102 protein-coding genes, 1 tRNA gene and 7 pseudogenes (1 of these 110 running past the window's edge) are annotated in these 113,846 nt (G+C 69.0%); 54 read left to right on the forward strand and 56 right to left on the reverse strand.

The genetic code is table 11. The features are described from left to right. Positions 1 to 82 (reverse strand): annotated as a pseudogene (locus ACFW9O_RS27455) (electron transfer flavoprotein subunit beta); the annotation flags it as partial. 108 nt (positions 83 to 190) lie between these two features. Here ACFW9O_RS27455 and ACFW9O_RS27460 point away from each other — a divergent pair. Continuing rightward, positions 191 to 934, forward strand: a complete 744-nt coding sequence (locus ACFW9O_RS27460) for a TetR family transcriptional regulator (protein WP_384613003.1) — start codon at positions 191 to 193, stop codon at positions 932 to 934. Between the two features lie 87 nt (positions 935 to 1,021). Here ACFW9O_RS27460 and ACFW9O_RS27465 read toward each other — a convergent pair whose 3' ends face one another. Together ACFW9O_RS27465 and ACFW9O_RS27470 are read right to left on the reverse strand one after the other, a co-directional pair. Further along, positions 1,022 to 1,963 carry a DUF3048 domain-containing protein gene (locus ACFW9O_RS27465; RefSeq protein WP_384613005.1) on the reverse strand — a complete coding sequence of 314 codons (942 nt, stop codon included), beginning with the start codon at positions 1,961 to 1,963 and terminating at the stop codon, positions 1,022 to 1,024. 304 nt (positions 1,964 to 2,267) lie between these two features. Beyond that, a complete protein-coding gene (locus tag ACFW9O_RS27470; protein WP_384613007.1) occupies positions 2,268 to 4,406 on the reverse strand; it encodes a cellulose binding domain-containing protein in 2,139 nt (712 codons plus the stop codon). Positions 4,407 to 4,910: 504 nt separating this feature from the next. On the opposite strand from ACFW9O_RS27470, the gene ACFW9O_RS27475 reads away from it, so the two are divergent. The 5 genes from ACFW9O_RS27475 to ACFW9O_RS27495 all read left to right on the forward strand — a co-directional run bounded on the left by ACFW9O_RS27475 (position 4,911) and on the right by ACFW9O_RS27495 (position 9,685). Next, the gene (locus ACFW9O_RS27475) at positions 4,911 to 5,135 is read left to right on the forward strand and encodes a hypothetical protein (protein ID WP_384613009.1); all 225 of its coding nucleotides are present in this window, start codon (positions 4,911 to 4,913) and stop codon (positions 5,133 to 5,135) included. Between the two features lie 43 nt (positions 5,136 to 5,178). Continuing rightward, positions 5,179 to 6,384 (forward strand): CaiB/BaiF CoA-transferase family protein, encoded by a 1,206-nt coding sequence (locus ACFW9O_RS27480; RefSeq protein ID WP_351179477.1) that lies wholly within the window; start codon positions 5,179 to 5,181, stop codon positions 6,382 to 6,384. Beyond that, positions 6,381 to 7,547: an acyl-CoA dehydrogenase family protein gene (locus tag ACFW9O_RS27485; protein WP_384613011.1), complete on the forward strand. Its 1,167-nt coding sequence runs from the start codon at positions 6,381 to 6,383 to the stop codon at positions 7,545 to 7,547. Before ACFW9O_RS27480 ends, ACFW9O_RS27485 begins: the two co-directional genes overlap by 4 nt. A gap of 418 nt (positions 7,548 to 7,965) precedes the next feature. After that, positions 7,966 to 8,859, forward strand: a complete 894-nt coding sequence (locus ACFW9O_RS27490; RefSeq protein ID WP_384613013.1) for a MaoC family dehydratase N-terminal domain-containing protein — start codon at positions 7,966 to 7,968, stop codon at positions 8,857 to 8,859. Positions 8,860 to 9,280: 421 nt separating this feature from the next. Then, positions 9,281 to 9,685 carry a DUF6896 domain-containing protein gene (locus tag ACFW9O_RS27495; protein ID WP_384613015.1) on the forward strand — a complete coding sequence of 135 codons (405 nt, stop codon included), beginning with the start codon at positions 9,281 to 9,283 and terminating at the stop codon, positions 9,683 to 9,685. 4 nt (positions 9,686 to 9,689) lie between these two features. On the opposite strand, the pseudogene ACFW9O_RS27500 reads toward ACFW9O_RS27495, so the two are convergent. The 3 genes and pseudogenes from ACFW9O_RS27500 to ACFW9O_RS27510 all read right to left on the reverse strand — a co-directional run. Then, a pseudogene (locus ACFW9O_RS27500) lies at positions 9,690 to 9,791 on the reverse strand (IS5/IS1182 family transposase); the annotation flags it as partial. 131 nt (positions 9,792 to 9,922) lie between these two features. Beyond that, on the reverse strand, positions 9,923 to 10,306 hold the full coding sequence (locus ACFW9O_RS27505; RefSeq protein WP_351179489.1) for a hypothetical protein: 384 nt from the start codon (positions 10,304 to 10,306) through the stop codon (positions 9,923 to 9,925). 309 nt (positions 10,307 to 10,615) lie between these two features. Then, entirely contained in the window at positions 10,616 to 11,062 is a 447-nt protein-coding gene (locus ACFW9O_RS27510) for a hypothetical protein (RefSeq protein WP_351179492.1), read from the reverse strand. A gap of 429 nt (positions 11,063 to 11,491) precedes the next feature. Between ACFW9O_RS27510 and ACFW9O_RS27515 the strand changes: the two genes are divergently transcribed. Beyond that, a complete protein-coding gene (locus ACFW9O_RS27515; protein ID WP_384613241.1) occupies positions 11,492 to 12,211 on the forward strand; it encodes a DUF3592 domain-containing protein in 720 nt (239 codons plus the stop codon). A gap of 32 nt (positions 12,212 to 12,243) precedes the next feature. On the opposite strand, the gene ACFW9O_RS27520 is transcribed toward ACFW9O_RS27515, so the two are convergent. Continuing rightward, positions 12,244 to 13,419 (reverse strand): epoxide hydrolase, encoded by a 1,176-nt coding sequence (locus tag ACFW9O_RS27520; RefSeq protein WP_384613017.1) that lies wholly within the window; start codon positions 13,417 to 13,419, stop codon positions 12,244 to 12,246. Positions 13,420 to 13,501: 82 nt separating this feature from the next. Here ACFW9O_RS27520 and ACFW9O_RS27525 point away from each other — a divergent pair, with 82 nt between their 5' ends. Further along, positions 13,502 to 14,077, forward strand: coding sequence for a CGNR zinc finger domain-containing protein (locus ACFW9O_RS27525; RefSeq protein WP_384613242.1), 576 nt, complete (start codon positions 13,502 to 13,504; stop codon positions 14,075 to 14,077). Between the two features lie 2 nt (positions 14,078 to 14,079). On the opposite strand, the pseudogene ACFW9O_RS27530 reads toward ACFW9O_RS27525, so the two are convergent. From ACFW9O_RS27530 to ACFW9O_RS27540, 3 genes and pseudogenes are all read right to left on the reverse strand, one after another. Next, positions 14,080 to 14,775 (reverse strand): annotated as a pseudogene (locus ACFW9O_RS27530) (transposase family protein); the annotation flags it as partial. 148 nt (positions 14,776 to 14,923) lie between these two features. Next, entirely contained in the window at positions 14,924 to 15,748 is an 825-nt protein-coding gene (locus ACFW9O_RS27535; RefSeq protein WP_384613019.1) for an MBL fold metallo-hydrolase, read from the reverse strand. Positions 15,749 to 16,189: 441 nt separating this feature from the next. Continuing rightward, positions 16,190 to 17,554, reverse strand: a complete 1,365-nt coding sequence (locus ACFW9O_RS27540) for a LuxR C-terminal-related transcriptional regulator (RefSeq protein ID WP_384613021.1) — start codon at positions 17,552 to 17,554, stop codon at positions 16,190 to 16,192. A gap of 187 nt (positions 17,555 to 17,741) precedes the next feature. Here ACFW9O_RS27540 and ACFW9O_RS27545 point away from each other — a divergent pair, with 187 nt between their 5' ends. The 3 genes from ACFW9O_RS27545 (at position 17,742) to ACFW9O_RS27555 (ending at position 19,709) form a co-directional block, all read left to right on the forward strand. Then, the gene (locus tag ACFW9O_RS27545; RefSeq protein ID WP_384613023.1) at positions 17,742 to 18,335 is read left to right on the forward strand and encodes an FAD/NAD(P)-binding protein; all 594 of its coding nucleotides are present in this window, start codon (positions 17,742 to 17,744) and stop codon (positions 18,333 to 18,335) included. A 17-nt stretch (positions 18,336 to 18,352) separates the two neighbouring features. Beyond that, positions 18,353 to 19,180 (forward strand): hypothetical protein, encoded by an 828-nt coding sequence (locus ACFW9O_RS27550; protein ID WP_384613025.1) that lies wholly within the window; start codon positions 18,353 to 18,355, stop codon positions 19,178 to 19,180. A gap of 205 nt (positions 19,181 to 19,385) precedes the next feature. Beyond that, positions 19,386 to 19,709, forward strand: a complete 324-nt coding sequence (locus ACFW9O_RS27555) for a hypothetical protein (protein ID WP_384613026.1) — start codon at positions 19,386 to 19,388, stop codon at positions 19,707 to 19,709. Between the two features lie 128 nt (positions 19,710 to 19,837). On the opposite strand, the gene ACFW9O_RS27560 is transcribed toward ACFW9O_RS27555, so the two are convergent. Both ACFW9O_RS27560 and ACFW9O_RS27565 read right to left on the reverse strand, forming a co-directional pair. Further along, positions 19,838 to 20,314, reverse strand: coding sequence for a hypothetical protein (locus ACFW9O_RS27560; RefSeq protein WP_384613028.1), 477 nt, complete (start codon positions 20,312 to 20,314; stop codon positions 19,838 to 19,840). Positions 20,315 to 20,428: 114 nt separating this feature from the next. Beyond that, positions 20,429 to 21,217 (reverse strand): VOC family protein, encoded by a 789-nt coding sequence (locus ACFW9O_RS27565; RefSeq protein ID WP_384613030.1) that lies wholly within the window; start codon positions 21,215 to 21,217, stop codon positions 20,429 to 20,431. A 373-nt stretch (positions 21,218 to 21,590) separates the two neighbouring features. On the opposite strand from ACFW9O_RS27565, the gene ACFW9O_RS27570 reads away from it, so the two are divergent. Continuing rightward, positions 21,591 to 21,947 carry a hypothetical protein gene (locus tag ACFW9O_RS27570; RefSeq protein ID WP_384613032.1) on the forward strand — a complete coding sequence of 119 codons (357 nt, stop codon included), beginning with the start codon at positions 21,591 to 21,593 and terminating at the stop codon, positions 21,945 to 21,947. A 171-nt stretch (positions 21,948 to 22,118) separates the two neighbouring features. After that, positions 22,119 to 22,745 carry a class I SAM-dependent methyltransferase gene (locus ACFW9O_RS27575; RefSeq protein WP_384613034.1) on the forward strand — a complete coding sequence of 209 codons (627 nt, stop codon included), beginning with the start codon at positions 22,119 to 22,121 and terminating at the stop codon, positions 22,743 to 22,745. A 369-nt stretch (positions 22,746 to 23,114) separates the two neighbouring features. Here the strand turns inward: ACFW9O_RS27575 and ACFW9O_RS27580 are convergent, their stop codons facing one another. After that, positions 23,115 to 24,350, reverse strand: coding sequence for a hypothetical protein (locus ACFW9O_RS27580; protein ID WP_384613036.1), 1,236 nt, complete (start codon positions 24,348 to 24,350; stop codon positions 23,115 to 23,117). A 97-nt stretch (positions 24,351 to 24,447) separates the two neighbouring features. Beyond that, complete coding sequence (locus ACFW9O_RS27585) at positions 24,448 to 26,070, reverse strand: endo-1,3-beta-xylanase (protein ID WP_384613038.1); 1,623 nt, start codon at positions 26,068 to 26,070, stop codon at positions 24,448 to 24,450. A gap of 341 nt (positions 26,071 to 26,411) precedes the next feature. Here ACFW9O_RS27585 and ACFW9O_RS27590 point away from each other — a divergent pair, with 341 nt between their 5' ends. The 5 genes from ACFW9O_RS27590 to ACFW9O_RS27610 all read left to right on the forward strand — a co-directional run bounded on the left by ACFW9O_RS27590 (position 26,412) and on the right by ACFW9O_RS27610 (position 32,543). Next, entirely contained in the window at positions 26,412 to 27,692 is a 1,281-nt protein-coding gene (locus tag ACFW9O_RS27590; RefSeq protein ID WP_384613040.1) for an extracellular solute-binding protein, read from the forward strand. A gap of 79 nt (positions 27,693 to 27,771) precedes the next feature. After that, positions 27,772 to 28,719, forward strand: coding sequence for a carbohydrate ABC transporter permease (locus ACFW9O_RS27595; protein WP_384613042.1), 948 nt, complete (start codon positions 27,772 to 27,774; stop codon positions 28,717 to 28,719). Positions 28,720 to 28,739: 20 nt separating this feature from the next. Continuing rightward, entirely contained in the window at positions 28,740 to 29,648 is a 909-nt protein-coding gene (locus ACFW9O_RS27600; RefSeq protein WP_384613044.1) for a carbohydrate ABC transporter permease, read from the forward strand. Positions 29,649 to 29,686: 38 nt separating this feature from the next. Further along, the gene (locus ACFW9O_RS27605) at positions 29,687 to 31,402 is read left to right on the forward strand and encodes a glycoside hydrolase family 43 protein (protein WP_384613046.1); all 1,716 of its coding nucleotides are present in this window, start codon (positions 29,687 to 29,689) and stop codon (positions 31,400 to 31,402) included. Between the two features lie 85 nt (positions 31,403 to 31,487). Further along, a complete protein-coding gene (locus tag ACFW9O_RS27610; RefSeq protein WP_384613048.1) occupies positions 31,488 to 32,543 on the forward strand; it encodes a LacI family DNA-binding transcriptional regulator in 1,056 nt (351 codons plus the stop codon). A 183-nt stretch (positions 32,544 to 32,726) separates the two neighbouring features. On the opposite strand, the gene ACFW9O_RS27615 is transcribed toward ACFW9O_RS27610, so the two are convergent. From ACFW9O_RS27615 to ACFW9O_RS27625, 3 genes are all read right to left on the reverse strand, one after another. Continuing rightward, positions 32,727 to 34,985 (reverse strand): CBM35 domain-containing protein, encoded by a 2,259-nt coding sequence (locus ACFW9O_RS27615; protein ID WP_384613050.1) that lies wholly within the window; start codon positions 34,983 to 34,985, stop codon positions 32,727 to 32,729. Further along, positions 34,982 to 36,172 (reverse strand): RICIN domain-containing protein, encoded by a 1,191-nt coding sequence (locus ACFW9O_RS27620; RefSeq protein WP_384613052.1) that lies wholly within the window; start codon positions 36,170 to 36,172, stop codon positions 34,982 to 34,984. Before ACFW9O_RS27620 ends, ACFW9O_RS27615 begins: the two co-directional genes overlap by 4 nt. Before the next feature lie 195 nt (positions 36,173 to 36,367). Next, a complete protein-coding gene (locus ACFW9O_RS27625) occupies positions 36,368 to 36,535 on the reverse strand; it encodes a hypothetical protein (protein WP_384613054.1) in 168 nt (55 codons plus the stop codon). A 54-nt stretch (positions 36,536 to 36,589) separates the two neighbouring features. Between ACFW9O_RS27625 and ACFW9O_RS27630 the strand changes: the two genes are divergently transcribed. Next, positions 36,590 to 36,952 (forward strand): DUF1330 domain-containing protein, encoded by a 363-nt coding sequence (locus ACFW9O_RS27630; RefSeq protein WP_351176258.1) that lies wholly within the window; start codon positions 36,590 to 36,592, stop codon positions 36,950 to 36,952. 86 nt (positions 36,953 to 37,038) lie between these two features. On the opposite strand, the gene ACFW9O_RS27635 is transcribed toward ACFW9O_RS27630, so the two are convergent. The 4 genes from ACFW9O_RS27635 to ACFW9O_RS27650 form a co-directional block, all read right to left on the reverse strand. Then, a complete protein-coding gene (locus ACFW9O_RS27635; RefSeq protein ID WP_384613056.1) occupies positions 37,039 to 37,842 on the reverse strand; it encodes a phosphatidate cytidylyltransferase in 804 nt (267 codons plus the stop codon). Then, a complete protein-coding gene (locus ACFW9O_RS27640) occupies positions 37,839 to 39,620 on the reverse strand; it encodes an aminotransferase class I/II-fold pyridoxal phosphate-dependent enzyme (RefSeq protein ID WP_384613058.1) in 1,782 nt (593 codons plus the stop codon). Before ACFW9O_RS27640 ends, ACFW9O_RS27635 begins: the two co-directional genes overlap by 4 nt. Positions 39,621 to 39,867: 247 nt before the next feature. Next, positions 39,868 to 40,500 (reverse strand): SMI1/KNR4 family protein, encoded by a 633-nt coding sequence (locus ACFW9O_RS27645; RefSeq protein ID WP_384613060.1) that lies wholly within the window; start codon positions 40,498 to 40,500, stop codon positions 39,868 to 39,870. Between the two features lie 218 nt (positions 40,501 to 40,718). Continuing rightward, positions 40,719 to 41,588, reverse strand: coding sequence for an alpha/beta fold hydrolase (locus tag ACFW9O_RS27650; protein ID WP_384613062.1), 870 nt, complete (start codon positions 41,586 to 41,588; stop codon positions 40,719 to 40,721). A 222-nt stretch (positions 41,589 to 41,810) separates the two neighbouring features. On the opposite strand from ACFW9O_RS27650, the gene ACFW9O_RS27655 reads away from it, so the two are divergent. From ACFW9O_RS27655 to ACFW9O_RS27680, 6 genes are all read left to right on the forward strand, one after another. After that, positions 41,811 to 42,410 (forward strand): exonuclease domain-containing protein, encoded by a 600-nt coding sequence (locus ACFW9O_RS27655; protein ID WP_384613064.1) that lies wholly within the window; start codon positions 41,811 to 41,813, stop codon positions 42,408 to 42,410. Between the two features lie 165 nt (positions 42,411 to 42,575). Beyond that, complete coding sequence (locus ACFW9O_RS27660) at positions 42,576 to 43,073, forward strand: hypothetical protein (protein ID WP_384613066.1); 498 nt, start codon at positions 42,576 to 42,578, stop codon at positions 43,071 to 43,073. A 361-nt stretch (positions 43,074 to 43,434) separates the two neighbouring features. Next, positions 43,435 to 44,175, forward strand: coding sequence for an amino acid ABC transporter ATP-binding protein (locus ACFW9O_RS27665; protein ID WP_384613244.1), 741 nt, complete (start codon positions 43,435 to 43,437; stop codon positions 44,173 to 44,175). Between the two features lie 65 nt (positions 44,176 to 44,240). Continuing rightward, positions 44,241 to 45,092 (forward strand): glutamate ABC transporter substrate-binding protein, encoded by an 852-nt coding sequence (locus ACFW9O_RS27670; RefSeq protein WP_351176244.1) that lies wholly within the window; start codon positions 44,241 to 44,243, stop codon positions 45,090 to 45,092. A gap of 76 nt (positions 45,093 to 45,168) precedes the next feature. Next, positions 45,169 to 45,834, forward strand: coding sequence for an amino acid ABC transporter permease (locus ACFW9O_RS27675; protein WP_351174916.1), 666 nt, complete (start codon positions 45,169 to 45,171; stop codon positions 45,832 to 45,834). Continuing rightward, a complete protein-coding gene (locus tag ACFW9O_RS27680) occupies positions 45,831 to 46,772 on the forward strand; it encodes an amino acid ABC transporter permease (RefSeq protein WP_384613068.1) in 942 nt (313 codons plus the stop codon). The genes ACFW9O_RS27675 and ACFW9O_RS27680 overlap by 4 nt, the downstream gene beginning before the upstream one ends. Before the next feature lie 31 nt (positions 46,773 to 46,803). On the opposite strand, the gene ACFW9O_RS27685 is transcribed toward ACFW9O_RS27680, so the two are convergent. After that, positions 46,804 to 47,244, reverse strand: coding sequence for a hypothetical protein (locus ACFW9O_RS27685; protein ID WP_384613070.1), 441 nt, complete (start codon positions 47,242 to 47,244; stop codon positions 46,804 to 46,806). A 137-nt stretch (positions 47,245 to 47,381) separates the two neighbouring features. On the opposite strand from ACFW9O_RS27685, the gene ACFW9O_RS27690 reads away from it, so the two are divergent. Further along, complete coding sequence (locus ACFW9O_RS27690) at positions 47,382 to 47,678, forward strand: hypothetical protein (protein WP_384613072.1); 297 nt, start codon at positions 47,382 to 47,384, stop codon at positions 47,676 to 47,678. A gap of 248 nt (positions 47,679 to 47,926) precedes the next feature. Here ACFW9O_RS27690 and ACFW9O_RS27695 read toward each other — a convergent pair whose 3' ends face one another. After that, positions 47,927 to 48,493 carry a hypothetical protein gene (locus tag ACFW9O_RS27695; RefSeq protein ID WP_384613074.1) on the reverse strand — a complete coding sequence of 189 codons (567 nt, stop codon included), beginning with the start codon at positions 48,491 to 48,493 and terminating at the stop codon, positions 47,927 to 47,929. A gap of 117 nt (positions 48,494 to 48,610) precedes the next feature. On the opposite strand from ACFW9O_RS27695, the gene ACFW9O_RS27700 reads away from it, so the two are divergent. Next, entirely contained in the window at positions 48,611 to 48,901 is a 291-nt protein-coding gene (locus tag ACFW9O_RS27700; protein WP_384613076.1) for a CPCC family cysteine-rich protein, read from the forward strand. Positions 48,902 to 49,362: 461 nt separating this feature from the next. Then, a complete protein-coding gene (locus ACFW9O_RS27705; protein WP_384613078.1) occupies positions 49,363 to 49,839 on the forward strand; it encodes a hypothetical protein in 477 nt (158 codons plus the stop codon). 69 nt (positions 49,840 to 49,908) lie between these two features. On the opposite strand, the gene ACFW9O_RS27710 is transcribed toward ACFW9O_RS27705, so the two are convergent. From ACFW9O_RS27710 to ACFW9O_RS27725, 4 genes are all read right to left on the reverse strand, one after another. Beyond that, positions 49,909 to 50,115 carry a hypothetical protein gene (locus tag ACFW9O_RS27710; RefSeq protein ID WP_384613080.1) on the reverse strand — a complete coding sequence of 69 codons (207 nt, stop codon included), beginning with the start codon at positions 50,113 to 50,115 and terminating at the stop codon, positions 49,909 to 49,911. A gap of 394 nt (positions 50,116 to 50,509) precedes the next feature. Continuing rightward, entirely contained in the window at positions 50,510 to 51,430 is a 921-nt protein-coding gene (locus tag ACFW9O_RS27715; RefSeq protein WP_384613082.1) for a maleylpyruvate isomerase N-terminal domain-containing protein, read from the reverse strand. Between the two features lie 261 nt (positions 51,431 to 51,691). Next, positions 51,692 to 52,156: a GNAT family N-acetyltransferase gene (locus ACFW9O_RS27720; protein WP_384613084.1), complete on the reverse strand. Its 465-nt coding sequence runs from the start codon at positions 52,154 to 52,156 to the stop codon at positions 51,692 to 51,694. A 258-nt stretch (positions 52,157 to 52,414) separates the two neighbouring features. Continuing rightward, positions 52,415 to 53,323 (reverse strand): NmrA family NAD(P)-binding protein, encoded by a 909-nt coding sequence (locus ACFW9O_RS27725; protein ID WP_384613086.1) that lies wholly within the window; start codon positions 53,321 to 53,323, stop codon positions 52,415 to 52,417. 99 nt (positions 53,324 to 53,422) lie between these two features. Here ACFW9O_RS27725 and ACFW9O_RS27730 point away from each other — a divergent pair, with 99 nt between their 5' ends. Beyond that, positions 53,423 to 53,983, forward strand: a complete 561-nt coding sequence (locus ACFW9O_RS27730; RefSeq protein WP_384613088.1) for a TetR/AcrR family transcriptional regulator — start codon at positions 53,423 to 53,425, stop codon at positions 53,981 to 53,983. A 41-nt stretch (positions 53,984 to 54,024) separates the two neighbouring features. Here the strand turns inward: ACFW9O_RS27730 and ACFW9O_RS27735 are convergent, their stop codons facing one another. Next, positions 54,025 to 54,987 (reverse strand): zinc-binding dehydrogenase, encoded by a 963-nt coding sequence (locus ACFW9O_RS27735; protein WP_384613090.1) that lies wholly within the window; start codon positions 54,985 to 54,987, stop codon positions 54,025 to 54,027. A gap of 162 nt (positions 54,988 to 55,149) precedes the next feature. On the opposite strand from ACFW9O_RS27735, the pseudogene ACFW9O_RS27740 reads away from it, so the two are divergent. After that, a pseudogene (locus ACFW9O_RS27740) lies at positions 55,150 to 55,746 on the forward strand (TetR/AcrR family transcriptional regulator); the annotation flags it as partial. Positions 55,747 to 55,791: 45 nt separating this feature from the next. Continuing rightward, a pseudogene (gene mihF / locus ACFW9O_RS27745) lies at positions 55,792 to 56,085 on the forward strand (integration host factor, actinobacterial type); the annotation flags it as partial. A gap of 203 nt (positions 56,086 to 56,288) precedes the next feature. Here the strand turns inward: mihF and ACFW9O_RS27750 are convergent. Beyond that, a complete protein-coding gene (locus ACFW9O_RS27750) occupies positions 56,289 to 56,684 on the reverse strand; it encodes a winged helix-turn-helix transcriptional regulator (RefSeq protein WP_384613092.1) in 396 nt (131 codons plus the stop codon). A 157-nt stretch (positions 56,685 to 56,841) separates the two neighbouring features. Here ACFW9O_RS27750 and ACFW9O_RS27755 point away from each other — a divergent pair, with 157 nt between their 5' ends. After that, positions 56,842 to 57,573, forward strand: a complete 732-nt coding sequence (locus ACFW9O_RS27755; RefSeq protein ID WP_384613094.1) for an alpha/beta hydrolase — start codon at positions 56,842 to 56,844, stop codon at positions 57,571 to 57,573. A gap of 278 nt (positions 57,574 to 57,851) precedes the next feature. Here the strand turns inward: ACFW9O_RS27755 and ACFW9O_RS27760 are convergent, their stop codons facing one another. From ACFW9O_RS27760 to ACFW9O_RS27780, 5 genes and pseudogenes are all read right to left on the reverse strand, one after another. Next, on the reverse strand, positions 57,852 to 59,375 hold the full coding sequence (locus ACFW9O_RS27760) for a hypothetical protein (RefSeq protein ID WP_384613096.1): 1,524 nt from the start codon (positions 59,373 to 59,375) through the stop codon (positions 57,852 to 57,854). Positions 59,376 to 59,468: 93 nt separating this feature from the next. Beyond that, positions 59,469 to 60,206, reverse strand: coding sequence for a VOC family protein (locus ACFW9O_RS27765; RefSeq protein WP_384613098.1), 738 nt, complete (start codon positions 60,204 to 60,206; stop codon positions 59,469 to 59,471). Between the two features lie 95 nt (positions 60,207 to 60,301). Further along, on the reverse strand, positions 60,302 to 61,483 hold the full coding sequence (locus tag ACFW9O_RS27770; RefSeq protein WP_384613100.1) for a S8 family peptidase: 1,182 nt from the start codon (positions 61,481 to 61,483) through the stop codon (positions 60,302 to 60,304). A gap of 487 nt (positions 61,484 to 61,970) precedes the next feature. Then, entirely contained in the window at positions 61,971 to 62,345 is a 375-nt protein-coding gene (locus ACFW9O_RS27775) for a Zn-ribbon domain-containing OB-fold protein (RefSeq protein ID WP_384613102.1), read from the reverse strand. 116 nt (positions 62,346 to 62,461) lie between these two features. Continuing rightward, positions 62,462 to 62,620 (reverse strand): annotated as a pseudogene (locus ACFW9O_RS27780) (methylmalonyl-CoA mutase family protein); the annotation flags it as partial. 135 nt (positions 62,621 to 62,755) lie between these two features. Here ACFW9O_RS27780 and ACFW9O_RS27785 point away from each other — a divergent pair. Beyond that, positions 62,756 to 63,436: a TetR/AcrR family transcriptional regulator gene (locus ACFW9O_RS27785; RefSeq protein WP_384613104.1), complete on the forward strand. Its 681-nt coding sequence runs from the start codon at positions 62,756 to 62,758 to the stop codon at positions 63,434 to 63,436. Positions 63,437 to 63,545: 109 nt separating this feature from the next. Here the strand turns inward: ACFW9O_RS27785 and ACFW9O_RS27790 are convergent, their stop codons facing one another. The 4 genes from ACFW9O_RS27790 to rph all read right to left on the reverse strand — a co-directional run bounded on the left by ACFW9O_RS27790 (position 63,546) and on the right by rph (position 68,883). Next, on the reverse strand, positions 63,546 to 64,391 hold the full coding sequence (locus tag ACFW9O_RS27790) for an amino acid ABC transporter ATP-binding protein (protein WP_384613108.1): 846 nt from the start codon (positions 64,389 to 64,391) through the stop codon (positions 63,546 to 63,548). Between the two features lie 5 nt (positions 64,392 to 64,396). Beyond that, positions 64,397 to 65,182, reverse strand: coding sequence for an amino acid ABC transporter permease (locus ACFW9O_RS27795; protein WP_351174876.1), 786 nt, complete (start codon positions 65,180 to 65,182; stop codon positions 64,397 to 64,399). Between the two features lie 14 nt (positions 65,183 to 65,196). Beyond that, the gene (locus ACFW9O_RS27800) at positions 65,197 to 66,003 is read right to left on the reverse strand and encodes an ABC transporter substrate-binding protein (protein ID WP_384613111.1); all 807 of its coding nucleotides are present in this window, start codon (positions 66,001 to 66,003) and stop codon (positions 65,197 to 65,199) included. A gap of 282 nt (positions 66,004 to 66,285) precedes the next feature. Then, positions 66,286 to 68,883, reverse strand: a complete 2,598-nt coding sequence (gene rph / locus ACFW9O_RS27805) for a rifamycin-inactivating phosphotransferase (RefSeq protein WP_384613112.1) — start codon at positions 68,881 to 68,883, stop codon at positions 66,286 to 66,288. Between the two features lie 824 nt (positions 68,884 to 69,707). Here rph and ACFW9O_RS27810 point away from each other — a divergent pair. Both ACFW9O_RS27810 and ACFW9O_RS27815 read left to right on the forward strand, forming a co-directional pair. Beyond that, complete coding sequence (locus tag ACFW9O_RS27810; protein WP_384613114.1) at positions 69,708 to 70,331, forward strand: hypothetical protein; 624 nt, start codon at positions 69,708 to 69,710, stop codon at positions 70,329 to 70,331. 267 nt (positions 70,332 to 70,598) lie between these two features. Further along, entirely contained in the window at positions 70,599 to 71,153 is a 555-nt protein-coding gene (locus ACFW9O_RS27815; protein WP_384613116.1) for an SMI1/KNR4 family protein, read from the forward strand. Positions 71,154 to 71,204: 51 nt separating this feature from the next. On the opposite strand, the gene ACFW9O_RS27820 is transcribed toward ACFW9O_RS27815, so the two are convergent. From ACFW9O_RS27820 to ACFW9O_RS27830, 3 genes are all read right to left on the reverse strand, one after another. Beyond that, complete coding sequence (locus ACFW9O_RS27820; RefSeq protein WP_384613118.1) at positions 71,205 to 72,191, reverse strand: hypothetical protein; 987 nt, start codon at positions 72,189 to 72,191, stop codon at positions 71,205 to 71,207. Positions 72,192 to 72,319: 128 nt separating this feature from the next. After that, positions 72,320 to 72,877, reverse strand: a complete 558-nt coding sequence (locus tag ACFW9O_RS27825) for a GNAT family N-acetyltransferase (protein ID WP_384613120.1) — start codon at positions 72,875 to 72,877, stop codon at positions 72,320 to 72,322. A 97-nt stretch (positions 72,878 to 72,974) separates the two neighbouring features. Continuing rightward, positions 72,975 to 73,601: an SMI1/KNR4 family protein gene (locus ACFW9O_RS27830; RefSeq protein ID WP_384613122.1), complete on the reverse strand. Its 627-nt coding sequence runs from the start codon at positions 73,599 to 73,601 to the stop codon at positions 72,975 to 72,977. A gap of 226 nt (positions 73,602 to 73,827) precedes the next feature. Between ACFW9O_RS27830 and ACFW9O_RS27835 the strand changes: the two genes are divergently transcribed. Next, the gene (locus ACFW9O_RS27835; protein ID WP_384613124.1) at positions 73,828 to 74,208 is read left to right on the forward strand and encodes an antibiotic biosynthesis monooxygenase family protein; all 381 of its coding nucleotides are present in this window, start codon (positions 73,828 to 73,830) and stop codon (positions 74,206 to 74,208) included. Positions 74,209 to 74,463: 255 nt separating this feature from the next. On the opposite strand, the gene ACFW9O_RS27840 is transcribed toward ACFW9O_RS27835, so the two are convergent. Beyond that, the gene (locus tag ACFW9O_RS27840; protein WP_384613126.1) at positions 74,464 to 74,844 is read right to left on the reverse strand and encodes a hypothetical protein; all 381 of its coding nucleotides are present in this window, start codon (positions 74,842 to 74,844) and stop codon (positions 74,464 to 74,466) included. A 345-nt stretch (positions 74,845 to 75,189) separates the two neighbouring features. After that, on the reverse strand, positions 75,190 to 75,705 hold the full coding sequence (locus tag ACFW9O_RS27845) for a DinB family protein (protein ID WP_384613128.1): 516 nt from the start codon (positions 75,703 to 75,705) through the stop codon (positions 75,190 to 75,192). Between the two features lie 405 nt (positions 75,706 to 76,110). Here ACFW9O_RS27845 and ACFW9O_RS27850 point away from each other — a divergent pair, with 405 nt between their 5' ends. Continuing rightward, on the forward strand, positions 76,111 to 76,356 hold the full coding sequence (locus ACFW9O_RS27850) for a hypothetical protein (protein ID WP_384613130.1): 246 nt from the start codon (positions 76,111 to 76,113) through the stop codon (positions 76,354 to 76,356). A gap of 370 nt (positions 76,357 to 76,726) precedes the next feature. Beyond that, positions 76,727 to 77,092 (forward strand): amphi-Trp domain-containing protein, encoded by a 366-nt coding sequence (locus ACFW9O_RS27855; protein WP_384613132.1) that lies wholly within the window; start codon positions 76,727 to 76,729, stop codon positions 77,090 to 77,092. Between the two features lie 55 nt (positions 77,093 to 77,147). Here the strand turns inward: ACFW9O_RS27855 and ACFW9O_RS27860 are convergent, their stop codons facing one another. Continuing rightward, on the reverse strand, positions 77,148 to 77,771 hold the full coding sequence (locus ACFW9O_RS27860; RefSeq protein WP_384613134.1) for an HdeD family acid-resistance protein: 624 nt from the start codon (positions 77,769 to 77,771) through the stop codon (positions 77,148 to 77,150). 197 nt (positions 77,772 to 77,968) lie between these two features. Here ACFW9O_RS27860 and ACFW9O_RS27865 point away from each other — a divergent pair, with 197 nt between their 5' ends. The 10 genes from ACFW9O_RS27865 to ACFW9O_RS27910 all read left to right on the forward strand — a co-directional run bounded on the left by ACFW9O_RS27865 (position 77,969) and on the right by ACFW9O_RS27910 (position 86,488). Next, on the forward strand, positions 77,969 to 78,814 hold the full coding sequence (locus tag ACFW9O_RS27865) for an endonuclease/exonuclease/phosphatase family protein (RefSeq protein WP_384613136.1): 846 nt from the start codon (positions 77,969 to 77,971) through the stop codon (positions 78,812 to 78,814). A gap of 260 nt (positions 78,815 to 79,074) precedes the next feature. Further along, positions 79,075 to 79,776, forward strand: coding sequence for a hypothetical protein (locus tag ACFW9O_RS27870; RefSeq protein WP_384613138.1), 702 nt, complete (start codon positions 79,075 to 79,077; stop codon positions 79,774 to 79,776). A 7-nt stretch (positions 79,777 to 79,783) separates the two neighbouring features. Further along, complete coding sequence (locus ACFW9O_RS27875) at positions 79,784 to 80,419, forward strand: MauE/DoxX family redox-associated membrane protein (RefSeq protein WP_384613140.1); 636 nt, start codon at positions 79,784 to 79,786, stop codon at positions 80,417 to 80,419. Beyond that, positions 80,395 to 80,943, forward strand: a complete 549-nt coding sequence (locus ACFW9O_RS27880) for a hypothetical protein (RefSeq protein WP_384613142.1) — start codon at positions 80,395 to 80,397, stop codon at positions 80,941 to 80,943. Before ACFW9O_RS27875 ends, ACFW9O_RS27880 begins: the two co-directional genes overlap by 25 nt. Further along, entirely contained in the window at positions 80,940 to 81,857 is a 918-nt protein-coding gene (locus ACFW9O_RS27885) for a peptidoglycan-binding protein (protein WP_351174910.1), read from the forward strand. The genes ACFW9O_RS27880 and ACFW9O_RS27885 overlap by 4 nt, the downstream gene beginning before the upstream one ends. Next, on the forward strand, positions 81,858 to 82,046 hold the full coding sequence (locus ACFW9O_RS27890) for a hypothetical protein (protein ID WP_306069138.1): 189 nt from the start codon (positions 81,858 to 81,860) through the stop codon (positions 82,044 to 82,046). A gap of 72 nt (positions 82,047 to 82,118) precedes the next feature. Next, positions 82,119 to 82,622, forward strand: a complete 504-nt coding sequence (locus ACFW9O_RS27895; protein WP_384613144.1) for a hypothetical protein — start codon at positions 82,119 to 82,121, stop codon at positions 82,620 to 82,622. A 210-nt stretch (positions 82,623 to 82,832) separates the two neighbouring features. Further along, positions 82,833 to 83,567, forward strand: a complete 735-nt coding sequence (locus tag ACFW9O_RS27900; protein ID WP_384613146.1) for a D-Ala-D-Ala carboxypeptidase family metallohydrolase — start codon at positions 82,833 to 82,835, stop codon at positions 83,565 to 83,567. A 199-nt stretch (positions 83,568 to 83,766) separates the two neighbouring features. Then, on the forward strand, positions 83,767 to 85,515 hold the full coding sequence (locus ACFW9O_RS27905) for a glycoside hydrolase domain-containing protein (RefSeq protein ID WP_384613148.1): 1,749 nt from the start codon (positions 83,767 to 83,769) through the stop codon (positions 85,513 to 85,515). 34 nt (positions 85,516 to 85,549) lie between these two features. Further along, positions 85,550 to 86,488 carry a penicillin-insensitive murein endopeptidase gene (locus ACFW9O_RS27910; RefSeq protein WP_384613150.1) on the forward strand — a complete coding sequence of 313 codons (939 nt, stop codon included), beginning with the start codon at positions 85,550 to 85,552 and terminating at the stop codon, positions 86,486 to 86,488. 55 nt (positions 86,489 to 86,543) lie between these two features. On the opposite strand, the gene selD is transcribed toward ACFW9O_RS27910, so the two are convergent. After that, complete coding sequence (selD, locus tag ACFW9O_RS27915) at positions 86,544 to 87,587, reverse strand: selenide, water dikinase SelD (protein ID WP_384613152.1); 1,044 nt, start codon at positions 87,585 to 87,587, stop codon at positions 86,544 to 86,546. A gap of 56 nt (positions 87,588 to 87,643) precedes the next feature. Between selD and ACFW9O_RS27920 the strand changes: the two genes are divergently transcribed. The 4 genes from ACFW9O_RS27920 to ACFW9O_RS27935 all read left to right on the forward strand — a co-directional run bounded on the left by ACFW9O_RS27920 (position 87,644) and on the right by ACFW9O_RS27935 (position 91,572). Continuing rightward, positions 87,644 to 87,737: transfer RNA gene (locus tag ACFW9O_RS27920), tRNA-Sec, on the forward strand. Positions 87,738 to 87,805: 68 nt separating this feature from the next. Further along, positions 87,806 to 89,080, forward strand: a complete 1,275-nt coding sequence (gene selA / locus ACFW9O_RS27925; RefSeq protein WP_384613154.1) for an L-seryl-tRNA(Sec) selenium transferase — start codon at positions 87,806 to 87,808, stop codon at positions 89,078 to 89,080. A gap of 2 nt (positions 89,081 to 89,082) precedes the next feature. Next, entirely contained in the window at positions 89,083 to 90,840 is a 1,758-nt protein-coding gene (gene selB / locus ACFW9O_RS27930; RefSeq protein WP_384613156.1) for a selenocysteine-specific translation elongation factor, read from the forward strand. Between the two features lie 180 nt (positions 90,841 to 91,020). Continuing rightward, positions 91,021 to 91,572, forward strand: coding sequence for a hypothetical protein (locus ACFW9O_RS27935; protein ID WP_384613158.1), 552 nt, complete (start codon positions 91,021 to 91,023; stop codon positions 91,570 to 91,572). 134 nt (positions 91,573 to 91,706) lie between these two features. On the opposite strand, the pseudogene ACFW9O_RS27940 reads toward ACFW9O_RS27935, so the two are convergent. The 9 genes and pseudogenes from ACFW9O_RS27940 to ACFW9O_RS27980 form a co-directional block, all read right to left on the reverse strand. Further along, positions 91,707 to 92,510: pseudogene (locus ACFW9O_RS27940) on the reverse strand (pyridoxal-phosphate dependent enzyme); the annotation flags it as partial. Between the two features lie 396 nt (positions 92,511 to 92,906). Beyond that, positions 92,907 to 96,890, reverse strand: a complete 3,984-nt coding sequence (locus ACFW9O_RS27945; RefSeq protein WP_384613160.1) for a hypothetical protein — start codon at positions 96,888 to 96,890, stop codon at positions 92,907 to 92,909. Positions 96,891 to 96,912: 22 nt separating this feature from the next. After that, complete coding sequence (locus tag ACFW9O_RS27950; RefSeq protein ID WP_384613162.1) at positions 96,913 to 99,159, reverse strand: hypothetical protein; 2,247 nt, start codon at positions 99,157 to 99,159, stop codon at positions 96,913 to 96,915. A 225-nt stretch (positions 99,160 to 99,384) separates the two neighbouring features. Then, entirely contained in the window at positions 99,385 to 99,828 is a 444-nt protein-coding gene (locus ACFW9O_RS27955; RefSeq protein WP_384613164.1) for a VanZ family protein, read from the reverse strand. A 407-nt stretch (positions 99,829 to 100,235) separates the two neighbouring features. Next, a complete protein-coding gene (locus ACFW9O_RS27960; RefSeq protein ID WP_384613166.1) occupies positions 100,236 to 100,799 on the reverse strand; it encodes a hypothetical protein in 564 nt (187 codons plus the stop codon). Beyond that, positions 100,796 to 104,863, reverse strand: coding sequence for an NEW3 domain-containing protein (locus tag ACFW9O_RS27965; RefSeq protein WP_384613167.1), 4,068 nt, complete (start codon positions 104,861 to 104,863; stop codon positions 100,796 to 100,798). The genes ACFW9O_RS27960 and ACFW9O_RS27965 overlap by 4 nt, the downstream gene beginning before the upstream one ends. Before the next feature lie 4 nt (positions 104,864 to 104,867). Continuing rightward, on the reverse strand, positions 104,868 to 105,689 hold the full coding sequence (locus ACFW9O_RS27970) for a carbohydrate ABC transporter permease (RefSeq protein ID WP_351181657.1): 822 nt from the start codon (positions 105,687 to 105,689) through the stop codon (positions 104,868 to 104,870). Continuing rightward, positions 105,689 to 106,609, reverse strand: a complete 921-nt coding sequence (locus ACFW9O_RS27975; protein WP_384613170.1) for a carbohydrate ABC transporter permease — start codon at positions 106,607 to 106,609, stop codon at positions 105,689 to 105,691. Before ACFW9O_RS27975 ends, ACFW9O_RS27970 begins: the two co-directional genes overlap by 1 nt. Then, entirely contained in the window at positions 106,606 to 107,967 is a 1,362-nt protein-coding gene (locus ACFW9O_RS27980; protein ID WP_384613172.1) for an extracellular solute-binding protein, read from the reverse strand. The genes ACFW9O_RS27975 and ACFW9O_RS27980 overlap by 4 nt, the downstream gene beginning before the upstream one ends. A 104-nt stretch (positions 107,968 to 108,071) precedes the next feature. On the opposite strand from ACFW9O_RS27980, the gene ACFW9O_RS27985 reads away from it, so the two are divergent. After that, the gene (locus ACFW9O_RS27985) at positions 108,072 to 109,244 is read left to right on the forward strand and encodes an ROK family transcriptional regulator (RefSeq protein ID WP_351181955.1); all 1,173 of its coding nucleotides are present in this window, start codon (positions 108,072 to 108,074) and stop codon (positions 109,242 to 109,244) included. Between the two features lie 147 nt (positions 109,245 to 109,391). Next, a complete protein-coding gene (locus ACFW9O_RS27990; RefSeq protein WP_384613174.1) occupies positions 109,392 to 111,398 on the forward strand; it encodes a GxGYxYP domain-containing protein in 2,007 nt (668 codons plus the stop codon). Between the two features lie 58 nt (positions 111,399 to 111,456). On the opposite strand, the gene ACFW9O_RS27995 is transcribed toward ACFW9O_RS27990, so the two are convergent. Continuing rightward, positions 111,457 to 112,161, reverse strand: a complete 705-nt coding sequence (locus tag ACFW9O_RS27995) for a DUF2470 domain-containing protein (RefSeq protein ID WP_351180422.1) — start codon at positions 112,159 to 112,161, stop codon at positions 111,457 to 111,459. A 69-nt stretch (positions 112,162 to 112,230) separates the two neighbouring features. After that, positions 112,231 to 113,846: the 3' portion of a SpoIIE family protein phosphatase gene (locus ACFW9O_RS28000; protein WP_384613176.1), read on the reverse strand. Its footprint extends 790 nt past the window's final position; the window shows 1,616 of its 2,406 coding nt (coding positions 791-2,406); its start codon lies beyond the right edge, outside the window; it ends in the stop codon at positions 112,231 to 112,233.

Below are 113,846 nucleotides of genomic sequence, written 5' to 3' on the forward strand. Positions count from 1 at the left end.
CCAGGGTCAGGTCATCGGCGAAGTGCCGGTCGCCGGTGGCGTCGGGCACGTACTTCACACAGACAACGATCCTCAAGCTCACGCCGGCTCTCCTAGCTGATGCGGTTCGTGGGACCGACATTATGGCACTCAGTACCCTCATGCAAGGTACGTAGTGCCAATGCTCGTGCTCCGGTGTTACGTTCCCCGCATGACTGAAGCGCGCAGGCGACGCAAGGCGGCAGCCGAACCGGACTCCTCGGATTCCCCCGTCAAGGTGCCGATGCGTGAGGCCCTCGCCGAGGCCGCCTTCCAGCTCTTCCTGGAGCGCGGCTTCGAGCGGACCACGGTGGACGACATCGTTGCGCGGGCGGGCGTGGGGCGTCGTTCGTTCTTCCGGTACTTCCCGTCGAAGGAGGATGCCGTCTTCCCCGACCACGAGCGCTGCCTGGCCGACATGACAGATCTCCTGGACGGACGCGAGGATCCCGATCCCGTCAGTGTGGTGTGCGACGCCGCGCGGCTTGTCATGCGGATGTACGCGGCGAACCCCCAGTTCTCCGTACAGCGCTACGGGCTGACGCGTGAGGTTCCGGGGCTGCGCATGTACGAGCAGTCCGTCGTGCGCCGCTACGAACGCACGCTGGCCGCCTACCTTCGCGGGCGCTGGGCCGAGGCCCCCGAGGGCGGGCTCCGGGCCGACGTGGTGGCCGCCGCGGTCGTGGCCGCCCACAACAACGCGCTGCGGTCATGGCTCCGTTCGGGCGGAGTGGGGGACGCCGAGATCGCCGTGGACCGTGCCCTCGGCCTGGTGCGTGACGTGTGGGGGGAAGCGGCCGGCCGGCCCGCCGGAGGTCGTGAGGCGGAGAGTGATGTGGTCGTCATGGTCGCCCCGAAGGGCGCCCCGATGTGGCGCGTCGTGCAGCAGATCGAGTCCGCCCTCGGTGAAGACTGAGCCAGCAGAAGGAACTCAGTACCTTCGCTGATCGGCACTCGGATCCATACGCGGAAGCTTCGCGCGACCGGGCGGGGCCGCCCCGCGTCACTTCGGTACGAGCACGATCCAGACCTGGCCCCGCGCGAACGTCATCGGCTCGCCGTCCTCGGTGGTGAAGCCGGTCACCGACTCTGCGGTGTTCCGCTCCCATGCCACGTCGTACGACTTGCCGTCACGCAGTACGGCCGCCGAACCGGACCCCACGGTCGTGCTGAAGGGCGAGGTGTTTCCGCCTCGGTCACGGAAGCGGGAATCCTGCACGTCCACGTCCTGAAGGACCACGGTGGCCGCTCCGAGCCGGTCACCGGAGGCCGTACGGGCCGGGGTGCCGTCCATGCTCACCAGCCACCGGTCTTCATTCGCGGACCAGGTGAAGGTGAACCGTGCCGACGGGTACGACACCGTGCGCCCGCTGACGGGAGTACCGCCCGGGGGCGGCGCGGCGAAGCGGAGCCCGATGTCCTCGGCCGCGTTCACCCCGGTGGGGGCGTGCGGGATCTTCTCCGGGCGCAGGTACAGATTGTGCGGTGCGGCGCGGTCCCCGCCGCGGAAATAGGCGTTCGGGGCCTTCGACGGAGGCAGCGCGTCGAGGGGGGCAGCTTCGATCGACGGCTGGAGGGCGGACTGGGCGCCCGAGTACGCGAGCGTGGGATCGTCGAACTGCCGGAGCAGCTCCAGATCCGTCTCGCGCGCGCTGCGTACGGGGCCGATGACGGACGGCACGTCGGAGGAGTAGGCGGCGAGTATGCGGCTGAGGCCTGCCTCCACCTGCTCCACGTAGACGATGTCGGCCTTCTCTAGCCCGGTCGGCGGCCGGGCCGCGGCCACGTTGTCGATCTTCACGGCGAGCACGTCCGCGCGTGCCGCCGCGGATGGCGTCGTGGGAGCTTTCCCCCCTTCGCCCGAGCTGTTGCAGGCCGCCGTGAGGACGAGCGTGAGCGCGGCGAGTGCGGCGGCGGCCGATCTCTTCGTTCCGGAGGTGGGCATGGCTGCCGCCCCTTCCGAGCCGGCTCGGCGGAACGGCACCGGCTCATGTCTTCTGCGGCGATGGTTCTTCCGTCCATCATCACGCAGAAGACCGGCCGGAGCGCCTCGGACGCGGCGTCCGCACCCTCCTGCGCCAAGCCGCCGACCGGCGACGCGTCAGCGCAGTTCGTGAGTCGACGCGTTGGACAGGGCCCTCGCCGTGCCGGGCGGGCCGGAGACGGCGGCTGTAGGCGCGAGGTGCCGGAGCCGTGACAGGTCCGCCCGGGGCAGTTCGTCCTGCCACCGCTCCCGGGCGGACCCGATCTCAACCGACGGAGCAGACAGTGCCGTTGAGGCGGATGGCGGTCGGATCGGGGTTGGGGCCGTCGTTGGCGCCGACGAAGCCGAACGAGGCCGTCGACGCGCCGTCCGGGGCCAACGGTCCGGCGCCCTCCGCCGCGGTCACGCGGACGTGGCGACCGGTCTGATGGAACGTGGCGCTCCAGCCGGAGGACACCGACTGGCCGTCCGTCGGCCAGTCCCAGTCCACGGTCCAGCCCGTGATCGGGGTGTCCGAGAGGTTCCGGACGGTGACCGTGGTCACGAAGCCGTTGCCCCAGCTCGTGTCCCGGTGGAAGGTCAGGGCGCAGGAGGCGTCCGGTGGGGTTCCGGTGGTGAAGGTCAGCGGAACGGACGGGGTGGAGATCCGCCCCGTGGCGTCGGCGGCCAGCACGTTGACCGTGTGGGTGCTGCCCGGCGGCAGGTTCCGCAGGGTCACGGACTTGCCGGTGGCCTCTCCGACCAGCCGGGTGTGTGCGCCGTCCCGCTCCTGGACCAGGTAGCGGGCGGCACCGGCCGCCCCCTCCCACGACAGGCGCGCGGTGGTGTCGGTCACCGCCTCCAGCTTCGGTGTGCCCGGCGCGCCGGCGGCCGAGGCGCCGGCCCCGGTGCCGGGCTGCGGGGTGACCGTGACGGTGAGCATCGCGTACGGCGGCACGGTGACCTGGGAGGCGGACGCCCCACTGCCGGTGACGTCGGTGATGTCACTGTCGCCGCGGGCGTAGCGGCTGACCTCGGGTGCGGCGGCGGACGGGGTGAAGCCCGCGTACTGGAGGTCCACGGTCCGTGCCGTGTCGGGGTCCTTGTTGATGAGCAGGACGCTCAGGCGCCCGTCGCGGCGGTGCACGGCGTGTGCGGAGACGTCCTGGGAGGAGGACGAAGCGGCGACCATGGCGTCGCCGGCGGTGCCCAGTTCGCTGGTCATCTTCATGCCGTAGTAGGGGTGGAACGGCGTGTTCGCCGCCGGTTGGCAGACGTCACCCGTGCAGGAACCGCCGGACAGCATGCCCATGTCGCCGTAGTCGGTTTCGCCGTCGACGGTGGTGATGGCGCCCGGGCCGTTGTGGGTGTTCCACCAGTCGACGTTGAACACACCGTTCTCCAGGGCCGTCATGAAGGCGTCGGCGGCGAACAGGCCGTTGGGGCGGGCGGTGAGCATGGCGCCGCCGGTGTTGGTGTTGACTTCGGTGAGGGCGATGCCGATGCGCGGGGAGTCGGCACCCGCGTGCCGGTCGATCTGGTTGCGCACCTCCCGCAGTTCGCCGGGCAGCCGGGTCAGCCGGGACAGGGCGGCGTCCGCTGAGGTGTCGGAGCCGCCCGCGTACCAGTGGACGCTCACGAAATCGATGACGTCGGTGACTTCGGAGAGCACGGTGTGGTTCCAGTCGCCCGGATCGCCCTCGCCGACGACGCCGTCCGGCCAGTTGCCCGGGGTGGTGAGGACCGCACCGATCTTGATGGTCGGGTCGACGGCCTTCATGGCGGTGGCGTAGGCGCGGACCTGACGGGCGTACTCCCGGGGGCTCTTGTCCGCGTGGTCGTCGTGCTCCCAGCCGCTGCCGTAGTGGCCGTTGCCGTAGATCTCGTTGCCGATCTCCCAGTACTTCGCGTCGTAGTCCTTGGTGACGTTCGCGTACCGGACCCAGCCCGCCGCCTCCTCGGGCGTGCCGGAGCCGTAGTTGGCGATCAGGATCGGCTGCGCGCCGGTGGCGCGGACCGTGCCCATGAAGGCGTCGAAGCCGGTGCCCGGGGCGACGTATCCGCCGGGCGCGGTGTGTGTCTCCCAGTGGTAGATGTCGGCGTACGAACCACCCGGGTAGCGCATCGCCCCGACATCGGCCGTCTTCATGAGGGCGGCGACTTCGGGGTCGTTCATGTGCGAGTCCCAGACAGCGGCGTTGACACCACGGGCGGTGTCGGAGAGCCGGCCGAGCGACGCCTGCGTGTTCACCCGGACACTGACGTCCGCGGCCGACGCCTCCTGCGCGGCGGCGGCGGACGCGGTGCCGGCGGCGCCGAGGGGGGACAGCAGGGCGAGCGTCGCCGCCAGGGCGGCGACGGTGCGTGCGAGGTTACGGGGGCGACCGGCGGGGGCCAGCCCGACAGGTCTCTGCGGCAATGCCATGGGGGTCCTTCCTAGGGGTCGGCGACACGGACTGGTCGACGCGTGCCGGGCAGGCGGTAGGTACGGACGGACGGACGGGCGGTGCGGACGAGCGGGCGTCGGCCCGGCGGCATGATGCTGCTCTCGGGCGCGGGGAACAGACGGTGCGCAGGTGCTGCGGCGGAGCGTGGGCACGGGGGCGGCGCGGTGCATTGCGGTCGTGCACGGTGGGACTGCCCGGATTCCGAGATGGGAGCGCTCCCATGATGGGAGGGGGGTGATGTTCTGTCAACGGACGGGACCGTTGAACCGAGTGGCCTTGACGGGCTTCGGCCCACCGGGAATGCTCGCCTCCGGCTGCGGCACGAAGTTGTTGCGGCTCGACACCTTGCGTTGTCCGACAGGTCGTGGGGCGCAGCCACGTCGGTGGTGAAGTTGTTCAGCTCGGCATCGCGGCAGTGATGCCGTCGCGGCTGGGATCGCTTGCCTTGCAAGCACCTTGAGCACGCCGACGATGGTCGCGCCATGGGCCATACCGACCTGGAGGGCCTGATTCACCTTGTCCTGCGGGTACTTGGCGTTGCAGTCCTTCACCGCTTTTTGATTGCGCGGACCGCCCCGACGTCGCCGGCCGACGAGGCGTACGACGCCCAGATGGCCATCGCTCAGGCCGCCTTCGACTCCGAGGATGTCGACGAAGGCACCCGCGCCTTCGCCGAGAAGCGTGCTCCGGTGTGGAAGGGTCGCTGACCGGCCGCCCTCTCCGCCCCCTCGGAATGACAGGAGCTACTCCATGACCCCTCTGCCTCTTGAGGGCATCACCGTCGTCAGCCTCGAACAGGCAGTCGCCGCACCCTTCGCCACCCGCCAGCTCGCCGATCTCGGGGCCCGCGTGATCAAGGTGGAGCGTCCGGGTGGCGGCGACTTCGCGCGCAGGTACGACACCACGGTGCACGGTGAGGCAAGCTATTTCGTCTGGCTCAACCGCTCCAAGGAGTCGTTGTCCCTCGACGTGAAGACAGGTAAGGGCAGCGAAATCCTCCACCGCCTGCTGGCCGACGCCGATGTGTTCGTGCAGAACCTCGCCCCGGGTGCGGCCGCTCGCCTGGGCCTGGACGCCGAGAGCCTCGCGCTCTCGTACCCATCGTTGATCAGCTGCTCCGTCACCGGTTTCGGCAGCGGCAGTTCCTGGTCGTCCCGCAAGGCGTACGACCTGCTGATGCAGTGCCAGACAGGGTTGGTCTCGATCACGGGCACTCCCGACGAGGTCGCCAAGGCCGGCATCTCGGTGGCCGACATCGCCGCCGGTATGTACGCGTACTCCGGCATTCTCACCGCGCTGTTCACCCGGGCCACCACCGGGCAGGCCCACCCCGTCGAGGTCTCGCTGTTCGACGCCCTCGGCGAGTGGATGGCTCAGCCGGCCTACTACACCCGCTACGGCGGCACACAACCTCCACGGGTCGGCGCCCAGCACGCCACGATCGCCCCGTACGGCCCCTTCGTCGCGGCCGACGGCAAGGACGTCCTGCTGGCCATCCAGAACGAGCGCGAGTGGGTCTCGCTGTGCGCAACGGTCCTGGAACAGCCCGAACTGGCCGACGACCCCCGCTTCGCGACCGGATCGGCCCGTGTCGCCCACCGAGCCGAGCTGAACGCTGTCGTCGAGGCCCGCTTCGCGACCCTCGGCAGCGACGAGGCCATGAAGCTGCTCGACCGCGCCAACATCGCCAATTCATCGGTCAACACCGTGGACGACTTCCTCGATCACCCCGTCCTCGTCGAGCGCGACCGCTGGCGTCCTCTGGACATCCCGGGCGCTACCGTCCAGGCACTGCTGCCGCCCGTACAGCTCGGCACCGTTCCTGCCCGGATGGACCCGGTACCGGCCGCGGGCGAACACACCGAGGCCATCCTCACGGCACTCGGGTACGACGCGGACGACATCGCCGCACTGCGCGCGGACGGCACCACAGACAAGGAGCGCACCCAGTCATGAGTACCCTCGACATCCTGTCCGCCGACGAGCGGCTGATCGTCGGCACCGTCCAGGAGTTCGTCGACAAGCAGGTCAAGCCCGTCGTCCGGGAACTGGATCACACCAACACCTACCCGGAAGCCCTCATCGAGCACATGAAGGAGATGGGCATCTTCGGGCTGGCGGTCCCCGAGGAGTTCGGCGGCACCCCGGTCTCCACCCCCTGTTACGTTCTGATCGCCGAGGAGCTCGCCCGCGGCTGGATGACCCTGACCGGGGCGATGGGCGGGCACACCGTCGTCGCCAAGCTCCTGCAGATCTACGGCACCCAGGAGCAGAAGGAGCGCTACCTGCCGAGAATGGCGACCGGCGAGGTGCGGGCCACCATGGCGCTCACCGAGCCCGGAGGCGGATCCGACCTGCAGGCCATGCGGACCGTCGCGCGCCGTGACGGCGATGGCTACGTCATCGATGGTTCCAAGACGTGGATCACCAACTCGCGTCGCTCGCAGCTCATCGCCCTGCTCTGCAAGACCGACCCGCAGGCCGAGCCCAAGCACCGCGGCATTTCCATTCTCCTCGTGGAGCACGGCCCGGGTCTGACCGTCTCCCGCGATCTCCCCAAGCTCGGCTACAAGGGCATCGAGAGCTGCGAGTTGGTCTTCGATGAGTACCGGGCCGGAGCTGACTCCGTGCTCGGCGGTGTGGACGGCAAGGGCTTCGGCCAGATGATGAAGGGCCTGGAGACCGGACGCCTCAACGTCGCCGCCCGCGCGCTGGGCGTGGGGCGTGCCGCCCTGGAGGACTCGCTGCGCTACGCCCAGGAGCGGGAGTCGTTCGGTCAGCCGATCTGGCAGCACCAGTCCGTAGGCAACTACCTTGCGGACATGGCCACTTCGCTGACCGCGGCCCGGCAGCTCACCCTGCACGCCGCCCGAGAGGCGGACGCAGGCCGGCGCATCGACATGGAGGCGGGCATGGCCAAGCTGTTCGCCTCCGAGACGGCCATGCAGATCGCGCTCAACGCCGTCCGTATCCATGGCGGCTACGGCTACTCCACCGAATTCGACGTCGAGCGCTACTTCCGTGACGCACCGCTGATGATCGTCGGTGAGGGCACCAACGAGATCCAGCGCAATGTGATTGCCCGTCAGCTCATCAGTCGGGGCGGCCTAGACGTGTGACGACCTCTGCTCCGAGGCTATCGGCCACACGGCGCTGTCCGTCGGTTCCCGGAGCCACGCCAAGGGGACGATCGTCAGGTGATGTCGCTGCCATGGCCGTACGCCTCGGAGGATCTTGACGGCGTGGCCCCACGCGAAGTCCGAGCACGGCCGACAGCGGGTACGGTCACATTCATGGCGGCAGTTCGGTTCCCTCCTCCCGGTGCCCGGCACGACGGAGGTCGGACCGAGCGAGGCGAAGGCGGGATCCCGCCATAGGCCCGTAGAGCCGGGTCGGTTCCGGTCCCCGGCGGTGGTCGCCGCCCGACGTGACCGGCCCGCACTCTCGTGAAAGCCCGAGCGCACCGGCTGCCCCCGCGCGCCTCCTGATGCGCGGCCCCGCGGACGGGGCACGCGCCGCACCGGATCGGAAACCGAATTGGACCCCGACACCTCGCAGGACAAGCCTGGTCTCGCCCACTACCTGAATGCATGGAGCCCGGCCCCCGTTGTCGCGCACGACGACCTGTCCCCGGCGCCCGTCTCCGCGCTCGCCGCCGTTCTCGACCAGGCGCCGCCGGTCACAGCGGCGGGTCAGGCACTGCCACCGCTGTGGCACTGGCTGCACTTCCTGGAATGGCCCGCCCAGGCCGAGCTCGGCGAGGACGGCCACCCCACACGCGGACACTTCCTGCCGCCGATCCCCGGCCGCAGGCGCATGTTCGCCGGCGGTCGCGCAGAGTTCCGCGCCCCGCTGCTGGCCGGTGTTCCCGCCGAGCGCAGGAGCAGCCTCGCCAAGGTCGAGATCAAGCAGGGGCGCACCGGCGAGATGGCGTTTGTGACGGTGCGACAGGAAATCAGCCAGGAAGGACGGCTGAGCGTCGTGGACGAGCAGGACTTCGTCTACCGCAGCGGCGACGACGAGCGTCACGCCACCGGGGTCGAGCTCGACCCTGCCGACGCCGAGCCCTCCGAAGCGGCCTGGCAACTGGCGCTACGCCCCGGGCCCCCGCTCCTCTTCCGGTTCAGCGCACTGACCGCCAACGCGCACCGCATCCACTACGACGCTCCGTATGCGCAGGGTGTGGAGGGCTACCCCGGGCTGGTCGTGCACGGCCCTCTACTGGTGCTCCTCATGCTGGAACCGGCCCGCCGCGAAGCCCCCGGACGCGCCGTGCGGACGGTCTCGTACCGTCTGCGCAAGCCGGTCTTCGCCGGTGAGCACCTACGTGCCCTTGCCGACCCGGCTACGACGGGGGACGGCACCACCAGCGTGCGCGTCGCGACCCGCCGCGACGAGCAGCACGCGACCGCCGAGGTGACCTTCGCCTGACGCAGCCGAATTTTCTCACCATGCGCCTGGCCGCAGCCAGGCCACCGCTCACTCCCACGTGGTCGACCAGCCGGCCGACGGTGGTGACCGTCGTACGCATCCACGCCTAGTGCTCTCTGACCGGGAAGGTGTGCCGCGGTGGCGCTCGGGCCTACATGCACATATCCACCGTGCCCAGTGAACGTGCCAAAGACCGGAAGCTCCAGAGCTTGGAGGACGCCGGCATTGCGGCCGAGGCGCTCATCGTGTCTCTGAGGCCATTCGACCAGCGGGTGAAGGGCTTGGCCAGCGCGGTGGGCCGGGTACTGGACGTCTCGACGGCGAAGTCCTCGTCCTCAACGGCTCAGAATGCCGTCCTGCGGCGACACTGGCGGCCCATGGAACAATCCCTACAGCCGCAGGCTCAGGGGAGTGACGTCGTATGGAACGGGTCGAAGCTGCACGAGACCTCGTGCTCGGCTACGTCCGCGCTCTGAAGACGATTGACGAGGCCATGAGGGTAGCCATCCCCTCGCTTGAGCGACTGGCAGATTTCCTCGGTCTGGTCCGTTCTCGCCGGACCCTCAGCCGGAGTGGGCACGTCGGCACCTACTCCTACAAGGTTCATGGGGCAGGGTGCTGCTTCGTGAGCGACAACGGCATTGAGGTCGATGTGGACTTCGCAGCCGACGGGAGGGAACTCTTCGATCTTTGGCGGCTGCGCTGGTATGGGCTGAGCCTGCCGAAGCCTCTTGACGTCACGGATGAGGACCTGCGGTACGCAGTGCAGTCGCTACAACCGCTCTTGACCGAGGTGCGGCCGGGGTGGTTCAGCGTAGTCAGCTGATCGCTCAGGCTGAGGTTCGTAGACGGCGGAGGCCTTTGAGGCTGCAGGCCAGCTCGAGCAGGCCCTGGTGGAGATCGGCGCGTCGTTCGCAGCGGGTGCGGAGCCGAGCCGAATGGGCTGGTAAAAGTGCTAGGCCGAAGCAGCGTGGTTGTGGCCCAGGAGGCAGGCTACTTGTCACAGTCGTTCAATCGGCAGCCTTCCTGTCACCCGTCGAGGGATGCTCATCCGGTCGGTCGGTTACGGAGCTGCCTTGCGGAAGAGAGACAGCAGGGTCCGGGCCGGCAGGGTGTCCGGGTCGAAGAACTGCGTGCCCAGAGCGGGCGGCACCGCCGTTCCCTGCATGCGGACCTCGTGGCAGGTGAAGCAGAACGCCGCCTCGAACAGCGCCAGATCGAGAGCGTCCTCGTACGCCCGGACGCTCCAGCCCGGTGAGAAGCCGCAGCGTTGTTGTTCACTGCCGGGCAGGCTCTCGATCAGGGCTAGGGCGGCGGCGGCCTCGCTCCCGGCCCAGTGGGCAACTGCCGTGCCGGGGTACGGGACATCCCGCCTGGTGGGAAGGGCGGAGATCCGTACGACCTCGATCAGCGCGGTGGCGGTAACGGCTTCGGTGGGGAGCTGCATGAATGCAGTCTGCCCGCCCGGTCAGCCGCCCCGGGTAAGGGGTACAGACACCTTCGGCAGGCGCAGGCCAGTGTCACTCGATCCTACCCACCGCGGAAGTCGCACCGAATCAGCCACGGACGCGAAGTGACAACCCGCTTGCCTTGGTGACAACCATCGCGCTTCGGCTCGGCCGGTCACCCGATCAGTGGCCACTCTGAAAGAGCTCACTGCCTCAAGACCTACGAACAACGCGCCTTCGCGCCGACGGCTCTGTCCCCGGAAGCGCCGATAACTCAGACATAGTCAAGGCCGCTGATGGCTTGCCGCTCACCCGCCTGCCCTGTCCGCTCCGGTTGCTTGGCTCAGCTGGGCGGCGAGACGGACGGCGGTCTTCTCCCCGGCTCGCTGCCTGATCAGACCCTCTTTGGCAGCTGCACGAAGCCAGACCTCCGAGCTGCCCCCATCGGCCTTCAGTACTCGCGCGGTCACCACTACGGGATTCAGACCGCCGGCACCGCCGCTGGCGACGATGCGGATAGTTTCGTCCTCACCAAGGCGAACTGGCACGGTCTCAATGACGTGACCCGCCCTCCCGAGCACACCGAAGACGCGTTTCATCGCATCGTCGAAAGGCAAGGGAACAAGCAGATCGACCTCATGGACGTTCTTCCTCATCAGCTTGGCCACCACCCGGACCAAGCGACCACTACCCCCACTCACTGCGCCGAGAGCAGCAAGCTCCTCAGCCAAGATCTGGTCTTCGCTCTGACCCATGGACCCACACCCTCACCGACAGACCGCTCCTACCGGGCGACCACATGCTGTTCCGCCTGGCAGACCATCGTGACGTATGCCGATCGTTGAAGCACGCCTCGGCTTGCCGTCACTCCGACCAGGCAGACGGCTTGACGTCCAGGTCCAGCAGGGCGGCGCGGCGAAGCTCGGTCAGCCCGTGGCCTTGTCGTCGAGGTCGCGGGGACCCAGCGGGGACACCCCCGAAGGCCGAGGTGACGAAGGTGCCCACCGCCGTGCCCTCAGTCAGGAGACGCGGGCTTCGGACCTGCTCCTGCTCCCGCATCCGTCCCTGAGCGTGCGCCTGCTGAGTGCGAACCAGCCTCGTGCCGTCGAGCGTGCAACTGTTCCCGGCTGCGGACTGTCTCTGAAGACGAGTGCGACGGCGAAGGGAGCACGGCGTTGGCCGAAGTGAAGCCCTCCGATTCAGGGCAAGATTTCCCGGCTCTGAGCTGGTCGACGGTCTTTGTAGCGGTGTTCCTGGTGGCCTGGCTCGCCTTTTCGCCGTTCCATATCATCTGGATGTTCGTCGTCCCAGGGACTGCGCTCGCCCTCCTCAAGATGCTGCGCCGGCTGGTGGCGCGCCATCCCGCTTCCCGTATCGACCGCTGGTGCCGCGCTAACGCGACTCCCGCGCTGTTCCTGGGCCATATGCGACGTGGCGGGAACCGGGCGTGGCTGCACGATGCTCGGTGGCGGGCTGCCCGAGGGGCCGGCATGTTCGCCATCATGTGCACGATTGCTGTGTGCTTCATGGGCTGGGATGCATGGAAGGAGGACCAAGCGCTGAACCATCTGCGCAGCCGTGGCCAGGAAGTCACTGCCACGGTTGTTTCGGTCACCGGGTCGTCGGATGCCGATGAAGCGCTGCATGTCGACGTGCGGTTCGAGACGCAGTCAGGACCGGAACGTACGAACCTGGATCTTGAAGGTGACTCCGTCGGTTCGAAACCGGGGGACCAACTGACGGTCGTCTACGATCCGGTGCGCCCCGGCACTGTCAGGCTTCCCTCGCAGCTCGACGGACGTGCCATCGGCGGTTCGGTGACGGGCATGGTCGTCTTCACGCTGCTGGCACTCCTCGTCCTGGCGCTCGCGATACGGGACGGGCTGCGGGCCGGTAAACGGTGATGTCGAACGCTGCTGCTTCGGTGCGCCCTGGTTCACCGATGAGCGGCGGCCAGCACAGCCGCGAGGCCCTCTTGCAGGTCTTTGACGAAATACTCGGGAACCTCCAGCGACGGGAAATGCCCCCCGACTTCGGGTGTCTTCCAGCGCACGATCTGTCGGTACCGCTCCTGAGCCCAGGGGCGTGGGCACTTCTCGACGTCGCGGGGATACATGGTGAGTGCCGACGGGACGTCGACCCGAAGTTCGGGGTCCAGCGAGTTGTGGCTCTCGTAGTAGATGCGAGCCGCCGATGCGCCGGTCCGCGTCAGCCAGTACAGGGTGACGTCATCGAGAATGCGGTCTCTGGAGATCCTCTCGAACGGGCTGTCCTCGGTGTCCGACCACTCGGCGAACTTGTCAAGGATCCAGGCAAGAAGCCCGACCGGCGAGTCGACGAGCGAGTAGCCGATGGTCTGCGGTCGGGTCGCCTGCTGCTTCGCGTACGCCGCGTGGTGACGCCAGAAATCGCGGGTCTCCTCGGTCCACCTGCGCTCGACCGCCGTCAGTCCGTCCGTGGTCAACCCGGGCGGCGCCTCCGCGAACGTGGTGTGGATGCCGAGAACCTGTGCCGGGAACCTGCCGCCGAGGACCGTGGTGATGTTGCCTCCCCAGTCGCCGCCATGGGCCACGAACTTGTCGTAGCCGAGCCTCCCCATCAGCTCCACCCATGCGGCCGCGATCTTCTCGGTTCCCCATCCGGTGATGGCAGGCTTGTCGCTGTACCCGAAGCCGGGTAGCGACGGGACCACGACGTGGAATGCCGGCGCGTCCGCAGCCTTCGGATCTGCCAGCTCGTCCGCTACATCGATGAACCGAACGATGCTGTCCGGCCAGCCGTGCGTCAGGAGCAGAGGAGTGGCATCCGCGCGTGCGGACCGGCGGTGCAGGAAGTGGATTCCCAGATCATCAATGGTCGTACGGAACTGGCCGATCCGGTCGAGACGCTCTTCGAGCGACCGCCAGTTGTAACCGGTGCGCCAGTAGTTCACGACGTCGACGAGGTCGGCGAGAGGAACGCCCTGCTCCCACCGGCGAGGGCCGGACGCGGCGCGAGGGACCGTCTCGGCCTCCGGCAGTCGTGCTGCGGCCAATCGCGCGCGCAGATCGTCGAGGTCAGCGTCAGTTGCGTGAGCTTTCCATGCTTGCACGTCGTTGGTTAGGCGGGGCATGACACCTCCTGGCCATCGAGGAACCGGCTTAGCCGGTTCTAGCATGCCTTGTCCTCGGCGTGCAACCGGCTAAGGTGGTTCCATGCCTGCTGGCTTCCCTGACTTTCGCCTCGGTAACGTGCTGGCGACCAGCTTCACGGCGACTCTGACGGAGCGTCATGGCGATGCTGTCGAGCGCATTCCCGTGCCCCACCGACTCATCGACTGGCTGGCAGTGAACGGCCTCGCCGTGGACTCGTGCGCCACTGCCCAGCTCGACCTCGCTCGGGAGCTGAGGGAGTCGATCCACGCTGCCGCGACAGCGGCCGCGATCCACGAGGCCCTCCCTGTGTCTGCTGTCCACGTCATCAATGACTGCAGCGCTCGGGGGCGGGCCGCGGCCATCCTGACGCCCGAGGGCAAGCGGCGATGGCGGCTCAACTCGGCTTCCTGCGTGGAAGATGCCCTCGGTGTGATCGCCGCCGACGCGATCAGCATCCTGGCAGGCGAAAGAGACGGAAAGCTGGCCCTGTGCGCATCGCCGACCTGCCAGGCCGCCTTCTTCGACACCAGCCAGAGTCGTACGCGCAAATGGTGCGACATGAACACGTGCGGGAATCGGCAGAAGAAGGCGCGCTTCCAGGCCAAGGAGCGCAAGAATTTGAGATCGGCGGAGTGATCGCTGCAGTGGAGTTTCCGCAGGAGCCGCCGGCCCTTGAGGGTGGCCATGGCCTGGCCGCCAAGGCAACGGATCTTGGCGTGGGTGGTGTTGTGGCGGCGCTTCCACTGCTTGAGGCGACGGCCCCGAAAACGGGACCCGGACGTGCCCACCGGCTCCTTGGTACGCCTTGTCCGCGCAGCACTTGAGGCCCGCTGTGGCGAGGGCGTCGTTGATCCCGTGCTGCCGGGCGGCGGTCAGATCGTGGGTCGAGCCGGGAGAACTGGCGAGGCCCAGAGCAGCCGTCTGAACGGATCAGTGAGGACCTGGACGTTCATGCCGTGGCGTTGGTGTTTCCCTGAGTAGTACGGGGTGTCGGCGGCGATGCGGTCGATGGGCAGCAGGGTGCCGTCGAGGATGAGGAACATCTTGGCCCGGATGGTCTTCATCGCCTCGCTCAAGGTCGGGGCGAGGGTGGCCAGAACCTCGATGGCTTCACGTTTGTAGCGGTAGACGGTGGCGATCCCGATGCCGAACCCAGCTGCGAGCTGGGCGTAGGTGTCACCGCACCACAGGTGGGCCAGGGCGAGCAGGGGCTGACGTGCCACGGGAAGCCGCCGTCACCGCGTCGCGATGTCCCGACGCCTGGCCGTCAGTTGTCCGGCGAGGTACCGCAGGGTGCGGGTGGACAAGTCGATCGAGGACGGGTAGGCAAGCACGCGAAGCTCCTGGACGACACGGGTGATCTTGGTCGAGAACCCGCCTGCCAGGAGCTTCGTAGTTGCGCAGAACGGTCCAACTCGCCTTCAGCGCCGCCAGCTCAGAAGAGGCTCACTGGCAGGGGTGCCTTGTGGCGGAAGCAGCTCTCTAGTCAGGCGTCCCTTCGCGCTTGCTTCGTCGGGCGAGGTCGCTGGCCTGCCCTTCGTGAATGTCGCTTGCCCACTCCCAGCCGGGTTTGGGCGATACGACCCGCGGGTCGCTGGAAACGCGGGCATCACGTAGGTCCTCCACATACGCTCGATCCAATGTGATCCTCGCGCGTACCTCATCATTCCTGGCGACGGACCCATGTCCGGGGATGAGGACATCGACGTCGTCCGCTACGCCCTCAAGCAGCCTTAGCCCGACGAGGTAGTCCTCAATCGGGTTATCGGTGTCGTCGAGCATGGGAACGAAGACGTCGGAGAGCATGTCGCCGGCGATGAGAACTCGGCGTTCTTCGATCAACAGGGCCGCATGGCCCGGGGCATGCGCCGGATGCTCAATGATCCGCACCTCAGGGCCGTCCCAAGGAAGCTGCGCGGTTTCAGCGGGCAGACCAGTGATGAGGCCGTACTGGTCGAGCGGTGTGTCCTCGGCGATCTCTGGCGGCAGCCCCTCGGTGACGCTGGTCTTCCAGTCCGCGTTCGACAACACATCCTGCATAAAGTCCGCGCAGCGGGCTGTGCCGTAACGAGGCGCTTTACCAAGTTCGGCGTGCCAGAGCACGTGATCCCAATCAGGATGCGTCGAGAACCCTGCCGCCACGGGCTGGCCCAGCCCACGCAGGTCGTTCGCCAAGCAGGTCATCTCGGCACCGGTAATCCCGGCGTCTACGAGTAGCACGCCGTCCCTGCCCTGCACGACAACGGTGTTGTTCTCGAGCAACTCACTCTGGTGGATCAGCACACCCTCGGCGACTTGCTTCAACATGGGTTCCCTCCCCGCTTGATGTCCGCACCCTGTCAGAGGGTCTGGCGCACATCAAAACAACGGGACGGGGTGTGTGTGATGGCGACACCCTACGGCGAGACCATCCGTGGAGACTTTCTCAGTGCTGATCCCGTGTCAGCTGAGGTCCCTGAGAGACTCAGCGACTGGCGGTCAGCCCATCCAGAAACGCCAGCGAGGGTGAGGCGGTTCGCAGTTGCCCGAGGCGACGGCTTGCCAGTATCCGCGATCCATGGCTTCCTGCTGCTGTTCCGGCTCGGATCCCAGTGTGATTATCCCGTAGGTGCAGCTCGGACGGACGTCCTGTGCGGCAAACCAGCCGAGGGCGCCAGCGGCAACGGCTGTGAATGTGCAGGCGACGAGGAGGAGCTGACGGGTGCCAGCAGGTATGGGAGGGATCACGGGCACATCGTACTGAGTACATCACTGACCTTGGCCGGGAGGCCGTATACCCGGCCCTTGGGGCGGTGACGGCACGCTCCTGCGTCCTCGCGCTGCTGTGAGACGTGAGTACCTGCCGGCCGTACGGCAATGCCCTGTTGGTAGCCGCCGACCTGGTTGCCCCGATCCATGGTGACCACCCGCTCTCCCAATCTGTGACGGCGTCAACCACTCACGAAGCGCAGACGTCCGGACTCGAGTCGGAGCGGTCCCTTCGACGGGGGTACCGGTCTGCCTTCGGGGCCGCAGGCCGGTAGTGCTCGGCGAACAACCGTGCAACGAGTTCTCCTCGGCTGGAGACTTCCATCTTGCCGAAGACGGCCTTGACGTGGTCGCGCACGGTGTGGGGGAGATGAACAGCGTCGAGGCGATCTCTATGGTGGGCAGCCCGCGTGTGATGAGCTGCGTGATCTCCAGCTCGCGCGGCGTGAGACCGTACGCGTCGGCGATGATCACCGCCCGGTCGGCGGCGGCCACCGGCTCGATGATGAGCGCCACGGGACCGGGTCGCCCGGCGGGGCCGCTGAGGCAGGAGGCGTGGCAGGTCAGCCATCGGCCGTCAACCGTTCGGATGCGTACGCGCGCGAGGCCCGCCCGCTCGCGGCCCCGGGCGATCGCCTGGGCCTGAAGCGCGGTGGCGACCACCCAGATTGGGAGCCGCAGACCCAACTGCGAGGGGATCGAGGGCCCTTGAGGGAGCTGCGAGAGATGTCGGCGCGCCTCTTCGTTGATCGAAGTCGGCTCACCGGAGGGACCGAAGAGGACCAGTCCGGGTGCGGGTGCGTCGGTTCCGGCGGAGGACGCGGACGGGCGGGCGAACCGCCGGAGCAGCGAGGCCAGCGGACCGGACAGACCGGCGAGCAGTGTCGTCTCGACCGGGCCGAACGGGGCGCCACCGCGCATGCGGAACAGGCTCACCACGGCCCACGGCCGGTCGCCGACCCTCAGGACGGCCCGTAGCTCGTCGTCCACCCCCCGGCTCCCGAGCAGCCGCCGGAAGTGCGCGCTGCGCGTGGGCAGGTCGCCCGTGGCCACGCGCAGCCCGGCCGCCGGAACCGCGGCGCGGGCCAGGTCCCGAAACGGTACGACGTTCTCCTCCAAGAGTTCGCTTTCCCAGTATGCGGCACAGCCTTCGCCGGAGCCGAGGTCCTCCACCAGCATCGGTGCGGTGATGAGACCGGTCTCCGGATCGGTGGCCGCCCATACGGCGGAGTCGAACGGCATGAGCCGTCGCAGCTTCGTGGACGTGCGTCTGAACAGCTCGAGTGTGTCGGTGGCCCGCTCCGCACCCGACAGCACCTTTGCGTGAGCTGACAGTGCCTCGGCCCGGCGGCGCGCATCGGACATGGTGATCTCCCGTGGTCTGGATGCAGGCCAGCCTGCCCGCCCGACTTCCAGGCGCCAACCCCCCGTTTGAGGGGGACCCTTGCGGTCGGTCACCGATCGCGGGGGATGGGGGCGGGGCCAGGCGGCGACGAGGCTCAAGGAGGCCGCGGCTTCTGCCGGCGGCGTCCTGGAACGTGAAGGGAAGAGCATGGATATCGCAATCGTCGGAGCGGGTGCTGCCGCGGTCGGCCTGTTGGACACGTTGGCTGCCACCGCCCACAGCCCCGGAGTCATCACCGTGTTCGAGCCGTCCCCCCATCTCTGGCGGGGCCGCCCGTACGGCCCGGACCTGGACGCCGTGCTGGTCAACGCACCTCCGGCCATCATGTCGATCCGCCACCTCGACTTCGGGCACTACACAGCCTGGCTGGGCCCGCGTGGCACCGCTCACCTCGACGAACGGCTGGGACAGCCGCTGGTTCCGCGCGCGCTGTACGGCGAGTACCTGGTACACACCGCCGAGACGGCGGTGGCCGCCCTGCGCGAAGGAGGTTGGCAGGTGCGCATCATCAACGCGCGCGTCATCGAGGTGGCGCGGTCCGGGGCGTCCTGGTCGCTCCGTACGGAGGACGGGCGTGGGTACGAGGCCGACCACGTGGCGCTGTGCGTGGGCGGGGGGACACCGCAGGACCATTACGGGCTCGGGGCGTCCCCGCCTTCGTCGACGACCCGTACCCGCTGGCACGCACACTCGACCGTGTACCGGCCGGCAGCAACATCGCGGTCATCGGGAGCGGCCTGACCGCGGTCGACGTCGTCGTGTCGCTCGTCGCGCACGGGCACACCGGGCCGATCACCCTGCTGTCCCGCAGCGGGGTGCTGCCCCACGTCTGGCAGCGCCCGGTCGGACACCGGCCGCAGTACGTGACCGCCGAGCGGGTGACGGCGCTGCACCGGCAACACGGTGCCGTCACCCTTGAGCACCTCATCGGGCTGATGCGGGCCGAACTGGCGCACAGAGCAGAGGACTTCGAAGCCTTCGCGGCCGAGCTGCTGGCGTCCGGGACGGAGGATCCGGCCCGGCGTCTGAAAGCCCAACTGGCCGCTGTCGACGACGTCCGGATCGGCCGCCGAGTCCTCCAGGAGACAGCGCACAGCGTCGGCCCGTACGCGTGGGGACTACTGCCCGAGGCCGACCGGCTGCGGCTTCGGCGGCACTTCCGCATGGTGACGAGTGTGGCGTCACCGATGGTCCCGGTGAACGCCGCGGTCATGATGCGGCTGTTGGACTCCGGGCAGCTCACTGTCGCGTCGGGCGTCCGCAGGATCGAGGTTGCCGACGGGATGTTCCGGGTGCACGGAGCTGACGGTGCACGCACCTTCGACATCGCCGTCAACGCCGTGAATCCGCCGCCACGTTCGATCCCTCGGGGCGCGCTTCGGACCGTCGCGTCCCTGCTCGCCGACGGCGCGGCCGACCGGCACCCGTCCGGTGGCCCGATACCGGCTGACCCGCGTCTGCACGTGGTGGGAGACCTTGCCGGTGGCGGTCCGTTCATCACGTCGAGCATTGCGGGCATAGCGGCCCAGGCGGCACGAGCCGCCCAGGCGATTGTCGCCGCGCCGGACGCAGCGCGGGTCATCTGATCTGTACGCCCTTGCCCGGCGGAGTCATCGCGGCGTCATCGAGGCAGCGCCCGGTCGAACAGGAGGAGGCGATGAATCCCGTGCCCCGCCGAACCGGTGGGTCGCCGAAGCCGCATCGTGATCCGGGAGATACCGTGCCGGGCTGGTGCTCCGGGCCCACCGGTGTGACGTTGGCTGGCATCGTCTACCGATATCGAGGTCCAGCATGTTCGGCCTGGCATTCGTCGCCCCCTGGCTGGTACTTGCCTCCACGCTCTGGGCGCTGGTGCCGCTCGTTCTCCCCCGGCGGCGCCGGCCGGGCATCATCATCGCCGTCTCACATCTCATAGTGACGCTGGCGATGATGCGGCCCTGGACCGAGGACTGGTACTGGCACGACGGAGCATGGCTGATCCTCGTCTTCGGGCAGGGCTCTCTCATCGCGCTGGGACGGCTGGCCTTCGAGCTCAGCCCGCTCGGTGCCCGCCGCCGCCGCACGAAGCCCCTGCCTCCGGTCGGCGACACGGTGACAGTTCAGCCCCAGCCATGATGGGGCGTGCTCCGGGGTGACCCCGAGCGCCCCGGTATCGACGATGCCTTCGAACACCGGGCGCCATACAAAGAGGGCCGACAGCGCTCTGCCGGCCCTCCAGGGGTTGGGTGCGTGCCGGGGTCCGGTCAGAGCCGGCCGCCGGTGAGGCGCGTGATCGGCCCGACATGGCTCCTGGCCGTCTGGCGTCCGAGGGTGAACGCGCCGGCGAGGAGTCCACCGACGCCGGCGGCGGCGCCCACGGCCATGACCTTGCGGTGCTTGCCGACGGTGCGAGCGATGGTCGCGGTCGACGGCACCCTGCCCGCCGTGTCCAGGACGGTCTGCCGGCCCGTTTCCCACCCGGCGACAGCGGCTCGCTTCGCCGCCAGGCCGGCCAGCCGCACACCGGTCCCCGCCGACTCGGCGGCTTCCTGGGCCGAAGACTTGGCGTCCTGCGCCGATGACTTGGCTTCCGAGGCTGCGACCGCCGAGCCGGACTTGGCCTGGTTCCCGGCGGCCTCAGTGATCTGTCGCCCCTCGGCGGCAGCCGTCCGGGCACCTGTACTGGCCTCCGCCGCAGAACCGATTACGTTCTTCTTGGATCCATCATTCTCTGCAGTCATGGTGTTCGTGTTACCCCTCGAAGCGGCTCGAAACAGAGGGACGCCCAGACACTCGGTCCCCACACCGACACCCCAGGGCGTCAGCCCCTCGGGACCCGTTCCGACCGCTGCTTCTCAGTCCTCTCGATGGCTGAGCGTGAACAGACCGCCGTCCGGGCTCTGCAGAGTCCGTGAGAATCCCTTCGGTGCCCAGGAAGTCGCTGAGAGCTGAGGCCTGGTCGCTCCGGCGTCGACCGCGGCAGCGACGGCACGCTCGACGTCGTCGACCGGGAAGCTGACAAGCCAACGCGGTCGGAGCTGCGGTTGATCAGCACTCGGAACGCCGCCGCCGCGCAGGGAGAGGGCTGGTCGGCTGTCCCGTTCGACGACGACGTGATGCTGCCGGAAGGTCACGTCGATCGCCGCTTCCGATGCCCAGCCGAAGACCTCCCCGTAGAACCTCGCTGCGTCGAACACGTCCCGGGTCTGCAGATCGAGCCGGGCGGGGGCGCTTCCCGCGCCCGACGCCCACGCCAGAGCGGGACCCTCCCAGAAGCCGAATGTCGCCCCTTCCGGGTCGGCTGCCAGCCCAGCGCGCCCCCGGCCCAGTGGAATGGGGCCCACCGCGAGGGTGGCCCCTCGCTCCTGGATCCGGGCTGCCGTCACATCGGCGTCCCGCACGGCGAAGTACGGCGTCCACTCCGAGGCGGGAGCAAGCCCCGGCCGGCGCTCGCCGATGCCCGCAACCGGCAACCCGTCGGCCGACGCGACGACAAACTGATCGCCCAGCGAACTCCGACGGAACTCCCAGCCGAGAACCGCCGCGTAGAAGGCCCGCGCAGCGACGAGGTCGCCGACCATGAGGTTGATCCAGCACGGCATACCCGCAACCGGCACCACCTGCTCCGCGCCTGACACAGACACCCGCACTCCTCACATCGACCCACGACCCGTGTGCGACCGCAGGCGCGCCCACTCAGGCGTACCCGCCGCAGCGAACCTATCCCAGTGGCCGGTAGGAGCCGGCCGCTGCTCGAGGGTCCGAAGCACCGGTAGCAAAACGACCGAGTGTCGTCGTCATGCCCTCAGCCTTGAGGCAGCACCGCCACGGCGGCCCCGTCAACACAATGACGTCATCCAGCCAGGTCGCCCCGCACGATCGGGCCGCCGACGGCCGCAGGTGCTCTGCGCGCTCGCTGAAGACCTACGCAGCCACCCTGGACCCATACGTCCCGGGCACTGGTGAATCTTCTGCTGAATCGCCCCGCCCCGACGCCCGCTGTGGGAAAGTCGATGCGTGACGCGTCTGGCGGATCCACTTCGATTCCTCACCATGCTCGCCGCCTGGGTGGCCACTCCCTGGGCCCTCGCCCCGTACTCCGTGCTGCTCGCCGTGGTCTCGGTGATCCTGCTGCTCGGCGTACTCACCGTCTTCGTCACCCCGGGCGACAACGGGATGGACAGGGAGAAGATCCTCGTGCCCGTCCCGGGCGTGGTGACCATCGCCCTGGTACTTCTCCAGTATCTCGCGGCTGTCATCTCTTCCTGGGTGGCCTGGCCGACGTGGGCTGCCGTCACCGTGATGGTGCTGGCCGCAACCAGCCTGATCGCCGAACAACCCCGTTGGCGGCAACTGCTCGCCGTACGGAGTTAGCGCTCCACGAGCAGGACGGTGACCTCCGAGAGCCGGCCGCGGGGATCGCTCCGTCCGGCCGTCGAACGCGGGTCGTTCACTGTGTCCGCGCGTAACAGCCGGTCCGCGCAGAAATAGGATGACACTGTCCTTGTCCCTGTGGGCGAGGCTGACCAGAGGGGCAGTGTGAACATGACCGGGCAACGCGACCGTTGGGCGGAACTGACCGGCGGAGAAGCTGGGGAGGAGTACGCGCGGCGTTTCGCGCGGCTCGTCGAGTCGGGCCACGACGTCCACGGCGAGGCCGCCTTCTGTGCCGCATTGCTGAAGCCTGCCGCGCGGGTACTCGATGCCGGCTGCGGAACCGGCCGGATCGCGATCCGCCTCACCGAACTGGGCCACCACTGCACCGGCGTGGACGTCGACCCATCGATGCTCGCCGTCGCCCGCCGTGAGGCCCCCACGCAGGAGTGGGTCCTCGGTGACCTCGCCCGTCTGGATGACCTCGACCTGGAGCCTTGCTTCGACCTGGTGCTCGCCGCCGGAAACGTCATCCCTCTTCTGGCCCCCGGCACCGAGCCAGAGGTCGTCCGGCAACTGGCTGCCGCGTTGTGCCCCGGCGGTCTGCTGGTCACGGGCATGGGACTGGATGCGGCACACCTGCCGCTGGCGGAACCGCCGCTGACCATCACGGAGTTCGACCGCTGGTGCACCGAGGCCGGTCTGACGTTGCGGCAGCGCTGTTCCACCTGGAGCGGCGACCTCTACGAAGAGGGCTGCGGCTACGCCGTCAGCGTGCATTCCCGCCCCACCGTGTGAGTCCCGTACGGGATCCGACCCCCGGCGGGACAGATGGCCCGACCCTTGCCCACGACGCCCGCGCCTGTCGACTGGGCCAGGCGCGGGCGACGCAAGCGCCGCCCGGACCAGGAGCCGGGACTGCATTCCCCCGCGTTCGCCTGCGGCGCCGGCGACAGGACGACCACCTCGGCCGAGCACAGTATGTGAGGGCTGACGCGAGTGGGACAGACGCGTGCACGTCCCGGAGCGGCCCCGGCGCTGACGCCGTCACGACTGATGAAGTCGGCCCTGCGGCGTACGAGGCAGAGCAGGGCTCGGGCGTGGTGCGATGCTCCGCGTGGAGGTTCCGGGACGGGGACACGCCCCGGAACCGACGGGCGATCCCCGTTACCGACAGCGCGCGGTGAATCCGTTCGCGGCGAGGCCCTGACAGAAGGAGGCTCTCGCATTGCCGTAGCGGGAAAGCCTGCCGTCGACGAACCAGGTCGTGTCGGGCGCGAAGTCGAAGCTTCCGTCGTCGATGCCGTCCCAGCCGTAGCGGAAGTCCAGGTTGATGTAGGCCACCGAGCGGATGACGCCCCGCAGATCGTGCTCACCAGGCAGGTTCGGGATGGGACCCCGGTAGTTCATGAGGGAGAAGAGACGCTTGACCCAGAGGTCGCCGCGCTGTTGCTCCAGGCCGTCGGTCGCTCCGCCGTCGGCGGTGAAGTTCATCATCCCCGCCTCTGACAGGACGACCGGCTTTCCATGGTCCTTGGCGAACTTGACGAGCTTGAGCACGTTGGCGTCGTGGTCGAAGTTGCGCCAGACCGCGGCAGGGTTGCCGTGCGAGTCCGTGCCGATGTAGGCGTTGCGGCACTGGCTCGCGCCGACATCGTAGTTCTGCGGCGGGGTGCCGTTGTAGAGGTAGCCCCGGTCGTGGATCGGGAGGCACAGTTCGTGGGCGAAGACGGAGACGCCCATCCAGTCGACGGCGGAGTCGCCCGGGTACATGGCCTCGAACTCGCCGCGCACGGGGTGGAAGACGTACTGGAGGTTGCGGGCGGTGGACTTGCTGTCGAGATACGAGGCGAGCCGGTTGAAGGCGTTCTTGTACGAGGCGCAGGTCGCGTCGGTGCAGTGGTAGTAGCTGCTGACCTCGTAGTCCAGCCGCAGCTTGAACCGGGCCTGGGGGTGGGCTTCGGTGAAGGCGAGCAGCCGGTCGAGGGAGGCGGTGTGGCCACCGGCCGCTATCTCCGCCGTCACGGCGCGGGACCGGGCGGCCTTGGTGTTCTCGTCACCGCCGTTGAAACCCGGTGGGTTGTCCTTCCAGCTGATCCCGACCTGGACGGTCTTGCCCTGGTCGGCGAGGAGGGTGGCGAAGTCGCGGTGGGCTGTGTTCACCCAGTTGCCGCTGCGCAGCTCGTAGTAGACGGATCCGCCGTCGGCGTTCTGGCCGAAGCTGTTGAAGTCGTCCCAGGCAGCGCGGGTGGACTGGCCGAGCAACAGCTCGGGAGCCGCCGCGGCAGTCGACCCGGTGTCGGCGGCGTGTGCGGTGGCGCTGCCCGGCAGGACGAGCAGTCCGGCCAGCGCTGCGGTGGCCAGGGACCGCAGCGCGGTCCACAGCGGTCGTGTCAGGTGCATGGGGGAATGGTCTCCTCGGAAGTGGGGGACGGCCGGCCCCGGAGTGCCGCCCACCGCGTGATCGCAGTGGGCGGCACCCAGGGTGTGCGGGGGAGGGTCAGGCCTTCCAGGTGTAGGTGGGTGTGGTCAGCTGGCTGCCCTGAGTGCTGGGCTGGTAGTTGAAGGAGTAGGTGAGGGTGGCGCCGGAGGGCACCTGCACGGGAAGCTCCCAGCGCTTGTCGCCGCTGTCGTACGTCAGGAAGTAGTTCTGCGGGGACCCGCCGCCGATGCGGTACTGCACGGTGACGAAGGTGGCTTGGAAGCCCTTCGGAGCGAACCAGACCGTGCCGCCGGTGACACCCTGGCTGTACGAGCCGTCACCCGGAGCGGTCGGCGTGGGAGTGGGCGTCGGTGTGGGGGTGGGGGTCGGCGTGGGAGTCGGGCCGGGGCCCGAGGTGCCGTTCGTCCACATCGACTTCTTGATCTCGGTCAGGAAGTTGGCCAGGACCGTGGGATCCGCCTGGACCCGGGAGTCGCCCCAGTTGCCGTTGGCGCACCCCGGCCCGCCCGCCTGTGCCCCGGCCGCGCACTGCCACTGCGTCTGCGCGTCCCAGTTGGTGTTGATGTACGCGGCGGCCCGGATGACGTCCTTGTTGCGGTTCACCCAGTCGAAGTAGCCGGCGTGCCAGCCGTCCCAGATGGCCTGGCCGCTGCTTGCCGCCGGGCTGTTGCGGAAGATGCAGCTGCTGGTCCTGGCGCCGGTCCGGGCACCCTGCGGCGCTGCTTCGGAGACCATCGCGGGCTTGTTGTGGCCGCGGGCGAAGTCGAGCACCCGGTTCTGCAGTCCGACGGGGTCGGTGTCGTGGGACCCGCAGCCCCACTGCGTCTGCACGGAGCGGGAGTTGTAGAACGAGGACAGGCCGACCCAGTCGACGTAGGCGTCGCCCGGGTACCAGTCGTTCAGGTGGTCGGGGTCGGTCACGATGTAGTTCCACTCGGGGTGGTCGGTGTGGGTGTTCACCGGCCACGCCGCGCTCTGCCAGACGGTGGCGACCCGGGTGGCTCCGAGGGCGTCGATGCGGCCCTTGATGTAGCGGAACGCCTCCTTGTAGTACTCGGAGCTGTAGCAGTTCCACGGGCCGTCGAACTCGTACCCGATGCGGAGCAGGATGTCGCGGTCGTAGCTCTTGAACCGCTGGACCATCTCGTCGACCTTGGCCCGGTACCGCGTGATCAGGTTCGGGCTGCCGGCCGTCACGTCGGCGTCGTTGCGGCCGATGACGGCGCGCAGCGGCTGGTTGTTGCAGCCCGAGGTGGCATCGGAGAGGTACAGCCCCACGGCGACGGCCGACCCTGGGTACTGCTCCATGGTCCTGGCGAAGTCAACGGTGCCCGCGCCCCAGTTCGCCGGGCTGTTCATGCCGGCGAGGGGTTCGGGCGATCCGCCGAGTACGAGGTTGGTGTAGAGCGTGACGCCACCGGGCGCGGGGGCGCCGAGTGAGGTCTTGTTCAGCACGTCGGTGCGGTAGTCCGAAAGCGTGTCGCTGTCCTGACCCATCACCAGCATGACCTTGCCGTCGGCAGGGACGCCACGACCGCCGACCGCAGCCGTGCCGGCCCCGGTCGTCGTTCCCGCCTCGGCTGTCGCGGACAGTCCCGTCAGGGCGATGAGCGCGGCACAGGCGGCGGCTCCCGCACCGACCGCTCTTCTCATGTGTCTGCGTGGTCCGACATGTTTCATGGGTGTCTCCGGTTCGCCGGGTGGGGTTTCGCCCGCCGACGATGCGTCAGCCGGCGATCGCATCGTGAGGGTCGCGCCCCCTCCGGTCAACAGGTCGCGAAAGTTTCGTAGATATCGGCAGGTCACGAAGTCGGGGCTACGAAACCTTGACCGGCCGGCCGAGGTCTCGCCCGAATCTCCGCAGGTGGAGAGCCTGTTGGCCCGAAGTGTTGGATGATCGGAACTCTTCCCGGTTGGTTCTCCGGTAATTGCTCTGCAAGTTTCGCGAAACTATTGACATTGGTTTCGAGGGCAGCGAACTTGGTGCCACTCATCCCGCACCCCTCTCCCGGAGGACCACCATGGGCCGTACGCGTGCCCGCAGAACTGTCGTCGCGCTCGCCGCCGCCACCGCGCTCATCGCTCTCCCCGCCTGCGGCGCGGACTCCGGCGAGGCCGACGGCAAGATCACCCTGACCGTTGCCACGTTCAGCGACTTCGGCTACAAGCCCCTCATCGAGGAGTACAAGCGCACCCACCCCGACATCGTCGTCAAGGAGCGCATCTCCCAGTTCGATCAGCACCACAACCAGCTCTCCACCCAGATCGCCTCCGGGAGCGGAGCTGCCGACGTCGTCGCGATCGAGGAGGGCTACCTCCCCAAGTTCCGTTCGGTGAAGGACAAGTTCACCAACCTCGCGGACCACGGGGCGACGGACCGCAAGGACGAGTACCTGGGATGGAAGTGGGAGCAGGGCACACTCGGCACCCCGGACTTCGTGATGGGGTACGGCACCGACGTCGGCAGCCTCGCCATCTGCTACCGCAAGGACCTGTTCGCGCAGGCCGGTCTGCCCACCGACCGCACGGAGGTCGGGAAGCTGTGGCCCACGTGGGACGACTACTTCACCACGGGCGAGAAGTTCCAGGCGAAGGTGAAGGACAAGGCCTGGTTCGACAGCTCGGGCAACATCTTCACCGCGATGATGAACCAGACCGAGTTCGGCTTCTTCGACGCAGACGACAAGTACATCGGGGACACCAACCCGAAGGTCCGCGAGTTCTTCGCGGCGGCGGCGAAGGCGACCGCTGACAAGCAGTCCGCCAACCTGCAGCCCTTCAGCCAGCAGTGGAACGCCGGCATCAAGCTGGGCCGGATGGCGACCATGACGTGCCCGGCGTGGATGACGGGACAGATCAAGAACGCGGCGGGGGACGCCAACGCCGGCAAGTGGGACATCGCAAGCGTCCCGGGCGGCGGCGGCAACTGGGGCGGCTCCTTCCTCACCGTGCCCAAGCAGAGCAAGCACGTGAAGGAGGCCGCCGAGCTCGCGGACTTCCTGACCTCTGCGGAATCCCAGAAGAAGATCTTCACCGGCCCCGTCGGCGCACTGCCCTCCCTCCTCCCGGTCCTCGACGACCCGCAGGTCACGAGTGCGAAGCAGGAGTACTTCAACGACGCTCCGACCGGCGAACTGTTCGCCTCCTCGGCCAAGAACCTCAAGCCCAACTACCGGGGAACCAAGGACCAGCAGGTCCGCATCCCGTTCGGCAACGCGATGCAGCTGGTCGAGCAGGGCAAGGCGAGCCCGGACGCGGCCTGGGACAAGGCGCTCGAAGAGGCGTCCAAGAACCTCCGCTGACACCACCGGGCGGCGGCGCCGAGCGTCGCCGCCCCCGTCGCAGACGCCCCGGCCCTCCTCATCCCTACGGAGAACCAGCATGGCGCTCCAAGCCGCCACCACCCCAGGCTCACCCGGCGGACGCCGTCCCCGCCGGCTCCTCCCCGAACGGCACCTTCTGCCCTACCTGTTCATCGCTCCCTTCTTCGTCGTCTTCGGCATCTTCGGTCTCTACCCGCTGCTCCAGACGTTCTGGGTCTCCCTGCACGACTGGGACCGCCTCTCGGGAGCCGGGCCATGGGTCGGAGCCGACAACTTCACCCGGCTGCTGGGCGACTCCGACTTCTACACCGCGTTGTTCAACACGCTCAGCATCTTCGTGCTGTCCACGGCGCCCCAGCTCGTCGCCGCCCTCGGAGTGGCCTGGCTCCTGGACCGCCACCTACGGGCGACGAGTGTGTGGCGGGCACTCGTGCTGGTTCCGCAGTACGTGTCCGTGGTCGCCGTCGCGCTCGTCTTCTCCCAGCTCTTCGGACGCGACTTCGGCATCGTGAACTGGGCGCTCCAGAGCGCGGGGCTCATCAGCGATCCCGTCGACTGGACGGCGGACACCTGGAGCTCCCACGTCGCCATCAGCTTCATGGTCATGTGGCGCTGGACCGGGTACAACGCGCTGATCTTCCTGGCCGCCATGCAGGCCGTGCCCCGCGAACTGTACGAGTCGGCCCAGATCGACGGAGCCACCCGCCTTCTCACGTTCCGCAAGGTCACCCTGCCGGCGATCCGGCCGACCATCGTCTTCACCGTGGTCATCTCGACCATCGGCGGACTCCAGCTCTTCGCCGAACCCTTCCTGTTCGACCAGCAGGGCAATGCCGAGGGCGGCGCCGAGCACCAGTTCCAGACCCTGACGCTGATGCTCTACAAGTACGGCTTCATCAACAACGACGCCGGTTACGCCTCCGCCGTGTCATGGGTCCTCTTCCTCCTCATCGCGATCATCGCCGCGGTGAACTTTCTGCTCGCCCGCCGCTCCGACCGCACGTGACCCGGTACCAGGAGAACCTCATGGCCGTCACCGCCCCACCCCGGGCCACAGCCCCGACGCATGCCGCGACCCGCAGGCCGCGCTCCGTCCCCCGACGTGGTCCGGGCCGCCTGGACAAGGCCGGACCTCTCGCCTACGCCATCCTGGCGGCGATCACCGCCGCCTCAGTGTTCCCGCTCTACTGGAGCTTCGTCGTCGCCTCGCACGACGACAACTCCGTACTCGCCGGCACGACACCACCGCTCGTACCCGGCGGGCACCTCATCGAGAACATCCAGCGCGTCTTCGAACTCTCCGCATTCTGGCAGGCGCTGGGGAACTCCTTCATCGTGGCGGGCACGACCGCGGTCAGCAACGTGCTGCTCTCGTCCCTCGCCGGCTTCGCCTTCGCCAAGCTCCGCTTCCGCGGCCGCAACGCGCTGCTCGTCTGCGTCGTGGTCACCGTCATGGTGCCCACCCAGCTCGGCATCATCCCGCTCTACATGCTCGTCACCGACATGGGGCTGTACGGCAAACTCTCCGCGCTCATCGTGCCCGCGCTCGTCTCCGCGATAGGGGTGTTCTGGATGCGGCAGGCCGTGGAGGAGAACATCCCCGACGAGCTGATCGAAGCCGCCCGCATGGACGGCGCGGGGCTGCTGCGCACCTACTGGCACGTGGTCGTCCCCGGCGTACGCACCACGGCCACCGTGCTCGGCATGTTCACCTTCATGTTCGCCTGGAACGACTACTTCTGGCCGCTGATCGCCCTGCCCCCCGAGAACGGCACCGTGCAGATCGCACTCAACCAGCTCGCCGCCGGCTACTACACGGACTACACCCTCATGCTCGCCGGTGTCGTCGTGTCCGTGCTGCCCGTCCTGGTCGTCTTCACCGTCCTCGCCCGCCGGATCGTCTCCGGTGTGATGGCCGGCGCCGTCAAGGGATGAACCCCGGTCCGTTCCGCCCCACCGCTCCCAGGAGACCCATGACCGCCGCGCAGACCGTCCACGACCAGGACCGGTCACCCAACCGTCCCCGGACCGCCGGAACGATCGTGAATCCCGTGCTTCCCGGATTCCACCCCGACCCATCGATCCTGAGGGTCGGCGACGACTACTACATCGCCACCTCCACCTTCGAGTGGCTCCCCGGAGTTGCCGTCCACCACTCCCGGGACCTCGTGCACTGGCGTCCGCTGGGCGGACTGCTCCGGGAGGAGCGGCTCATCGACCTGACCGGGCGACCGGACTCCGGCGGAGTGTGGGCGCCCTGCCTCTCCTTCACGGATGGCCTCTTCCACCTCGTCTACAGCGACGTCACCAACCTTTCCGGGGCCTTCAAGGACCTGCGCAACCACGTCATCACCGCCCCCTCGCTCGACGGCCCCTGGTCGGACCCCGCACCCTTCCCGTCGCACGGTTTCGACCCGTCCCTCTTCCACGACGACGGCCCGGAAGGCGACGGACGCAGCTGGGCGCTGTGGATGGAGTGGGACCACCGGCCGGAGCAACACTCGTTCGCGGGGATCCTGCTGCAGGAATGGGACCGGGAACGACGGCAGGTGACCGGACCGCTGCACCGGATCTTCACCGGCACGCCGCTCGCCCACACCGAAGGCCCGCACCTCTACCGCCGCGACGGCCGGTACTACCTGACGACTGCCGAAGGCGGCACATCCTGGGCGCACGCCGTCACCGTCGCCCGAGCCACCAGCCCGACCGGCCCGTACGAGGCAGACCCCTCCGGTCCGCTCCTCACCTCGGCCGGACACGAGCAGCTGCCGCTCCAGAAGGCAGGGCACGGCAGCCTCGTCGCCACCCCCCACGGGGAGTGGTACCTGGCGCACCTCGTGGCCCGGCCCCTGAGCCCGCTCGGCAGCTGCGTGCTCGGCCGCGAGACCGCCCTCCAGCGCATCGAGTGGACCGAGGACGGCTGGCCCCGGCTCGGCGGGCCGCCCGGCCCGGACGGTGACGCGTCGCCGAGGACCACCGTGCCCGGCCCTGCGCTGGCCCCGGTGCCCGTACCGGTGCCTCCCGCACGCGACACCTTCGACCAGCCGCGCCTCGGCACGGTCTGGTCAACCCTCCGCCGGCACCCCCGCCCGTCCTGGCTGAGTCTCGCCGAAAGGCCGGGCCACCTGCGGCTGCGTGGCGGACAGTCACTGGGCTCGACACACGAGCAGAGTCTCGTCGCACGCCGCCAGCAGGCCACGGACTTCGACTTCACCACCCGGCTGGAGGCCGATCCGCGCACGCCGCAGCAGATGGCGGGCCTCGTCCACTACTACAACTCGACCCTGTGGCACTACGCGCATCTGACCTGGGACGAACAGCGAGGACGGGTGCTGCGGGTCGGGGTGTGCGAGCACGGCCGATACCTCGAACCCGGCATGCCCGTACCGGTCCCCGACGGCCACGCGGTGGAACTCCGCCTGACCGTCCACGCGGAGAAGGGCGATTTCGCGTGGCGGACCTCGGACCAGGGCACCTGGCAACGGCTGGGCCCCACCCTTGACGTCACCCGGCTGTCGGACGAGAGCGCGACGCAAGGTGACGCCACCACAGGGCACTTCACATCCTGGGGCTTCACGGGAGCATTCGCGGGTCTGTGCGCCCAGGACCTCACCGGGGCCGGAATGACCGCCGACTTCGCCTGGGCGGAATACCGGGAAACCGGGCGGCGCACGATCGGGAGCGTGTGAGCGCGGTGGAAGAAGCGTGGCAGACTCGGCCGTCCCCCCTCAAGCAGCGGCGGAGCACGGAAACCCAGCGAAACGGACGGACCGGATGACAGGGCAGAGCCCGGAGAGCCCGGGAAGGGTCACCCTCACCACGATCGCGTCCGAGGCCGGCGTCTCCGTCTCGACCGTCTCCAAGGTCCTCAACGGACGCTCGGACGTCTCCACGGACACGAAGGAACGCGTCGAGGCGGTCATGGACCACCTCGGGTACCAGCGACGCCCCGCTCGTCGGCGGGGAGCGGTCATCGACCTCGTCCTCAACGAACTCGACAGCCTGTGGTCCGTGGAGATCATCCGCGGCGTCGACGAGGTGCTCCACGCCGCCGGCGCCAGCATGGTCCTCTCCGCTGTGCACGGACGCAGTTCCGACACCCGCGAATGGATCGACCAGCTCGCGGCCCGCCGCAGCAACGGAGCCATTCTCGTCGTCTCCGAGCTGACCCCGCAGCAACGACGGAGACTCACCGCGCTGGACGTCCCCTTCGTCCTCCTCGACCCGGTCGGCAGTGTCGAAGCCCTGGTTCCCACGGTGGGCGCCACGAACTGGGCCGGAGCCGTGAGTGCCACCGAGCACCTCATCGAACTCGGGCACACCCGCATCGCACACCTAGCAGGACCGCGCCAGGTGCTCTGCAGCAGAGCCCGCGCCGACGGCTTCCGCGCCACCATGGAAGCGGCGGAACTGCCGGTACCCGAAGCCTGGGCGCCGCACGGCGAGTTCAACGACGCCTCGGGCAGAACCGAGCTGGCCCGGCTGCTCGATTCGCTCGACGCGTCGGGAGAAGATCCGCCCACCGCGCTCTTCGCCGCCAGCGACCTCCAGGCGCTCGGAGCCTTCGAGGTGCTGCGCGACCGTGGCTACGCCATCCCGGGAGACATGAGCATCGTCGGCTTCGACGACCTGCCGGTCGCGCGCTGGACCCACCCGGCTCTCACCACCGTCCGACAGCCCCTGCTGGACATGGCCTCCGTGGCGGCGAACGCACTGCTGCGGATCATCGACGGCGAGCCGGTGGACCAGTTCCGGCTGGAGCTGGCGACCCAGCTGGTCGTACGGGGCAGCACGGCGCCTCCGCGGAAGAACACGACGCGACCCTCCTGAACGGGAGCGGAGGGGAGGCCGGGGGAACCGGCCTCACTGGCGCCCGCCGGCGCGGACGGCCTCATCGATGGCGTTCGGTGCCGTGAGCGAGGGACACACGCTGGGGGCTGCCGTCGTGGACCAGAGTCGTCGTCGAGAGCGAGCCGGGGCACTCATTGCCCGGGCTCGCTCCCGGCGACAGTGTCAAGCAGTCGGTCGCAGGCTCAGCCAGTCCACTTCGGCATGCCCCAGTCCTTTCGTCAGACGGATGCGGTTGACGCCCTCGCGCAGAGTGACGTGGACGGTCGCCGTGCCCGCCACCGCGTCCTGGCGTGGCCCGCTCAGCCAGGCGCCGGTGGACGGGTACGCGATGGTCCCGGCCGCCGTGCCATTCACCCCCACCCTGTGATCGGCCGGTTCTGCGAGCCCGTTGGCGTACCCGACGTCGATCAGGTAGGTCCCGGCGCGCGGGGCGTCCACGGCGAACTCCACCGAGCTCGTCGCCCTGTCGATGCCGCCGACGAAATCGGGGAACTCGTTCCACCTGTAGTGCCGGATCTCCGCGTCGCTCACCGACGCCAGCTCCGCCTCGTAACGGTGGGTGTCCGGGCGTACGTCGATGTAGTCCAGCTCTGCGTAGCCGGATCCCTTGGACAGGGTGACGGTGTTCTCCCCGGCCGCCAGCACCACGCGTTTCACCGCCGTGCCCATCGTCGTGTCCGCCCAGCCGCCGGTGGGCGGGTAGGCGACCGAACCCTGTGCCTCGTTACCCACCCGGACACCGTGGGTGGCCCCGGCGGTGGTGCCGTTGGCGTAGCGCACGGTCATCAGGTGGACGCCGGCCCGTTCCGCCCGCACGGTGAAGGAGACCGAGCTGTCTGCCCGGTCGATCCCACCGATGTAGCCGCGCCCGGAGGCGAGTGCGGTGTCGCTGCCCGTGTGCGGGACGGTACCGACCTGCCGGCCGTCCTCCGCCTCGTACTTGCCCGGATATGCGGCGGCCGGGGCGGCCGGCTGGACGGTGATGCGGTAGCCGTTGAGCCGTTCCATCTTCCGGATCGGTACGGTCAGGTTTCCGCCCTGGTCGAGGGCGAGGACCTTGTCGTACACGTTGTACGCCCCGGTCTGCGGGTCGCCCGCCCGGTCAGCCCGGCGGTCGGTGGCCAGTGGGTCGGTGGACCAGCGCACGTACTCGATCCGGACCCGGACCTGCGGGCCGAGCCCCCGGGCCGACAGCCCCAGCAGCCGGACGTCGATGTCGCCGTCGTCCCCGCCCGCCAGCACGGTGACCGAACGCGCTGCGGGATCCCAGGAGGCCACCCCGTCCGAGCCCTGGTAGTGCCGGGTGTCCCAGCGGCTGACGAAGAGCTGGTTGCCGCGCATCTCCTTGAACCAGTGCATGAAGTGCCAGCCGCCGTTCGGCTTCAGTCCCTCGGAACTGCGGCGCAGTGTGTTCCCCAGCAGCCCGGGGTTGGTGTAGATCCCCATCGCGGCCGAGTCGACCCCGTACCGGGCGAACTCCGCCCAGTGCTTGATCATGGTTCCCGGCACGCCTTCGAACTCTCCGTCGCCCGGCCCGTACTCCTCGATCATCACCGGACGCGGGGTGATGCCGAGCTCCTCCTCCAGCGGCCGGTAGTAGCGGGTCAGCGTCTCGGGCACGTCACCGGGGCTCGGTCCGAGGCTGTGCCAGCCGATGACGTCGGGCAGGGTCCCGGTGTTCTTGGCGTTGACAAGGAAGTTACGCATCCGGGGCTGCCGGTCCGGGGCCTCCCAGGGGTTGTAGTGCTCGTAGTTGGGGCCCATGATCCGCACATCGCGGTCGATGGCGCGGATCCGCCGGACGGTCTCCGTCCAGAGCCAGTTGACCTTCGCGTCGTACGTGGCACCCTGCACGCGCGTATCCGTCATGAACGGGCTGTCCGCGTGCGGTCCGAGCTTGTTGTCCGGCTCGTTGAGCGGGGCGACGGAGTCCAGGACGTCCTTGTACTTCTGGATGGACCTGGTCGCGCTGTCGACCTTGCGCATCCAGTCGTCGTACCCCTTCCAGACGTAGGGCCAGCCGCCCATCAGGTCGTTGTACCGGCCGACCATCTTCACTCCGGTACCCCGCAGTTTCGCCGCCACGGACTCGGTGGAGCTCGGGTAGGAGACGTCTCCGTCCATGCTCTGGTGCTGGGAGAGGAGCAGTTGCGAACCGGCGGCGAGCGCGGCGGGGGTGGCGGGGGTGGTCGTCACGCCGAACAGCGTGCCGAGACCGGCCTTCGTCAGCGGGCCGGACTGACGACCGGTGTCCACGGTGATGACTTCCGGGGCGACAACAGCGGCGGCCGCCCGAGCACCCTCCTCCTCGGCCTGCCCGGTCCCGGCCAGGGCCGTGGCGAGCATCCCGCCGGCCAGGAGCGCCGCCAGGGCGGGGCGGACCGCGGCGACACGGCCAGCCCCGTGTGCCGGACGGCTCACCGGATGTTCCACTTCATGTTCTCGCCGCCCCAGCAGTCCCAGATCTGGACGCGGGTGTCGTTTGCGGTTCCCTGGCCCGCAGCTTCCAGACAGCGGCCGGAATTGGGGTTGCGGATGGTGCCGTCGGAGTTGACCGTCCACTTCTGATTGGCGCCGCCCCAGCAGTCCCAGAGGTTGACCTTGGAGCCGTTGCCCTTGGCGTTCACACCGCCGCCGACCTCCAGGCACTTGCCGAACGCACGGATCGTACCGTCGGAGCCGATGGTCCACTGCTGCGGTGGTCCGCCCCAGCAGTCGTAGATGATGACCGGGGTGCCGTTCGTGGTGTTGCCGTCCGTCACGTCGAGGCAGCGGCCGCTCTGCCGGCCGACGATGCTCTTCGCCCCGCCGCCGCCGGTGCCGTTGGTGGTGAAGGAGAAGTCGTCGACGGCCAGGCCAGCGCCGCCGATCCACGGTTCGAACCCGGCCTGCACGCTGGTCAGGTACCAGGATCGCTGGATCTGACCGCGGGAGACGGCGTCGTCGGTGAAGGACCGGACCGCGAAGTCCAGACTTCCGGTACCGGAAGTCCGGACGTAACTGATCACGTTCCAGCCGATGTTGCCGACCCACACGTCCCAGGCGGCGCCCTCGATGGTCGTCGTGGCCACCTTGGAACCGATGGGTTGCGGACGGCCCCGGTGATCGAGCCAGATCATCAGCTCGGCGCCGGTGTTCTGGCCGTCGCTGCGCGGGGTCGGGTCGAACCACAGGTCGTAGCTGGCGTTCCATTCACCCGAGTCGGGGCGAGCCATCGCCACCGAACTGCGCACGTTCCCGAAGTCCTGCACACGGAGGGGGAGTCCGCTGCCGGAGGTGCAGTTTCCGTAGTGGCAGCCCGCGTAGATCGACGGGTACCCGGCCGGCACGTTGTTCGTCGGGTTGTTGTGGTCCGACGCGGTGATGGCGAACCCGTCGGCCCGTACGTCGATGCACTGGCGTGTCGAGGCGCCCCAGCGGTTGTTCTGGACGACGTACTTGCCGTCCTGGATGGCGGTCGACGCGTACTGGTCGCACAGGACTGGGGCGGCCACGGCCGGCGACGCCGAGGTCGCCACGGCGCCGAGCGTCGACGCCAGCAGCGCGATCACGGCTGCCCAGAGCCGGAGTAGACCCGCTCTCCGGCTCGGACTGGCGGTTCGGGACATGGGTGTTGGCCTCTCTGAGGGGAGGGGAGAAATGCGGGAGCGCTCCCACGGCATCGAAAGTGACACGGGTCCCCGCAGTGCGGAAGGTGCTGCGTCGGACAAGCGGAATCCCGAGGGAACTACCGGTAATCCGAGGGCGGGTTTTCGGACAGTGAGAAGGGCGCGCGGGCGCGGTCCCGTACCTGTTCGTCGGTGTCAGCAGTCGCTGTCGAGGGTGATCCTGTCCTCGGCCTGCCCGGTGTCGACCGCCGAGGCCACGCCCTTGCCGTGGAGCAGTCGTACGGCAGCGCTCCGGAAGGCCTCGGTGCGCTCCTCGATCGGCTCCCGGCCATTACCCGCGAGGTAATCGCCCCGCCCAACCACCCTCGGATACCTTCCTGTTCATCGCCCCCATCTCGGAACGAAAGGAGCCACGTCGTGCCCGCTTACGGCTTCGCTCATCTCCGCAGCCGCCGGAATCACTCCGACGTCATCGAGTACCTGGAGCGCATCCAGGCAACCCTCGACCCCTTCGCCGGCCGCTTCGTCATCCACGGTCCCCCGGCCGAAGTCGTAGAGGGCACGTGGCCCGGCAGCATGGTGCTGATCGAGTTCCCCGGCCTGGCCGAAGCCCGTGCCTGGTACGACTCTCCCGCTTACCGGGCCATCCTGAGACTGCGTGCCGACCACGTGGAGGGCGACTTGGTGCTGATCGAGGGCGTCGGCCCGGACTACGACCCGGCCGAGCGGGCTCGCACGTTGCGAACAGAAGCCGGCCGAGCGGGTCGGCCGACCACGTAGGCCTGCAGGTGTGTGCGCGGCGAGGAGGTCGGTACTTCCGCCGGGGCTCCGGAGCACGGGAGCTCCGGAGCCCTGTGGGCGTCTCTTCAGCGCAGGAGGAGCAGGACGGCCAGGGCCAGGAGGAGTGAGTCGATCCGGTCGAGCAGGCCACCGGAGCCGGCCAGCCAGTGGGCGGAGTCCTTCGCCCGCGCTCCTCGTTTGACCATGGATTCGAGCAGGTCTCCCGCCGGGGCGCCGACCGCCACCGCGACCGCTGTGGGCCCGCTCAGCTCGGACAGCGCGGCGAGTACGCCGAGGGCGGCCGCGGCGCCGGCGAGGGTTCCGCTCCACCGCTTGGCCGGGGAGAGCGGTGACAGTTTCGGCCCGCCCACCCGTTGGCCCGTGAAGTACGCGACGATATCGCCCACCGAGACGGCGATGAACAGGACGAGCGCGGTCGCGCCGAGCGGTGCCAGGGCAGCGAGCACGCTCAGCCAGACCAGCCCGAGCAAACCGGCCCCGAGCCGCCGCAGACCGTGGGCGGAGTCACCGGCCAGCAGCGGGACCGCGGCGATGGCCAGGGCCCCGACCGCCACCGCCCGCACCTCCTGCCCGGGCGCCAGCCAGGAAGTCAGCACCACGCCGGAGACGGCGACGGCCAGTACGACCCTGTCCGGCAGGGACAGACGCATCAGCCCGCCGAACTCCAGTGCCGCCACCACTGCGACCACAAGGGCGAGAAGCGTCACTCCCGGCGTGCCCCACCAGAACGCACCGGCCACCAGGGGCACTCCGACCGCCCAGCAACACCACCGGATCAGCAGTTCACGGCGGCGGGAGAGCGCCGCGGCGACCCCGCCGACCGCCAGGGCCCCGCCGAGGAAGGGCGCGAGGGAGGCGACGTCGGTCACCGGGCGTACCCGGCGACGGCGGCGGCCGGGAGTTCGGGTGTCCGCCGTGACAGAGAGCTGGGCAGCAGCGTCTCCAGCGCGGCTTCGTACGCCGCGACGATGCGCGCGTTCTCCGCCGTGTCCCTGACCGCGACGCGTACCGTGCGCCCTTCGTACTGCGGCGACAGAGGAGACAGGTCGCGCAGGTAGACGTCGTGCCGACGGCACTCCTGCACCAGGCGGGCAGCGCTGGGTCCGTCGTACGGCAGGGTGATGTTGAGGAAGTTCGCGACGCCCTCCTCGATCACGACGGTGTCGTCCACCTGCGCGAGGTCGGCGGCCAGCTGACGGCGCAGGGCGTGGGTGCGGAGCCAGCAGGCGCGGTAGTACGCGGGGTCCCGCAGGGTGGCCACCGCGGCGAGTTGCGCGGGAAGGCCGACCGCCCAGGGCGGCGTCCACCTGCGCAACAGTGCAGCCGTGGCGGGCTCGGCCACCAGGTAGGCCGCCCGCGCGCCGGACAGCGCGTACATCTTGGACAGCGAGGTGCAGACCACGACCCGCGGATCCACCGCGGCCAGCGGGGCGAGCGACTCGGCCAGGTCCACGTAGCCGAGATACGCCTCGTCGATCCACCAGCGGGTCCCGGCAGGGGCGGCCTCGATCAGGCTGCGCAGTTCGGCCGCGGGTGCGTGGCGTCCGGTCGGGTTGTTCGGGTTGACGACGACCACCAGGTCGTAGCGACCCTCCCCGACGACGGAAGCGAGCCGGGAGACGTCGATCCGCCACCCGTCCTTCCGGTGCAACCGGAAGCGGTCCACCCGGCACCCGATCACGCGCTCGGTGACGTGGGCGTATTCGCCGTACCCGGGATCCAGCAGCAGCACCCTGCTGTCCGGGGTCAGCCAGCGGCCGAACGCCCGGAAGATCAGGTCCGACGAGCCGGCTCCGGCCACGAGCGTCTCCACCGGCAGCGCCCGGGCCTCGGCGAGTTCCGACAGCAGGCCCTCGGCGCCGGTGGGAGGCGAGGTACGGGCGGACCAGGCCGGGTCTTCCGCGAGCGCCGCGCGTACCCCGGGCGAGGGCGGGAACCAGGCGTCCAGCACGTCGGCAGCAACGACCTCGTGGCGCCGGTGCAAGGTGCGGAAGTCCTTTCCGATGGCGGTGAAGGACGCTCCGCCATGTTCACATCCGTCGGGCCCAGGCGCCCATTCCATGTCCAACTGCCAGTCCACGACCGAGCGGAACCGCTCCAGGGCGGTTCGGTAGCGGACGGTGGCGACCTGCGTCAGCCCGGCGACCTCGCCCGTCAGCACCTCGAAGGTCACCGCGCCGCTGCGGACGGTGTGTCCGAGGGGCTCCAGACCGACCGCCAGGTACATGTCGAGCAGTTCGGTGCGGCCCATCGCCACCACCGTGCGGCCTCCCCGGGAGGAGATCCAGCGCAGGGCCGCGTACATCAGCAGCGGTGCCACCGCGGTGCTGCGCCAGCGAGGCTCCACGGTGAGGATGCGTACCTCGAAGGCTCCACCCTCGGACAGCAGCGGCAGCTCGTCGCGGGTCAGGTACTTGTCGAGGCCGTAGCGGCCCAGCCACGGCGGGGTCAGGCTGACGAAGCCCATGCGGACCGGCCCCCGGGCCGCGACGAGGTAGACGTTGTCGCCGTCCAGTGCATCGTGCAGGCGTCCCTCCGGGCGCGGTGCGTGCTGACCGAGCTCCTGGGCGTACACACGGTGCCTCAACTCGTGGATCCAGACCAGGTCCTCGGCATCGGCAGCTCGTATCTGCACATCGCGACTCATGAAATGTCTCTTTCGGTAGAGCAGGGGAGAGTCCCCCGATGGGAGAGCGCCGTAACGCACCTCCTGGGAGGGGGCATCACCGTATCTCCACGGAAGGAACGCGTTATGCGGACATCCTTGGTGGTGACGTGCGACCGCACATGAGTAGGCGTACCTGAGTACGTGAGTACCTGACGGGCTGGAGACCGGCCAAGATTCGGTTCTGGCCCAACTTCCGTGCGTGGACAGGGCGAACAGTGGCTGACAGTCAGTTCAGCCCGACAGGGGCTGCCCTGAGCGGGTGACCGTTCAGCTCGGAGCAACCCTCTTCGTCCCACCACAACCCACCTTGGGCGGTGAGATAGGGATACAGCCCGTGCACGTCTCCGCCCTCATGCAATGCTCGCGCGACGGCGTGGAGAAGGCTCGCCAGATCAGGCCAGGAGTCGGTGAAGTCGCCGCCACCGCCGTGTCCTGCCCAGCCGAGGCGCCCCGCGTCCGGTCCAGGACGCAGGTCGATCACCTGCGCGCCGCCATCGGCCCCCTCAGCCCAAGGAACCCAGAGGGGGTGCCACCAAGGCTCGTCCTCCCAGGCGCGAGGGGTCAGGCCGTCGTTCTCCGCCGCGATGCCCATGCAGGTCTTCCAGCGGTCCACGATGCCGCTCACCGGGAGCGGGGACTGCTCCGGCAGGACGGTCGTCCACGTGCTCATACCGTTGTGGCACCGCAGAGACTCAGCGAGATCTCCGGGCAGCGGGGTGCCGAGAACCCGTTCCGCATGTCGAATCTCGTGGGGTGTCGCCGGTGGACTGAGGAGCGCCGAATCGGAGGCCGCGTGCGTCGCCAGCCAAGCGTCGACGGCGCGCCAGGACTCCGACGGGGGCAAGATCTGCTGTGCCATGGCGCCATCCTGCCCCACACGTTCGACAAGGCGGATCGAGGCCCCAGCCGGCCGACGAAGGGGGCAGCAGCGGCCGGTGTTCGGCTCGGGCGCGACCGGTGGCCGCCCCTCCTCAACAGCCGCACCCTCGGGCCGGTGAGAGGAAGTGGGGGACGAGTGGTTCCGATGCGGCTCGGGTTGCGCACGCGGTATCCGGAACCACTCGTCCAGCGGTGGTCCTACGAGGCGCCGTCGAGCACCTCACGCAGCCGATGCCCGAACTCGTCGGGCTTCCCTGGATAGCCGAATTCCCCGTCGAGGAATCCGCCGTGATGGCTCGGGAACACGGTCACCCGCAGATTGAGCAGTTCGGCGGTCGCGACGCTGGTACGCCCGGTCAGCACGCCCTTGGACTCCTCACCCAGGGCGACCACCACGCGGGTCGCAGCCCTGGTGATCGCGTCGACGTCCGGACGATGGCTGCTGATCGCCCATGACCGGTCGGACAGCAGCGGATCAGCGCGCGAGCCGTCATCTTCGGTGGGCATCCCGAACGCGGCGGGATCGGCATCGGGCTGCGCGAAGTACGCGTCGGTGAACTCGCCTTCCCAGGAGGTCATCGCGATGAACGCAGCCATCCCGGCCCCCCACCCACGCTTCTCGTACACCTCCCGGACGTGAGCCCGCGCCCGCACGGCCGCCGGGCCGTCGGGGGTGAGAGTGAGGAGCGGCGGCTCGTGGGCGACCAGGGTGGTCACATCATCGGGGTACTTCGCCACGACAGCGAGCGCGGTGACCGCGCCGCCACTGCTGGCGAACATGTCAACCGGCCCGGCCCCGAGCGCCTCCATGACGGCATGCAGGTCATCGGCCTGAACCTCCGGCGTGTGGTCGACCCGTCCGTCCTTACGGATACTGCGACCGAGACCGCGCGGGTCATATGTGACAACGGTCCGCTCCGGGAAGCGTGCCGCGAGCGCAGCGAAACCAGCAGCGTCCATGGGCTGCCCGATCATGAACAGCGGCGGACGCCCGTCATCGGTCGGCAGCGGCCCACGAACGTCGTAGACGAGGTCCGCGCCGGCTGTCTCGAGTGTGTAAGTCTCCATACCCGTACAGACCGGCCTCGCCCCGGAAACTCATCGGCCCATGCACCCCCTACTTCGCGTGGGCCCGGGTGACCGTCCTCATGGCTGTCGACAGGGCAGGGTGTCGGCGCCGGAAGAGGACGCGGAACGTGCCCATGGCGAACGCAGGGGTACTCGGATGACCCGTCGGCGCGCTGGAAATCAGAGTGACCGGCAGGCGTCCACCTCCCTACTCTCGTTCGCATGGAGAGTGCTGGGGGACTGCTGAATGTCATCGATGTCGAGGCGACGTGCTGGGAAGGCGCGCCCCCACCCGGTGCGGTCAGCGAGATCATCGAGATCGGGCTGGCGGTGGTTGACCTCGGCCGGAGTGAGCGTGTCGGGAAGCATCGCATTCTGGTGCGGCCCGTACGGTCGGCCGTCAGCTCCTTCTGCACCGAACTGACCGGGCTGAGTCAGGCCGAGGTGGCCACGGGCATGAGTTTCGCCGAGGCCTGTCGACTGCTGGCATCCGATTTCCGGGCAGGGGTGCGTCCGTGGGCGAGCTGGGGGGACTACGACCGTCACCAGTTCACGCGTCAGTGCCAGGCCACCGGAACCGCGTACCCTTTCGGACGTCGGCACGCCAACGCCAAGGCAGTCTTCACCGAGGCCCATGGATTGCGAAGGCGTCCGGGAATGGCCCACGCCCTGACGCTTGCCGGACTGCCGCTGGAAGGGCGTCATCACTGTGGCGAGGACGACGCATGGAACATTGCCGGCCTGATCCTCGACCTGGCTGCCCGTGACGCCTGGCCCGAGGTCACAGCCCAGGGGCCGCCTGAGCGTCCCCTCAGGTGCTGAGCGGACGTGAGCCGGTCGGTGCCAATGGCACGGTGAGCCCGCAGTCCGCCGCGAGGTCGTCGCGATGCGGTTACGGCTCCCGTACGTCAACGTCCTTTCGGCTGAGGCGACTTGTGCGCCAGGTCGGGGCTTCTCAGGATGATGGCCGAGGCCCATGATGGCGGAATGGCTGTCAGCGAGGATCTGCTCTGGGACGCGGCGGACAAGAGCACACGGACCATTCCGCGGCTACGGCGCGTGGCGGTCGTCGCGGGCTGTCTCGGCCTCTTCGGCCTGGCGATGTGGATGGGTCCCGACATCAGGTGGGCGGCCTGTGCGGCTGCGGTCTACGTACTGGTGGAGATCGCGTACTGGGCGTGGGACCGGCGGCGCCTGGTCGAGGCACGGATCGTCACCGGCGAGCCCGACGGTCGCGCGAGACTTCGCCTCCGGCATGCGGGCGGACGGATCACGGAACACGACCCCCACCAGGTGACGCGGGTGCTCATCATTCACGACAACGTCGTCGACTCGGCGAAACTTCGGCTGCGCTTGCGGGGGAAGCGGCTCTTCTTCGGGCGTCCAGGGCGTTCCCCAGTGCTTACGACGTGGCGGGAGACGTGCCCGAGAGCCTCTGTCAACGACAGGAACGCATGGTGGGGTATGCCGGGGATCCCTGACTAGCACGGGCCCTCCCGTCTCCTGATGTGAGTGAGACGTCGGGGTCAGGATGGTTCCACGGGACATGGGGATCAGTTGCCGCGGACCGGTGATCAGTTACGGGAACGCCTGGCCTGCGAGCACACGACCTGGGACGGCTCGGAAGCCGGTTGGCGTAGTCGCGGGTGTCGGCGTGCCCACCGCGTAGTGGCCGCCGTCGCGCCCACGCTGCTGCTCCAGAGCCCCCGTCAACTCGTCCGCCGGGCTACCCGGGCCTGACCCGCCGTCCGCAGTCGGCCCTCTCCGCATGCGACCGCGGCGAGGTGGACGGACGATGAACACGATGAGTGCCGCAGCGGTGACCGACGGGGATGCCAGGCCGGGCATGAGTGATGCCCTGGTCGTGCTCAGCCATGTCAACAAGCACTTCGGGGCCCTCCATGTGCTCCAGGACATCGACCTGACCGTTCACCGCGGTGAGGTCGTGGTCGTCATCGGTCCGTCCGGCGGCGGCAAATCAACGCTGTGCCGCGCCATCAACCGGCTGGAGACCATCGACTCGGGCGAGATCGTCATCGACGGCAGGCCGCTGCCCGCCGAGGGCCGCGAGCTGGCCGGCCTGCGCGCCGACGTGGGCATGGTGTTTCAGTCCTTCAACCTCTTCGCCCACAAGACCGTGATGCAGAACGTGACGCTGGGCCAGATCAAGGTCCGCAAGAAGGACAGGGCTTCGGCCGACGAGCGGGCGCGCTCCCTGCTGGAGCGGGTGGGGGTGGCCTCCCAGGCGGACAAGTACCCGGCCCAGCTGTCCGGCGGACAGCAGCAGCGCGTGGCGATCGCACGGGCACTCGCCATGGACCCGAAGGTGATGCTCTTCGACGAGCCGACCTCGGCACTCGACCCCGAGATGATCAACGAAGTACTCGAGGTCATGCAGCAGCTCGCCCACGAGGGCATGACCATGGTCGTCGTCACCCATGAGATGGGATTCGCCCGTTCGGCCGCCAACCGTGTGGTCTTCATGGCGGACGGCCGGATCGTGGAGGAAACGACGCCCGAAGTGTTCTTCAGCAACCCGCGCAGCGAGCGCGCCAAGGACTTTCTGTCGAAGATCCTCCACCACTGAGCGGGATCACCTGCTCACCGCTCCCGCCCGCCGCACAGGTGAGGCAATCCCTAGGAATGATCACCATGAATCCTCGCAAGACCACCGCCGCGGCTGCGGCCGCACTCCTGCTGTCCCTGACCGCGGCCGCCTGTGGTTCCGACGGTGGCAACGACACCGCCGCAGGCACCGCGGCGGGCAGCCGCGCCGACACGATCACCATCGGCATCAAGTTCGACCAGCCCGGGATCGGTCTCAAGACTCCGGACGGCGACTACACGGGCTTCGACGTCGATGTCGCGACGTACATCGCCAAGGAGCTCGGCTTCGAACCCGGCGACATTGAGTGGAAGGAAGCCAAGAGTGCCGACCGCGAGACGCTGCTCCAGCGGGGCGACGTCGACTTCATCGCCGCGTCCTATTCGATCAACGACGAGCGCGAGAAGAAGGTCGACTTCGCGGGTCCCTACCTGCTGGCACACCAGGACATCCTCGTCCGTGCGGACGACGACTCCATCAAGAAGCCCGAAGACCTGAACAACAAGAAACTCTGTTCCGTCACCGGGTCCACCTCGGCGCAGAACGTCAAGACGGAGCTCGCACCCAAGGCGCAGTTGCAGGAGTACGGCGGCTACTCGGAGTGCATCACCGGCCTGGAGAACGGGGTCATCGACGCGGTGACCACCGACGACTCGATCCTGGCCGGCTACGCCTCCCAGGAGGAGTTCGAAGGAAAGTTCAGGCTCGGCGGATTCAAGCTGAGCAACGAGAACTACGGAATCGGCGTCCCGAACGGCAGTGACCTCAAGGCCAAGATCAACACGGCCCTGGAGAAGATGGTCGCCGACGGCACCTGGGACAAGTACGTCGAGAAGAACTTCGGCCCGGCGGACTACAAGAACGAGCCCGCACCGAAGATCGGCGTCGTCGTCACCTGAACGGGGCTGACCAGCGCGCCGCCCCGCACGCGGGCGGCGCGCCTCATACTTCGCCCACCCGGAATCGTGGGAGATCGTGTTCGACTTTCTTGAGGGTTACGACCTGCTGGGGGCCTTCTGGGTGACGGTGCAGCTCACCGTCTACTCCGCCATCGGCTCCCTGATCTGGGGAACGATCCTGGCCGCCATGCGGGTCAGCCCCGTTCCCCTCATGCGCGGCTTCGGCACCGGCTATGTGAACGTCGTGCGGAACATCCCCCTGACGGTGATCATCATCTTCACCTCGCTCGGACTGTTCCAAACGCTCGGCGTCAGCCTCGGGGCGGAAGACTTCGAGACCATCAACTTCCGGCTCGCCGTGCTCGGCCTGATCGCCTACACCTCCGCATTCGTGTGCGAGGCGCTGCGCTCCGGCATCAACACCGTTCCCATCGGGCAGACGGAGGCCGCGCGCGCCATCGGCCTGAGCTTCCCCCAGGTGCTCAGGCTCATCGTTCTTCCGCAGGCATTCCGCTCCGTCGTGGGCCCACTGGCGAACGTACTGATCGCGCTGACGAAGAACACCACCGTGGCCGCCGCGATCGGAGTTGCCGAGGCCGCGACCCTGATGCGGGAGATGATCGAGAACGAGGCTCAGCTCATCCTCATCTCCGCCGTCTTCGCGGCCGGTTTCATCTGCCTCACCATGCCGACCGGGCTGTTCCTGGGCTGGGTCAGCAAGAAGGTTGCCGTGAAGCGATGACCTCCGTCCTCTACGACGTACCAGGGCCGCGCGCCAAGCGGCGCAATGTCCTCTACACCGTCGTGTTCCTGGTGGCGCTCAGCCTGGTGATCTGGTGGGTCATCCAGAGCCTCACGGACAAGAACCAGCTGGAATGGGCGAAATGGAGACCCTTCTTCACGGACTCCCGCGCCTGGTCCACGTACATCTGGCCAGGGCTGAAGAACACGATCATCGCCGCAGTGCTCGCCATGGTCATCGCGCTGCCCCTCGGGGCACTCTTCGGTATCGCCCGGCTCTCCGAACACTGGTGGGTGCGCGGAGCGGGCGGAACCGTCGTGGAGTTCTTCCGAGCCATCCCCGTACTGATCCTGATGCTCTTCGCCAACGCGGCCTACGCGGAGTTCACCGACGTCAGCCCCGACAACCGCCCGCTGTACGCCGTGGTCACGGGGCTCGTCCTCTACAACGCCTCGGTGCTCGCCGAGGTGGTGCGCGCAGGCATCCTGTCGCTGCCCCGTGGACAGACCGATGCCGCGAAGGCGATCGGCATGCGCAAGGGGCAGACCATGACGAACGTGCTCCTCCCACAGGCGGTCACCGCGATGCTGCCGGCGCTGGTCAGCCAGCTGGTGGTCATCGTGAAGGACACCGCCCTCGGCGGCGCGTTGCTCGGCTTCTCCGAGCTACTCGCCTCGGTCCGCCCGATGAGCGCGAACTACGGTGCCAACACGATCGCGTGCTTCACCGTCGTCGCGGTAATCTTCGTCGTGCTGAACTTCGCGCTCACCACGTTCGCCTCGTGGCTGGAGCGCAGGCTGCGACGCGGAAGGAAGTCCACCGGAGCGGTGGTCGGCGTCGACGCCGTCGCCCAGCTCTCCACCCCGGGGGAGCCCATGGAGCCGGGCGGTCCCGGAGCGACCCGTGGCGAGTCGAAAGACGATCGCCCCCGGTCGTGAACCGGCCGAGAGCCGGTGCGATCGAGCCCGGCTACGCGGGGCGAAGAACGGGATCAATCTGCGTCAGGCTCTCGTACATTCGACGGGAACCCAGGGCAACCAGCTCGTCGTTGTCGCCCGACATCTCCTCGCAGAGCCGCAGACCCTCGTCCAGGTCGTCCGAGAAGATGCTGAAGACATCGACGACCGCGGTATGGATGTAATCGGCGTGGTTGTCGTTGGCGACCGCCAGTGCGGACGCGACTATCGCCAGTCCGGCCCTGTCCTTTCGCCGAAGCAAGCCCTCCGCGGTCCGCCGGGTGACGAAGGTGTCACCGGAGTCGAGCACAAGCCCCAGCAGCGGCTCCACGGCCTCGTGCATCTCGGCGAACCCTGCCAGGCTGTGACCGGCGTCCGCCCGGTCACGCCAGTCGTCGCTCCGGCCGAGTGCGGCCAGTGCCACGACAGCCGCACGCCGCAGGTCACCGTCCATTTGCACGCCCACCCCTCCCACGATTCCGGTCAAAGTATCACCGAGGTGCCCTACCGGATGATCACCCGGGACAGGTCCTCGGTACCTCCTACGGATCTTCGTCCCGAGGGTCCCGTACGGGCGGTACAGTGCGCGCCGTGGACATACCCGACTGGTTCGTCTGGATCGCCCTCGGCCTCGCCGTCCTGCAGGCCCTCGCCCTCGTCCCCTTGACCCGCCGACTGCGCGACTCCGACTCCGCAGTGCGCTCCAAGGCGCGTCTCGACCTGCTGGATTCAGGCAGTTCCCTGCTGCTCTTCGGCGGCCTGCTCCTGAGTCTCATGGTCGCGGAATCCTGGTTCTGGCTCAGTCTCGTCGGCTTCGCGCTCCTGACCTTCGTCTATGTCGTGAAGGGCGTCCGCCTGCTCCGCGCCCGGCGCCGCCCCACCGCCTGAGCCCGCATATCTTCCACTGGAGAATCCGTGGGGCGTCTGCCCACCGGACAGTCAGTGATTCCCGAGCTCGGAGCGCGAGTTCGATTCTCGTGACCCGCTCCATGGAAGCCCCAGGCCGTCGGCCGGGGGCTTCTCCTCTGCCTGGACCCGTTCAGAAACCTGGCTCCAGTTCCGCACGAGAAGACCCCTGACCAGCCTTCTTGCGGACGGACCGACAGTGCGTGGTGCTTGACGGTTGGCCCGGGCCGTCAGTCTTCCACCTTGTCGAACGTCTCCACTGCGGAGCGGAAGGTGTCCTGTTCCGACACAGCGGGGTTGATGAGAACGACGAAGTCGGGGAGGGCAGCCTCGGACGGGACACCCTCTTCGTAGACGGTGCCCGGTTCGTCCTCCCACGCAATCAAGTGGATCACTACCGAATAGCAGCCCACGGGCAGATCGCAACGGACGGTTCCAGGCCACGCTTCGGCGCCCACTGCCTCTATGCCGCTGAGCCACACCTGTCCCGACGAATGCAGAAGGTAGGCGTCCGAGGTGACCAGGCGGTGCGTGCTCTCCCGCTCTGTCAGCTGCGCAAGCAGGCCGACGCCCCCTATGCGGACCAGCACCCCGAAGGCGCCGTCACTTCGGATGTTGACGGGAACGAGGGCACCGCTGCGTATATGCCGTTCAACGTCCTCGTCCTCGCCGAGCTGCAGGTCCCAGGTGTCGTCATCGACGATGCCGGCGAAGCGCTGGGGGTTCCACAGAGCGAGCATTCCAGCATCGGTTGCCACCGTGGACACGGTCTCGGGAGTGGGCGGGGAAGGAGTCATCAGGGAATCCTGCCATGCGGATTCGGCCACGACCGTGGCCCCACGAGTTCCTGGGCCCGCGGCCCGGCCGCATCTATCGGGTCGCGGTGGACTCCCGCAGCAGGGCAGGATGCAGCCGTGGCCACTCCTTTCGTAGACGTCCACGGGACTGCCGAGAGCGGCCCGTACCGCTGTCCTTGTTGCGGCTTCGTCACGCTCGACGAGCGCGGCAACTTCGAGATCTGCTCCGTATGCTTCTGGGAGGACGACGGGCAGGACGACCAGGACGCGGATCGGGTTCGAGGCGGGCCGAACGGCTCCCTGAGCCTCACCGAAGCCCGGCGGAACTTTCATGCCATGGGCGCCTGCGACGAGCGGTGCACCCAGTTCGTACGGGCCCCTCGGCCGGACGAACACCCACTGGCCTGACATCACCAGCTGACATCGACGCCGCCGCACGTCAACGAACGGGCGAGGCTGAATGAGCGCGGATCGGCGACGGTACGACCCTGCGCAGGCTGTCGGCAGACGAGGGCTCGAATTCCTGGGGGGAGTGTCAGCCCTACCAGGCACGCCCCGTACGGAGAAGCCGACTTTCCCCGCATGGGGGCGTACTCAATGATGACCGGACTAGGATCGCAGCGGGCGAAGCCGTAGCGCAGAGGTAGTCGCGCGCGGTCTCCAAAACCGCGAGGACGCCGGTTCGAATCCGGTCGGCTGAGCTTGCCCCGCAACGCGTCCAGAACGATGAGCGCCCGTGCGCGACGTGTGCACCCTCTTCTCAACTTGAGTGTGCGGTGATTCCCAAGTTCCGGGGGAGCCGTGCCACCTGGGCTCTGGCAGAGGAATCGACTCGACACCACTCAGCGGGTGGCTCTACGCTCCGGCCCGTGACCGAGGAAAGTCAGCTCCTGGCAAACTTTCGCGTCAACCTCGTGCCCGCAGTGCTGGCCCTGGCCAACCCCCCGTGGCAGCAAGCGGTGTGGCTCGACCCGTCGACTTTCGAGAACCTGGACCACATCTTTCACGTGCTCTTCGATGACTTCTGCGACGCCGACCAACCAGAGCTGTACCTCGGGACCAGTCTGCGGACCGAGGAAGAGGTCGAACTCATGCGTCAGCTGGGCGCTGCGCTCAATGCCGCAGGCTCCGAGGCTCCGGACGACACCGACGACCAGTACCTTCAAGCGACAGCATGGCCGAGGGTTGTGGCAGTGGCCGGCCGTCTTGCACAAGTGATGGTCTCGAACGACCTGAGCGAACTCGTGGCACTGCACAACACCCAGTCCAAGAGAACAGCGACCGCCACACGGACCGGTGAGCATGCCTCCGTCGCAGCCCTAGAAGGGCACCAGGAAGAGGGGTGACCAGCTGCGGTGCGGCCAAGGCGGGGCAAAAGGGAAGCTGTACGACAACTTTTAGGTGGGGACTGCCGGTCAGTAGAGGATGAGTCGCCATCGCTCGACCCAAAGCAGCCACTGACCACCCGAACCGCGCACCTGGACGCGGTCGCCTTCCACCTGCCAAACGGTGCCGTAGAGCGTGGTGTTGGGGAGATCCACCCTGACGATGTCGTAGACCTCCAGATCGGCCTCGACCGGCCGGCTCCATGCGTTCGCGCAGTTTTCGCAGAAGTAGCCCACAACATCGCATCCCGTGGCAGCCGACGGGATGCCGGGACGAACCGATTCGACGAAGCACCGCGGGCACGGGTCGGCAGTGTGACGGTCAACTGATCGGGACATCGTCCGATCTCCAACTTCCTTGCTTGAGGACCTCCCGTCGCAGCAGCACCGGGATCGCCGTGCCAACCTCGCTGTCGGTGCCTGTGGTTACGGTCCCAAGACGTTGTCGGAAGAGTTGGGAGTTGTTATGACAGAGGAGGCGTATGGCGGAGCCATCGCCACAGGTGGTCGTAGTCGTTAAGTCCCCCTGCGCGCAGGTTTCTCAGCTGTGTTGAGGGCCGTCACTGGCCAGCTGTCCTGGATCAGCGACCTGGCGACTCGACGGATCTCAGGGGTTGGGCTTGGACTCAATTCACATGAGGATGCCGCGGGCCCCCGCGAAGTGACTGACCAGTTCCGGATCGCCCGATTGCATGACCCGGCCGTGGTCAAAAGGCGCTCCTGTGAGCATTCGCCAGGCAGAGTTCGTGTCAAGCTCGACTGTCGCGTCCGGCGGCTCGATCGTGCCCACCAGGTTCAGCTCGACCAGATCCCACTGCCCCCGGCGCCGCTGCAGCCGCCAGGAGCCGCCTCCAGCCCCGCTGAGGTGGATCGCCAGGTCTGCGTCCGGACCCGTGAGGGGTGCGTAGTGGAGGGGGAGCGCCCACAGAAAGGTTCGCAGCACGGGGCCGAGGAAGCCTTTGTCTCGTACTCCCGGCCGGTCGACGGCGTCGCGGATCTGTTGTTGGTGCACCCAGCGTTCGGTGAGGTCCTGAGCGATGTCGAACCACAGCGGTACGGGGTCCGGGCTGGCCCAAGCGACGCGGCCCTCTGCCATGAGGTCCATGGATGCCCAGTAGGCGTCCATCTCCGTGCCGGCCACGCCGAGGAGGGTGCTGATCACTCGCGGGCTCAGCACGCGGTTGGTCTCCACCCACCGGTGGTTCTTGTCGTTCAGCGCCGCGATGAAAGACTTGTGGTCGGCGAAGCCAGTCAGCGATCCGGACCGGTCGCCGTCGCGCCCCCGGGACAGCCAGCCCAGGTCATCGTCCAAGATGTGCAGTACGACGTCCTTGACGGACCAGTCCGGACACACCGTGGGCCGATCCCATGCCGACAAGTCCAGGTCGTTCAGCAGCGCCAGCAGTGCCGCTCGCTCTTCGCGCAGCAGCGAGCGAACGTCCGTGGGTGGCAGGTCCCACAAACCCATGATCGTCCTCATCTCGTCGTATCCGCAGCGACACTTTGAGACATTGGACCAGAACGGAAAGTCAAAGCCAGCGACGGCCCCCAAACCTCCGCCGACCCCTCCAGCGCCGGCGGGGTGATGAGGCCGGTGGGTTGGGGCATGGTGGGGACCTTGGGCTTGAACCTGGCGGATCTCCCTTCGCGGGTGGTTACTTGGCGGCGGTGTCGATGGCGGGGGCGAGCAGGCGGCCCCGAGCAGGAGGACCGAGACGAGCCGGAGCGGCGGGCGGATGAGCTTGATGCCGAGCCGGCCGACGACGCCCGCGCTCGTGCCTTCGGCCCGCTCGGCGCTGGGTGAGTGGTGGGCTCAGGCGGTGTTCTCGTCGAGCACCAACATGATGTGCTCATGCTCGCCGTACCAGAGTGTCTCGGTACGCCGGAAGCCGTGCTTCTCCAGCAGTCGTACCGAGCCGGTGTTCCCGACGAAGGGATCGGCGTGCAGGGGGCGTGCCTTCTCCCGCTCCAGGAAGAGCGCAAGTGCCCGCGTGCCGATTCCCCGGCCCCAGTACTGCCTCCCGAGCCAGTACCCGATGAAGCGCCGCTCCTCGTCCCACCATGCCACCGCGTTGCCCGCAAGTGCTCCGTCGACGGTGATGGCCTGCACGAAGTTGGTGGGGTCCCCAAGAACCTTCGTCGTCCAGTGGGTCATGAAGGCTTCCCGTTCCCGGGGCGGGAACTTCGACCGTTGCACGGCCTCAGGATCGTGCTCCTGCGTGAAGAACTCTTCCAGATCGGCCGGTTCAACGTCTCTCAAACGCACCTGATCACTCATGCCGACGGAGTCTGCCACCAGCCACTGACATTCCCGGGGCCGGCGGTTTCCGACGGCGACATCTCTCTTGCCGACAGCGGTTCAATGTGCGGCAGTTCGGCCGAGTACGAGAAGGCCCAGGTGTCCCGGAGGCCGTCGAGACGGCACACGTTGACTTCGCCGCCCTCCAGCAGCGCGGCTGCGGCCCCGTGTCGTTCTGACGCGGACCCGGCCGGGGCGCCGCTCGCGGCCTGCTTTCCGGCTCGGCGCCGACCGGCGTCACCTGGTGTCCCGGAGATGCTCTTGTGTCCAGGTCTCGAAGGCGGTGAGGGGCAGACCCAGATTCCGTGCGAACGCGGGGCGGGCGGGCTGAGATTCTTCGTTGATGTGAGCCTGCGCGAAGCCCATGCCGGGCATCCCGGCGGCGGTCGCCTCGTCTGCGGTCATGTCGGGCGCGGTCAGCTCGGTGCCCAGAGTCCGGGAGAGGACCGCGGCGATGTCCGTCATAGTCAGGAAGTCGCCGGCCAGTTCGAGCTCGATCCTGTCGAACCGCTCCGGTGCGGCGATGGCCGCGGCGGCTGTCGCGCCGATGTCGTCGACGGCGATCAGGGACAGCCGGGTCGCGGGCTTCAGCAGGCTCACCAACCCGCCCGCGACCCCGCGGGGGAACATGATCTGCGCGCAGGGGTGGAAGTTCTCCATGAAGAACCCCGGCTTGATGAGCGTCCAGTGGGTGAAGCCCGCATCACGGACCCGGTCCTGGATCCCGGCCTTGGCGCTGAAATATGGCTCCATCCACGCCCACCGGCCCTTGACCCAGCTGACGTGCTGGCCCGCACCGGAGACTGATGTGTGTACGAACTGCGGGACCCCGGCGGCCCGCGCGCCACCAATCAGGTTGCCGGCCTGCGCGACCTCGCCTTCGAACCCGCGGCCGTCCATGTCGGGCATCTGGACGGAGAAGACGGCGCGCACGCCCATGGCGGCCCGGTGGACGGAGCCGAGGTCGTCGAGGTCGCCGGTGACCAGCTCGGCGCCCAGCGCCTCGACGGCCTTGGCTCGGGCGCTCAAGGGGTCGCGGACCAGTGCCCGAACGGGAATCCCCGCCGTGAGCAGGGCGCGAGCGGTGGCGCCACCTTGCTGACCGGTGGCGCCGACGACCAGTACGGGGGCGGAGGGTGTGCTCATGCTGCTCCTCGGATCGCATCCGGACGTAAACGGCGGGGTCCGCCATTTACCTCGGGTACGATACGGAGGGCCCCGCCACTTAGCAAGCACGGAGATGCCATGACGGTCCAGCGCGCGGATGCCCGGCGCAACTACGCGCGGATCCTCGCCGTGGCGGAGGAGGAGGTCGCCGCGCACGGCGCCGATGCCTCCCTGGAGCAGATCGCCCGCACCGCCGGAGTCGGATCGGCCACCGTGCGCCGACACTTCCCCAACCGCCGGGCCCTGCTGGAGGCTGTGTTCAGCCACCGGATTGACGCCCTCTGTGCCCGTGCCGTCGATCTCGCCGAGGCGGACGACCCACGGGCCGCGCTGCTGGACTGGCTGAGTGCGCTCACCACGTACGCAACTACCGCGCGCGGCATGGCCGATGCGCTGGTCCAGGACGGGACGGACGACGCGGGCCACGTCAATGCCTGCGCAGTGCGCCTTGGCGGCGCGGTCGATCCACTGCTGCACCGCGCCGCACGGGCCGGCGCGGTGGCACCAGAGGTGACCACCGCCGACCTGGTCTCGCTGGTCACGGGTCTCGCACTCGCCACGGAGCATCACCGGGACCCGGCCGCCGAAGCGCACCGACTGCTCGCCCTGACGGTACGGGGGATCAGCCCGCAAGGGTAAAAGGGTGCTGCCCGGCGCGGCGAACGCCGTCTCTACCCAGCTCAGGGCACCAGCACGACTCTCCCGAACACCTCCCCCGCGTCCATCTTGCGGTGAGCCAGCGCCGCCTGCTCCAGTGGCAGTACCTCGTGCACGACCGTGCGCAGGTTCCCGAGCGCGGCGTCGGCGAACTGGGAAGAGCGCACGGCCTGCCGGTCGGGGCCGGGCACGGTGTCGGAGCTGAAGGTGGCGAACGACAGCGATCTGCGGAAGGAATCCATCAGCCGCATGCCGAAGTCTGCCGGCGGCTGCCCACCGACCACGCCGACGGCCACGTACCGCCCGTTGGAGTTCAACCTGTCCAGGAAGAGGGGAAGCTGGGGACCCCCCACGACATCGATCACCACGTCGAAGACCGCCGGGGCATCTGCGTCGCCCTCACCGGAGCGGTTCAGGACGTGCGTGGCGCCGAGCTCTTTCAGGCGGGTACCGCGCTCGGGCGATGAGGTGGTGACCGCCACCGCGCCCGCGCCGCCCTTCGCCGCGAGCTGGACCGCCGTGATCCCGATGCTGCCGGCCGCACCTCGCACGAGCACCGTCGCCCCGGGTGCGAGACGGGCCCGCTCCAGGGCGAAGTGGGCGACCACACCGGAGCCGCCGAGGGCAACCGCGTCGGTGCCGGTCAGGCCGTGGGGCAGCGGGAGCACATCATCGACCGCGGCGACGGCTTGCTCGGCATACCCACCGGACAGGCCGGTGAACGCCCATACGCTCCGCCCGACCCACGAGGCGTCCACACCCTGTCCCACCGCGCTGACGCATCCTGCGACTTCGCTGCCGAGGACATGCCCAGCCCGGAACCCGTGGGCGGCGAGCGTTCCCCGGCGGATCACGGCGTCCACGCCGCCCACGCCGATCGCCTCCGTGGCGATCCGCACCTGCCCCGGAGCAGGAACGGGCACGGGCACGTCGATGACCTCCAAGCCTTCGGGGTTTCCGAACGTCCTGATGACGACGGCTTTCATCTCTGCTCCTCGGGTCGGTGGACGGACCGCCATCACTGCTGCGACCGTGCGTATCGAATCGGCCCCACCGCCAGGGCCACCGGCGGATTGCCGGGGTGGGGTGGTGGGACCGCCATCGGACCGTAACGGGCTCCTGCGTCCGTCCAGCTGAAGTGAGAGACGATGACCGGCCACTTGCCTCAGACCGTGCGTTCCGACGCCCGCGACAATCGGGCCCGCATCCTGGACGCTGCCCGGTTGGTGTTCGGCGAGGAGGGTCTGAGCGCACCCATGCGCGACGTCGCCCGGCACGCAGACCTGGCCCCCGCCACGCTGTACCGGCACTTCCCGACGAAGCGGGAACTGATCGCGCAGACCTTCACCGAGCAGCACCGAGCCTGTCACGCCGCCGTCCGCGACGCCCTCATGGACGCGGACCCCTGGCACGGATTCCAGAGCCTGATCGAGCGGATCTGCGAACTCCACGCCCACAGCCGCGGATTCGCCGACGCTTTCATGACGGTCTTCCCTCAGTCCATGGACTTCGCCGCCGACCGCGAGCGGACCGCGCGGGCGGTCACCGAACTGGCCCGCCGTGCCCAGGAGACCGGCCAGCTCCGTCCCGGCTTCGTTGTCGACGACCTGATCCTGATGCTCACAGCTCACCAGGGCCTCCAGCACGTGCCCCGCCCGGCCCGGCTCACAGCCTCCCGCCGCTTCGCCGCTTACGTCATCGAGGCGTTTCGCGCCGCACCGCAGACGGGAGCGCCCACGCGACTGTCGCGCGAACAAGGAGAACAGATGGTGGATCCACCAGCTTTGACCCCTTCCCAGCGAGCCGAAGCGCTGGAGAAGGCGAAGGCCGTCCGCAAGGAGCGCGCCGACCTGATGGCCCAGCTCAAGGAGGGGACCCTGCCGCTGAGGGACCTGCTCGCCCGTAAGGACGCGGTGGTCGGCAAGATCCGGGTGCGCCGCGTCCTTGAATCGCTTCCCGGCATCGGTGCCGTCCGCGCCTGCCAACTACTTGCCGACCTGCGGATCTCCGAGGGCCGCCGCGTCCAAGGCCTCGGTTCCGGGCAGCGTGCTCGGCTCCTTGCGCTGTTCCCCGCAGGGCACTGACCGGGCGCGCCGGGCAGGCACCGCCAGGGGCGGTGCCTGCGCGATAGGCCCTGGGGTGCGGCCGTGACAAGGATGTGGACGTCGCGGCTTGGGTGAGGCTCATCGCAGTCGAACGCAGGGGGCGACCTGGCGGCAGCTCACCGCTGACCAGAGGAAGCCGATGAAACTGTCCCTGCTGATCGGCGAGTCCGGCCGGGCGGGGGTCAGGCGGGAGGTGTGTCGGGGCGGGCGTCGTACACGGCGCGGGCAGCGTCGATGTGCGTCAGGTGCGTGATGCTCCACTCCAACAGGGGTGCGGTGGCTTCGCGCAGGGTCCTGCCCGTCGCGGTGAGTTCGTAACTGACGTGCGGCGGCATGACGTTGCGGACGGTTCGTGTGAGGATCCCATCGCGTTCCAGGCTACGCAGGGTGACAGTGAGCATGCGCTGGCTGATCCCGTCGGTGGCCCGCTTGAGTTCGGTGAAGCGGCGCGGCCCCTGGCTGAGGTTACGCACGATCAGCAGCGACCACTTGTCGCCGACGATGCCGAGCACTTCACGGGCCTTGCACGGGTCCTCCGGCCGAGTCGGCCGCGCCTGGCCGCCCGCGGTGCCGCTCATGGTTACCTCCACAGAACCGGGGCACCTCAATGTGCCGTATTGATCAAGGTGCGGCAGGTGCAGCACGATGATGTCGGTTCCCGAAGAGTACCGAGGCACGGAACAGAACTGCCAAGTTCTCGGGCCTCCCCCTCCCCGAGAGAAAGAGATTCCCCTCATGTCAACGTTTCTGCTTGTACACGGTGCTTGGCACAGCGGCCGGTGCTGGGAACGAGTGGTCCCGCTGCTGGAATCGGCCGGACACCGCGTGTTCGCGCCCTCGCTGACCGGCTACGGCGACAAGGCACACCTGCTCGGACCCGAGGTGGGGCTCGACACGCACGTCGAGGACATCGTGAAGCTGATCCACGAGGAGGAGCTGACCGAGGTAGTGCTCGTGGGCCACAGCTACGCGGGGCTGGTCGTCTCGTCCGTGGCCAACGACGTGCCGGAACGGATCGCGCACCTGGTGTACCTGGACGCGATGGTCCCGGAGCACGGCGAGAGCGCCGTCGATGTACAGCCCATGACCCAGAACCTGATCGACCTGGCCGCCCAGTCCGACACCGGCTGGCGCATCCCGCCACTGCCCGAGATGCTCCCGCCCCTCGGCCTGTTCGGGGTCACCGACCCGGCGGACGTCGCATGGCTGCGCGCGACACTCTCCGACCAACCGGTGCGTTGCCTGCAGCAACCGGTCCGACTGGACAACCCAGCCGCCGACACGGTTCCACGCACACACATCCACTGCGTCGGCGCAGAACCGGAAGGCATCGTGCGCCGGCCCGTCCCCGCGACACAGCCCAACGGTTCCCCGGCACGCATACGAGAACTGCCGACCGGACACGACTGCATGATCACCATGCCGGCGGCCCTGAGCGAACTGCTGCTTGAACCGGTCCTTCGTTAGCATCCGGACCGTGACTGCGGCAGTGAGCTGAGAAGACCCGCCACCGTCAAACAGTGCACCTGCACCAGCGCCGCTCGCCCCAGGCATCCGGGCCTCACCGATCCCCCCTCCGACTGGTTCGCCCCGGGAGCTGGACAGTGCCTCCAGGAGTTGCAGCAGTCGCTGGGCGTCGTCGATCAGTTGCTCAATCGGCGCTCACGATCACACGGAACTGCTCACGAAAACGCAGAACCTGCACGCAGCCATGTAAGCGGAGTCCCGTTTCCTGGCCGCGGGTGTCAGGACCGCGATCTGGAAACGCCCGCCCCCGGCGAGATGGTGGTGACGTCCAGGCAGTGGTCGAGGAGTGCGTGCATGCGGGGAACAGGGAGGGCCGGATTGGCTGCAGCGCCCTCGGCGGTGAGGGGGTCGGCGAGGAGGGCCTCCATGGTTTCCGGTGACAGGCCCGGGTTGGCGGCCGCTCCACGGCGCACTGACGCGTCGGGGTCCCTCACCGGGGGGTCGGGCAAGGCGGGATCGGCTGCGGCCAGGGCCCGAACCTCTGGATCCGGGTGGTCGACGAGGTGAGCCCAGCCGGTACGGGGGAACGCGGGCAGAGCCAGCAGGTGCGGACGGTGGGCCGGGCGGGTGACGAAGACATCCAGGAGGAGGTGCGGCGGAGCCAGCGGGTGGTGGCAGGCCAGCCGGATCCTCACCTCCTCGTCGTCGTCCTGCGCGAGCGGCTCGGCGAGTTCCGCCGACAGGCCCGGCCAACTTGCCGCAACCCGGCGGAGCACCGGTTCCTCGGACACCGCGCAGGCGGCGAACCAGTCGGGTGACGGCCCGACGGCCGGCCCGGTAGTCGACTCGGGGATCGGGCAGGTGCAGTCAGGGCCGTGGCCGATGACCCGGTCGATCGCCCAGTGCTCCGCCCAGGTGCGGGGGAAGGGATGGAGGCGCGCGCACATCCGCACGTGCTCGTCCGGGTCCTCTCCCAACTCCGCCACCAGGTCCGGTCCCACGTCGGGCCTGGCGGCGATCAACGCGCGGACCTCCGCGTCGGGGTGGCGGGCGAGCCGGGCCAGGGCGTAGGCCGGGGTGTGCCGGTTACGGGCCAAGGGGAGCACCGTGCCGTCCGCGAAGCAGTGCTCGACGAGCGCGGGGGACAGAGCACACGTGGCGAACACGAACTCGTTGCGCGAACCGAAGGACGGCAGCATGGCCTCCACCCGTTCCGGGTCCAGCTGCCAGTTCCTGTCCTGCGCCGCTTCACGGACTGCGGGGTCCGGATCTTCGAGCAGTCCGGCTCGTTGCGCCGGGGTGAGTGACTGCCACCTCCACGTTGCCCGTATCCGGAGTTCGGGGTGCTCGTGGCCGGCGATGGAGCGGAAGAAGGACAGCGGGATCTGCCGGGACGAATCGAGCTCCCCGACGATCTCCTTCGCGGTGACCTTTCCGTCCTCGCCTCCGTCCTGGGCCAACAGGAGGGTCACGAGGATGTCGTCCGGCAGCGGTCGGACCCAACGGGGGTAGTGAGGGGGGCCGGCCGCGAGCCTTGCGCGGACGATCCCCGACGGGTCCGTCGCCAAGGGGGCGAGCCGCGCCGGGTCGACGTACCGGTTGCGGGCGAGCGCGCGACGGATGACTTCGGCCGGATGGCGCAGGGCAGCGTCGACAACGGCGTCAGGCAGGTCACGACCCTCGCACATCAACAGTCCGGCCTCACCGGCCCCTTGATCCAACAGACGTACCAGTACGTCGGAGGGCGCCGCCGGATTGAAGGCGATGCCGCGCAGCCACAGTTCACGCAGTGAGTCGAGCACCGTGTCATCCTGCCACTTCGCCCCCTGATCCGGTCTTGCCTACGACGGCCCGCTCGTGGCCACCCGAAAGACGGCCGGAGCCGTTGCTCAAGTTCAGCGAGGAGTGAGAAGGCAGAACTCGTTGCCTTCCGGATCGGCCAGAATCGTCCAGGAGACAGCGGACTGGTCGATACCAGGGTCGGTGGCGCCCAGAGCGCGCAGACGTGCTTCCTCCGCTGCCAGGTCGTCACCGGGGTAGGGGCTGACGTCGAGGTGGACACGGTTCCACACGCTTTTCGTGTCGGGGGTGCGCAGGAACTCCAAGTAGGGGCCGACGCCCTTGGCGGAACGCATGGCCGCGCGGTCGTCGGTGACCTCGTGCAGCGTCCAGTCCATCGTCTCGCCCCAGAACCGGGCCATCCCTCGTGGGTCGGTGCAGTCGACAACCACCGCAGCGATCGGCCCGGTGTCCCGGTAGATGGGACGGGGCTCCAGGACGCAGAACTCGTTCCCCTCCGGGTCGGCCATGACCGTCCAGGGGACGTCACCCTGGCCCACGTCGGCGAGCGTCGCGCCGAGATCCTTCAGGCGCGCGACCAACTCCGCCTGGTGGGCTGTGGAGGTGGTGTCCAGATCAAGATGCACCCGGTTCTTCACCGTTTTGGGTTCCGGGCGGGCGACGATGTCGATGCAGACCGCCACAGGGTCGGGGTAGACGAAGCCCAAGGGTTCGAGATTGGTCACGCCGGGTCCCTCGCTGTCGACACCCCAACCGAGTGCCTCGGCCCAGAACCGGCCGAGCGCGGAGTCGTCCAGGGCCTTCATATTGATCTGCACGAGCCTTGTTGCCATGTCTCAGATCCTAGAAGGTGACGCTCGGGTGGTGCCCGAGGAGCGGCCGTACCTGCCGGGTGGGAGCTCCTCGGGCACCATGTGACCGAGCCCTTCTAGAACATCGAGTGCAGCAGCTTGTTCGGCGAACCCGTGAGGGGGTTGCGGACCTTGCCGCTCGTCGCGTTGTTCACCAGGGCGTTCCGGACCTGGGCCGGGGTCGCGGTGGGGTGGGCAGAGAGGTAGAGCGCTGCCACACCGGCCGTGTGCGGGGTGGCCATGGACGTGCCCGAGATGGTGTTCGTGGCGGAGTCGCTGTCCTTCCACGCCGAGGTGATGTCGACCCCCGGAGCGAACAGGTCAAGGCACGTGCCGTAGTTGGAGAACGAGGCGCGGCTGTCCGTCCTGTCCGTCGCGCCGACCGTGATCGCCTCGGGGACGCGGGCGGGCGAGTAGTTGCACGCGTTCGCGGGCAGCCCCAGGATCGGCAGGCCGTTGCCCGCGGCGATCGAGTAGCTGACGCCGGAGGTGATCGACTTCTTCACCGCGTCGTCGAGCGAGGTGCTGGCACTTCCGCCGAGGCTCATGTTGGCGACCGCCGGCTTCCTGGCGTTGGCCGTCACCCAGTCGATGCCTGCGATGACGCCGGCGGTGGTGCCGGAACCCTCGCAGTCCAGAACGCGTACGGCGATCAACTTGGCGCCCTTGGCGACGCCGTACGTCTTGCCGCCGACGGTGCCCGCCACATGGGTGCCGTGGCCCTGGCAGTCCTGGCCGTTCCGGCCGTCGCCCACGGTGTCCTTGCCGATGCTTGCGCGTCCGCCGAACTCACTGTGGGAGGTGCGGATCCCGGTGTCGATGATGTACGCGTTCACGTTCGAAGCGGACGTGGCGTGCGAGTACGTCGTCGACAGCGGAAGGTTCCGCTGGTCCACCCGGTCGAGACCCCAGGTCGCGTCGGACTGGGTGTCGTTGAGCCGCACGATCGAGTTCTGCTCGACGTACGCCACACGCGGGTCGGCGGCGAGCGCCTTCGCCCTCGTCTCCGACAGGGAGGCCGAGAAGCCCTCAAGGACGTTTCGGAAAGTGTGCTTGGGCGTGACGCCGAGATCGGCGGCATTGGTCCTGCCGTCCTTCAGGACGACAATCCAGCTGTTCTGTACAGCGGTTACGGAGGGGGCGAGGCGAAGATCGCCGATGATCGCACCCTGCGCGGTGGGGGAGACGGCGAACTGGAGACCGGTCGCAACTGCGAGCGCGGGTATCAGCGCCCCGACGCGACGGGCAGTGATTCTCATCCTGTGCACCTGACCTTTCGTTGACCGGGTTACGGGCAAGTACGGTCGTGCATGGTGCCAGGACGTGTGGTTGCGTGAACCAGGGCTCCGTGGTGTGACGTACGCCACAAGGTCGCGACTGGTTGGTAAGTCCCCCTGGAATAAAGGGAGTTGAGGGATCACCATGAGGTGTGGATCTTGTGCGCGCGCCTCACGTGCCCGAAATGCGAGGCAGGGCGGGTCAGGGCCGGAGTGTCGTGCGGTCTGCCGAAGTCCGGCGCGTTTCGTCGAGTGCGACCCCGTCTCCACCGTCGACGACGCACGCATCACCGAGTCCGGCGCACGCCGCGAACTCATGCGGCACGGCGGTGACTACGCGGGCGTGTTTCACCCTTCTGGGCGGACGGCTTCGTCTTCAATCCGTCGCGTGCCCGGCGAGGCCGCCCTTGCTCAGGGCGCCGTGGGAGTGCGCGCGGGATCGTGGTCGGCCGGTCACGGCCGAGGTCAACTATGCGGCGGTGGGCGCCTGGACCGTGAAAACGGGCACTCTTCCGTCCGCGAACCGCTGGAAGCGCACCCGCGTGCCGATGCGGGGTGCGGGCAGGGTGCACCCGCTGAGGCGCGCCTCGATGCGAAATCCGTCGTCCAGGCCGACCAGGCACACGAGACGGGGTACATGCCCTTTCCGCGGTCTGTATTCGTAGTCGTCTATCCGGCCGGCGCCCTGGCTGTCCTCCCATGTGAGGTCTTCGCCGCCGCAGTGCGGGCAGATGCAGCGGTGGCCGAACAGGGCGCTGGTGCACCAGGTGCATCGCTGGAAGCGGAGAAGGGAGGGTTCTTCGGCACTCTCCGGGGCGGGTTCGTTGGTGGTCCGGTAGTGCACAGGTGCTCCTGGGCTCGAGGCGGGAGTGCGCGGGCGGTTGCTGGGGCGGTGGGCGGCGGGTGCCCTCGCGCGCAGGGCGGGTCAGGGTGCCGAGGTCGGCTCGTCGGGTCCTTCGCGGTGTCGAAGCCGGCGTGCTGTCGCATCGTCCGGGGCCGACCGGGGTTCGTCGAGGGGTACGCGCCCCGGGTGAGCGGGTAGCGCCCGGGAGTCCTCGGCCGGGCCTTCGCGTCGGAATCCGCCCATGTCCAGCCGTCGAGGAGCGGCTGGATCGGCAGGCCGGTCGGACGTGCCGCGCGTCATGGAAATCACCCTGAACCTCCAGCGGTACTGAATCTCGCCCTGACGGTACTCAGTATCATTCGACAGGGCAAGTGGCCTCTCGAGCCTGAAACGGGGAAAGATGGGCGATCATGAGTAAGCCTTCCGCGCGGACCCGACTCGCAGAGGCCGCCTTCGCGCTGTTCGACGAGGGCGGATACGACCGGACGACCGTCGATGACATCGCTGAGCGGGCCGGTCTGGGGCGTACGACGTTCTTCCGGCATTACCGTTCCAAGGAAGATGTGATCTTCCCCGATCACGACCGGCTCCTCGACCTGATCAGGGACCGGCTGGCGACCTCCAGCCACAGCACTGCCCTGGTCGCCGTCTCGGACGCGGTCCGTCTGGTTCTGCTGCACTACCTCGACGAGGGTGAGCTCGCGCGGCGCAGGTACCTGCTCACCAGCAAGGTGGCTACCCTGCGGGACCGCGAGATCGCCAGCGTGGCGCGCTACCAGCGGCTGTTCCGTGAGTTCATCGCGGACTGGATGGGTGACGCGGTCCAGTCGGCGTCACTCAGGGCGGAACTGATGTCGGCCGCGGTGGTCGCGGCCCACAACCACGTACTGCGCCGCTGGCTCCGGGGGGAGACGACGGACCCGGTCGGCGAGGTGGACGAGGCGATGCGCGAGGTGCTGGCCCTTTTCCCGGCGGGCGACGCGCCGGTGGCAGGAGCGGGTACGACGGTCGTCGCGTTCCGGACCGGTCAGGACATCGACGCCCTGCTTCCGTCACTGAGGCGACTCGTCGAGGGCGGGACGGACGACTGAGGCATGCCCCGCGGTTCTGTACGACGCGCGGGACGAGCGGGCTGTCGAGACGGTGTTCTCAGAGCCCGAGGGGGCAGGAAACGGGTTCCCTGCCCCCTCGGCTGCGGTTCTAGACCGGGCCGGACTGCCTTCCCGGCCCGTCGGCGTCCCCGGCCGGCTCCTCACTCAGGCCCGCGGTGGCCGGAGTCAGCACGCGCGCGAGGAAGGACCGGGTGCGGACATGACCCGGCGCGCCGATCACCCGTGCCGGGGTACCCTCCTCGACGATGACCCCGCCGTCCATGAAGACGACGCGGTCCGCCACCTCCCTGGCGAAACTCATCTCATGGGTGACGACGAGCATCGTCATCCCCTCGTCGGCCAGTGAGCGCATCACGGCGAGGACGTCCCCCACCAGTTCCGGGTCCAGGGCGGACGTCGGCTCGTCGAAGAGCATCAGTTCCGGGTCCATGGCCAGTGCCCGCGCGATGGCCACCCGCTGCTGCTGACCGCCGGACAGCTGCGCCGGGTAGGCGGACTCCTTGTCGGTCAGGCCCACCCGGGCCAGCCGTTCGCGGGCGATCCGCGCAGCTTCCGCCTTGTCGCGCCCGAGCACCCGTCGCTGAGGGAGCGTCAGGTTCTCCAGCGCCGTGAGATGCGGGAAGAGGTTGAACGACTGGAAGACCATGCCGATCCGTCGGCGCACACTGTCGATGTCCACATCCGGGTCGGTGACCTCGGTACCGGCCACCATGACCGTTCCCGAGGTGGGTTCCTCCAGCAGGTTCACGCAACGGAGCAGCGTGGACTTGCCCGAGCCGGACGGGCCGATGACGCACACCACCTCACCCCGGGCGACCGTGAAGTCGATGCCGGAGAGCACTTCCAGTGTTCCGAACGACTTGTGCAGGCCCCGCACCTCGATCGCCGGTGTGTTCGCCGCTGCCGCGCCGTCCGTCACAGGAACAGCCTTCATCGCACTCACCTCGCCCTCGCCGTACGCGCTTCGAGCCGCCTGACCAGATGGCCGAGCGGCAGGGTGATGATCAGGTAGCAGAGTCCGGCGATGAGGATCGGGGTCAGGCTGCGATTCTGGTTCAGGGCATCCCGCCCGAACTTCGCCAACTCGTACTGGGAGAGTGACAGGCCCAGCAGATACACCAGGGACGAGTCCTTGGTGAGCAGGATCAGTTCATTGGTGAGCGGTGGCAGAACGATGCGCAGGGCCTGCGGAATGATGATCGACACCATCGCCCGGCCCTGCGACATTCCGAGTGAACGCGCCGCCTCCATCTGTCCCTTGGGGACGGCCTGGATTCCGGCCCGTATCGTCTCCGCCATGTAGGCGGCGCCGACGAGCCCCAGCGCCAGCATCACCGTGACGTACTGATTGAGCGCCACCTGGAAAGCGAGCGGGACGCCGAATCCGAGGGCGATGAAGACCAGCAGGGCGGGAACCCCGCGGAAGAACTCGATGTAGGCGATGGCCAGCCAGCGGTACGGAGGTACGTGCGACAGCCTCATCAGTGCGAGCAGGAGCCCCATGGCCAGCCCGAAACCGAAGCCGAGCAGGGTGTAGATGACGGTGTTGACGAGGGCGGTGGTGATGATGTCGGGGAACTGCGCCCTGGCCACCTCCACATCGAAGAACGCCCGTCCGATCTCGCCCCAGTCGGCGGTCAGGGCGACTACGGCTGTCACGGCGGCGAGGACGGCGTACTGAACACCCCGGATGGCTCGGGTCCGTTGTCGGCGGGATATGGGCATCAGTGGTGGATTCCTCAACTCTTGGGGGCGGCGGGGAACCACTTCTTGTAGATGCGGTCGTAACTTCCGTCGGATTTGGCCTCGCTGATCACCGCGTCCACCTCCTTGCGCAACGCATCGTTTCCGGTCCGCACTCCGATGCCGTACTCCTCGCCCGTGTTGAACTCGGCGGTGACCTCGGTGTCCGGGTTCTTCCGCACGTACTCGAAGAGCACGCCGTTGTCGTTCACCGCGGCGTCGACCTGTCCGGTCTTGACTGCCGTGAGCAGCAGGGCAAGGTCCTCGAACTGCACGGTCGTCACCCCCGGGGCGTTCTTCTGGGCGTACGTCTCCCCGGTGGTGCCTTGCTGGACCCCGAGCTTCTTTCCCTTGAGGCTCGCCAGAGAGGTGAAGGAGGACCCCTTCTTGGCGACCAGGGCCTGCGTGGCCTCGAAGTAGGCGGCAGAGAAGTCGAGGTTCTTCGCACGCACCGGCGTGATCGTCATGCCTGCCGCGGCCAGGTCGCACTTGCGGGCGTTGAGGTCCTCGCCGCTCTGGATGCCCTCGAAGGGCGTGTCCACGATCTCCTGGGTGACCTCGAGCTTCTTGGCGACCAGATCCACGAGGTCCACGTCGAAGCCGACGATGGCATCGCCCTTGCGTACCTGGAAGGGCTCGTACGGCAGATGTGTGCAGGTCGTGAGCTTGCCGGAGTTGACCAACTCCAGTTCTGTGCCACCCGACGCCGAGGGTTTGGTACTCGTGCAGCCCGTGAGAACGGCGACGGCGGTGACCGCGGCGGTCGCGGTGGCCAGCAGGGGAAACACGGAACGATCGGACATGGGATCTCCAATGTGCGGTCGGCCAACGGGCTCACTTCGTCAGTGAGTTGCGCTGATCCTGCCATCGGAGGTGCCGGATGTCGCCTGTTGAGTCGTGGGCGGTCCGTGAGGTCTGGGGGACGAGTTCGAGCCTGTCCGCAGCGCCCGCCCGCGGTGGGCGGCGCTCACGTCCGGGCGGGCCGAGGACCGTTGTCCGGTCGGTGACCGAGTATGCGGGAAGTGCCTCCGCCCCTGCCTCGTACAGGACGTGACGAGTCCCGTATGGGGCAGGGGCGGTGTCGGTCAGGGGAGGATCTCGATGTATCCGCCGGTTCCGTGCACGCGGATCCGCTGTCCGTCCTGGATCAGCCGGGTGGCCCGCTCCACGCCCACGACGGCCGGCAGTCCGTACTCCCGGGCGATCACCGCGCCATGCGTCATCAGGCCGCCCACTTCCGTCACCAGGCCCGCGATTCCGACGAACAGCGGCGACCAGCTGGGATCCGTGAAGGTCGTGACCAGGATGTCGCCCGCCTCGAGATCGGCCTCCGCCATGTCCAGGACGACGCGGGCTCTTCCCTCGACGGTCCCGGCGGAAACGGGCAGGCCGACCAAGGCGCCTTCCGGTACGTCGTCGCGCCGGTACGCCCCGGTGACGGCCTCACCGTCCGATGTGAGTACCCGGGGCGGTGTGAGTGCGTGGTACGACCGGAACGCTTCCTTGCGCTGCTCGATGAGCCGGCCGTCCACCTGGTTCGAGCGCGCGACGTCGTGGAGTTCCTGGAACGTGAGAGAGAAGATGTCCTCCTTCTCCGCAAGCACACCTGCCCGCACGAGGCGCTCCGCCTCCTTCATCAGGGCCTGTTTGTAGACGAAGTAGCGGCTGACGATGCCGTACTTCGGGTACTCCCGGTATCCGATGAAGGTGCGGACCCGGTCGATCATCCGCTTGGTCTCCTCGGCCTTCCGATTCCCGTCCGGCAGGGCACGCAGGCGTGACAGCACGTCCCGTTCCTTCTCCCGCGCCTTCTGCCGGCCCTGCTCGAAGCGCCGCTCGGCGGCGCCCGGCTCGAAGATCCTGACGTTGTCGAGGATCACGGGCACGAGCGTCGAGGGGCGCTCACGCCAACGCGGCCTCGTGATGTCGATCTCGCCCACGCAGCGCATGCCGTACCGGTCGAGGTAGGACGTGATGGCGTCGCGCGCCTCCGCCCCGCCAGGGAGCTTCGCCAACCCGTCGAGGAAGTCCTCGTCCCCGACACCCTGCAGGAACGCCACCACCTCCGGGTGCGGGCGGATCACGTCCGCGACGTCGAGCAGCGCCAGACCCATCTCCGACGTGATGTTGCCGGGGGCGGACAGCGTCAGCGTGTCCGCCGCGTTCTTCTCACCGAGCCACTCCCGCAGCTTGTCGTTGAGCCACCACGTGGCATCCATCCCCGCCATGACCGCCCGAAGGCTCAGCGGATCACCGAGGACTCGCTTGTGCTCCTCGAAGGCCGCCAGCAGGAAGTCGAACAGCGACGGTCCGGTCTTCGTCCGGATGTCGCGCTCCAAGGCGGCGACGGACGCCTGACTGCGCTCGATCAGCTCGGTGACGACGGCCGGATCGGTCTCGATCGGGGCGGGCCCACCGCCGGCCGGCGGTACGCCGGGACTCGGGTCCGGGAGCGAGGGGACGAAGCCGTCGCGTTCGAGGACGGTCTCCAGAGCGTCCCTGATCAGCGGATCACCTCTCCCTATGGCGTCCAGGAGACCGGCGCGGCTCGTGGGCGAGGCCAGCCGCCGGGTGACGTCGACGAACAGCCTGCCGCCGGCTTCGTGCATCTGCACCATGGCCGTCAGCTGCCACATCGAGAACCCCAGGGGCTTCATGGGGTCGGTCATCATCTGCCCGTGACCGACGGAGACGTAGACGTGATTCTCCTGGTCCCCGGCCTCGGGAACGGGGAACAGCGTCGTGATCGGCCGGCTCTGCACGATCTGGAAGCCGTCGTCGACCAGACACCATTCGATGTCCTGCGGGCGGCCGAAGTGCGCTTCGATCCGCCGCCCGAGCCGTACGAGCCGTACGACCTGCGCATCCGTCAGCGCCGGCTGTTCCTGCTGGTGCGAGTCGATCGCCACTTCCTGCGTACCGCCGTCCGGCAGGGCGTGAACGGCACGCTGTTTGGCGGCGATCGCCTTGGCGATGATTGCGTCGTCCCGCACCGTGAAGACGTCCGGGTTCACCAGCCCGGAGACCAGGGCCTCGCCGAGGCCGAAGCCGGCGTCCACAGTGGCGACCTTCCGGTTGCCCGTGACGGGGTCGGCCGTGAACAGGATGCCCGACGCATGAGGGAAAGCCATCCGCTGCACGACCACGGCCATGTGGACCGAACGGTCGTCGATGCCGTTGCGCCGGCGGTAGATCACGGCCCGCTCGGTGAACAGCGAGGCCCAGCACCTGCTGATGTGCTGGAGGACCGCAGTCGGCCCCACGACGTTCAGGTACGTGTCCTGCTGGCCGGCGAAGGAGGCCGTCGGCAGGTCTTCCGCCGTCGCGCTGGACCGGACGGCGCAGGCGGCCTGCTCGCCGAGCCGGGCGAGCGCACGGGTGATCGCCCCCGCAAGAGCGCCGGGGACGGCCACCGCTTCGATGGCCTGGCGAATCTGCGCGCTGAGCGTGCGGATCCCCTCCAGGTCGTCGGGGTTCACGCGCGACAGCCGATCGAGCTGTTCGTCGATCGACGGCTCCTCCGCAAGGATCCGCCGGAAGGCGTCCGTCGTCACGCAGAAGCCCCCCGGAACGCTGACGCCCTCGATCCGTGACAGACCGCCCAGGTGGGCCCCCTTGCCGCCGACTACCGTGACCTGCTTCTCGTCGACCTCTTGAAGATCCAGAACATACTGGTCGGTCATCGCGATACCTCCGGGGCAGCCGTGCTCCCTCGCGCTGGAGCGGCCGATCGCATCACCGGCACCTCCAGCTCTGTCGAACCTCTTGTCGAGCACGTCGTCATCTTCCGTCGCCTTTCCTCCGACGAGCCGGCCGGATGTGCCGCCCGGTCAGGCGGCGCGCACACCCGCACCACCGCCCCGGGGGCTTGTGACCGAACTGCCGCTCCGGCAGTCGATTCGACGTCACCGCGTCCCCCAACGCGTCGACAACACACGCACGTCGTGCCCTTCTTTCCGCAGGTTGTGGCCTCGGCCGATGATTCTGCGCCACCACCGGGGCCTTGCCGCAAGCCCCCCATTGCGCTATAAGTTGAGAGTGGCAGGGAGAGAGATCTCCTTGCCTTTTGTTTTTTGCCGTCCGCCGGGACTGACCAGCGACTCGCGACTCGCGACCGAGCGATCGAGCGATCGAGTCGAGGAATCCCACCCGGCGCCCGAGCGGCCGCGCGCGTGTCGCACCGGTTCCACTCAGTGGCGAACGTGATGATGGCGTACGCAGGTCGAGCCGGACTCCGACAAGACCCCTCTCCCGAAACGTGCGGCCTGGAGGGCGAATGAACCCTGAGTGCACCGTCGAACGGCGCAGAGCGATCCGGCTGGGGGGAATGATCGCACTCGGTGGGAGCGCGGCAATCGTAGGCGCTGGCCCTCCGGCGTCACCGACAACGGGGAACCCTGGAATTCCGCCATCGATTGTGGGGCGCACCTACATCTTCGGGTACGGGTCCCTGATTCAGCGAGCATCACGCACCGCGACGTGGCCCGAGGCGGAGGAAGCCGTACCCGTGGCGGTCAGGGGCATCAGTCGCGGCTGGTACGACCGGGTGGACACGGTCAGCTGGGGCCCTACGTACTTGGGGGCCGTCCCCAAGAAGGGCGCGAGATGCAATGGGGTCCTCTTCTCCGTCACCCAGCAGGCACTCGAAGACTTCACACGCCGTGAATCCGGCTACCGGCTGACCCGGATCCCCGCGAGCGACATCTCCATACTGGACGGAAGCAAAGGCCCTCCCGCCGGTTCCGTGTGGTATTTCGCCAACGTGGCCAAACGCTTTCCGAACGAGCAATTCCCGATCGTTCAGTCCTATGTGGACGTGTGTCTGGACGGCTGTCTGGAAAGCGAGGAAAGTTACCCAGGAGCCCGGGAAGCCCAATTCGCCAAGGAATTCATCAGAACTACATCGGACTGGCGGACGCCGTGGTTCAACGACCGGATCTACCCGTGGCGGCCCTTCGTGCACGTCCCGCGCGCCAACGCCATCGACACGCTGCTTCGTGACGGACTCGGAAAGGACCTCTTCGAAAGGATCACGCTCCCGCACGGTCCCAGTCGGCCTGCCTGGACCCACGGCATGACGATCGGCCCGGACGGGGGACTGGAACGAGGAAGTTCCTTGTGGCCACCGTGATCCGATCCCCGACCCAGCGGGGTGCGTCGTAACGGGTACCGAGCGGCATGTCGTGTCCGGCGTGCTCGTTGTCGCAGCGGGGGAAGGTCTGCGCGTGTGCCGTGCCGCTGCTCACCGTCACGGTCGCGACGTACGTCGCCTACCGACACCCGGCCCGTGGCTTCGCCGCCGCGGCATCCGTCTCACCGTCCCTGACGGGGCGCTTCGCTGTCGGCCGTAGGGTGCACCGTGAGGCCGTGAGGTGGACGTTCGGGGAAAGGAATGGCCATGGGGGACGTGCAGTTGGCGTGGCAGCGGTTGGTGGACTGGCTGGAGACGAATGCACCGGCGACTGCATCGTCGGTTCTCGCTCCCGCGACGCCGGCGGCGATCACTGCGGCAGAGAAGCGCATGGGCGTCGTTCTCCCGGGCGACCTTCGGACTTGGCTCCTGGCCTCCGGGGCCGACAACGGCCCTGTTGGTGTCACGGAGGGGGTCGTGCCCGGCAGCAACCGCGATCTGCTGGGACTCGCGGCCATGGAGCGGACGTATCACTTCAAGATGGAGATCGAGCGCGACGACCCGTCCGACGATCCGGAGTTTCCCTTCTGGCACGAGCAGTGGATTCCGATCATCTCGGACGATGATGCTTGTTACGGCAGGTTCCTGGACGTGCGTAGCGGTCAGATCGGTTCATTCGGCGACGGGGACGCGCCTTCCTTCGGAGTTCACGAGTCTCTGTCCGCTCTGTTCAGCGAGACGGTCGCCCTCATGGAGCAGATCTCTTCGGGAGCGCAGGGCGCTACGGGACGCGTTCAGGGCAGCAGGCTGATCTGGGACTGATGACCGGGCACTTTCGTGGAATGAGCTTGGCCCTGTGGCCAGTACCCGTCGTCAGGGGCGCGGGGCCCACGGGTCGTCGTACCACACCGGATCGGGCTGTTCAGGGTGGAGCATCTTTCGGACGCAGCGCCGTAGTCCCGTCTCCTCGGATTCGCCGACGGCGGCCATCCAAGGCAGGTCCTCCATGGCCTGGGCGCGCTCGTCGGTGGCGAGGTCCTCGACGACGGCGCGCAGGTCGTCGGGGGCGGGTTCGTCGGTGAGGCAGAGCCAGCCGATCGCTGCGGCCAGCCGGACCTCTGGCGCCTGTGTTCGGTCCCGCCACCGTTGTCGCATGCATGCGGTGGTTGGCGCGTGGGGGTGGCTACGGGTGGCTTCGGCGGTGGCGAGCACCAGGGCGGAGCGGACGATCGGGTCCTGCTCGGCGGCGAGCCGGGTGCGGAAGGCGGCACGGACCGTGCGGTCGGGGTCTGCGGCGGTGGCCAAGGCGTAGGCGGCACTGATCCGTATCGCAGGGTCGGGGTCGTCGAGGAGGGGCTTCAGGAGGGCGGTGTCGGCGGTGATCGCGGCGCGGGCGGCGGCGACCGACCAGCCCGCCGGGTAGCCGGTCACCTCGACGCCGTAGCCGTCGTAGAGGTCGTCGTACGGGGTGTTGCCGCGGTGGAGCAGCAGTTCGTTGCGGGAAGCGACGCCGAAGTGTAGGGCGCGGGCCGGGGAGGAGACTTCGGCGAGCGCCCCGGCACGGTACGGGTGGCAGGTGTCGGCGGCGATCCGGATCAGGAAGGGTACGGCGAGCACGGCGGCGGCCCGCATGTCGTTGGCGCACATCCCGCTCACAAAGCCCGTTCCTGTGCGCACGGACGAATTGCCGGTGTGCAGCAGGTGAATGGCTTCCTTGACGTGATCCCCCCGCGGGAAGTGCTCCCAAGGGACTTCGTCGAGCAGGAATCCGTCCTTGGTCTCGGGCCGAATGGCGGCCACCACCGCACGCACGTCGAACGGTCCGCCCACGAATGAGGACAGATCAGCTCCGTCCGTCAACTTCCGGCACATCGCGAACGTCGGATCAGTTCGCCACTCGCCCATGTCACACCACCCCACCGCCGAGTCCGATCGGAGTAGATCATGCCGAGCGGAGTGCATCAGTGGGTTGCGAGTCCACAGTCGCTTCAGCGCAGGTCGAGCAGCATCACGTCATGGAGGTCCGCGCCCTCGCCCCGTGGCCGCGCCTCGCCGATCTTGCGGTATCCCCACGCCCGGTAGGCAGCCGACGCGGCCTCGGCGGCCGGGTGGACGTTCAACAGCACCCGCTCGGCTCCGATGCCGTCGAGCAGCATCTCGTGCAGACGCCGCGCAACACCCTGTCCGCGCCACGGTCCGCGCACGGCGAGTTCCATGAGCCCGAAGGTGCGGTGCCCGTCCTCGTACTGCATGTCGTCGGGCACGGGCTCGGTCAGTTCGTCCCACCACACGGTGTCGGGCCCGAGCGGGTGTCCGTATGCCATGGCGATCGGCTCGCCCTCCGAGGTGCGGGCCATGACAGCGCGAAAGGCGCTGTGGCGAGCCTGTACGGGGAAGCGGCGGAAGGCTGCGGCGACATCGTCCGCGGTCTCTTCGTACGGAGGCTCCGCGAAGACATCGCCGTAGATCAACTTGAACGCTTCCTCGGCCTCCACCGCGGCCGACCCGTCCACACGCCCTATCGCGATGATCCCTTGCCGCGTCATATGGTCCCCCTCGGACGGTCACGTGCATGCGTTCGCCGCGCCCTCGGGTGCTGGTGGCTGGCGCTCGTCACCAGGACACTGTTGCCCCTGGCAGCGTTCACCAGCCGACCAGGTCCATGGACCTTCGCGCGAGCCAGTCCGTGAAAGACACGGGCTGATCATCCAGGTTCAGAGGCAGGATCTGGTCGCAGGTGGCCCGGCCGTCGAACCACAGTGAGCCGTGGTGCGGACCGGTGACAACGAGCAGGGTCGAGAAGCCACAGCCGTTGTCCTGGATGAATACAGCGCCGGACGTCTTGCGCTCCTGGAACACCTCGTATTCGGCGTTCCACTGCTCACATGCTGCCTGGTAGGCGTTGGGGTTCGGGAAGTCCTCCGTAAGCGGCTCGCGCGCGACCAACTCGTCCTCGTAGGCACGGTAGGAGTCGGGGTGCGGGAAGGCGGTGGTGAGCAAGTCGTAGTTGGTGTCCGAGTCCCCATGCCAGCCCCAGCCTGTCGCGGATCGGCACAGGCGGTTCACCGTGCTGCCGGCGTCCTGACGGAGCAAGTACTCGCGGTACTGGTCCGGGAACGCGATGCGCAGTTCCACCTCCGCTTCGCAGATCTCCGCTTCGGACAGCGGCACCGCCGGGCAAGCGCTCGGCCGAGAGGTGGGAGAGCCGAGCTCGTCAAGGCGCCGCCCCCGGGCAACGCGTTGTGCTTCCGCTATCCAGTCGGTCGTCATACGGGTGAGGTTAGACCGAGCGATCCGTCGTACTCTGCCGTGGCGTGGACGCTGGGATGCAAGGTCCGCCGCCCGCAGGCACGCTGGCCCGGAGGCCGAGCCTTCGTGGCCGTTGCCGGGAGCTGGAGGGAGAGCTCAGACGGCTTCGGTCAAGAACCCGGTCCCTGATGTATCCCGGTCAGGAAAGACGCTGGATCGCGGTCGCATCCCGCCTTACGGTGGCGCCATGAGCGATCACTCAGAAGCGCTTGTCGCGCCCGTCGAAGCCTTTGAACCCCCCTACTACGTGGCTGTCTTCACTACAGTGCGAACCGGGGAACAGAGCGGCTACAGCGAGACCAACGCCCGCATGGAAGACCTGGTGAAGGACGTCCCTGGGTTCCTGGGGATGGACCACGCGCAGACTCCTGGTGGGCTGGGCATCACCGTCGGGTACTTCCGAGACGCCGACGCCCTCACGGAGTGGCGGACCAATGCCGAGCACCGCGCAGCGCAAGGGCGTGGGCAAGCCGAGTGGTACCAGAGTTACACGCTGCACGTAGCGCAAGTGGAACGGAGCCACGGGTTCGTGCGAGGTGAGGTCCTGCGGAGCCCAACAGCAGCCTGAATAACCGAAGTTACCTCCTGGTGCGGCAAGCGCCGTCCCGCCAGGCTGTTCGGGTGGCAGAACGAGTACGCGTCCGCGACATCGATGACGACGAGGGCAAGCGCCTGCTGCGGATCATCTTGCACCGCCCTGCTCGGGACCGGTGCCGGCCGCGGCATTTCGGGTGTGCAGCGGAGTCGTGTCAAGGTGGTCGAGATTCGGGCGAGGACGTAGGCGGTGTGTGCTCGGTCATGTCGATCCGGCTCGCCGTCGTGATCAGCTCTCGACAGATACGGGTTCCGCGTGGAGTGACACGGCGGTGAGGTAGAGACCGTCGCCGCTGATCCGGAGCGTCGGGGGCAGGCCGTCACTGAAAGCATCCGAAACCTCGGCGGTCGGGTAGCCGAAGAGGTTGATGCCGCCGAGGACAACTGGGCAGGCAGACGGCCCGGTGAGCGTGAAGGGGGCGCGGGTGAGGCCGATGCCGGCTAGGCCAGGGGTGTCCTGGTGCCGGCCGCGGCGGTCCGTGGTGTCACCGTATGTGTCGAGCGTCAGGCCCTGGTACTGCGCGCTGAAGGCCCAGCGGGCGCCACAGACCCAACCATCGCGCACGTCCGCGACGGTGGCGACGGCCCACTGGGCGGTGCGCTCGTCCATGCCGAAGCGGAGGGTGCCGGCAGAGCCAGGGAGCCGGAGGCCGACTCCTGGGATCAACTCGAACATGCGGAGATGGTCCCAATGAACGGCACTGCGCCACAAGCCGGAAACGACGATCACCTGCTGCTGACTTCCAAGGGGCGTTTGCTGTTCCTGCAGCTCAGGTGGCTTGCGCGAGCTGGTTCGGCCGGGTCGGCGGCGGCTAGACGTATTGATCACTGATGCGATGTGGGACCGGATCGAGCCGCTGATTCCGGCCGATCCGGTCCGTGGTCGGCGGTGGGCCGATCGTCGTGCGGCGTGTTGGCCTGGCTCCTGAGGGAAGCCCCGCTTCGCGGAGCTGCGCTAGTAGTAGCCCTTCGTGCCGTCGAGTAGCTCCCGGACGATGTCCGCGTGCCCTGCGTGTCGCCCCGTCTCCTCGATGAGGTGAATCAGTATCCAGCGGAGGTTGGCGCTGCCGTCGTGGAAGTCGGGGTGGCGGCCGGTGTCGTCCAGGTCGGCCGCGGCAACGATCGCGTTGCTGCGGGTGCACTCGGCCTCGTACTCCGCAAGGAGCTCTGCGAGGGGGCGGCCGTCGGTGTGCCAGTCGGCGTTCTCGCCTGACTCGTCGAATGCGGGGTTCTGCTTCTTGTCGCCGCCGAGGAACAGTACTTCCAGCCATATGTGCTCGGTCCAGCGCATGTGGGAGATGAGACCGGCCATCGTCATGTCCGGTGAGGTCGGGATGACCGGGCGGCGCGCGTCCTCGTCGCTCAGCCCTTCGCATTTCCAGCGCAGAATCTGCCGCTGCAGGTCCAGCCAGCCGGTGAGCGCAGTGCGTTCATCCGCTTGGCGCGGGGGGCGTTCCAGTTCCGATGACATGGCGGCGCACGTTACCAGGGCGGTCGGGAGGGGCACCTGGGTGACGGGCGCGTCCGCGATTTACCGGTGATCTTCGAATGATGCCGCGGGAGCGGGCCCTCGTCTTCGCAGTTCAAGGCGTCGACCCAGCGACATCACCGATCAGACTTCAGTAACACCACAAGGGGCTTCCGTGACACGCCCGACGAGCCGCAGAAGCCCAACTTGCCTAAATTCGCGTCCCGTTACGGAGCCCGAGAATCGGAAACTCTTCGTTGTGCTGGGCTGGTTCGGATAGGGCCAGCTCGCCGCCCTCGGCCTGGTCCTCAACGCCGTCGGCTTCGCGCCGAGCACGACATCACGGACGAGCACGTCGCCCGCCTCTCCCCGCTCAAGGACCGACACATCACCTTCCTGGGCCGCTTTGTGTTCGACATCAAGGCCGGCGGATCCGGCCAGGGCCTGTGCCCTCTCCGGGCCCCGGACGCCGTCGAAGACGACGAGGACTTGTACAGCATCTTCGATGCGGCCGAGGTCGAGGAGACGCTCGGCACGGGAGAGCTGTTGAATGTCGGGCGCCGTTCGAGGACTGCGGCGGCCTTCTTAGTGCGGCCAGCGTCGACAAGCACGTCGGACAGGTCGGCTTCTGCGTTCGCATCGACCGCCGCCTGACGCGGCGCCTGCGGCCGCGACGGGTCCGTAGGCGGCGGAGCGGCGCGGTGACCCGTGGGGCATCGTCCCAGCAGCCATGGCGCGGGAGGACGGCCTCGAGTGCTCACGGATGCGCTTCTGCCGCCCTTCACGCAATCGGCCCAACGGAGCCGCACGCGCAGCGGACCCCGGTGCCGGCTTGCATACGACGGTGAGGGAAGGGCTGCGGCGCGATGGACCTACGGCGGGCTGGATCGCTGTGGCGGAGGGGCACCTCGGCCGTAGGCGGTATGCCGTTCCTCGCCCCGTTTGTGCGGATGTCCGATCCCTCGCACAGCTTCAGAATCGGCGCTATGACGTCATGCGGTTTCTAGGGGATTGGAGACACCCCGTGAAGGACCTCAAGTTTGAGCAGAAACGCTCGTTGTCACGCCTCGATGCGGCTGACCAGCTCACGGCGATCGCTGCCGCGCTGAGAGAGGGAGGGGACGTCGAACTGGAACTGGGCGGCGTGACGCTGAGCCTTCGGATCGCGGACGACCTTCACGGTGAGCTGGAGGTCGAGGTCGGTGACGGGGAGATGGAGCTGGAGATCGAGTTCAAGTGGCCGACCGCGACGTCCCGGACCGCGCCTTCGCAGGCGGGCGCGGGTAAGGCCGCCACGAAACGGAAGAGCGCGCCCGCGAAGCCTCGTCGGAGCGGTCCGGGCGACGGCAGGAAGGAGGGTGCGAAGCGGTCCGCCACGAAGGCGTCCTGAGACCCCTTCGTGTGCGGGACCGCTGCGGCGGGGGTGCCCGAGGCCCGTGGACCCGTTACCTGCGGAGGGCCGCCCGCCAAGCGAGGGCGAGCGCCACCTCGGCGAGGCCGAGCAGGACGAGCCACAGGCCGAGCAGCCATGTCAGGGCGCGGGCCGACTCGGCCGGCAGGGCGAGCACCACGATTCCCGCCACGATGGCGAGTACTGCGGCGCCCAGGACCACGCCTCGGTGGGGCAGGTCCTTGGCGGCGATTGCCGCGTAGAGGGTGAGGATGCCGGATACGAGCCAGACGAGCCCGACAATCAGGGACAGCGCGGCGATGGTCTGCAGAGGGTTCCGCAGGCACAGCACCCCGGCCAGGGTGTACAGCACGGCCAGGAGCAGCCCCGGGAGCCGTTCGCCGTGGCTCTCCCCGGCGAAGACGGCCACGAAACGGAATAGCCCGGTCACCAGTAGGTACAGGCCGATGAGGACCGCCACGACGTGCAGCGTCCCGTCCGGCCAGAGCAGAATCAGGAGGCCCGGCACCAGCGTCGCGATCGCCGAGCCCAGGATCCAGGTCCAGGAACGGCCGAGACGCGCCAGCACATCCGAGGGGTCGCCCATCGGACCGGGCTCCGCACCGTAGGGGTCGTCTCCCGCTCCGGTACGCGGTGCCGGGCCATGCGACATGGTCATGGTTGCCTCCTCGCACGATCGGCCGGGGCCGAAAAGCGACGGTTCTTGCTTGCCAGCATGGACCGTTTCGATCGGATCGGCACTCGACAGCGTGTCGACACCTGCGGGGGAGTCGGTCTTCACCTCGCGGCCACGGGCAGGCCAGGGGAGCGGACGATCATCGAGGTCCTTCATGAACCTTGTGCCAGGAGGCCACCGTGCTCCGCCGTACCCTGTCCGTTCTCGCCGCTGTCGTCGCGCTCGCCGGAGCCACTGGCCAGGCATCGGCCGCCGACGGCGCCCCGGCCGCTCAGCGTCCCGGCCCCCGCGTGCTGGACGTCATGTCGTTCAACATCCACCACGCCCAGGGCACCGACGACAGGCTCGACCTCCAGCGGATCGCCCGTGTCGTCCGCGAGAGCGGTGCCGACGTCGTGGGCCTGCAGGAGGTCGACAACCACTACTCCGAGCGCAGCGAGTGGACCGACCAGCCCGCCGAGCTGGCCGCCATGCTGGGCTACCACGTGGTGTTCGGCGCCAACATCGACAATGCCCCGCCGGCCACGGGCGGACACCGCGTCCAGTACGGCACCGCGATCCTGTCCCGGTACCCGATCACCGCGTCGGACAACACCTGGTTGTTCAAGTCGCCGGGTCAGGAGCAGCGCGGCCTGCTGCACGCCACGATCGACGTCCGCGGCAGGGCGGTGGAGTTCTACAACACGCACCTGGCTGCCAGTTCGCAGACCGACCGCCTGCGGCAGTCCGATCAGGTCGTGGACCTGATCGGGGCGAAGAGGCCCGCGATCCTCGTGGGTGACTTCAACGCCCTGCCGGACGCGCCGGAGTCCCAGCCGCTGCAGGAGGCTTTCACCGACGCGTGGGCCGATTCCCCGCACGGGCGCGGTGACGGCGCGACGTACCCCGCCGAGGCTCCGACCGAGCGGATCGACGTCATTTACACGACCGGCAAGGTGACGCCGCTCGTCACGCGTGTCGTACAGGTGGCCCCGGCCGCCTCCGACCATCTGCCACTGATCGGCAAGGTGCTCGTCACCTCCTGATCCGGCCACAACTGCGCGCTCCCGCACCTGAGCGCGACGAGGACGCAGCCCCGCCGGCCTGTCCGGGTCCCACGATCGGAAGGTCTTGGGAACCCGGGCGCATCCGGTGTTCCGATGATCGTCAGGCCGGTACGAACAACAGGGACCGCGGCTGATCCGGCATCGAGAGTGTTGCGAACGATTGACAGGGTCATGACTCTTGTCTAGTTTCCTGAGCGGCTGCGGTGTCACACCGGACCCCCGCCTCCGGGAGGATGCACATGGCCGCATCGTTCGTCACTCATCGCGCACTCGACGGCGGGACGTACCACCTGGAGGGCGATGTCGACCTTCAGGCGCCGTGCACGTCAGCCGTCGAGGTGGTGGCCGGCGGCCGACTGATCGAATTCACCGCCGGGCCGGCCTCCCTGGGGGACGACGTCGCCGCATCCCTGGGCATCGGGGCACCCGAGACCGAGCTCACCTTCCAGAAGGGCACGCTGCGCATCTTCCGGTCCGTCGAGCGCGAGCCGCGCTCGGGGCTCGTGGAGCGACCGTCGCTCGTCGTGTGGCGAGGTGAGCGCCACGCACTCGTGACCCGGTTGTACGGCCTGGATGTCACCGCGGTGCTCGGGCTGCTCCGGTCGGTGCGCATCACGGAGAGCGAATACGGCCTCACCCTCCAGCCGGACCCCTCGGCCGGAAGCGCCTTCGCGCGGCCCGCGACGGTGATCAAGGAGGTGCCCGGCCTCGGGCTGCTGGAGCTGTCACGGCGCACCAAGGAGCACACCGCTCAACTCCCGCCCTGGAAAGGGGTGGCGGTCGCGTCCGGCGAGCTGTTCCGCGACACGCTGTCCGACGGCAGCCCGTTCTTCGTGCTCTCCTCCACCGAGATCTGGGCCACGGTGGTGCCACTGGCGTCGACTCCCGTCGAGCGGGTACCCGAACTCGTCGGCCGACTCACGCTGCGGCACACCGGGTGATCCGCCGGTGACCGGCTTCTACGGCGGACTGACCGCCTCCGTCGTCATCCTGACCCTGCTCCTGGGTGCGGGCTCCCATGCCGCCGCCCCGGCCGCACTGGGCGATGCGCTGTGGGCGCACGGCGTGCTGGGTCCGCGGCTCCGCCGGCCGGTGGCCGTCACCCTGCCGGTCGCGGAGGGCGTCCTGGGAGCGGCCGGCGCAGCCGCGCTGCTGACGGGTCATCAGTTGCTGCTGCAGGGCGTACTCGGCCTGGGTGCAGTCCTGTTCGGGCTCTACTCCGCCTACACGCGACACGTCCTCGCCCTCGGCCGCGGGGGGCCGTGCGGCTGCTCCGGCCAGGACGTGCCCCTGAGCCGCTGGGTGACCCGGAGGGCCGCGGCCCTCGCCGTACTCGCGACGACCGGCGCCCTCGTCGCCGGAGCCGGCCCCGTACGGCTCTCCACGACGGAGCTGATCACGCTGATGCTCGCAGCCACCGCATGCACAGCGCTCCTGTGGTCCCTGCCCGCTGCCATGCACGAGCCGACCGCAGCCTCCGTTCACCTGTCGACCAGGGCGCCTGCTCACCACCAGGCCGAGCCCACCGTGCACCGGACCGCCGAAGGAGTGCCAACGCGATGGACTTCACCACCAGCGCCCTGATTGCCTCGTGGGCGGCGATCGCGCTGCTCGCGCTGGTCGTCTCGGGACTGATCAGGCAGGTGCACCAGCTGTCACGAACACAGCCGCACCGTCCCGGGCGGGTGGGCATCGCCCCCGGCGCACAGGCGCCCGGGCTCGACCCGGCCCGGACCGGTCCGGCGGGGCTCGACGGCCTCCTGGCGCCGGGCCGCGCCGCGCTGCTGCTCTTCCTCGACGCGGACTGCCGTACCTGCGGCCAGGTGCTCGACGAGGCCGGCGCCTGGACGGTCCGCCAGGGCGACGAGGCCGCCCCGCAGGTGCTCGGGCTCTACGCGGGCGCCGGACCGCAGGCCGACGAGGGCGCCGTCCCGGTCTGGGACCACCGTCCGGAGCTGTTCACCGCGTACGACATACCCGCCACCCCCTACGCGGTGGCCATCGATCCGGAGCGCCGGATCGTGCGTTCCGAGCCGCTCGGTTCACCCACCGCGCTGCTGCGGCTGCTCGACGACATCGCACCCGCAACGCCGAGGAGCCGGCCATGACTTCGCTGGACGACGTGCCCACGCTGCGCCGCTCAGGGAGCGGTGGCCGCCGCTCCCTGACCGGGCGCGGGACCCTTCCCTCCTTCGCGCCGTCCAGGCGTACCGTGCTGCAGGCCGCGACCGCCGCGGGCTTCGCCGCGCTGGGGGTGTTCTCCGCCGCCCGGGAGGCCTATGCCGACGGATACGACATCTGGACCGGTGCGTGCCCCAGTTACGCCGCGGACCACAACTGCTCCCCGGGCTGCGGGCCCAGCACCATTTACGCCGACGCGTGCGTGACCTCGGGGACGAACACAGGCTTCCACCGGACCGACGGAGTGACCTGGACCCTGCGGCCCAACCAGTGCTACGCCGGTACCTACGACGGCTGGCTGTGGCGCTACAGCGCGGCCTGCGGCAGCTGCGGCTGCGGTATCGAGCGGCGCTGCCACGACGGGTACCGCAACACCGGCTCCGGCTGGGTGAAGTCCATCTGCCGCTGGACCACCGACTGTGACTGCCCCGGCTCCGTCACCTGGCCGACCATCGGTCGCGGCGCCACCGGGCCCGACGTCTTCACCATCCAGCACCTGCTCACCCACCACGGTCATCCCACGGATGTCGACGGCATCTTCGGGGTGGACACCGAGGCGCAGGTCGAGGCCTTCCAGTCGGCGAGCGGACTCAGCCCCACGGGCAGCGTCAGCGCGGCCACCTGGCCGGTGCTGGTCGTCACCGTGCGCCAAGGAGACGTGAACGATGCCGTACGGGGCGCGCAGCGGCAGCTCAACAAGCACGGTTCCGCACTCACCGTCGACGGCAACTTCGGTTCGCTCACCCGGCAGGCCGTCGTCTCGTTCCAGTCCCTGCACGGCCTGACCGCCGACGGAGTGGTCGGCCCCAACACCTGGCTCACGCTGACCGGGACGGTCTAGGTGGGCGAGTCCGTCCGTCCCGCGGACCGGCCGAGCGGCGCCCGTGCCGTACGGGCGCTGCTCACCGACCCCGTTCTGCCCGTGGCGGCCCTGGGGATCGCGGTGATCGCCGCCGTCCTCCACGCCCCTGTGCTGACCTGGGCCATCACCGGCGGTCTGGCCGGTTACTCGCTCTCCGGCTCCGTTTGAACGCGTAACAGCGCATTCGCGCTGGCCTCGCCAGGTTGGCGGGCGACGTACAGACAGGCGCTGGTCCTCGGCGTGTTCACCTGCGGTCTGCTGGCCGGCGGGGTGCTGACGGCCGGGGTGCTGTGGCTCCTGTCCGGTCTCTTCACGCCGCTCCCGGACGTCGTGCGGCAAGGGCTGATCGTGGCCGTCGCACTGCTCGCCGTGCTGCGCGACGCGGGCAAGTTGTCGCTACGGCTGCCGCAGAACGCCCGGCAGATCCCGCAGGACGTCCTGCGCCGTCATCTGGTGCGAGGCGCGCTGCAGTTCGGCTTCGAACTCGGTACGGGCGTGCGCACCTACGTCTCGGCGAGCGCGCCGTACGCGATCGCGGCAGCGGTGCTCCTGTCCGGGGGCTCCTACGCGCCCGCCCTGGCCGTCGGACTCGGTTTCGGGGTAGGCCGCGCACTCACCCCGGCACTGCGCAGGCTCTCCGGAGACGGGGAGCGCTGGGACGACCTTCTCGCTGTGCGGCTGAGCGGCATGACCGTCGTGTGCTCCGCGCTGATCGCCGCTGCCGCCCTCGCGGTCGGGCAGTAGCGTCGTACCTCGCTTCGCCGATCCACCTCGGCCGGGGGACGCCCGTCGCCTGGCGCCAGGAATAACAACTCCCGTTACACATAAGCCAGTTGTGCCGGAGGTCTGGTCCTGTGGCAGATGGTGATGGTGTGGACACGTCACGGAGAGGGGCGTCAAACTCGCCTCAGCCCTCTAATGGGGGATCGGAAGGGACTCGCAAACGGAGGCGCCGTGTTGAGGCGTACGATCCAATTCGCTCTGTCATTTGTCATGATCATGACGGCTTCGATCGGGGGGGTGCTGGCCACGGCCGCCCCGGCCCAGGCCGACGAGTGCTACAGCTGGGGCCGCACCCTGTCCGAAGGCATGTCGGGCGCCGACGTGACCCAGCTGCAGATCAGAGTGGCCGGACACGTCGACTACGGCGAGATCCTCTCCGTCGACGGCAACTTCGGCCCGCGGACCAAGGCGGCGGTCACCAAGTTCCAGCAGGCGTACGGCCTCGGAGCGGACGGCATCGCGGGTTCCCAGACGTTCACCAAGATCTACGCACTGCAGGACCCGGACTGCACCCCCATCCACTTCACCTACGCCGAACTGAACAACTGCAACTCCGACTGGTCCGGTGGTGCGGTCAGTGCCGCGACAGCCAAGTCCAACGGACTGCGCACGATGTGGAGGCTGGAGGCCATGCGGCACGCGATGGGCGACGTGCCGATCGCCGTGTCCAGCGGATTCCGCTCCACGGCCTGCAACAACGCGGCGGGCGGTGCCTCGAACAGCCGGCACCTCTACGGTGACGCCGCCGACCTGGTCGGCAGCCCGTCGTTCTGCGTGCTCGCCCAGCGGGCTCGCTCGCACGGCTTCGGCGGCATCTTCGGCCCCGGCTACCCCGACCACAACGACCACACGCACGTGGACGGACGCACCAGTCGCTCCTGGTCCGCGCCCAACTGCGGCGTCTGACCGCCGAGTCTCCACACACCCGCACAGCAGCCCGCCTTCCCCCGGCCTCCGGCCCGGGGAAGGCGGGCCCGCACCGTCCGCAGGGTGCGCGGCCGATCAACCTCCCACCACGGGCAGGCGCCGCTCGTGGCCGAACCGGAGCAGACCTGCCGTGCCGCTCTCCCTCACTCTCCCCCCGCATCCGAGTAGGAGTGAACCGATGTCGTCCTGGATCCCCTGGCGCGCCCGCGCCGGAACGGCCCTGCTGGCAGTGCTCGCCGGTATCGGCGCCTTCGCCGCGCCCGTCCCCGCCCTGGCAGACTCCCCGCCCGAGAACCTGCAGAGCGTCACCTACCACGGCTACCGCATCGAGGTGCCCGCCGAATGGCAGGTGGTCGATCTGGCGGAGAACCCGCGTGCCTGCCTCCGGTTCGACAGACCCGCCGTCTACCTGGGCGAGCCCGCCGAACAGAACGACTGCCCCTCCGGAGTCGTCGGCCGTTCGGCGGGCATCGTCGTGCAGCCCATCACCGCACGCTCCGCCGGCCAGGCGACGGCGGCGACCGCGCGGACCCAGCGAGGCACAGCCGTCGCCCCGTCCGCCGCGTCCGGCAACGACACCATCCAGATCGCGGTCGAGGACGCCGGCGTCCTCGTGACCGCCGCCCACACACCCGATACCGAGGACCTGGTACGCGGCGTTCTCGCCTCCGCCGAGCTCACCGAGGGCGCCGAGCGCACCGTGCTGCCCCGCGCGGCCCAGCGGTCCGACACCACCCCCCTGGCCGCGGCCGGACCGCAACCCGGCACCTACCAGGGCAAGGGCTTCGACGCCTGCACCGCACCCTCGCAGGCCGCGATGAACGCCTGGCAGGCGAGCTCGCCGTACAGCGCGGTCGGCGTCTACATCAGCGGATCCTTCCGCGGCTGCGCCCAGCCGAATCTGACGGCGAGCTGGGTGACCAGCCAGACCAACAACGGATGGCGTCTGTTCCCCATCGACGTCGGCCGCCAGGCACCGTGCACCAGCTACTCGCTGAAGATGTCCACCGACCCGGCCACGGCCAAGTCCCAGGGCGTTACCGCGGCCGCCGGTGCCATCACCGCCGCGTCGAACCTCGGCATCCCGGCGGGCAGCGCCATCTACAGCGACATCGAGGCGTACACCTCCACGGCCTCCTGCAAGGCGTCCGTGCTGTCGTACCTGTCCGGCTGGACCGAACGGCTGCACAGCAGCGGCTACCTGTCGGGCTTCTACTCCAGCGCCGCCTCAGGCATCAAGGACGCCGCCGCCGAGTACAACAACGGCGCCTACACACGGGTCGACCACCTCTTCTACGCCTGGTGGAACGGCGCCGCCGACACCAACACCGGTTCCTACGTGCCGTCCTCCTACTGGTCCAACCACCAGCGGATCCACCAGTACGCGGGCGAGGTGACCGAGTCCTACGGCGGCTACTCGATCAACATCGACCGCGACTACCTCGACGTCGGCAACGGCTCCACGCCCACACCCACCTGTACCGGGGCGAACCTCGACTTCACCTCGTACACCACCGTCCAGAGCGGCTCGACCGGAGACCGGGTCAAGGCCGCCCAGTGCCTGCTCAAGGCCGCCGGCTTCGACCCGGGCACCCCCGACGGGATCTTCGGGCCCGACACGACCGCCGCCGCCCGGAACTTCCAGGCCGCCAAGGGGCTCACGGCCGACGGCGTGGTCGGCGCGAAGACCTGGACGGCCCTGCTGTCCCGCGGATCCACCCCGACCGTCCAGAACGGCTCGACGGGAGAGGCCGTCACCCGGCTGCAGCGCGCCCTGACCGCCGCGCTCGGCCGGACCGTGTCCATCGACGGCATCTTCGGCTCGGGCACCACCCAGGCCGCACTCGACTACCAGTCCTCGCGCGGACTGGGCGCCGACGGCATCGTCGGCCCCGCCACCTGGGGCGCCCTCCAGTCCGGAAAGTGAGCAGGCGAATGAAGAGGAAAACGAGGCAGAAACCGTGAGACGACTCGCACGCATCATCACGCTGTTCACCGCACTGGCGGGCCTGCTCCTCGGACTGGGCGTCCCCGCGCAGGCCTTCCCGCAGGCGGCGTTCCCGCTGACCAGCAACGGCAACCGGGGCTCCGACGTCGTGGCGCTGCAGCACCTGCTTGCCGCGCACGGCCGCCCCGTAACGGTGGACGGCGCCTTCGGCTCGGGCACACAGAGCGCCGTGGTGGGCTTCCAGCAGTCCAAGGGCCTGACCGCGGACGGCATCGTCGGCCCAGCCACCTGGGGCGCGCTCGCCATCACCGTCCGCCAGGGCGACAACGGGCCGGCGGTGACGGCCCTCCAGTCGCTGCTCAACGCCAAGCGGGGCGCCGGGCTTTCGGCCGACGGAGCCTTCGGGCCCGCCACCGGCACCGCCGTCCGCACCTTCCAGTCCCATGCGGGAATCAGCGCGGACGGCGTCGTCGGGCCGACCACCTGGCAGAACCTGCTGTGGCACTACGAGAACATCAACTTCGGCGGCAGCACGATGTGCTCACAGAGCCCCGACGGCAACGCGGGTGCTCACTGGGCGACAGCCGGCGCCGTCGGCCAGCTGGAGGCCGCCGCCGCCACCTTCGCCGCCACCGGGAACGGCAGACTTCCCGTCGGCGACGCGGGCTTCGAACACGGCGGGGACATCCCCGGCCACGGCAGCCACGAAGTCGGGATGGACATCGACGTGTGGCCCGCCCGTACCGACTCGGCGCAGTGCACCGCGGGGCGCATCACCTGGCAGTCCAGCACGTACGACCGCGCGGCCACCCGCAGGCTCGTGCAGGAGATCCGGGCCAAGGCCCCCGGCCACGTCCAGCTCATCTTCTTCAACGACCCGCAGCTGATCTCGGAAGGGCTGACCACGAGCTACGCCAACCACGACAACCACCTGCACATCCGCTACCGGTAGCCAGTCGGCCGCGGGACCCGGGCCTCGCCCGCGGACCCGCGGCCGTCCGCAGCGCTCAGCGGATCACCAGGGTGGTGCCGGCCACGGCGGGAACCAGTTCCCCGATGACCGGATGCCCGGGTACCTCCCCGGCGACCAGCAGCCCGCCGGAGGTCTGTGCGTCGGCAAGCAGGTGCAGCAGGCCCTCGCTCGCCCGTCCCGCGTCGAGGTGCGGGCGCACCCAGTCGAGATTGCGCAGGGTGCCGCCGCTGACGTACCCGGCCCGCAGGGACTCCCGGGCGCCGTCCAGCACGGGAACGGCGGCGGCGTCGACCACGGCCGTGACGCCGCTGGCCCTGGCCAGCTTGTGCAGATGGCCGAGCAGCCCGAACCCGGTCACATCGGTGGCGCACACGGCTCCGGCCTCCAGGGCAGCGGCAGCGGCCTTGTCGTTGAGCGCGGCCATGCTGGCGACGGCGTGGGGGAAGACCTCGCCGGTCCGCTTGTGGCGGTTGTTGAGTATGCCGACGCCCAGCGGTTTGGTCAGGGTCAGCGGCACGCCCGGCCGGCCGGCGTCGTTGCGCAGCAGCCGGCCCGGATCCACCAGGCCCGTCACGGCCATTCCGTAGAGCGGTTCCGGGCTGTCGATGCTGTGTCCACCGCCGACGAAGCAGCCTGCCTCGCGGGCCACTTCGAGCGCACCCGCCAGGACCTCCCGGGCCAGCTCCGGGGGCAGGACGTCACGGGGCCAGCCCAGCAGATTGAGCCCGACGACGGGACGGCCGCCCATCGCGTAGACGTCGGACAGGGCGTTGGCCGCGGCGATCCGCCCCCAGTCGCGGGCGTCGTCGACGACGGGGGTGAAGAAGTCGGCCGTCGACACCAGGGCGGTGCCGTCACCGGTGAGCACCACCGCGGCGTCGTCACCGTCGTCGAGTCCGACCAGCAGCCGGTCCTCGTCCCCGCCGAGGGCATGTCCGGGATCCCGGAGCGGCAGCAGTCCAGCGACCATCGCCTCCAGTTCCCCCGGAGGAATCTTGCAGGCGCAGCCGCCGCCGTGTGCGAACTGGGTCAGCCGTACGGGTGCGGCCGGAACGGCGGCGGGGCCAACTGTCGTCATACGGCGATCATTTCACCCCTTGCCCCAACAGTGTGCGGGGACCACAATCTTGCTCCGGAGGCGTTGGGCGGGCTGGTGCCCCTCCCGATCTTCAAAATCGGTGTGGTCCGGGAACCGGGCCAGGCGGGTTCGATTCCCGTCCGCCTCCGCTGACTTCGATCGGAGTGGCGCGGGTGGCGGACAAGACGGACGAGCCGCCTGCGGACATCAGGAGGCAGGTGCCGAGCACCACGGTGCTCCTGGGCGACCCCCGGCTGAGCGAGGCGTCCGCACGGCTGGGCAGGCCACTCGTCAAGGCCGCGGTCGGCACCGCCCAGCAACTCGTACGCGACGGACGGATCGGCCCGGGCGACGCGGTCCACGCCGCACTCGCCGCGCTCCCCGCGCACACGACCGGGCTGAGCCCCGTACACAACGCCACCGGCGTCGTGGTGCACACCAATCTGGGACGGGCCCCGCTGTCGCGGTCCGCACTGGAGGCGATGGCGGCGGCAGGCGGATACACGGACGTCGAGCTGGACCTGAAAACCGGCAGACGGGCGCCACGCGGCCGCGGCGCCATGGCCGCCCTGCGGGAAGCGGTGCCGGCCGCGGAGGCGGTGCACGTGGTGAACAACGGAGCCGCCGCCCTGGCCCTGGCGGCGGTGACGCTGGCCCCGGGGCGCGACATCCTGCTCAGCCGGGGCGAGTTCGTGGAGATCGGCGACGGATTCCGGATACCCGAACTGCTGGTCTCCTGCGGCGCCCGGATACGCGAGGTCGGCACCACCAACCGGACGCGTCTCGGCGACTACGCGGACGCCGCGGGCCCGGACACCGGTTTCATCCTCAAGGTCCACCCGTCCAACTTCACGGTGAGCGGCTTCACCGGGGGAGTGGAAGCCGGGGAACTGGCGTCCCTCGGCCTTCCCGTCGTCGTCGACATCGGCTCCGGCCTCCTCGCCCCCGACCCGTTGCTGCCGGACGAGCCCGACGCGGCCACGGCCCTGCGCGCCGGGGCCACCCTCGTCACCGCCAGCGGGGACAAGCTGCTCGGCGGGCCACAGGCGGGGCTGCTCCTCGGCCGGTCCGCCGTCGTGGGACGGATGCGCCGCCACCCGATGGCGCGCGCCCTGCGCGTGGACAAGTTCACCCTGGCCGCGCTGGAAGCGACACTGCGTGGTCCCGAGCCACCCGTGCACACAGCCGTCCACATGCCGCTGCCGCAGCTGCGCCTCCGCACCCTGCGCATGGCCCAGGACGCTGCCCGCCGAGGTCTGGACGCGGGCGTCGTACCCCACGACGCGGTGGTGGGAGGAGGCGGCGCGCCCGGGGCCGTTCTGCCCTCCTGCGCGGTCAGCCTCCCCGACCACCTGGCAGAACCTCTGCGCACCGGTGAACCGGCCGTGCTCGGGCGGGTGGTGCGCGGCCGCCTGCTGCTGGACCTCCGGTGCGTACCGGAGGAGTTCGACAGCGAGATCCTCGACGCGGTACTGCGCGCGGCGGGGCGCTGATCATGCGGGTCATCGCGACGGCAGGGCATGTCGACCACGGCAAGAGCACACTGATCCACGCGCTGACCGGCACCCACCCCGACCGGCTTGCGGAGGAGCGGCTCCGTGGCCTGACCATCGACCTGGGCTTCGCATGGACCGACCTCCCGTCGGGGGAGCGGCTGGCATTCGTCGACGTACCGGGACACGAGAGGTTCGTGCCCACCATGCTGGCCGGCGTGGGGCCCGTGCCTGCCGTGCTGTTCGTCGTCGCCGCCGACGAGGGCTGGAAGCCCCAGTCCGCCGAACACCTCGCCGCCGTGGACGCCCTCGGCGTACGGCACGGACTGCTCGTCATCACCCGCTGCGACATGGCCGACCCCGGTCCGGCCACGGTGCAGGCACAGGACCGGATCCGGTCCAGCACCCTCGGCAACGTCGAGGCCGTGGCCGTCAGCGCCCGCACCGGCGAGGGACTCTCCGAACTGCGCGCCGCCCTCGACCGGCTGGCCGCGCGGCTGCCGGACGGGGACGCCGAATCCCCGGTGCGGCTGTGGATCGACCGGTCGTTCACCGTGCGCGGCAGCGGGCTGGTCGTCACCGGCACCCTCGCGGCTGGGCAGATCCGCAGGGGCGACGTCCTGGTGACCGCCCGTTCCGGCAGCCCCGTGCGCGTCAGAGGGCTGCAGGCCCTCGGCGAGGAGACCGCCCTGGTGCGGGTCACCGCCCGGGTCGCTGTCAACCTCCGGGGCCTCGACAAGGAGTCGACAGGCCGTGGTGACGCCCTGCTCACACCCGACAGCTTCCTCCCCTGCCTGAGCTGCGACGTGCGCGTACACGGAGGAACACCTGCCACGGAACTGCCCCGCACCGCTGTCGCCCACATCGGTTCGGCGGCCGTGCCCGTACGCGTACGGGCGCTCGGTCAGGACCTCGTCCGCCTGACCCTGCCGGAACCACTCCCGCTGCGCATCGGCGACCGCGCGGTGCTGCGCGATCCCGGCCTGCGGCGGGTGCTCGCCGGTCTGACGGTGCTCGACCCCCAGCCACCGGAACTGCGGCGCCGCGGCGCGGCGGCACGGCGGGCGGCCGAGCTGGGTGACGCCCACGGCACCCCGGGCGAGGCGTCCGAGCTACGGCGCCGATTGCTTGTCAGGCGAGGTGAGTTGACCGCCATGGGGGTGACCGTCCATACCGCACCGGTTGCGGGGGACTGGCTCGCCGACCCCGCACACTGGACCACCCTGCGCGCCCGGCTGGCCGAACTGGTGGCGGCGCACCTCACCGAACAGCCGACCGAGGACGGCATACCGGTGGAGGCCGCCCGGCACCGTCTGGGGCTGCCGGACGTCTCCCTCGTGGAGGCACTGGTCACGCCGCCCCTGCGGATGAGCCGCGGGCGCGTGACCGCCGGACCCGCGGCACAGCCCGCCCCTGTGGCGGACGCGGTGCGCCGGCTCACCGCCGAACTCGACGGGCGGCCGTTCGCCGCCCCCCACGCCCAGCGGCTCGCGGAACTCGGCCTGGGCCGCCGGGAGCTCGCCACGGCGGTACGCCACGGATCGGTGCTGCGGCTCGCGGAGCACGTGGTGCTGCTGCCGGACGCCCCCCTGCTGGCGGCAGACCTGCTGAGCGCACTCGACCAGCCGTTCACCGTGGGGACGGCAAGCCGCGCCCTGGACACCACCCGGCGCGTCACCGTCCCCCTGCTGGAGCACTGCGACGGTCAGGGCATCACCCAGCTGCTTCTCGACAAGCGCCGCCGGTGCCCGCCCGGGTGACGCCCGACCCGGTCGCGGGGAGGTTCAGCGCCGCACCAGCGCCAGCATGCTCAGGTCCACCCCACCGAACCGATCTCATTCTGTCTCAGTTGACGCGCGTGCTCCTGCGCGCTGCCCCGGTAAATCGCAGGCATCTCGGTCAGCGGCCGTTCTATCCTGTCCGCGCCATTCCATGCGGGGATGGGCCTGACGGAGGGTGGCGGCGGAGTGCCGGACGTGTACAAGATCATGTTGGATGCCGAGTTGAGTAAGGCGTTCGACGTGTGGTCCGGCTATCTGAACGCCCGGACCGGCGAGGATCCTCAGGTCCGTGGACGACTGCGCTCCACGTTGCAGTCGGCCCGTGCGGCGGCCGCCGAGGGCGATCGCGCGGCTGCGCGCGGCTTGGTGGCGGAGATGTACGACGACGCCCGGGAAGCCGGCCTTCCCTGGGCTCCCGTGCCGCCCGGCCCCTGTGCGGCGGACGGGCAGGCGCGCGACTATGCCAAGGACGAACTGCGGCAAGTGCTTCCTGTGCACCGGCGCGAGGATCTCGACAGCATCGCGATCTACCTGCGCGTCACGGGCCGCCGTCTTCGGACCGCCCCCGGCCTCGACGCCGCCACCCGCGAGGACATCCTCTACATCTCGGCCCGTGCCGGGATGGCCCTTGATCTCGCTCACCCGACAGCCGCGCGACGTGAACTCGAACGCCTCAAGGCAATTGCGCGACGCTGCGGCGTGGAGCCCTGAGAGTCAACCGAGCGGCAACGGTCGCGATCCGGCCACGGGGCCGGGCGACGGCAGGCGGCATACGTGCGTGCAAAAGGGGCAACTGGGCAGCCCGGTTTGCGCGTCTGGCCCGTCACCTCGGCCGCACCAGCTCGTCAGGGAGCTTCCCTCCCGGTCGAGGTCCTCGTCAGAGTGTCGCTGCCGCTCGACACCTCTCGGCCTGCCGGGGCGGGCCAAGAGGTGTGGAGCGGACCCTCGCCGTACAGGTCCTGGACCCAGTTGTCCTGGTACACGGTGTCGAGGTAGCGCTCGCCGAGGTCCGGCGCGACGGCCACCGCGGTCAGCTCCCGCGCTCCGTGCCGCGCCAGCCAGCCGATCGCGCCGCTCACCACGGTGCCCGTGGAGCCGCCGAAGAGGAAGCCTCTTCTTGCCAGGCGGCGGCAGGCCCGGATCGTGTCCGCCTCCTCGACGCGCACCACCTCGTCCACGTACGACTAGTCCAGGAGCGGCGTGCGCATGCTCATGCCCAGCCCCGGGATCATCCGGCGTCCCGGCTCACCGCCGAACGCCATCGAGCCGACGGTGTCCACCGCGACGATCCGCACCGGCCGATGCCAGGCGCGGAAGTGGCGCGCGTAGCCCATCAGTGTCCCGGTCGTCCCGGCTCCCACGAACAGGACGTCCAGCCGCGGGAACGAGTGGGCGATCTCCGGGGCCGTCGTTCGGTAGTGCGCCCTCCAGTTGGCCGGATTGGAGTACTGGCTCAGCCATACGTACCGGTCGTCGGAGGCGCACAGGCGCCGGACGTGGTCGAGGCGCGCACCGAGGAAGCCGCCGTTGGCCTCTCGGCCGGCCACCATATGAACCTCGCCGCCCAGCGCCTCCATCATCAGCCGTGTGGCGAGGCTGCAGCGTGAGTCCGTGATGCAGACGAACCGGTAGCCCTTGCTCGCCGCGACCGGACCCTTTGTCGGGCGCATGGTTGTCGAGGATCGGACGCGCCTCGAGGCCGGCCGGTACTTCCCCACTGAACGTGGAGCAACTTCCGGAATTCGGCTGCCCGTTGGTGCCTGTGCAGTGGGCCGATCAATGTCATGTCTCGGACCGGTGTGGGGGCGGGAGCGAACGGCCGCCGGCTCCGGGAGAGCCACGTTCGATGAACCGCCGCCAGGAGCGGACCGGAGCGGACGGCTCGTACCCGGCCAACGACCAACCTCCGACTCAGGTCACCGGCCCCGGGCTTGGTCGGCCATGTTGCGGCCGTGCCACAGCCCGATGCCGCCGCGGGCGAGACGTGATCGACCAACACGGCGCCGAGAAGGTCCTGGTCAGGTAGGGCCTGATGCATCCGGCGATCAGGCTTCGGGGACACCGGCACCGTCTTCGCCGGGCCAGAGCCCGAGATTGCTGAAAAGCTCCAGCAATCCGCCGCCCCAGTAGCTGATCACGTCGCAGACCGGCGGAATGAACGGCGTGTAGGGGTTGGGAATGAGTTCCTTGACGTAGTTGGTGCCGAACGGGGAGACGATGTTGGCCCAAGGGCCGAGGATCGCACCGATGAGGGCCAGTACGCGGTCGCCGGACCAGGTACCGCCTTCCTTGACGACAGCGGGGACACCGATGGCCAGGGCAGCCGCGCCGAAGACCATGTTGAACGCCGACAGTACGAATGAGAGCACGTCGGAGGTGGTGCCCCAGCCGGAGGCGTAGTTCTTCACCTCGAACCACCGGAACAGCTGCCACACACCCATGCCGAGCACGGCGAGGCCGGCTCCCGCGCTCCAGCCGATGATGGGCCATTCGCCGAGGCCGGACAGGGGGGAGGTGAGGGCGAACGACGCAAGGTTGGCGAAGGCCCCGATCCCGGTCACCCCGTCGATGAGCCCCTGCAATTTTTCGGAGTCGTCCATAGCCGTGCAGAGGTCCATCCAGCCCAGACAGCCTCCTTCGATGAATTCGGCGAAGAACCCGAAGAGGTAGTAGAGCTGGAGGCCGGCGTCTTCCTCGGGCCCACTCTCGGCGGTACGGGCCTGGCCGTCGAAGGAGGGGGGCCAGGTGATGCTCGCCGACTCGCCGGTGATGATCGTGCCGAGGACGTGGCCGGGCACGGCGATCATCAGGGTGAGGCCCTGCAGGACGGTGATGCTGGTGACGATCTTGTTGCCGGCGAGCACATTGAAGAAGTTCCAGGCCAGCAGCAGGGGGATGGCCAGCGGGCCGTCGAGCTCCGCGTTGAGCAGGCTGTCGACCTCGTCGAGGCAGACCTGGACCGCCTCCAGAAGGGCGACGACGATGGCGTCGAGGAAGGTGAGGAGGCCGTCGACGAAGTCCTCTGTCAGTTGCTCCAGCAGTTCACTGATGTTCAGGTTCGGATAGGTGGACGGATCGTCGAACTGAATCTTGGTCTTGATCCATGTCGCGACACCGTCCAGGTCTTCTCCGAGATTCTTGAAGGATTCCCACGTCGACTCCGCGGACAGGGCCGACCACAGGCCCGTGAGGGGGTCGGTCGCGGCGAGTGTGCCCGGCGCGCCGGCCTCGTCCATCCGGCGCTTGCACTCATCGAGCATCTCCCTCATCGAGCGCGGTGCGGACTTGGACGTGAGACGCGCTGCGTCGGGGCCGGGACGGGCTCGGGTGCCGGCGGCGCCGCCCGTTCCACTGGGCGGGGGGAGTGCGCCGAAGGTCTGGCTGGTCACCAGGTGCGCGTGTGGGCTGGTGGTGATGTCGGAGGGGGAGACCGCCGATCCGCCGCAGGCGGTATTCGGGATCTGGTTGGTGTTGCCGGACGTGGAGCTCGGGGCGGCGTATTGCTGCCAGCCCGGGCTGGTGGCCAGTGTGAGGCTCGGGCTGACACCGCTGGAGGCGGAGCCGATCGCGTCGTTGATCGTTTCCAGGAGGTCCTGGAAATTCTTCGAGCCCGGCTCGATGTTGGTGATCGCGTTGCCCAGGGCCGCCTGCGCGGTGGTGAGGGCTCCCCGCAATCCCTGCGAGATGGCTTCTGCGGAGTTGAAGATGGCTGTCGCGTCGAACAGGGCCTTGAGGAAGTCGATGACGTCCTTGATGAAAGCCTCGATGGCGGAGAAGACGGCCATGACGGCGTTGACGGCGTCTTCGATGCCTTTGATGATGAGGCTGCCGAGGTTGACGATGGCGTCGCCGATCTTGACCGCGATCTGCACGATGCCGTCGACGAGATTGACACCGACGTGGTAGACGGCCATCGCGGCGGACTTGATGCCCTGCCAGACGCTGTCCCAGAGGCCCTCGATGTCGCCCCACAGGCTCTCGCCGACGACGTTGTTGTGGTGGGCCAGTTCGGCCAGGTAGGCGTCGCGGTCGTAGAACTCCTGATAGCTGGGCCGGTCGGTGACGACGTCACGGTTGATGATGAACCCGGCCAGGTCCTGGCCGGTGGCGCCGGTGCCCTTGGCGATGAGGTTCTGGACGGCGGTGTGCGCCTGGTCCGCGGTCATGACGGGGTTATCGCCCTGGACGCCCGGGAACACGGGGCCGCCGTTCTGGGGGCGCTGCGCGCCGGAGATGGCGTCGGGGGTGAAGGTGGTGTTCCCGTCGGTCTTGTAGGCGAGCGTGCCGGTGGCGCTGGTGCCACCGTTGCTGATGCCGGCGGTGCTGCCGGCGAGGTAGGCCTGCACCGGCCCGCCCGGTGCGGCCGGCACGGGGCCGAATCCCGGCTCGGCGTCGCCCTCCGCCTGCTGCGGCAGGTCGGTGAAAGTCAGAGTGGGCGGGGCGAAGTCGGTCGCGAGGAGTCCGACGGTGACGATGCCGGTCGCGGTCGTGGTCACGGTGGCGGCCTGCCCGGTATCGGGCCCGATGATCTGGACGCTGCCGTTGATGACGGCGCCGGAGGTCGTCGAGGCGCTGACCGTCAGACTGCGGTTGGACACCGGTATGCCGTTGGCGTCGGTCAGGGTGAACTGGGTCCGGTACGTCGTCACCTCATAGGTGTTGACCTGGGCCAGTGCGGGGGTGTGGTTCACCCAGCCGCCCGGCATGAGCTGATGGAGCCTGAGCTCGCCCGAGGCGTTGGCGGTGAACAGGGTGGGCGGGTCGTTGGGGAAGGACGACGCGAACAGCGCCTCGGCACCCTCGTTGACGTTGCCGGTGGTGGTCGCCGTGCAGGAGATGGCCATGCTCGGCGCCCACTGGATCGTGTACTCGTGCGGGTTGTCACTGTTGCTGAAGTACCCGGTCTGGGTCAGGAAGGACAGCGTCCCCTCGGAGTCGGTGAAGTACACCGAGGTCATGCCCCCGCTGTCGGTGACCGCCTGTGCCGAGGTGATCGTGCCGGCCGTGTTCACCGGCAGCACGATGCCGCCGTACTCGGCGTCATAGAGGAAGGGCACGCCGTTGGTGTCGACGTAGAGCGGCCGGAATCCGTACTCCAGCCCTTCCCAGCAGACTCCTGCGAACGACTGCGCCGCAGTGGCCGGTGCCGGCGAGACCGGCGGGCTGGAGCGGGAATAGGGGGACTGGTCGATGAGGCCGTCGCTGTTCAACCGCCACAACGAACTCAGCGACTGGTCGGCGGACACGCTGCTGTCGGCGCAGACCAGCACCCAGTTGCCGAACTGCCCGGCGATCGGGAACAGCGTCCAGTCCGACCAGGTGGCGGAAAGATCATCCGTGTCTCCCCACAACATGGAGTCCTCGTGCCAACTGCTGCCGTCGAAGCTGAACGTGCCCACGTACGTCGTTACGGGCGGCACCATCTCGAAGTTGCCCACGGCGTAGACGATCGGAAGAGGATCGGTGCCGGTGGTCGGGATGGGACCGTTGCTCCGGCCTTGGATGGCGGGGTTGTAGTAGGCCACCTTCAGGGATTGCACCCCGACCGTGAAGCCCTCCACCGGGAACGAGTAGGTGAAGGAGTCGGTGGTGATGTTGCCGTCACTGTCGATCCAGCCGTGCCAGACCGTGCTCGTCAGATTTCCGAACTGATCGGTGAAGGTGCAGAAGAAGTTCGGGCAGCCGTCGGCGATGCACGCGACAACCGACGTCGGCGTGCCCGCGGGGGCGCCGGGGATCGGGGTCAGGGTCCACCCGTGCGCCGCTCCGGGGTCCTGGGCGAGATAGTTCAGGGTGTACGTCCCCGAGCCGTCGCCGCCCTCCGAGGGCGTGTCGGTGATGACGAAGGCCTCGGCCGACCCGTTCTTGAAGGGGTTGCAGAACGTGCCGACCCAGGGCGCCACGTTCTGCGACGGATCCTGGTCGAGACTGATCATGACGCTGTCGGTGTTGACTGCGTCCTGCATCAGGACGCAGTTGACCTGCGCGCTGAACGGCGCCGCAGGGGTGTATGGGGACACGGTGGGCATGACCAACTCCATCGCTGACGGGTCAGAGGGCGTTTACGGACCAGAGGACGGTGTCGGACTGGTCCATGATCACGAGCCTGATGGGGAAGCTGTTCGGGTCCAGGGCGAGCTGGGTGCCGTTGACCCCGGCGCTCCACGTCACGGAACCCTGGTCGTCGAGGACATGCAGATCGCCGTCGGTGGTGAACACCGCGCTGGATCCGGGTTCGGACCAGTAGATGTGTTCGGTCGCGATGTTCCAGTAGACGAACTGGTCCGACTGCATCCGGAGTTCGTCGCTCCAGAGCCCGGTCATGGCGGTGCCGGGGGTGAAACACCAGCAGGGCGCGCAACTGGCGGCGGCGCCGTCGAAATAGCCCGGCTGTCCGGCCCGGAAGGTGGGCGACCCGGCGGCTGTGATCTCCAGGCAGGGGGTGGGAACGCTGGACAGGGTGAAGGAGTCGCCGGGACCGCCGCCGATGTTCTCCGAGCTCCATACGACGTTCGTCCCGGAATCATCGTAGATCTCCAGGTTTCCTGCCTGGGTGAACGCGGCGGAGTGCCCGGCGAGGCTGCCGTTGCCGCCGGTGGTGCCGGCATCCCAGGCCGGCTGGCCGAATTGGTCGAGCAGCACGAGGTTGCCGTCGAGTTGCATGATCAGCACCGCTCCGCCGGCGGCGACCTGACCGCCGGGCGGGATCGACGTGCCGGGTGGGCAAGGGGCCTGGACGCGGTTCGACAGCCAGAGCGGGGTGCCGTTGCTGTCGACGATCTGCACCCTGGGCGGGTCGTCGGCGAACTGGAGCGTCGCACCCGCGCTTCCGGTCGTGCCCGACGACCAGAGCTGATCGCCGGACAGGTCAACCACGCGCAGGTCGCCGTCCTGGGTCAGGACCGCGCCACCGACGTCACCGCTGAGAGGGAGTGACCACACCTGGGTGCCGCCGTCGGTGAACATCAGGCCGGTCGACTGCACCGCCAGCGCCATGCCGTTCTGGCCGCTGACGGTCGAGCCGACGGGCAGAGCGGTGCCACCGGGCAACGGGCTGGGCAGGGCGACGGGCGGGAACGCGGCGTTCTGTTGGACCTGGCACCCCGACCACTGGCCCGTGTAGCCGGGCAGCGTGGTGCTGAAGCTGCCGGACTCGTTGGTGAGCCCGTAGAGCCACAGGCTCTGGTCCGTGCCGACCACGAGCAGGGCGGGGATGTCGCCGGGCACCCGGTCCGGGGCGAGCTGCACCGGGTCGGTGCCGGACCCGCCGGCGTAGATCTGCGACGCGGGTCCCATCATCGGCATCTGGCCGTTGAAGCACGTGCCGATCTGCGGGATCGCGTAGACGCTGTCATCCGAGCCGATCACGTACAGGGTCGTGTTGAGGCCGGCCACGGTCTGCCCGGCGATCGCGAGCTGTGCCCCCAGATTCGGCACCGGCAGCGCCATCGCCTGGCCGAACGCGGCCGGCCAGACCATCAGGTTGCGCTGTCCGTCCTTCGAGTCGTCCAGGTAGATGGCGGCCGGGACGGCCGAGGCGGTATCGGTGACGGGCTGGACCACCGCGACCAGGCCCCCGGGGAAGACGCCGCCGGCGTCGCCCAGCCTGCCGCTGAGCCCGGGGGACTCCAGCGTGTGCCACCACGTCGTGTCGCCGGGGACATTGTTGGAAGAGAGCTGGATGAGATTGCCGGAGTCGTCCTGGTTGACGAACAGATTGAAGTGGGGAACCCCGCTCGACCCGGGCGCCTCGGTCGGCGCCAGCAACTGCGTGTACCAGTCCAGTGCCCAGCGATCGTCGGTGAAGCCCTGGTAAGGGTTCCAGGTGCTGCCGTTGAACGCGGTGAGGACCAGTTGCTCGCCGTTGTCGGTGCCGTACAGGACCGGGCACGACCGGCCGCGGACCGGCGGGGTGTAGGCGACGCACAGACTGGTGACGATCGGCACCGAGCCCACCGGGCACTGTGGCGACGTGCTCCACCCGTCCGCGGTCAGCTCCAGCTGACCCAGGTACCCCGAGGGCGCGCCCGAACTGGATCCGTCGGTCCAGAACACGTTGACCGTGTCCGCCGCAGGGTCCTCGGAGCACCCGACGACTGCCACGATCCCGCCGTAGCGCCGCGAGCCACCGCTCAGGTAGTAGGGACCGCCCGGCAGATCCTCCACGCTCCAGCACACACCGCCGTTGGAGCTCAGATACCGCAGCACTCCCGACTCGTCGACGAACACGGCCTCCAGTGCCCCCGACCCCGCAGGCGCGCCGACCGGCACCGTGAACGGATTGCGGAACAGCGCCACGGGCCAGAAACCGCCCCCTTGAGCGGGAGATGCCGCATACACCGGCGAAGCCGCCGTCGAAGTCTTCACAGTGATCTATCCGACCCGCTTCCGCGGCGTTGCGCATGTGCAGCGCCTCGGGCGGCGGATCACAACCGGCATCACGCCGGCACGTTCACCCGTTAGCCCCTCGCGCAGCCGGAGCGACGGATGCGATGAACCGTGATCGAGGTGTCACCGGCGGTTTCACCCCGAACGGCTCTGCCCGAAGCCGATCACCTGGACACACCGGGTGCGCCCGACGGCGCCTCCTGCCGTGGCGCGCCACCAGCGGCGTGACGCCAGCGCGGCCGGCCCCGCACCGGCGGCGTTGACCAGTACGTCGTCCACGGAGGACACCCGGTCCAGCCGCAGGACGTGTGCGGTTTCGACCACGACCGAGCAGCCCGCCCCGAGCGCCAGGATCCGCGGCACGGACGCCACCGCCGCGAACCGCATCGGGGCGAAGAACCCCAGGGCCGCGAAGACCAGCAGGTTGCCGACGGTCCCGAGCGGCCCCATCGTGAGCAGGTCCCGCAGGGGCACCAGGCTCACCCGGCCGGGGACTTCGCCCGCCCCGGCGCCCGGCATCATGGTCATCCACACGCACGGCACCGTCCCGTGGACCACGCCCACCTCGGCCAGCGACATCCGCCACGCCCATGTGGCGCCGGCGGCACGCCGAAGGTGCGCCAGGGCCCACACCACCAGCGGCCAACGGCAGAGCGACCAGGGCCATGAGCACCACACCGTTGAACGTGTCGAAGCAGCCGTGCCACCGTCCGGCCATGCACATGGGAGCGGCCGTCATGAGCGGCCCCCGCACGACGAATGCGGCGCTCGCGATGCCGAGGACCGCCACACCGAGAGACGGAGGGCCGTTGCGGTGGCGTATGCGAATTTCGATACGCCCGCGGTATACGGGATCCCCATCATCAGGAACTGGCACACACCGGCGGCGAGATGGTCCCGCCGCCGGTGATCGTGTCCGCCCAGCCGCTGCGGGTGCCGGACGACTGCCCCTGGGGCAGGCGCTCGGGTAGGGGCGCCCTGCCGCGTCAGTGCCGGTGGGTGGCGTCGGCGTGGCGGGGATCGGCGGGGTGCTCGAAGCCGGGGTGGAGGGTGACCGTCGTCGCGTGGCGGTGTTCGAGCCAGAGGGTGAAGTGGCGGTCCGCCGCCGCACGGCGCAGGTCCTGGGCGATGGCTGGACGGGACTCGTCGTAGGGGGCGGGGTGCTCGTCGCGGTTGCGGTCGTAGTAGGCGCGTAGCTCGGACGGGGGAACGGTGATGTGGGCGGTGACGCGGTCGTACACGGCCGTGGCGACCGGGAGCGAGGCGAGGACCGCCGCTGTGACGCCTCCCGTACCGAGCGCGGCGGACAGGCTGAACTCCCTTCGTCGACGGTTCTGTCCAGCGGTCAGACCCATGGCCGCCGCCGCGTCCTCGACCACCGCCTCGTACGTCAGCAGCTGGACCACCCAGCGCCGCAGATTGCGGGCGTCCGCCGTGCCCGGACGAGGCAGCCGGGAGGCCAGCGGCCCCCGGCGCAGGGCCGTGACCCGTGCCTCGACCGCCTCCTCGGTGATGGCGCGCGCACCGACGTGCGCGGCCGGCCCGGTCACGAGGTCACCTCGATGTCTACCGCCTCGGTGTAGTGCAGCCAGCCTGCCGCCGCCAGCTTGACCACGGCCCACCAGCGGCCGGGACGGGTCCCGGCCGGAACGGTGACGGGGAAGCGCACCACGGCCGCGCCGAGTGCGGGTACCTCCGCGCCCTTGTCCCACTCGGGGAAGAGCTCGAACGTTCCCCAGGGGCTGATGAGTTGAGCCTGCACGGAGACGGCGGTGCGCACCTGGGAGGTGAGCGTCACCTCCACGGCCCCGGACTCGCCCGGCGCCAGCCGCACCACGGTCGTCCCCAGCGTCGCCACCGGCTCGTCGGCCGGAGCGTCGCCGATCAGCACCCGTGTCACGTCCTCGAGGAACTGGCCGTCATGAGCGGTGCGCGCCCGCACCCAGTACGTGCCCGGCTCCGCCGTCCCGGGCGCAGTGATCCTGACCGTACGGGAGGTGTGGCCGCCGGGCTCCAGGTCGTACGGGAGCGGGCCGGTCCGCGTCGACCAGCCCTCGGGGAGGATGAACTCGACGTTCCCCTCGGCCCGCCGGTCGGCGAGGGTCGAAGCGACCGTCACCGTGATCTCGTCGTCCGCGTCCCGCAGGACAGGCGGTTCGAGGTGGAGCGCCAGTGGCATGTTGCCGATGGGTGCGGGGCCCGTGTTGTTGAGCCAGTAGCGGGTGAAGACCGGCTGGTGAGGCTCCCGGCCGGGAGCGGGCGGACCGCCGGGGGTGGTGAGCGGGGCGACGACCGTGGCGATTTCCATGCCGCCGAGGTCCAGGGTGAGGCCGGGGAGCACCGGGCCGGGGTGCTCCAGCAGGTCCGCGCGGTGGGCCCCGGTCACCGGAAGGCAGGTGGTGACGGCGGCCCGCACATCCCGGCCGGCCGCCTCGTGCCAGCGCATCGTGAGGCTCTCCACCGGGCCGGCGACATGGCCGTCGGACAGGGGGTTTCCGGTGGGCTTCAGGGCGGTGAGGACCACCTGCCCGGCCGGTTCCACCGACAGGTACGAGTGCCGCTCCGGCTGGTCCCGGCGCTCGCCGTGCGCCGCACGCAGCGGGTGGTTGATGTCGTGGGCGAGCGGTACGACGCCCCTGGCCCGCCAGTCCCCGGCGCCCGCGAGGAGGGAGTAGTCGAAGGAGTGGGTCCAGTGCTGCTGCTGGAAGGCGGACCCGTCCGGAGCGGTGCGATGCGGCGGGTCGATCCAGATACCCGACGGCCAGCCGGTGCAGGAGCGCATCAGCGACAGGTGCAGCGCGCCACCGGAGTCCACGGCGAAGCCCGGCATGCCCTGGTTGACGAGAGCGACCGTGTAGTCGTCGAGCGGCGGCTCGGTGAGCGGTCCGCCCTCGGCGACCTCGATCACGGCGTCGTCGAGGTCCGCCACGAGAGCCTCCACCGCACCTTCGCCGGCGATCACCAGAACCGGCAGCGTGCGGGCGCCGCGCAGATCGGCGCCGGGCACCCACACCTTCTCCAGTGGGGTGTCGGCCGGTATCCACAGCCGCACCCGACCGGTGGCGGCCAGCTGCTCCGCGAACGCGTCGGCGTACACACCGCTCAGCACCTCCGCGGTGAACGGGTTCTCCTCGGGGCCGCCGACCGTGATGCGCACATCGGGCAGGTTGGAGTCGATGGCCAGGTCCCCGTACCGGGCGCCCGGCGCGGTTGAACAGGTGCTGGTCACACCGGACCTGACCAGGGCGACCGCCAGGTCGCGTGCCCCGCTCCCGTCCGGCGTGACGATCTCCGCGATGCCGATCGCCCGTGCCCCGCCCGGAAGTTGGACCCGGGCCGTCGAGGACAGTGCGAACCAGTTGCCTGCCGGGTTGTCCAGGGTCCAGGGGTGCTCCTCGGAGTCGACATCGATGAGCCCGAAGCCGCGCCCGATCACCGCGTCAGCCACCTCACTCACCGGCAGCGCACCCGGGACGTGCACCGGCCAGCGCAGCCGTAGCAGCTGGTCTGCCCCGTCGAAGGCGTCGATGTGGGTGACACCGTCGAGCCGGTCGAGGCCGTGCCACAGGGTCAGCCTCTGGGTGTACGCGACCGGGCCCACCCTGCCCGTGACGGTGATCCGCTCGCCCAGCGGGCTCGTCTCGACCGTCACCGAATCGGCGGGGGAGGACGCCGATCCGGTCACGGGGCCGCTGGGGACCAGATGCCAGGGACCTTCGTGGTACCGCGGATGGGCCGAGTACTCCTCGTACACCAGCAGTTCATTGCCGACCCGCCCCGGCTGGAGCAGCTCGCGGCCCTCGACGGCCAGCCGGGAGACGCAGCCGCCGCGCCGGGGGTCGACCTCCAGGGTGTGGGTGGAGTTCGCGATCCGGTGTCCTTCGGACGGCGTCCAGCCGGAGCCCGTACGCGAAGGGTGCGGCCGGTAGAGGCGGTGGCCCAGCGAGGGCACCTCACGGGCGAGGAAGACGAGGTCCGCCTCCGCGAGCGAGCCGTCCTCGTGGAGCACGGCGTTCTCCACGAGGGTTGGCGTGCCGTCCTCGAACTCCCATCCGTGGAAACCCGTCTCAGGCAGCGTCAGGTGCGTACGGACCAGATCGGTGCGTGGCCAGGCAGACGGGTTGAACACGCTGATCGCGCCCTCGGCCCCCAGGCTGCGCAACGACGCGTCCAGCACGTCGCGCCCCGTGTCGTACGCCTCCCGCCAACTCGTCACCAGGTCCAGATAGACCTGGTCGGACTCGGATCCGGTGATCGCGTCGTGATGCGCGCCGTACGCGAGCTGCCGCCACGCCTTGTCGATGCGGGCGTGCGGGTACGCGGCGCCGGTCTCGACCGAGTCGATGGTGGCGAACTTCTCCGCGTCGGTGAGCAGGTTCTCGGCGGCGCGCTGAGCCTGTTTGGTGTCGATGAACGACACGTCCTTGCCGGTGTAGACGGGGTTCATGTCCCGGGTCTGCGGCGAGGGAGCGGGGAGGTCGGCGCGGACCGCGGCGAAGAAGTCGCGGGGCAGCGCGCACACCAGGCGCGGCCAGGTGTAGCGGGCGGCGAAGTCGCGGTGTATCTCCGTGACCCAGCGGTTGGGCGGTGTGTAGTCGGTACCCACCGGCAGCAGGATGTTGCGGGTCGAGGACACACCGCGCATCAGCCGGTACAGCTCGAGGACCGCGGCCTCCGCCTCGCCGAGGGTCGTCGCACTGTCCATCCACCAGCCCGCGCTGTAGTGCGCCGGCATGTAGTGGGTGAGCACCCCGCGCCCGCTGGGCGACAGCCACTCGAACTCGGCCGGGAACTGCATCCCCGACGGGTCGCCCCAGCCGTCCCGCTCCCGGTCGCGATCGGTGAGCATCGGGCCCCACTGGTGGAACGGGCCCCGCGCCCACGACGACGACGTCAGTCCCGCGTCGGCGACCAGCCCCGGGAACTGCGGGTCGTGACCGAAGACGTCCAGCTGCCAGGCGGTCCGGGGGTCGCCGCCCATCACCCCGCGCTGGAAGCCGATCCCGTAGACCAGGTTGCGGGCGGTGGACTCCGCGGAGGTGAGGTTGGTGTTCGGCTCGTTGTACGTGCCGCCCATCAGCTCGATCCGTCCCTCTGCGAGCAGTCGGCGCAGCAGTGCCCGGTCGCCGGGATGGGCGTCCCAGTACGGTTTGAGGTAGTCGATCTCCGCCAGGACGAAGCGGTAGTCGGGGTCACGGCGGGCGGTCCGCAGATGCAGCCGCATCAGCTCGAAGCCGGTCTGCTGGAAGTCGATCCGGAACTGCTGGGCGGTGTCGCCCGCCGCGTCCCAGGTCGTGGTGTAGGCGGCCTGGGTGTTCCACCACACCGGGTCGTAGTGGAAGTGCGGCACCATCCACACCGTCCACCCCGGTTCGGCCACGGTCAGTTCCGCCTCGACCTGTGCGTCGCCGGCCCGGACGGTGATGGGCACGACGGTGCCGGGCACGGCGGCCTCGCACCGTACGCCGATCTCGCCGGCGCTCCCTTCCCCGTGAACACCGGGACCGGTGATGACGACCCGTCCCGGTTCGCTCAGCGTGACGCGTACGACCTGCAGCGGATCGTCCGCGGATCCGACGAACAGGTCGGTCGGCTCGACCTCGACGATGCGCACCGTGCTATCCCTTCACCGAGCCGGCCATGTTGAACGAGCCGGAGAGGTATTTGCTGACCGCGACGTAGAGCAGCACCGCGGGAGTGGTGTAGATGACGGAGAACGCGGCCAACTGGCCGTAGGCGACCCGCCCGTACTGGGAGAAGAACGTATAGATGGTGACGGCGGCCGGCTGCTCCTCCGGGGAGTCGAGCAGCACGAATGGGACGAAGAAGTTCCCCCACTGGCCGACGAACACGAAGATCGCGACGACCGCGATACCCGGGGCCATCAGCGGGGCGACGACGAACCGCAGCGACTTCATCCACCCGGCTCCGTCCACCCAGGCGGCTTCCTCCAGGTTGACCGGCACCCCGTCCATGAAGTTCTTCATCATCCAGATGGAGAACGGCAGCGAACTCGCCGTCAGGAACAGGACCATCGCGGGGACCGAGCCGTACAGGCTGAAGCGGAAGAACATCGCATAGACCGGGACCATGATCGCGGTCAGCGGGAGGCCGGTGGAGAAGAGCAGGGTGAGCATGAAGTGGCGCTTGAACCGCAGTCGGTAGCGGGAGAGCGGGTAGGCGGCCAGACCCGCCACGACGACGGTGAGGACAGCGGTCCCTCCGGAGATGACCACGGAGTTGAGCAGCGGACCGTACACGGTGTCGTAGGTGAGGACGGCCCTGAAGTTGTCGAGCGAGAAGGAGAAGGCGGGTTCGGCGGCAGGGGAGGAGCCGGGCTGGACGGAGGAGAGCAGCACCCAGAGGAAGGGGCCGAGGAAGGACAGGGTGATCAGCGCGAGTACGGCGTGGGCCGACCAGCGCGCGCCCCAGCGGGTCATCAGGACTCCACTTTGATCAGTCGCAGGTAGACCAGCGAGAAGAGGGCACCGATGACCAGCATCACCAGCGCCATGGCACTGCCGTAGCCGATCTCGAAGTACCGGAACGCCTGCTCGTACATGTACAGCGGGGTGGTCTGGCTGGCCTCGCCCGGTCCGCCCCCGGTCAGGGCGTAGATCAGACCGAAACTCGCCAGCGTCTGAAGGGTCGTCAGCATCAGGTTGGACAGGACCGAGCGGCGGATCAGGGGCAGCGTGACGCTGAAGAACGTACGGCGGGTGGAGGCCCCGTCCACCTTCGCGGCCTCCAGGAGGTCGCGCGGGACCTCGGAGAGCGCCGCCGAGTACACGAGCATCGAGAACGCCGTGCCGCGCCAGATGTTGGCGAGGATCACCGCGAAGAGCGGGGCGGAGACCAGCCACTCCTGGTGCATCCCGAACAGTGAGTTCAGGGTGCCCTCGTCGCCGAGGAAGGAGAACCAGCAGGCGGCGGCGACCACTTCGGGCATCACCCACGCGGCGATGACCACGCCGTTCACCACACCGCGCGTCATGCGGCTCTTGCCGCGCTGGAGCAGGGCGATGAGCATGCCGAGGACGTTCTGCCCGATGACCGCCGAGCCGAGGACGAAGACGAGGGTGCGGAACAGCGAGCTGACGAACGCCTCGTCGTCGAAGAGCCGGGTGAAGTTGTCGATCCCGATGAAGCGGGCGTTGACGGACGCCGAGCCGGTGAGCGTCTCGTTGGTGAACGCGACGTACACACTCCACCCGACCGGGCCCACCAGGAAGATCGCCAGAAGTACGAGCGTGGGGCTCAGGGGGAGCAGCCAGCGGAGGATCCTCCCGCGCCGCACGGGCGCCGGCAGCACGTCCGCTGCCGGCGCCCGCTTCGGTCCGGCCGCCGCGGTGAGCGTCACGACGCCTTGCCGACAACGTTGTCGGCTCCTACGGCCCGCTCCACACCCTCCGCGTACTGCTCGGCCGCCTCCTCGGGCGACTTCGATCCGAGCGTGACCGCTTCCATCGCCTCCTGGATCTGCGTGGAGACCTTCGGATACGCCTCGTACGCCGGCCGGTAGTGCGACACCTTCGCGAGACCGGTCCAGAACTCCACCGCCGGGTTCCCCGCGATGTACTTCGGGTCGGCCGACACGTCCTTGCGCACGGCGAGGTCACCCGTGCCCATGGAGTACTCCATGGCGTGCTTCTTGTTCATCGCGAAGGTGATGAAGTCGAAGCCGTCCTGCTTGCGCTTGCTGTACGAACTCACCGCCATCACCCAGCCGCCCGACATGCTCACCGCGCCCGGCGCCTCGCCGTTCTGGGTGGGCATGGGCGTCCAGCCCATCTTCTCCGTCCAGTCGGCCCACGGGGTGGGACTGGTCGGCGTCCAGGCACTCGAAGCCCATGCGCCGTCCAGCGCGATGCCTAGCTTGCCCTTGGGGAACCACTCCAGGAGCACCTTGTCGCCGAGCTTGGCGTTGAGCGCGTCGGCCTTCTTCGGGCCGAGGTCCTCCCGGTAGACGGTGTCGACGAACGTCAGCGAATCGGTGATTCCCTTGCCGGACGTCACCCACTTCTCGTTGTCGAAGAGCGTCCCGCCAGGTGTCCCGTACAGCAGCATCTCGAAGCCCTGCATGGTCGCGGCCTCGCCGAGGATCTTCGTCGAGTACATGGAGAACGGGGTGACCCCGCGGACCTTGCGCTTGACGGCACGCGCCGCCTCCAGCACGTCGTCCCAGGTCTTCGGGGTCCAGGGGACGGGCAGACCTGCCGACCGGAGGACGTCCTTGTGGTACCAGAGACCGCGGGTGTCGGTCGAGATGGGCACCCCGTACGTCTTCCCGTCGAGTCCCTGCGCCGCCTTCTGGACCGACTCGGGGAACTGCTCCTGCCAGTCGGGCCACTTGGCGAGGAAGTCGTCCAGCGGGGCCAGCTTCCCGGCGGCGACATCGGCGTTCACCTGGAAGGTGTCGTGCAGGTAGACGTCGGGTGCGGAGTCGGCGGACCGGTTCAGCAGGGCGAGCTTGGTGTAGTAGTCCTCGTTGGAGCCCTGGACGGCCGTCAGTTTGATCTTGACGTCAGGGTGGGCGGCCTCGTACTCGGTTCGGGCTCCCTTGAGCGACTTCTCCAGGTGGGGCCAGGTCGGCTCCACGCGGTAGAGGACCTCGATCTCGTTCGAATTCTTACCGGATCCACTCGAACAACCGGTGACTGCGGTCGCTCCGGCGGCTGTCGTCGCGAGTGCCCCGGCCAGCAGAGTGCGCCTCTTCAACTCGTCCTCCAAGTGACGGTGTTGCGCGCTGTCGTGCCTCAAGTGCCGGGAAACGTAAGTCAGTCTGATTTACTAAGTCAATACGCTGTGTGATATTGCTTCGCATGCCGATGGGAACGAACCACCCAGGTATGGGGAGTTACAACCAGGCTGTCGTGCTGGAGGCGATCCAGACCTCGGACGGAATCAGCCGGGTCCAGATAGCCGACCGGACGGGCCTGACCGCGCAGACGGTCTCCGTGATCGTGCGACGGCTCCTCGGCCAAGGACTCGTACGCGAGGGCGGCACGCTCCCGTCGACCGGTGGGAAACCGCGCACGATCCTGCGGATCGATCCCGACGCCGGATACGCGATCGGAATCCACTTCGACCCCGCCGAGATCACCGTGGTCCTCGCGAACCTGGCCGGGATTCCCGTGCGGACCTGCCGCCGCACCCTGACCCACGGCATCCGGCCGGCGGCCGTGATCGCCGTCATGGCGCGGGCCGCACGGTCCCTGCTGGACGCCGCCCAGGTTCCCGACGCCCGGATCCTCGGCGTCGGCCTCGCGTGCCCCGGCCCGCTGGACGCGGACGGCACGATGTACTCGCCGCCCCAGCTGAACGACTGGGACCGGATCCCCCTGCGGGCGCTCCTGGAGGAAGCCACCGGTTTCGCCGTCGCCTTCGACAACGACGCCACGGCAGCCGCGATCGGCGAACGGTGGGCCGGCGCCGGCCGGTCCGTGCCCAGCTACGCCTACCTGTACTTCGGTACGGGAATCGGTGGAGGCCTCATCCTCGACCACCAGATCTACCGGGGACGGTCCTTCAGCGCGGCGGAGTTCGGCCACCTCACCGTGGTCCCCGGCGGCGCCGAGTGCTACTGCGGCAACCGTGGGTGCCTGGAGGCCGAATGCAGCCCTGCCGCGATCGAGGCCCTGCACGCCGCGCGCACCGGTCACCGGCTGACCCATGCCGGCATCTGCGCGGCATTCCGGGCCGGGGACGCCGACGCGAGGGGGACGATCCGGGGAGTCGCCGCGCGGCTGGCCGACGCTGCCGTGAGCATCGTCAACCTGCTCGACGTCGACCTCCTCCTGATCGGCGGACCGGCCCTGCGCGAAACCGCGGACGCCTTCCGCGACGCCATGGCCGAAGCGGTGAACACCCGCTCGTTCAACCGCCGTCTGCACGACGTGCGGGTGGAGATCGCGCCCATGGGAGCCGATGCCGCAGCCATCGGCGCGGCCTCCCTGGTCTTCCACTCGACCTACGCGCCCACGCTGCCGACCTGAGCCTTTCTGACCCCAAATGGGAAGCCACCGGTGCGCGTTGATGTTCAGCACCCGTGTCCGGACCCTTTACACGTGCCACAGGCGTCGCTACCTTCACTGGCTGATGACAACGATGTCAACTCCGCATCTGAGGAGCAGTGATCGTTCATGGTTTCCCGAAGAGACTTCCTGCTGACCAACGGAACGATCCTTGCGGCAGCGGGAATCGGCCTCGGCCTCCCCGGCCGGGCCGCCGCCGGGCAGGGCAGTCCCAAGCGCCTGCTGCCGTCCTTCGGCCGCGCCACCACGCTCGACGTCGCCGACGTGAGCGCGCTCCACGGTGACGATCAGCTGCTGCTGACCACCCTCCAGGGAGTCGTCAACCGGCGCCGCCCCCGCCTCTACTTCGCTTACGACGCCAGTGGCCTGGACCTGCGCTGGCTGCCCGGTACCGGTGCCGACGTCACCCGCCACGACAACGCCCTCGACCTGATCGGCCAGTACCGCGGCGAGATCCGCGGCGCCGTCCTGCACGATCCCGAGGTCCCCGACTCGGTGAACGTCGCCACCACGCTGGCCGGTCTGGAGAACGCCGTCGCGGCGACCGCCGAACAGGCGGCCAGGTACGGCCTGAAGGTCGTCGCCGACCTGCGGGGCCGTTTCGCCGCCGACGACCCGCACGCGGTCTACCGCTGGCAACTCGACAACCTCTTCCCGCGCTGCGCCCACACCCTGCTGGCCGGACTGCCGCCCACCAGGACCGTGAAGGTGGACGGTGTCCGGTGGCGGGAGATCGCCCGCGAGCCGAACCGTGTCCGCGACTCCTCCAACCGGGCGGTACGCACCTTCGACCTCAGTACCGAACTCCCCGGTTCCGACGGTGCGTTCCTCCGCTTCCAGGACTCCTTGGGGGACGACGGCTGGGGCGCCTCGGTGGGACGGATCACCGTACGCGCCGACGGCCAGGAGATCGCGTCCTTCGCGCCGGGTACGGAAGCCGAGGCCCCGTACCTCTTCGACGGCCTCAACTCCTCCGTCGGCAGCGACGGCAACCGCTTCTGCGACGGAGGCGGCTACTTCATCTACCGGTTCACCGCACCGGCCGGCACCACCGGCCTGACCGTCGACGTCGACCTTTGGAACCAGTACCTCGTCACCGCCACGACCACCTCGCCCACCCGCGTCGAGCCCTTCCCGTACTTCCGCGACTACGCGGTGGCCTCGCGGGCCATGGTGGTGTGGCTGCCGCCCTCGGGGGCCACCGGCGAACTGCTCGACGAGGTGTTCAGCCGGGTCGAGCCGACGACTCCGTACTGCGGCTGGTTCTCCAACGACGTGGCGGGGGAGTGGGGCGGCGTCGACCGGGCCTCCCAGCACGGCGTGGAAGTGGTGCCCACCGACTTCTACATGAACGGCACGGTGCACGCCGGAACCGGTGTGAAGGTGTCCGACCGGGTCCGCCCCCGCCCGCGGGCCACACTTCGCAAGCGGGTGTACCTCACGCTCACCGTCGGCGAGGGCGACAACATCCAGTACTGCCAGCGCCGCATGCGCGACCTGTGGGACAACCCCGCCCGCGGAGAGGTGCCCGTCAACTGGACGGTCAGCCCGCTCCTGGCCGACATCGGCCCCGCCCTGCTGGCCCACTACCAGCGCACCGCCACGGCCAACGACCTGCTGATCTGCGGCCCGTCCGGCGCCGGGTACACCTACCCGGGCTCCTGGCCGCAGGAGGCGCTGGACGCGTACACCCGGCTCACCGGGAGCTTCCTGCGCCGCACCGGCATGGACCTCGTCTACGCCTACAACCAGCGGCTCCAGGAGGGCAACGGCTGGGTCCCCTTCGACGAGCGCATCGTCCGCTCGTACCGGGACCACACCCCGCTGCGCGGGATCATCCAGTCCTGGGAGACCGGTGACCTCCAGATCCGGCCCGCCGGGCTCCCGGTGATCGGCAACTACTGGCCGCAGGGCAACGCGGCCGAGTACCGGGACGGACTGGTCAGACACATCGAGGACTGGGACGGGAACGGTCCGCTGTTCATCGCCGGAGCGGTCAACGCGTGGAACTGGACGCCGAGTGACATCGCCGAGCTCGGGGAACTGCTCACCGACCCGTTCGAGGTGGTGAGGGGGGACACCTTCTTCGAACTGATGGACAGGGCCGCCAGGTAGGGGCATTCCGGCGCCGTTCCTCCAGCGATGACCCGGAGGAATGCCGCCGCGCCGGAGGTCAGGCGAGCAGGCGGTTGGGGTGGGAGGCGCGACGGGCCGCGGCCAGGAGCGCGTGGATCTGGGGGCGGGCCTGGGCGATGTCGGTCACGGGCGTCGCGAACGGCAGCCGGACGTCACGGTGGGTGCTGTGGCCTTCCAGCCGCAGAGTCACGCCGTACCGGTCCATCGCCACCGGGACGGCGCGCGCGATGCCCCTGGTCAGCCCCGGTCGCACGAGGCGTAGGAGCAGGGGAACCAATTCCCTGTGGCTGTCGAGGAGATGGGTCAGCATGCCCGCCTCGCTCGTGGCGATCGGATCGAGGTCCGTCGCCTGCAGCGCGTCCAGTGTGACGAACGTGCGGCCGCCGGAGTCGTGGAGAACCGCCTGACCGAACTCCATGCAGGTGCTCTGCGTGGAGTCGGCCGCGTACGGGGCTGCCAGCAGGCCGGTCACCGTGACGCGGGCGCGCAGTCGGTCGCGTACGGGCGTCGGTGCGATGTCGGTGAACTCGAGCCGTACGGGGACGCGCGGGGCAGGAAGGGAAGGGCCGGCCTCGGACGGTTCGTGCATGTGGATGTGTCCCATGGCGCCCTTGCCGTCGAGGTGGCGTACCTCGGATTGAAGGCCGTCGCTCACCACCGTCATCGAATGGGCCGCGGTCAGGATCGACCGCACGCGTTCGGCGGGGGTCGGCCGGGTGGGGCGGGCGCTGAAGGGGTGCATCCACATTCTCCAGGGGAGCGGTCGGCGGTGCCCGGACAACTGCTACTTAGGCATGCCTAACCTAACCTATTACGGGAGTCCCGGGGGCTCATCCGTCGAAGGGAAGGCCTGTTCGGTCCAGATGGTCTTGCCGGAGCGGGTGTAACGCGTGCCCCACCTCTGGACGAGTTGCGCGACGATGAACAGGCCGCGCCCTCCTTCGTCGTCCTCGCCGCTGTGGCGCAGGTGCGGTGAGGTGTGGCCGGTGTCCGCGACTTCGCACAGAAGGGTGCGGTCGCGGATGAGGCGTACGTGGAGCGGTCCTCCGGAGTACCTGACCGCGTTGGTCACCAGTTCGCTGACGACGAGCTCGGTCGCGAACGACAGCTCCTCCAGGCCCCAGTCGAGCAACTTCTCGTTGGCCAGTTCGCGGGCGCGGTGCGCGGCGATCGGTTCTGCGGGCAGCTCCCATTCGGCGACCTGCGATCTGTCGAGTTCGCGGGTGCGGACGAGCAGCAGGGCGGTGTCGTCGGCCGTCGTGCCGTCCGGCAGGAGCTCCGCGACGGCCCGGTCGCACAAATCTTCGAGTGACGGGTGCCGGTCGGCGAGTACACGGCCCAGGATGGCGAGTCCCTGATCGATGTCCCGGTCGCGGGACTCGACGAGGCCGTCGGTGAAGAGTGCCAGCAGGCTGCCCTCCGGCAGCTCGAGCTCCATGGACTCGAACGGCAGGCCACCGAGGCCGAGCGGCGGGCCGGCCGGCAGGTCGGGGAACGACACGCGGCCCTCCTGGTCGACGACCGCCGGTGGCAGGTGACCGGCCCTGGCCATGACGCAGCGCCGCGAGACGGGGTCGTACACCGCGTACAGGCATGTCGCCCCGATGGTCACATCGGCTTCGGGACTGCCCGGCTCGCCCCACTGCTCCGCCGCCGACTGTCCCACCAGGTCATCGAGCCGTGACAGCAGCTCGTCGGGATCGATGTCCATCTGCGCGAACGCCCGCACGGTCGTACGCAGCCGCCCCATGGTGGCCGCTGCCTGCAGGCCGTGGCCGACCACGTCGCCGACCACGAGCCCGACCCGGGTCCCGGACAGCGGGATCACGTCGAACCAGTCACCGCCGACCCCTGTCACGGCGTCCGTGGGCAGGTAGCGGTAGGCCAGGTCGACGGCGGACTGTTGCGGCACGTGCTGGGGCAGAAGCTGGCGCTGCAGGGCGAGGGAGGCCGTGCGCTCACGGGTGAAGCGCCGGGCGTTGTCGATGGACACGGCCGTACGGGCGACCAGCTCATCGGCCAGTGCCACTTCGCCGCTGTCGAAGGTGACCCCACCGGTGCTGCGGACGAAGGTGACCAGTCCCAGCGTGCTGTTCCCGGCCCGCAGCGGGACGACCAGGGTCGTGTCGTCGAGCACGAGCCCGCCCGAGGCGAGACTGCGGTACTGCGGCGAGCCGGTCGGGTACTCCAGAGGTGAATGCTTCACCGGGGGAGGAGACCGCTGTCCCGGCCTGTCCTCGTCGGGTTCCTCGGCCGAGCGGCGGGCGACCCTGACCAGGGCCATCTCCGACGGGCCCCCGGTGGCCGGTACCTCGCCCTCCAGTACCGCCCTCGAAAGGTCGACCGTGACCGTGACGGCGAATCCCGGCACCGCCACTTCGGTGATCTTCTCGGCGGTGACCACCACGTCGAGGGCGGTGCCGATCC

The organism is Streptomyces sp. NPDC059499, assembly GCF_042749285.1.
GTDB lineage: Bacteria > Actinomycetota > Actinomycetes > Streptomycetales > Streptomycetaceae > Streptomyces.

Coding starts and splice junctions, on each gene's coding strand:
- ACFW9O_RS27460 (WP_384613003.1), top strand. CDS start 191: ATGACTGAAGCGCGCAGGCGACGCAAGGCGGCAGCCGAACCGGACTCC.
- ACFW9O_RS27465 (WP_384613005.1), bottom strand. CDS start 1,963: ATGCCCACCTCCGGAACGAAGAGATCGGCCGCCGCCGCACTCGCCGCG.
- ACFW9O_RS27470 (WP_384613007.1), bottom strand. CDS start 4,406: ATGGCATTGCCGCAGAGACCTGTCGGGCTGGCCCCCGCCGGTCGCCCC.
- ACFW9O_RS27475 (WP_384613009.1), top strand. CDS start 4,911: ATGGGCCATACCGACCTGGAGGGCCTGATTCACCTTGTCCTGCGGGTA.
- ACFW9O_RS27480 (WP_351179477.1), top strand. CDS start 5,179: ATGACCCCTCTGCCTCTTGAGGGCATCACCGTCGTCAGCCTCGAACAG.
- ACFW9O_RS27485 (WP_384613011.1), top strand. CDS start 6,381: ATGAGTACCCTCGACATCCTGTCCGCCGACGAGCGGCTGATCGTCGGC.
- ACFW9O_RS27495 (WP_384613015.1), top strand. CDS start 9,281: ATGGAACGGGTCGAAGCTGCACGAGACCTCGTGCTCGGCTACGTCCGC.
- ACFW9O_RS27505 (WP_351179489.1), bottom strand. CDS start 10,306: ATGCAGCTCCCCACCGAAGCCGTTACCGCCACCGCGCTGATCGAGGTC.
- ACFW9O_RS27510 (WP_351179492.1), bottom strand. CDS start 11,062: ATGGGTCAGAGCGAAGACCAGATCTTGGCTGAGGAGCTTGCTGCTCTC.
- ACFW9O_RS27520 (WP_384613017.1), bottom strand. CDS start 13,419: ATGCCCCGCCTAACCAACGACGTGCAAGCATGGAAAGCTCACGCAACT.
- ACFW9O_RS27525 (WP_384613242.1), top strand. CDS start 13,502: ATGCCTGCTGGCTTCCCTGACTTTCGCCTCGGTAACGTGCTGGCGACC.
- ACFW9O_RS27535 (WP_384613019.1), bottom strand. CDS start 15,748: ATGTTGAAGCAAGTCGCCGAGGGTGTGCTGATCCACCAGAGTGAGTTG.
- ACFW9O_RS27540 (WP_384613021.1), bottom strand. CDS start 17,554: ATGTCCGATGCGCGCCGCCGGGCCGAGGCACTGTCAGCTCACGCAAAG.
- ACFW9O_RS27545 (WP_384613023.1), top strand. CDS start 17,742: ATGGATATCGCAATCGTCGGAGCGGGTGCTGCCGCGGTCGGCCTGTTG.
- ACFW9O_RS27555 (WP_384613026.1), top strand. CDS start 19,386: ATGTTCGGCCTGGCATTCGTCGCCCCCTGGCTGGTACTTGCCTCCACG.
- ACFW9O_RS27560 (WP_384613028.1), bottom strand. CDS start 20,314: ATGACTGCAGAGAATGATGGATCCAAGAAGAACGTAATCGGTTCTGCG.
- ACFW9O_RS27575 (WP_384613034.1), top strand. CDS start 22,119: ATGACCGGGCAACGCGACCGTTGGGCGGAACTGACCGGCGGAGAAGCT.
- ACFW9O_RS27580 (WP_384613036.1), bottom strand. CDS start 24,350: ATGCACCTGACACGACCGCTGTGGACCGCGCTGCGGTCCCTGGCCACC.
- ACFW9O_RS27585 (WP_384613038.1), bottom strand. CDS start 26,070: ATGAAACATGTCGGACCACGCAGACACATGAGAAGAGCGGTCGGTGCG.
- ACFW9O_RS27590 (WP_384613040.1), top strand. CDS start 26,412: ATGGGCCGTACGCGTGCCCGCAGAACTGTCGTCGCGCTCGCCGCCGCC.
- ACFW9O_RS27595 (WP_384613042.1), top strand. CDS start 27,772: ATGGCGCTCCAAGCCGCCACCACCCCAGGCTCACCCGGCGGACGCCGT.
- ACFW9O_RS27600 (WP_384613044.1), top strand. CDS start 28,740: ATGGCCGTCACCGCCCCACCCCGGGCCACAGCCCCGACGCATGCCGCG.
- ACFW9O_RS27605 (WP_384613046.1), top strand. CDS start 29,687: ATGACCGCCGCGCAGACCGTCCACGACCAGGACCGGTCACCCAACCGT.
- ACFW9O_RS27610 (WP_384613048.1), top strand. CDS start 31,488: ATGACAGGGCAGAGCCCGGAGAGCCCGGGAAGGGTCACCCTCACCACG.
- ACFW9O_RS27620 (WP_384613052.1), bottom strand. CDS start 36,172: ATGTCCCGAACCGCCAGTCCGAGCCGGAGAGCGGGTCTACTCCGGCTC.
- ACFW9O_RS27640 (WP_384613058.1), bottom strand. CDS start 39,620: ATGAGTCGCGATGTGCAGATACGAGCTGCCGATGCCGAGGACCTGGTC.
- ACFW9O_RS27645 (WP_384613060.1), bottom strand. CDS start 40,500: ATGGCACAGCAGATCTTGCCCCCGTCGGAGTCCTGGCGCGCCGTCGAC.
- ACFW9O_RS27650 (WP_384613062.1), bottom strand. CDS start 41,588: ATGGAGACTTACACACTCGAGACAGCCGGCGCGGACCTCGTCTACGAC.
- ACFW9O_RS27655 (WP_384613064.1), top strand. CDS start 41,811: ATGGAGAGTGCTGGGGGACTGCTGAATGTCATCGATGTCGAGGCGACG.
- ACFW9O_RS27660 (WP_384613066.1), top strand. CDS start 42,576: ATGGCTGTCAGCGAGGATCTGCTCTGGGACGCGGCGGACAAGAGCACA.
- ACFW9O_RS27665 (WP_384613244.1), top strand. CDS start 43,435: ATGAGTGATGCCCTGGTCGTGCTCAGCCATGTCAACAAGCACTTCGGG.
- ACFW9O_RS27670 (WP_351176244.1), top strand. CDS start 44,241: ATGAATCCTCGCAAGACCACCGCCGCGGCTGCGGCCGCACTCCTGCTG.
- ACFW9O_RS27680 (WP_384613068.1), top strand. CDS start 45,831: ATGACCTCCGTCCTCTACGACGTACCAGGGCCGCGCGCCAAGCGGCGC.
- ACFW9O_RS27685 (WP_384613070.1), bottom strand. CDS start 47,244: ATGGACGGTGACCTGCGGCGTGCGGCTGTCGTGGCACTGGCCGCACTC.
- ACFW9O_RS27695 (WP_384613074.1), bottom strand. CDS start 48,493: ATGACTCCTTCCCCGCCCACTCCCGAGACCGTGTCCACGGTGGCAACC.
- ACFW9O_RS27720 (WP_384613084.1), bottom strand. CDS start 52,156: ATGAGTGATCAGGTGCGTTTGAGAGACGTTGAACCGGCCGATCTGGAA.
- ACFW9O_RS27725 (WP_384613086.1), bottom strand. CDS start 53,323: ATGAGCACACCCTCCGCCCCCGTACTGGTCGTCGGCGCCACCGGTCAG.
- ACFW9O_RS27730 (WP_384613088.1), top strand. CDS start 53,423: ATGACGGTCCAGCGCGCGGATGCCCGGCGCAACTACGCGCGGATCCTC.
- ACFW9O_RS27735 (WP_384613090.1), bottom strand. CDS start 54,987: ATGAAAGCCGTCGTCATCAGGACGTTCGGAAACCCCGAAGGCTTGGAG.
- ACFW9O_RS27750 (WP_384613092.1), bottom strand. CDS start 56,684: ATGAGCGGCACCGCGGGCGGCCAGGCGCGGCCGACTCGGCCGGAGGAC.
- ACFW9O_RS27755 (WP_384613094.1), top strand. CDS start 56,842: ATGTCAACGTTTCTGCTTGTACACGGTGCTTGGCACAGCGGCCGGTGC.
- ACFW9O_RS27765 (WP_384613098.1), bottom strand. CDS start 60,206: ATGGCAACAAGGCTCGTGCAGATCAATATGAAGGCCCTGGACGACTCC.
- ACFW9O_RS27770 (WP_384613100.1), bottom strand. CDS start 61,483: ATGAGAATCACTGCCCGTCGCGTCGGGGCGCTGATACCCGCGCTCGCA.
- ACFW9O_RS27785 (WP_384613104.1), top strand. CDS start 62,756: ATGAGTAAGCCTTCCGCGCGGACCCGACTCGCAGAGGCCGCCTTCGCG.
- ACFW9O_RS27790 (WP_384613108.1), bottom strand. CDS start 64,391: ATGAAGGCTGTTCCTGTGACGGACGGCGCGGCAGCGGCGAACACACCG.
- ACFW9O_RS27795 (WP_351174876.1), bottom strand. CDS start 65,182: ATGCCCATATCCCGCCGACAACGGACCCGAGCCATCCGGGGTGTTCAG.
- ACFW9O_RS27800 (WP_384613111.1), bottom strand. CDS start 66,003: ATGTCCGATCGTTCCGTGTTTCCCCTGCTGGCCACCGCGACCGCCGCG.
- rph (WP_384613112.1), bottom strand. CDS start 68,883: ATGACCGACCAGTATGTTCTGGATCTTCAAGAGGTCGACGAGAAGCAG.
- ACFW9O_RS27815 (WP_384613116.1), top strand. CDS start 70,599: ATGGGGGACGTGCAGTTGGCGTGGCAGCGGTTGGTGGACTGGCTGGAG.
- ACFW9O_RS27825 (WP_384613120.1), bottom strand. CDS start 72,877: ATGACGCGGCAAGGGATCATCGCGATAGGGCGTGTGGACGGGTCGGCC.
- ACFW9O_RS27830 (WP_384613122.1), bottom strand. CDS start 73,601: ATGACGACCGACTGGATAGCGGAAGCACAACGCGTTGCCCGGGGGCGG.
- ACFW9O_RS27835 (WP_384613124.1), top strand. CDS start 73,828: ATGAGCGATCACTCAGAAGCGCTTGTCGCGCCCGTCGAAGCCTTTGAA.
- ACFW9O_RS27840 (WP_384613126.1), bottom strand. CDS start 74,844: ATGGACGAGCGCACCGCCCAGTGGGCCGTCGCCACCGTCGCGGACGTG.
- ACFW9O_RS27845 (WP_384613128.1), bottom strand. CDS start 75,705: ATGTCATCGGAACTGGAACGCCCCCCGCGCCAAGCGGATGAACGCACT.
- ACFW9O_RS27860 (WP_384613134.1), bottom strand. CDS start 77,771: ATGACCATGTCGCATGGCCCGGCACCGCGTACCGGAGCGGGAGACGAC.
- ACFW9O_RS27870 (WP_384613138.1), top strand. CDS start 79,075: ATGGCCGCATCGTTCGTCACTCATCGCGCACTCGACGGCGGGACGTAC.
- ACFW9O_RS27880 (WP_384613142.1), top strand. CDS start 80,395: ATGGACTTCACCACCAGCGCCCTGATTGCCTCGTGGGCGGCGATCGCG.
- ACFW9O_RS27885 (WP_351174910.1), top strand. CDS start 80,940: ATGACTTCGCTGGACGACGTGCCCACGCTGCGCCGCTCAGGGAGCGGT.
- ACFW9O_RS27905 (WP_384613148.1), top strand. CDS start 83,767: ATGTCGTCCTGGATCCCCTGGCGCGCCCGCGCCGGAACGGCCCTGCTG.
- selD (WP_384613152.1), bottom strand. CDS start 87,587: ATGACGACAGTTGGCCCCGCCGCCGTTCCGGCCGCACCCGTACGGCTG.
- selB (WP_384613156.1), top strand. CDS start 89,083: ATGCGGGTCATCGCGACGGCAGGGCATGTCGACCACGGCAAGAGCACA.
- ACFW9O_RS27935 (WP_384613158.1), top strand. CDS start 91,021: ATGGGCCTGACGGAGGGTGGCGGCGGAGTGCCGGACGTGTACAAGATC.
- ACFW9O_RS27945 (WP_384613160.1), bottom strand. CDS start 96,890: ATGCCCACCGTGTCCCCATACACCCCTGCGGCGCCGTTCAGCGCGCAG.
- ACFW9O_RS27955 (WP_384613164.1), bottom strand. CDS start 99,828: ATGTCGCTGGCCGAGGTGGGCGTGGTCCACGGGACGGTGCCGTGCGTG.
- ACFW9O_RS27970 (WP_351181657.1), bottom strand. CDS start 105,689: ATGACCCGCTGGGGCGCGCGCTGGTCGGCCCACGCCGTACTCGCGCTG.
- ACFW9O_RS27985 (WP_351181955.1), top strand. CDS start 108,072: ATGCCGATGGGAACGAACCACCCAGGTATGGGGAGTTACAACCAGGCT.
- ACFW9O_RS27990 (WP_384613174.1), top strand. CDS start 109,392: ATGGTTTCCCGAAGAGACTTCCTGCTGACCAACGGAACGATCCTTGCG.
- ACFW9O_RS27995 (WP_351180422.1), bottom strand. CDS start 112,161: ATGCACCCCTTCAGCGCCCGCCCCACCCGGCCGACCCCCGCCGAACGC.